85 protein-coding genes and 1 tRNA gene (1 of these 86 running past the window's edge) are annotated in these 81,880 nt (G+C 41.3%); 27 read left to right on the top strand and 59 right to left on the bottom strand.

The genetic code is table 11. The annotated features are described in order from the left end of the window. Nucleotides 1–374 precede the first annotated feature (374 nt). From CFS04_RS06655 to yugI, 4 genes are all read right to left on the bottom strand, one after another. Nucleotides 375–1,133 (bottom strand): DeoR/GlpR family DNA-binding transcription regulator, encoded by a 759-nt coding sequence (locus tag CFS04_RS06655; RefSeq protein ID WP_088809834.1) that lies wholly within the window; start codon nucleotides 1,131–1,133, stop codon nucleotides 375–377. A 63-nt stretch (nucleotides 1,134–1,196) separates the two neighbouring features. After that, nucleotides 1,197–2,549: a glucose-6-phosphate isomerase gene (locus tag CFS04_RS06650; protein WP_088809833.1), complete on the bottom strand. Its 1,353-nt coding sequence runs from the start codon at nucleotides 2,547–2,549 to the stop codon at nucleotides 1,197–1,199. Nucleotides 2,550–2,624: 75 nt separating this feature from the next. Further along, complete coding sequence (locus CFS04_RS06645; RefSeq protein ID WP_088809832.1) at nucleotides 2,625–3,047, bottom strand: NUDIX hydrolase; 423 nt, start codon at nucleotides 3,045–3,047, stop codon at nucleotides 2,625–2,627. Between the two features lie 185 nt (nucleotides 3,048–3,232). Continuing rightward, nucleotides 3,233–3,583: a S1 domain-containing post-transcriptional regulator GSP13 gene (yugI, locus tag CFS04_RS06640; RefSeq protein ID WP_088809831.1), complete on the bottom strand. Its 351-nt coding sequence runs from the start codon at nucleotides 3,581–3,583 to the stop codon at nucleotides 3,233–3,235. 165 nt (nucleotides 3,584–3,748) lie between these two features. Here yugI and CFS04_RS06635 point away from each other — a divergent pair, with 165 nt between their 5' ends. From CFS04_RS06635 to CFS04_RS06625, 3 genes are all read left to right on the top strand, one after another. Continuing rightward, nucleotides 3,749–4,918, top strand: a complete 1,170-nt coding sequence (locus tag CFS04_RS06635; protein WP_088809830.1) for a MalY/PatB family protein — start codon at nucleotides 3,749–3,751, stop codon at nucleotides 4,916–4,918. Nucleotides 4,919–5,144: 226 nt separating this feature from the next. Continuing rightward, nucleotides 5,145–6,242: an ABC transporter permease gene (locus CFS04_RS06630; protein ID WP_088809829.1), complete on the top strand. Its 1,098-nt coding sequence runs from the start codon at nucleotides 5,145–5,147 to the stop codon at nucleotides 6,240–6,242. Beyond that, nucleotides 6,242–6,922, top strand: a complete 681-nt coding sequence (locus CFS04_RS06625; RefSeq protein ID WP_088809848.1) for an ABC transporter ATP-binding protein — start codon at nucleotides 6,242–6,244, stop codon at nucleotides 6,920–6,922. Before CFS04_RS06630 ends, CFS04_RS06625 begins: the two co-directional genes overlap by 1 nt. 192 nt (nucleotides 6,923–7,114) lie before the next feature. On the opposite strand, the gene CFS04_RS06620 is transcribed toward CFS04_RS06625, so the two are convergent. After that, a complete protein-coding gene (locus CFS04_RS06620; RefSeq protein ID WP_088809828.1) occupies nucleotides 7,115–7,426 on the bottom strand; it encodes a PTS sugar transporter subunit IIB in 312 nt (103 codons plus the stop codon). Nucleotides 7,427–7,651: 225 nt separating this feature from the next. On the opposite strand from CFS04_RS06620, the gene CFS04_RS06615 reads away from it, so the two are divergent. Continuing rightward, nucleotides 7,652–9,013, top strand: coding sequence for an aspartate kinase (locus CFS04_RS06615; protein WP_088809827.1), 1,362 nt, complete (start codon nucleotides 7,652–7,654; stop codon nucleotides 9,011–9,013). A 36-nt stretch (nucleotides 9,014–9,049) separates the two neighbouring features. On the opposite strand, the gene CFS04_RS06610 is transcribed toward CFS04_RS06615, so the two are convergent. After that, nucleotides 9,050–9,637 (bottom strand): peptidylprolyl isomerase, encoded by a 588-nt coding sequence (locus tag CFS04_RS06610; protein ID WP_088809826.1) that lies wholly within the window; start codon nucleotides 9,635–9,637, stop codon nucleotides 9,050–9,052. A gap of 238 nt (nucleotides 9,638–9,875) precedes the next feature. Between CFS04_RS06610 and CFS04_RS06605 the strand changes: the two genes are divergently transcribed. From CFS04_RS06605 to mnhG, 8 genes are all read left to right on the top strand, one after another. After that, nucleotides 9,876–11,084, top strand: coding sequence for a lmo2377 family MFS transporter (locus CFS04_RS06605; RefSeq protein WP_088809825.1), 1,209 nt, complete (start codon nucleotides 9,876–9,878; stop codon nucleotides 11,082–11,084). Between the two features lie 385 nt (nucleotides 11,085–11,469). Next, nucleotides 11,470–13,884 (top strand): Na+/H+ antiporter subunit A, encoded by a 2,415-nt coding sequence (locus CFS04_RS06600; protein WP_088809824.1) that lies wholly within the window; start codon nucleotides 11,470–11,472, stop codon nucleotides 13,882–13,884. Further along, nucleotides 13,871–14,293 (top strand): Na(+)/H(+) antiporter subunit B, encoded by a 423-nt coding sequence (locus CFS04_RS06595; RefSeq protein WP_088809823.1) that lies wholly within the window; start codon nucleotides 13,871–13,873, stop codon nucleotides 14,291–14,293. The genes CFS04_RS06600 and CFS04_RS06595 overlap by 14 nt, the downstream gene beginning before the upstream one ends. Beyond that, entirely contained in the window at nucleotides 14,294–14,641 is a 348-nt protein-coding gene (locus CFS04_RS06590) for a Na(+)/H(+) antiporter subunit C (protein WP_088809822.1), read from the top strand. After that, nucleotides 14,634–16,118: a Na+/H+ antiporter subunit D gene (locus CFS04_RS06585; protein ID WP_088809847.1), complete on the top strand. Its 1,485-nt coding sequence runs from the start codon at nucleotides 14,634–14,636 to the stop codon at nucleotides 16,116–16,118. The genes CFS04_RS06590 and CFS04_RS06585 overlap by 8 nt, the downstream gene beginning before the upstream one ends. 6 nt (nucleotides 16,119–16,124) lie before the next feature. Next, entirely contained in the window at nucleotides 16,125–16,604 is a 480-nt protein-coding gene (locus CFS04_RS06580) for a Na+/H+ antiporter subunit E (RefSeq protein WP_088809821.1), read from the top strand. Next, nucleotides 16,601–16,888, top strand: a complete 288-nt coding sequence (locus CFS04_RS06575; RefSeq protein WP_088809820.1) for a Na(+)/H(+) antiporter subunit F1 — start codon at nucleotides 16,601–16,603, stop codon at nucleotides 16,886–16,888. The genes CFS04_RS06580 and CFS04_RS06575 overlap by 4 nt, the downstream gene beginning before the upstream one ends. Further along, nucleotides 16,872–17,456: a monovalent cation/H(+) antiporter subunit G gene (gene mnhG, locus CFS04_RS06570; RefSeq protein WP_088809819.1), complete on the top strand. Its 585-nt coding sequence runs from the start codon at nucleotides 16,872–16,874 to the stop codon at nucleotides 17,454–17,456. Before CFS04_RS06575 ends, mnhG begins: the two co-directional genes overlap by 17 nt. Nucleotides 17,457–17,497: 41 nt before the next feature. Here mnhG and menI read toward each other — a convergent pair whose 3' ends face one another. Beyond that, a complete protein-coding gene (gene menI / locus CFS04_RS06565; protein WP_088809818.1) occupies nucleotides 17,498–17,869 on the bottom strand; it encodes a 1,4-dihydroxy-2-naphthoyl-CoA hydrolase MenI in 372 nt (123 codons plus the stop codon). A 118-nt stretch (nucleotides 17,870–17,987) separates the two neighbouring features. Here menI and CFS04_RS06560 point away from each other — a divergent pair, with 118 nt between their 5' ends. Further along, the gene (locus CFS04_RS06560) at nucleotides 17,988–18,470 is read left to right on the top strand and encodes a divergent PAP2 family protein (protein WP_088809817.1); all 483 of its coding nucleotides are present in this window, start codon (nucleotides 17,988–17,990) and stop codon (nucleotides 18,468–18,470) included. Between the two features lie 89 nt (nucleotides 18,471–18,559). Next, nucleotides 18,560–18,973 (top strand): hypothetical protein, encoded by a 414-nt coding sequence (locus CFS04_RS06555; RefSeq protein ID WP_240310352.1) that lies wholly within the window; start codon nucleotides 18,560–18,562, stop codon nucleotides 18,971–18,973. A 341-nt stretch (nucleotides 18,974–19,314) separates the two neighbouring features. Here CFS04_RS06555 and CFS04_RS06550 read toward each other — a convergent pair whose 3' ends face one another. Further along, nucleotides 19,315–20,526, bottom strand: coding sequence for an NAD(P)/FAD-dependent oxidoreductase (locus CFS04_RS06550; RefSeq protein ID WP_088809815.1), 1,212 nt, complete (start codon nucleotides 20,524–20,526; stop codon nucleotides 19,315–19,317). 425 nt (nucleotides 20,527–20,951) lie between these two features. On the opposite strand from CFS04_RS06550, the gene CFS04_RS06545 reads away from it, so the two are divergent. Both CFS04_RS06545 and CFS04_RS06535 read left to right on the top strand, forming a co-directional pair. Beyond that, entirely contained in the window at nucleotides 20,952–21,947 is a 996-nt protein-coding gene (locus CFS04_RS06545; RefSeq protein ID WP_088809814.1) for an NAD(P)/FAD-dependent oxidoreductase, read from the top strand. Between the two features lie 457 nt (nucleotides 21,948–22,404). Beyond that, a complete protein-coding gene (locus tag CFS04_RS06535; protein ID WP_088809812.1) occupies nucleotides 22,405–23,034 on the top strand; it encodes an SDR family oxidoreductase in 630 nt (209 codons plus the stop codon). Between the two features lie 33 nt (nucleotides 23,035–23,067). On the opposite strand, the gene CFS04_RS06530 is transcribed toward CFS04_RS06535, so the two are convergent. After that, nucleotides 23,068–23,301, bottom strand: a complete 234-nt coding sequence (locus CFS04_RS06530; RefSeq protein ID WP_088809811.1) for a YuzB family protein — start codon at nucleotides 23,299–23,301, stop codon at nucleotides 23,068–23,070. Nucleotides 23,302–23,351: 50 nt separating this feature from the next. Continuing rightward, nucleotides 23,352–23,681, bottom strand: coding sequence for a YuzD family protein (locus tag CFS04_RS06525; protein ID WP_088809810.1), 330 nt, complete (start codon nucleotides 23,679–23,681; stop codon nucleotides 23,352–23,354). A gap of 392 nt (nucleotides 23,682–24,073) precedes the next feature. Between CFS04_RS06525 and CFS04_RS06520 the strand changes: the two genes are divergently transcribed. Further along, a complete protein-coding gene (locus CFS04_RS06520) occupies nucleotides 24,074–24,310 on the top strand; it encodes a NifU family protein (protein ID WP_088809809.1) in 237 nt (78 codons plus the stop codon). Nucleotides 24,311–24,397: 87 nt separating this feature from the next. Further along, nucleotides 24,398–24,898 carry a phosphatidylglycerophosphatase A gene (locus tag CFS04_RS06515; RefSeq protein WP_088809808.1) on the top strand — a complete coding sequence of 167 codons (501 nt, stop codon included), beginning with the start codon at nucleotides 24,398–24,400 and terminating at the stop codon, nucleotides 24,896–24,898. A 46-nt stretch (nucleotides 24,899–24,944) separates the two neighbouring features. Here the strand turns inward: CFS04_RS06515 and treC are convergent, their stop codons facing one another. The 7 genes from treC to CFS04_RS06480 all read right to left on the bottom strand — a co-directional run bounded on the left by treC (nucleotide 24,945) and on the right by CFS04_RS06480 (nucleotide 32,805). Further along, nucleotides 24,945–26,606, bottom strand: a complete 1,662-nt coding sequence (gene treC / locus CFS04_RS06510) for an alpha,alpha-phosphotrehalase (protein WP_088809807.1) — start codon at nucleotides 26,604–26,606, stop codon at nucleotides 24,945–24,947. A gap of 46 nt (nucleotides 26,607–26,652) precedes the next feature. Next, nucleotides 26,653–28,110, bottom strand: a complete 1,458-nt coding sequence (treP, locus tag CFS04_RS06505) for a PTS system trehalose-specific EIIBC component (RefSeq protein ID WP_088809806.1) — start codon at nucleotides 28,108–28,110, stop codon at nucleotides 26,653–26,655. Nucleotides 28,111–28,281: 171 nt separating this feature from the next. Then, the gene (gene treR / locus CFS04_RS06500) at nucleotides 28,282–28,980 is read right to left on the bottom strand and encodes a trehalose operon repressor (protein WP_088809805.1); all 699 of its coding nucleotides are present in this window, start codon (nucleotides 28,978–28,980) and stop codon (nucleotides 28,282–28,284) included. 59 nt (nucleotides 28,981–29,039) lie between these two features. Beyond that, entirely contained in the window at nucleotides 29,040–30,329 is a 1,290-nt protein-coding gene (locus tag CFS04_RS06495; protein WP_088809804.1) for a hemolysin family protein, read from the bottom strand. Between the two features lie 47 nt (nucleotides 30,330–30,376). Continuing rightward, nucleotides 30,377–31,141, bottom strand: coding sequence for a TIGR01457 family HAD-type hydrolase (locus tag CFS04_RS06490; RefSeq protein ID WP_088809803.1), 765 nt, complete (start codon nucleotides 31,139–31,141; stop codon nucleotides 30,377–30,379). 15 nt (nucleotides 31,142–31,156) lie between these two features. Next, nucleotides 31,157–31,468 (bottom strand): YutD family protein, encoded by a 312-nt coding sequence (locus tag CFS04_RS06485; RefSeq protein ID WP_369821464.1) that lies wholly within the window; start codon nucleotides 31,466–31,468, stop codon nucleotides 31,157–31,159. Continuing rightward, entirely contained in the window at nucleotides 31,429–32,805 is a 1,377-nt protein-coding gene (locus CFS04_RS06480; protein ID WP_088809801.1) for a bifunctional UDP-sugar hydrolase/5'-nucleotidase, read from the bottom strand. The genes CFS04_RS06485 and CFS04_RS06480 overlap by 40 nt, the downstream gene beginning before the upstream one ends. A gap of 135 nt (nucleotides 32,806–32,940) precedes the next feature. On the opposite strand from CFS04_RS06480, the gene CFS04_RS06475 reads away from it, so the two are divergent. Continuing rightward, entirely contained in the window at nucleotides 32,941–33,777 is an 837-nt protein-coding gene (locus tag CFS04_RS06475; protein ID WP_088809800.1) for a sulfite exporter TauE/SafE family protein, read from the top strand. Nucleotides 33,778–33,807: 30 nt separating this feature from the next. Beyond that, nucleotides 33,808–34,149 (top strand): DUF1634 domain-containing protein, encoded by a 342-nt coding sequence (locus CFS04_RS06470; RefSeq protein ID WP_088809846.1) that lies wholly within the window; start codon nucleotides 33,808–33,810, stop codon nucleotides 34,147–34,149. Between the two features lie 40 nt (nucleotides 34,150–34,189). Here the strand turns inward: CFS04_RS06470 and CFS04_RS06465 are convergent, their stop codons facing one another. Genes CFS04_RS06465 through CFS04_RS06455 form a run of 3 tightly spaced genes read right to left on the bottom strand, consistent with a single transcriptional unit; the run spans nucleotide 34,190 to nucleotide 36,249 of the window. Beyond that, nucleotides 34,190–34,822, bottom strand: a complete 633-nt coding sequence (locus tag CFS04_RS06465) for a DUF5105 domain-containing protein (RefSeq protein WP_088809799.1) — start codon at nucleotides 34,820–34,822, stop codon at nucleotides 34,190–34,192. Nucleotides 34,823–34,831: 9 nt separating this feature from the next. Then, nucleotides 34,832–35,368, bottom strand: a complete 537-nt coding sequence (locus CFS04_RS06460) for a hypothetical protein (protein WP_088809798.1) — start codon at nucleotides 35,366–35,368, stop codon at nucleotides 34,832–34,834. 59 nt (nucleotides 35,369–35,427) lie between these two features. After that, complete coding sequence (locus CFS04_RS06455) at nucleotides 35,428–36,249, bottom strand: YusW family protein (RefSeq protein ID WP_088809797.1); 822 nt, start codon at nucleotides 36,247–36,249, stop codon at nucleotides 35,428–35,430. Between the two features lie 215 nt (nucleotides 36,250–36,464). Here CFS04_RS06455 and CFS04_RS06450 point away from each other — a divergent pair, with 215 nt between their 5' ends. The 3 genes from CFS04_RS06450 to CFS04_RS06440 are packed head-to-tail and all read left to right on the top strand — an operon-like array spanning nucleotide 36,465 to nucleotide 38,351. Then, nucleotides 36,465–36,794, top strand: coding sequence for a PadR family transcriptional regulator (locus tag CFS04_RS06450; protein WP_088809796.1), 330 nt, complete (start codon nucleotides 36,465–36,467; stop codon nucleotides 36,792–36,794). Beyond that, nucleotides 36,787–37,269 carry a DUF1700 domain-containing protein gene (locus CFS04_RS06445; RefSeq protein ID WP_088809795.1) on the top strand — a complete coding sequence of 161 codons (483 nt, stop codon included), beginning with the start codon at nucleotides 36,787–36,789 and terminating at the stop codon, nucleotides 37,267–37,269. Before CFS04_RS06450 ends, CFS04_RS06445 begins: the two co-directional genes overlap by 8 nt. After that, complete coding sequence (locus CFS04_RS06440) at nucleotides 37,266–38,351, top strand: DUF4097 family beta strand repeat-containing protein (RefSeq protein ID WP_088809794.1); 1,086 nt, start codon at nucleotides 37,266–37,268, stop codon at nucleotides 38,349–38,351. The genes CFS04_RS06445 and CFS04_RS06440 overlap by 4 nt, the downstream gene beginning before the upstream one ends. Nucleotides 38,352–38,413: 62 nt before the next feature. Here the strand turns inward: CFS04_RS06440 and CFS04_RS06435 are convergent, their stop codons facing one another. The 4 genes from CFS04_RS06435 to CFS04_RS06420 all read right to left on the bottom strand — a co-directional run bounded on the left by CFS04_RS06435 (nucleotide 38,414) and on the right by CFS04_RS06420 (nucleotide 41,438). Further along, the gene (locus CFS04_RS06435) at nucleotides 38,414–39,256 is read right to left on the bottom strand and encodes a DUF72 domain-containing protein (RefSeq protein WP_088809845.1); all 843 of its coding nucleotides are present in this window, start codon (nucleotides 39,254–39,256) and stop codon (nucleotides 38,414–38,416) included. 108 nt (nucleotides 39,257–39,364) lie between these two features. Next, a complete protein-coding gene (locus CFS04_RS06430; protein WP_088809793.1) occupies nucleotides 39,365–40,123 on the bottom strand; it encodes a tyrosine-protein phosphatase in 759 nt (252 codons plus the stop codon). Between the two features lie 21 nt (nucleotides 40,124–40,144). Continuing rightward, nucleotides 40,145–41,080, bottom strand: a complete 936-nt coding sequence (locus CFS04_RS06425; RefSeq protein WP_088809792.1) for a ribose-phosphate pyrophosphokinase — start codon at nucleotides 41,078–41,080, stop codon at nucleotides 40,145–40,147. A gap of 133 nt (nucleotides 41,081–41,213) precedes the next feature. Continuing rightward, on the bottom strand, nucleotides 41,214–41,438 hold the full coding sequence (locus tag CFS04_RS06420; protein WP_088809791.1) for a DUF896 domain-containing protein: 225 nt from the start codon (nucleotides 41,436–41,438) through the stop codon (nucleotides 41,214–41,216). Between the two features lie 154 nt (nucleotides 41,439–41,592). On the opposite strand from CFS04_RS06420, the gene CFS04_RS06415 reads away from it, so the two are divergent. Continuing rightward, nucleotides 41,593–42,558 carry a cation diffusion facilitator family transporter gene (locus CFS04_RS06415; protein ID WP_088809790.1) on the top strand — a complete coding sequence of 322 codons (966 nt, stop codon included), beginning with the start codon at nucleotides 41,593–41,595 and terminating at the stop codon, nucleotides 42,556–42,558. A 41-nt stretch (nucleotides 42,559–42,599) separates the two neighbouring features. Here CFS04_RS06415 and CFS04_RS06410 read toward each other — a convergent pair whose 3' ends face one another. Next, on the bottom strand, nucleotides 42,600–43,622 hold the full coding sequence (locus CFS04_RS06410; protein WP_088809789.1) for an aldehyde reductase: 1,023 nt from the start codon (nucleotides 43,620–43,622) through the stop codon (nucleotides 42,600–42,602). 109 nt (nucleotides 43,623–43,731) lie between these two features. Here CFS04_RS06410 and CFS04_RS06405 point away from each other — a divergent pair, with 109 nt between their 5' ends. Beyond that, a complete protein-coding gene (locus CFS04_RS06405; RefSeq protein ID WP_088809788.1) occupies nucleotides 43,732–44,163 on the top strand; it encodes a MerR family transcriptional regulator in 432 nt (143 codons plus the stop codon). Between the two features lie 17 nt (nucleotides 44,164–44,180). Here CFS04_RS06405 and CFS04_RS06400 read toward each other — a convergent pair whose 3' ends face one another. The 10 genes from CFS04_RS06400 to rpoN form a co-directional block, all read right to left on the bottom strand. Then, on the bottom strand, nucleotides 44,181–44,936 hold the full coding sequence (locus CFS04_RS06400) for a carbonic anhydrase (RefSeq protein WP_088809787.1): 756 nt from the start codon (nucleotides 44,934–44,936) through the stop codon (nucleotides 44,181–44,183). Nucleotides 44,937–45,214: 278 nt separating this feature from the next. Then, on the bottom strand, nucleotides 45,215–45,817 hold the full coding sequence (locus CFS04_RS06395) for an SGNH/GDSL hydrolase family protein (RefSeq protein ID WP_088809786.1): 603 nt from the start codon (nucleotides 45,815–45,817) through the stop codon (nucleotides 45,215–45,217). 61 nt (nucleotides 45,818–45,878) lie between these two features. After that, nucleotides 45,879–46,622 carry a carboxylesterase gene (locus tag CFS04_RS06390; protein ID WP_088809785.1) on the bottom strand — a complete coding sequence of 248 codons (744 nt, stop codon included), beginning with the start codon at nucleotides 46,620–46,622 and terminating at the stop codon, nucleotides 45,879–45,881. A gap of 225 nt (nucleotides 46,623–46,847) precedes the next feature. Beyond that, on the bottom strand, nucleotides 46,848–48,140 hold the full coding sequence (eno, locus tag CFS04_RS06385; RefSeq protein ID WP_088809784.1) for a phosphopyruvate hydratase: 1,293 nt from the start codon (nucleotides 48,138–48,140) through the stop codon (nucleotides 46,848–46,850). 343 nt (nucleotides 48,141–48,483) lie between these two features. Beyond that, the gene (gene gpmI, locus CFS04_RS06380) at nucleotides 48,484–50,016 is read right to left on the bottom strand and encodes a 2,3-bisphosphoglycerate-independent phosphoglycerate mutase (RefSeq protein ID WP_088809783.1); all 1,533 of its coding nucleotides are present in this window, start codon (nucleotides 50,014–50,016) and stop codon (nucleotides 48,484–48,486) included. A 1-nt stretch (nucleotide 50,017) separates the two neighbouring features. Further along, nucleotides 50,018–50,773, bottom strand: coding sequence for a triose-phosphate isomerase (gene tpiA, locus CFS04_RS06375; protein WP_088809782.1), 756 nt, complete (start codon nucleotides 50,771–50,773; stop codon nucleotides 50,018–50,020). A gap of 33 nt (nucleotides 50,774–50,806) precedes the next feature. Continuing rightward, nucleotides 50,807–51,997 (bottom strand): phosphoglycerate kinase, encoded by a 1,191-nt coding sequence (gene pgk / locus CFS04_RS06370; RefSeq protein ID WP_088809781.1) that lies wholly within the window; start codon nucleotides 51,995–51,997, stop codon nucleotides 50,807–50,809. A 140-nt stretch (nucleotides 51,998–52,137) separates the two neighbouring features. Further along, nucleotides 52,138–53,148 carry a type I glyceraldehyde-3-phosphate dehydrogenase gene (gene gap, locus CFS04_RS06365; RefSeq protein WP_088809780.1) on the bottom strand — a complete coding sequence of 337 codons (1,011 nt, stop codon included), beginning with the start codon at nucleotides 53,146–53,148 and terminating at the stop codon, nucleotides 52,138–52,140. 35 nt (nucleotides 53,149–53,183) lie between these two features. After that, nucleotides 53,184–54,230, bottom strand: a complete 1,047-nt coding sequence (locus CFS04_RS06360; RefSeq protein WP_088809779.1) for a sugar-binding transcriptional regulator — start codon at nucleotides 54,228–54,230, stop codon at nucleotides 53,184–53,186. A 409-nt stretch (nucleotides 54,231–54,639) separates the two neighbouring features. Next, nucleotides 54,640–55,983: an RNA polymerase factor sigma-54 gene (rpoN, locus tag CFS04_RS06355; protein WP_088809778.1), complete on the bottom strand. Its 1,344-nt coding sequence runs from the start codon at nucleotides 55,981–55,983 to the stop codon at nucleotides 54,640–54,642. Nucleotides 55,984–56,112: 129 nt separating this feature from the next. Between rpoN and CFS04_RS06350 the strand changes: the two genes are divergently transcribed. Further along, nucleotides 56,113–56,409, top strand: a complete 297-nt coding sequence (locus CFS04_RS06350) for a hypothetical protein (protein ID WP_088809777.1) — start codon at nucleotides 56,113–56,115, stop codon at nucleotides 56,407–56,409. Between the two features lie 83 nt (nucleotides 56,410–56,492). On the opposite strand, the gene CFS04_RS06345 is transcribed toward CFS04_RS06350, so the two are convergent. The 4 genes from CFS04_RS06345 to CFS04_RS06330 all read right to left on the bottom strand — a co-directional run bounded on the left by CFS04_RS06345 (nucleotide 56,493) and on the right by CFS04_RS06330 (nucleotide 58,594). Beyond that, nucleotides 56,493–57,419 (bottom strand): dipeptidase, encoded by a 927-nt coding sequence (locus CFS04_RS06345; protein WP_088809776.1) that lies wholly within the window; start codon nucleotides 57,417–57,419, stop codon nucleotides 56,493–56,495. A gap of 16 nt (nucleotides 57,420–57,435) precedes the next feature. Next, a complete protein-coding gene (locus tag CFS04_RS06340) occupies nucleotides 57,436–57,819 on the bottom strand; it encodes a hypothetical protein (RefSeq protein WP_088809775.1) in 384 nt (127 codons plus the stop codon). Nucleotides 57,820–57,885: 66 nt separating this feature from the next. Further along, nucleotides 57,886–58,116, bottom strand: a complete 231-nt coding sequence (locus CFS04_RS06335) for a hypothetical protein (protein ID WP_088809774.1) — start codon at nucleotides 58,114–58,116, stop codon at nucleotides 57,886–57,888. A 406-nt stretch (nucleotides 58,117–58,522) separates the two neighbouring features. Further along, nucleotides 58,523–58,594: transfer RNA gene (locus tag CFS04_RS06330), tRNA-Arg, on the bottom strand. Nucleotides 58,595–58,776: 182 nt separating this feature from the next. Here CFS04_RS06330 and clpP point away from each other — a divergent pair. Then, entirely contained in the window at nucleotides 58,777–59,370 is a 594-nt protein-coding gene (gene clpP / locus CFS04_RS06325) for an ATP-dependent Clp endopeptidase proteolytic subunit ClpP (protein ID WP_088809773.1), read from the top strand. Between the two features lie 44 nt (nucleotides 59,371–59,414). Here clpP and namA read toward each other — a convergent pair whose 3' ends face one another. From namA to uvrB, 20 genes are all read right to left on the bottom strand, one after another. Beyond that, nucleotides 59,415–60,428: an NADPH dehydrogenase NamA gene (gene namA, locus CFS04_RS06320; protein WP_088809772.1), complete on the bottom strand. Its 1,014-nt coding sequence runs from the start codon at nucleotides 60,426–60,428 to the stop codon at nucleotides 59,415–59,417. 15 nt (nucleotides 60,429–60,443) lie between these two features. Continuing rightward, complete coding sequence (whiA, locus tag CFS04_RS06315; RefSeq protein ID WP_088809771.1) at nucleotides 60,444–61,418, bottom strand: DNA-binding protein WhiA; 975 nt, start codon at nucleotides 61,416–61,418, stop codon at nucleotides 60,444–60,446. A 5-nt stretch (nucleotides 61,419–61,423) separates the two neighbouring features. After that, nucleotides 61,424–62,386, bottom strand: a complete 963-nt coding sequence (yvcK, locus tag CFS04_RS06310; protein WP_088809770.1) for a YvcK family protein — start codon at nucleotides 62,384–62,386, stop codon at nucleotides 61,424–61,426. 1 nt (nucleotide 62,387) lies between these two features. Beyond that, entirely contained in the window at nucleotides 62,388–63,263 is an 876-nt protein-coding gene (gene rapZ, locus CFS04_RS06305; protein WP_088809769.1) for an RNase adapter RapZ, read from the bottom strand. Nucleotides 63,264–63,365: 102 nt separating this feature from the next. Beyond that, nucleotides 63,366–65,096, bottom strand: coding sequence for a phospho-sugar mutase (locus CFS04_RS06300; protein ID WP_088809768.1), 1,731 nt, complete (start codon nucleotides 65,094–65,096; stop codon nucleotides 63,366–63,368). Nucleotides 65,097–65,144: 48 nt separating this feature from the next. Then, entirely contained in the window at nucleotides 65,145–66,179 is a 1,035-nt protein-coding gene (locus CFS04_RS06295) for an aldose epimerase family protein (RefSeq protein ID WP_088809767.1), read from the bottom strand. 67 nt (nucleotides 66,180–66,246) lie between these two features. Further along, entirely contained in the window at nucleotides 66,247–67,236 is a 990-nt protein-coding gene (gene galE / locus CFS04_RS06290) for a UDP-glucose 4-epimerase GalE (protein ID WP_088809766.1), read from the bottom strand. Between the two features lie 104 nt (nucleotides 67,237–67,340). Next, nucleotides 67,341–67,730 (bottom strand): hypothetical protein, encoded by a 390-nt coding sequence (locus CFS04_RS06285; RefSeq protein WP_088809765.1) that lies wholly within the window; start codon nucleotides 67,728–67,730, stop codon nucleotides 67,341–67,343. Between the two features lie 470 nt (nucleotides 67,731–68,200). Then, nucleotides 68,201–69,157 (bottom strand): thioredoxin-disulfide reductase, encoded by a 957-nt coding sequence (gene trxB, locus CFS04_RS06280; RefSeq protein ID WP_088809764.1) that lies wholly within the window; start codon nucleotides 69,155–69,157, stop codon nucleotides 68,201–68,203. Between the two features lie 82 nt (nucleotides 69,158–69,239). Next, nucleotides 69,240–70,703 (bottom strand): hypothetical protein, encoded by a 1,464-nt coding sequence (locus tag CFS04_RS06275; RefSeq protein WP_088809763.1) that lies wholly within the window; start codon nucleotides 70,701–70,703, stop codon nucleotides 69,240–69,242. Nucleotides 70,704–70,782: 79 nt separating this feature from the next. Continuing rightward, entirely contained in the window at nucleotides 70,783–71,277 is a 495-nt protein-coding gene (locus CFS04_RS06270) for a DapH/DapD/GlmU-related protein (RefSeq protein WP_088809762.1), read from the bottom strand. Nucleotide 71,278: 1 nt separating this feature from the next. After that, nucleotides 71,279–71,932, bottom strand: coding sequence for a pyrophosphatase PpaX (ppaX, locus tag CFS04_RS06265; RefSeq protein WP_088809761.1), 654 nt, complete (start codon nucleotides 71,930–71,932; stop codon nucleotides 71,279–71,281). Nucleotides 71,933–71,962: 30 nt separating this feature from the next. Next, nucleotides 71,963–72,793: a prolipoprotein diacylglyceryl transferase gene (lgt, locus tag CFS04_RS06260; protein ID WP_088809760.1), complete on the bottom strand. Its 831-nt coding sequence runs from the start codon at nucleotides 72,791–72,793 to the stop codon at nucleotides 71,963–71,965. Between the two features lie 97 nt (nucleotides 72,794–72,890). After that, nucleotides 72,891–73,826 carry an HPr(Ser) kinase/phosphatase gene (gene hprK, locus CFS04_RS06255; protein ID WP_088809759.1) on the bottom strand — a complete coding sequence of 312 codons (936 nt, stop codon included), beginning with the start codon at nucleotides 73,824–73,826 and terminating at the stop codon, nucleotides 72,891–72,893. A 93-nt stretch (nucleotides 73,827–73,919) separates the two neighbouring features. Beyond that, a complete protein-coding gene (locus CFS04_RS06250) occupies nucleotides 73,920–74,276 on the bottom strand; it encodes a phage holin family protein (protein WP_088809758.1) in 357 nt (118 codons plus the stop codon). Between the two features lie 6 nt (nucleotides 74,277–74,282). Then, nucleotides 74,283–74,480 (bottom strand): PspC domain-containing protein, encoded by a 198-nt coding sequence (locus CFS04_RS06245; protein WP_088809757.1) that lies wholly within the window; start codon nucleotides 74,478–74,480, stop codon nucleotides 74,283–74,285. A gap of 31 nt (nucleotides 74,481–74,511) precedes the next feature. Then, nucleotides 74,512–75,726: a PspC domain-containing protein gene (locus tag CFS04_RS06240; RefSeq protein ID WP_088809756.1), complete on the bottom strand. Its 1,215-nt coding sequence runs from the start codon at nucleotides 75,724–75,726 to the stop codon at nucleotides 74,512–74,514. Nucleotides 75,727–75,793: 67 nt separating this feature from the next. Continuing rightward, nucleotides 75,794–77,044, bottom strand: a complete 1,251-nt coding sequence (locus CFS04_RS06235; protein ID WP_088809755.1) for a DUF4097 family beta strand repeat-containing protein — start codon at nucleotides 77,042–77,044, stop codon at nucleotides 75,794–75,796. 185 nt (nucleotides 77,045–77,229) lie between these two features. Beyond that, the gene (gene uvrA, locus CFS04_RS06230; RefSeq protein ID WP_088809754.1) at nucleotides 77,230–80,097 is read right to left on the bottom strand and encodes an excinuclease ABC subunit UvrA; all 2,868 of its coding nucleotides are present in this window, start codon (nucleotides 80,095–80,097) and stop codon (nucleotides 77,230–77,232) included. Nucleotides 80,098–80,104: 7 nt separating this feature from the next. Further along, nucleotides 80,105–81,880, bottom strand: partial view of an excinuclease ABC subunit UvrB gene (gene uvrB, locus CFS04_RS06225; protein WP_088809753.1) — the 3' portion only. Its footprint extends 198 nt past the window's final position; 1,776 of the gene's 1,974 nt are visible here — the last part of the coding sequence; the start codon falls outside the window, past its right edge — the gene reads right to left on this strand; the stop codon is at nucleotides 80,105–80,107.

The raw sequence follows: 81,880 nt of genomic DNA, 5'->3' as shown, positions 1-81,880 counted from the left end.
CAGCGTTCGTCCTGAGCCAGGATCAAACTCTCTTTAAAATAAATCGAATTTGAATACTTATTCAACACCGTGAATAAGTTTCCTTAGCGTCACAAATTGACTTTGCTAGCTTGTTTCTTACTTTTTTTGGAAACATCTTTTTGTTTCCTGTCCTATGAATTGATTGGTGAAACATCTGTTTCATCGCTTTTTCATCTTCGTTTTGTTCAGTTTTCAAAGGTCATTCTTTCTTTTGTCCTGTGCGCGCTTAACGCATCAGCAACGTTTATAAATATACCAACTTTTTATGCATTCGTCAATAGTTTTTCTCATTTTTTTTTAATATCCTGAAAAACAATTTATTTTTGACTGTATAAATGATTATTTTAGCACGTTTAGGTAATGTATATTTGAACTCCTTTTTCTTCAAACTGTAGCTTTAGAACGGGATCAATTTCGCTTCCTGTAATAATATACGAGAGGTCATCGAGTTCTGCATATTTATATAGTGACAGTCGGCCGAATTTTGTATGGTCGGTCACGAGAATGACTTCGTCGGCGGAGTGGATCATTTCTTGTTTAGCGGGGACGAGATATTCGTCGTAGTGCATTAAACCTTTGTCGCTATCTAAAGCCGGAGTTGTCACGAATGCTTTGTGGACGTGCAAATTGCGCAGGGTGCCACTTGTAATCATGCCGTTTAAGATGTAGGTTTCTGGATAGACGACTCCACCTGTTACAATAATTTTTGATTTTGAGAAACGCAAAATGGAAGCTACATTGATATCATTTGTGATGACGGTTAGGCCTGAACGTTCTTTTAGCGCTTCTGCGATATGACCCGTTGTAGTACCAGCATCAAGTAGAATCGTGTCGCCTTCTTCGACCATTTCCGCAGCATAGGTCGCAATTTTCTTTTTTTCTTCGTAGCGGACTTCGCTTCGTTTCTTCCAATCGGGTTCTGAAACGACCTTTTCTTCTATCATAACGCCACCGTGGGTTCGCTTTAGTTTTTTGTCTTTTTCTAGTGCTGTTAAATCGCGGCGGATGGTGGCTTCGTGAACTTCAAAGTGTTTCGCAAGTTCGCTTACCGTTGCAATCTTTCTTGAGCGTACATATTGGACAATCGCGCGCTTTCGTTCAATAGAGAGCATTATTTTTCTCCTTTCCTACAAAAGAAAAGAGCCCTTACGAAACGCAAGGACTCCTCGAACATTTTAGTCGTTTAAGCGTTTTTCAAGTTCCGCTTTTTTCTCTTCAAAACCTGGTTTACCTAGGAGCGCGAACATGTTTGCTTTGTAAGCTTCCACACCTGGTTGGTCAAATGGATTCACGCCGTTTAAGTAACCGCTAATGCCTACTGCTTTTTCAAAGAAGTAAACAAGGTAGCCGAATGTGTATGGGTCAAGCGCTGGCACTTCGACTACAAAATTCGGTACTTCGCCGTCAGTATGCGCAAGAAGTGTTCCTTCAAATGCTTTTGTATTCACGAAATCAACCGTTTCGCCTGCTAAATAGTTTAAACCGTCAAGATCAACTTCTTCTTTATTAATGGTTAAATTATGACGCGGAGTTTTCACTTTGACTACCGTCTCGAAAAGATTGCGACGACCGTCTTGAATGTACTGACCTAGTGAATGTAAATCAGTTGAGAAGCTCGCGCTGGACGGGTAGATACCTTTTTGGTCTTTCCCTTCGCTTTCGCCAAACAATTGTTTCCACCATTCATTGAAGTACTGCAAACCTGGTTCGTAGCTGATTAAAAGCTCTGTTACCTTGCCTTTTCTGTACAGCACGTTACGTGCTGCCGCATATTGATACGCGATATTTTCTTTTAAAGAAGGTTTTGAGAAGTCTTTAGATGCAGCTTCTGCGCCTTCCATCATTTTTTTAATGTCTACACCGCTCACTGCGATTGGTAGAAGTCCTACTGCAGTTAGTACAGAGAAACGACCGCCAACATCATCTGGAACTACGAAAGTTTCATAGCCTTCGTTATCAGATAATGTTTTAAGCGCGCCTTTTGCTTTATCTGTTGTGGCATAAATACGTGATTTCGCTTCTTCTTTGCCGTATTTTTTCTCTAAGAGTTCTTTAAATACGCGGAATGCGATGGCAGGCTCTGTTGTTGTACCTGATTTTGAAATCACGTTTACAGAGAAATCACGATCGCCAACAACTTCGATTAAATCGTGTAAATAAGTGGAGCTAATGCTGTTTCCTGCGAAGAAAACTTGTGGCGTTTTACGCTCTGCTTTATCCAGCACATTATAGAAGGAATGATTTAGTGTTTCAATCGCGGCGCGTGCCCCTAAGTAGGAGCCGCCGATACCGATGACGATTAAAACTTCGGAATCATTTTTAATTTTTTCTGCTGATTTTAAAATGCGTGCGAATTCTTCTTTATCGTAGTTACTTGGCAAATCAACCCAGCCAAGATAGTCACTTCCCGCACCAGTACCGTTATGTAACATATCATGTGCTGCTTTTACTGCAGGTTCCATGTACGCTAATTCGCGTTCTTCAAAAAAACGCAATGCTTTGGAATAATCAAAACTAATGTGTGTCATTATTTTCCCTCCAAAAATTATAAAGATTTCTGTTTTAACTTTATCTCAAAAGGCGAACTTTAGCAAGGATTGTCGCTAGCTGACAGGAAATTCATTATGATGATCATAGAGCACACCTTTGTCAAAAATCAGTTTATTGAGCGGCGTCTTTTCTAACTCGAGAAGGCTGTCTGCTGTAGGAATCGACAACCATTTCACACGAAAGACACTTTCATCGTTTTCTGGCCAATTAAAATCCCCCATTGCAGTTGCACGGAACACAATTGTGCAAACGTGTTCCCACTCTGTCCTGCGCTCTTTACAAAAAAGGAGACTGTCGACGGAAATCGTCACATTCGTTTGTTGTTTCACTTTAAGAACGAGCGCTTCTTCCATTGTCTGGTCTTTCTCAACTACGCCCCCCGGGAACCCCCAAGAAAGATCCCGTTTACGCACTGCTAAAATCTCATCTTTTTTCTCATTGTAGATAAATCCTTCAACGTTAATCGTTCTTTTCATGGTATCCTCCCTTTTCGTTTGAAAATGATTAAACTACCTGAACTAATTAAAAACTGAAATGGCTATTACCCTAAATTTAGTTTGACTAATTGTCAATTGATGAAATACTGACTAAAACGTGAATTATCTGACTTTTTGAAATAAAGCTTCGGAAGCTCCTTGTCGAAAGAAGTTTCCAAACATGCTTACTTATCTGCTTTTTCAACCCATTCTTGCAGTTTATCTCGGAGTGTGTTAAAACCTTCGTCTGCACCTTTTGTTTCTTTTTTAGGCGAGGAATTTCTCTCTGGTTTTACTTCCTCGGTCGCACGAATCGAAAGACTAATTTTATTATTTTCTTCATCCATATCAAGAATTTTGACTTTCACTTCTTGTCCGATTTCTAAAAAATCATGGATATCTTTAACAAAACCGTGCGTCACCTCTGAAATATGCACAAGCCCTTGCGTTTTATCATCAAGCGCCACGAACGCTCCGTATCCTTGAATACCTGCGACTTTCCCTGTTACAACGTCGCCTACTTTAAATGTACTCATCTACAAACACACCCACTTTCCAAAATACCGATAATGTACAATTATACCACTTGCTTAGGATTACCACAATTATTCATTACTTTGATTAAAGCTGATGCAGCTTTCTAAAATTGTGTTACAATGGCATTATAAAAAAAGAAATGCTTGTCGAAGGAGGAACTAAATATGAGTCAATTTGATGAAGTAATTCCGCGCCTAGATACAAATTCTGAAAAATGGGACGGGGCGGAAGCCTTATTTGGAAGGAAAGATATTATCCCCATGTGGGTTGCTGATATGGATTTCCGGGCGCCGAAGCCTGTTTTAGATGCCTTCCGAAAACGAGTTGACCACGGTGTTTTCGGCTATACGAAATGTGAAGATGGCATGACGAAAGCCATTTTGAATTGGAATAAAACGCGGCACGGATTTGATGTGGATTCGGATGCGATTTTATATAACGCCGCTGTTGTCCCTTCGATTTCACTCGCGATTCGGGCGCTAACGAAACCTTCAGAGAAAGTCTTAATGCATTCGCCAATTTATCCGCCGTTTTTTAAGGTGACTGGCGATGAAACGAAACGCGAAGTCGTGCTTTCACCGTTAAAACACACGGGCACGCGGTTTGAAATTGATTTTGCCGACATGGAACAGAAGCTTGCCCAAAATGATATTCAGCTATTTTTACTTTGCAATCCGCAAAATCCGGGCGGAATTTCCTGGAAAAAAGAAGAACTTACGCAATTGGTTGAGCTTTGTGCACGTTATAATGTGCCGATTGTGTCAGACGAGATTCATGCGGATTTAGTGATGAAAAACCATGTACATACGCCGCTTGTTAAGGTGGCACCGTATTACAAGGAGCAAATTATTACGCTGATGGCACCGACGAAAACGTTTAATTTGGCGGCTTTGAAAGTGTCCTACTTGATTATTGATAATCCAGATTACCGGGCGAAATTCCGTGAGTTACAGCAATATGTGCATGCGCCAGGCATTAATGAATTTGGTCAAATCGCGCTTGAAGCGGCTTATAATGAAGGTGCGGAATGGCTAGATGAGCTGCGCGATTATATTTACGAAAACTTCCAATATGTCAAAGCGGAATTGAATACGCATTGTCCTGAAATCGGCGTGACGGAGCTTGAAGCGACTTATCTGATGTGGCTTGATGCACGGGCGCTCAAAAAAGATGAAGCGACGCTGTATCAAGATATTATCGATGCGGGTTGCGGCGTTCAAATGGGGTCAGGTTTTGGCGCGGTGGCCGATAAATTTATCCGCCTGAATATTGCTTGTCCGCGTGAAACACTTAAAAAAGGCGTGGCTGCACTAATTGCGGGGATTCAAAAATAGTAAACTAAAACCAGACTGAAATAGTCTGGTTTTAGTTTGTAGAAAAGGCTACACAAAAGGCATCACGCACGTTTAGCACGACGACAAGCGGTAAATATCGTCGTCTGTAAATCAGGTTTTTGGTAAACCACATGGAACCTTGTTATACTAAAATTGTAGTATGGTTTTTAGGAGGAACGAGGAAAATCGTTTTTTCTTTATTTTTGTAAAAGGAGTTGGAGAAGTTATGTTTTTAGGGCTACGTGAAATGCTCTATTCAAAATTGCGATACATACTTGTGACAGGCATCATGGTTTTGATTATGTTGCTCTCACTGATTTTATCAGGCCTTGCAAATGGTCTGGCATACGATAACGCTTCTGCTGTTGCGGATAACGGGGTTCCGTTTTATGCGATTGCGAAAGATGCGCAAGGTAAAGTGTCACGCTCACTTTTTGATGAAAGCGAGTTGGCAAGTGTTCAAGAGGATAAAAGCGTGAAGGAAGCAGCGGTGCTTGGGCAATCGATGCAAACATTGAAACGCGAAAGTGATGATAAGAAGTTCAGTATCGCTTTTTTCGCCATTCAACCTGGCACTTTCCTCGATCCAAAAATTTCATCTGGTAAAGGGCTTGAAGTGACGAAACCCGATGAAATCGTAGTAGATTCTTCTTTGAAAAAAGATGGGATTAAACTTGGCGATATTTTGATGGACGACCAACTTAACAAAGAGCTAACGGTTGTTGGTTTTACGGAGAATAAAAAATATAGTCACGCGCCCGTTGTTTACATCAACATGCCGACTTGGCAATCCATTAATCCAGTTTTATACCACCAAAAAACACCGCAAGTTAGCGCGATTGCAATCCAGCCTAAAGGCGATACTGTCAATTTAGCGAACAAAGACTTGTCTGTTTTAACGCAAGCTGAATTTTTAGACCAGATTCCGGGCTATTCGGCGGAACAAATGACGCTAAATATGATGATTTATTTCTTAATTGTGATTGGCGGCTTTATTTTAACGGCGTTCTTCTATGTGATGACGCTTCAAAAGACGACACAATTTGGGATTTTAAAAGCGCTAGGCACCAAGTCCGGCTATATCGCGGTGAGCGTGATCACACAAGTTATCGTGATTTCCCTCATAAGCATTTTAATCAGTGTTGGGGTTACGCTCTTGTTGCCGAACGTGTTGCCTGAGGCGATGCCGTTCCGCTTGTCGAGCTTCACAATTAGCTTATATAGCGTGATTTTCTTCGTTGTAGCGCTGATTGGTTCACTGCTTTCGATGTGGAAAATTAATAAGGTTGATGCACTTGATGCAATTCGCGGAGGTGATGAATGATGCGTCCAATTTTACAATTTGAAGGTGTAACGAAAAACTATAAATCTGGTCCCACTACGATTCATGCTTTGCGTGAGACCCATTTTGAAGCAAACAGCGGTGAGCTCATTGCGATTGTTGGACCGAGTGGATCTGGTAAGAGTACTTTCTTGTCACTGGCGGGGGCGCTACTTACGCCTACAGATGGCAAAATCATTTTAAATGGGCAGGAAATTAGTCAGCTAACGAAAAAAGAACAGACGCAAATTCGTCTGACGGAAATTGGTTTTATTTTTCAAGCGGCGCACTTAGTCCCTTACCTTCGCGTGGTGGACCAAGTCCGTTTTATCGGGCAACAAGCGAAGCAAAATAAAGATGCGGTGACCGAAAAGAGTGTCTCCCTTTTGAACCACCTTGGTCTCGAAACTCGGACAACTTTTTATCCAAAAGATTTATCTGGTGGTGAAAAGCAACGGGTTGCGATTGCGCGGGCCTTAATTAATTCGCCGTCCATCATTTTGGCGGACGAACCGACGGCAAGCTTAGATACTGAGCGGAGTCGAGAGGTTGTACAGTTGCTCCGTAGCGAAGTAGAGGGCACGGAGCGCGCGGCGATTATGGTGACGCATGATGAGCGCATGCTTGACTTATGTGACCATGTTTACCGCATGGAAGACGGGCGTTTGACGAAAGAACGTTAACAATTAAAAAAAGCGTGGGAAAACTCTAAACCCACACAAAATCAGAGTGATGACAAATGGCTAGATTCTAGGCAAAACCGAGTACCGCACCGGAGCGTACTTGAGTACGTGAGGAGCGGAACGCAGGTTTTAACGACGAAGATGGCCGTTTGTCATCACTCTGAAGCGTAGGAACGATGTTCCTACGCTTCTTTATTTATTTTCTTCAATCAATTTAAGCGCTTGGGCGTAAACTGTTTCGCCGTCCATTTTCCCGTATGCCATCATATCAATAACGTCAACTGGAATGCGTCCTGCGGCTGCATCTTTAACTGTTTTTTCTTGGTAACGCACTTGCGGACCAAGCAACACGACATCAGCATCTTTAATAACTTCATTAATTTCAGCTATTGAGTAAGCAGCAATTTTTGCTTCATCGCCTTTTGCAGCGGCTGCTTTTTCCATTTTTGTAACGAGTAAGCTTGTGGACATCCCTGCCGCACAGATTAAAACGATATTATTCATTTCTATTCTTCCTTTCCAATTAAACGGCTATTGTTGTAACACCTTCATTATACAATACGTGTAGTATTTTAAACAAGTAAACGTTATCAACAACTTTATCTCAATAAATACACACGCATTTTTAAAATAAACTAAAAATAGATTGCACTTTTCCCCCAAAAGAGCGATAATAGACAGAAAATACGTAAAATTTCGCTTAAATTAAACTAGACAGGAGCTGTATACATGAAAGTCGTTAAATTTGGTGGAAGCTCTCTAGCTTCCGGACTTCAACTGAATAAAGTATTAGATGTAGTGAAAAGTGATGCTATGCGCAAAATCATTGTCGTTTCTGCGCCTGGAAAGCGTTTTTCAGATGACACGAAAGTAACTGACCTTCTCATTGATTGCGCGGCAAAGGCCTTGCTTTCGGAAGACACAACGGATATTTTCAATCAAATCGTCGCACGCTATCACGATATTGTGTTGGACACTGGTATGAGCGAGGCCGTCATATCGGAAATCAGCGACAATTTAACGACCATTTTGCAATCTGATAAATCCAATCCCGACCAATTTATGGATAAAATGAAAGCGAGCGGCGAGGACAATAACGCAAAATTAGTTGCCGCGTTTTTCAACCACAAAGGTCTTCCTGCAACTTATGTTAACCCTAAGGACGCGGGGCTTTTCGTGACCGAAGACCATGCTCATGCGCGTGTTTTGCCTGAGTCTTATGATAATCTTTTCGCGCTTCGCGATTACCCGGGACTTGTTGTTTTTCCTGGTTTCTTTGGCTATACGAAGTCTGGTGAGATTACAACATTCTCACGTAGCGGTTCAGATATTACGGGCGCGATTGTCGCAAACGGGATTCAAGCGGAACTTTATGAAAACTTCACCGATGTTGATGCCGTTTTTGTTGTAAACCCTGCTATTGTTAAAAAACCCCAGCAAGTGGCTGAACTTACGTACCGCGAGATGCGTGAACTTTCTTATGCCGGCTTTTCTGTGTTCCATGACGAAGCGCTCATTCCAGCGTTTCGGGCGGGTATTCCAGTCCACATAAAAAACACGAACAATCCCGAAAGCACTGGGACGCGTGTGATTCATGAAAGAGATACTTCGAATGGTCCTGTTGTAGGGATTGCCAGCGATGACGGATTTTGCAGCATTTACATTAGCAAATATTTGATGAACCGCGAAATCGGTTTCGGTAGACAAGTCCTCGAGATTTTAGAACAAGCGGGACTAAACTACGAACATATGCCGTCTGGAATCGATGATTTAACGATTATCTTGCGGGAAAATCAACTCGATGCGGCGTTAGAAAAAAAACTAATCCACGAACTCACGCACAAACTAAATGCCGACCTAGTTTCCATCCAGCACAACCTCTCCCTCATCATGATTGTAGGCGAAGCAATGCGTCAAAACATTGGGACAACATTCCGAGCTAGCCGCGCCCTCTCTCATGCAAACGTCAATATTAAAATGATTAACCAAGGCTCTTCCGAGGTTAGCATCATGTTCGGCGTCAAAAAAGAAGATGAACGTACAGCCGTTCAAGCCCTTTATAATGAATTTTTTCAAGAAGTAGAGGTATAATAAAAAGCGAGGACAATTTGTCACTCGCTTTTTCTGTTATTCAACAATATTAATTTTTTCGATGACAACATCATGGACTGGTTTATCTTGTGCGCCTGTTTGAACGCTTGCGATATTATCTACAACGTCCATTCCTTCGATGACATGACCGAAAACAGTGTGGCGTCCATCTAACCATGGTGTCCCGCCTTCTTTGTAAGCTTCAATAATTTCTGTAGGGAAACCAGCTTCTTCCATTTGTCCAATCATTTCTACTGGCATATCCGGTTTTTGTACAATGAAGAATTGGCTTCCGTTTGTGTTCGGACCTGCATTGGCCATTGATAAAGCACCACGCAAGTTAAATGCGTTTTTTGAAAACTCATCTTCGAATGCCTCACCCCAGATGCTTTCACCGCCTGTTCCGATTCCGTCAGGGTCGCCGCCTTGAATCATAAATTCAGGGATAACACGGTGGAAAATCAAGCCATCGTAGTAGCCATTTTTTGCGTGTGTCACAAAGTTCTCAACGGTTTTTGGTGCCACCTCTTTGAAAAGCTTCAGCTTAATTGTGCCGCGATTTGTAACCATTTCAGCTAAGATTTCGTTCTCAGCGATTTCTTTTGATAATTGTGGGTATGTCATATATGATTAGCTCCTTTGTCATAATTTACCTTCCAAACCAGATTATTAAAAGATTTACGAAAACCGCAACCATATAAAGCACTAAAATTGTTGCGAGTGTCCATATGATAATTTTTTTAACCATGAGGCGCTCCTTTTGTTAGAAGAGCGACTCTTGCCGCTCTGATTTATTCAGTACTTCTTTATTCTAATAAAAAACTGCGCGTTTTGAAACTAAAACGAACGGAGATGTCAAAATATGTCAGTAAAAAAACGCAATTTATACATTTGCATGCTGGCGAATTTACTTATGTCTGCTAGCACAACGATGATTATGCCCTTCTTATCTCTTTATATTGAAACTTTCGGTGACCATGATCCGGCTTACGTACAAAAATGGGCTGGCTACATATTCGGCGTCACCTTTCTAGTCGCCTTTATATTTTCACCGATTTGGGGACGGATTGGCGACCGATTTGGCTATAAAAAAATTCTCATCTTTACTTCATTTGGTATGGCGATTAGTATTTTTCTAATGGGCTTTGCTCATTCCGTGACATACTTATTTATTTTGCGAATCTTCATGGGGATAGTCACTGGGTTTATCGGGATTTCAAACGCGTTTATCGCGCGCCAAACGGATAAGCATGAGGCCGGCAAAATCCTTGGTACGCTCCAACTCGGCGGGGTTACAGGAATGCTATTCGGTCCGCTAATTGGGGGTGCTATGGCGGATTTATTTGGTTTTAAAAACACCTTTACTGTAACGGGAATCGCGATTTTAATTGCTTCATTTCTCGTTGCCTTTGGTTTAAAAGAAGTGCGAAGCGAAACACAAAAAACAGGTCGGCCAATTTATTCGCGGAGAGCCGTCTTGAAGAAAATTTTCACCCTAAGAGTGCTCTTTACAGTGATGGTCATTACAGCGCTTATCCAAATTGCGAACTTCAGTGTTCAACCGCTCCTTGCGCTTTATGTGGGGGAGATGACGCATTCGTCTAACGTCGCTTTCATGTCTGGGCTTGCCTTCTCGGCTACTGGGTTTGGTAATCTTGTTATGACGCGTAGTTGGGGGCGTCTTGGCGATAAGTATGGCTATGAGAAAATCTTAAATATTTTACTAATACTTGCGGCGCTCACAGTGATTCCGCAGGCGTTCGTCTCGCATTTATGGACGTTCATTATTTTTCGCTTTTTATTCGGCATTGCGATTGGTGGTATGGTTCCTTGTATCACGGCGTATATTCGACTCGCTGCTCCTGGTGCGATGCAAGGCGAAATGCTTGGTTATAACCAAAGCGCGCGTTTTTTAGGAAATGTCATTGGGCCAATTCTTGGTGGAACGCTCGCGGGCTTCGTTGGCATCAACAACGTCTTTTTATTCATGAGCGGCATGTTTTTCGTCGCCTTCTTCATTTTACTCTACGCACTTCACGCGGATAGAAAACGCCATCTGAACGTGGATTGATTAGAAAAATGAATTTACTCCATTCAAAACGGACTACACACAATCAGACTGATGACAAATAGTGAGATTCTCACGCATTGCCGAGTACTGCACCGGAGCGTACTCGAGTACGTGATGACTGAAAACAGGAAGGGCGTAGTTTGCCCGACCATGTGAGAAGTTAGGCGAAGCGGAGCGGAACGCAGGCAAAAACTCCGAAGATTGCCGTTTGTCATCAGTCTGAAAGGTGGAAAACTTGTTAAGAGAACAAGTTTTCCACCTTTTTTTCCACCAAAAAAGTATGCTATAATAAATTGTATTTGCTTTTTTTCAAAAAATGTAAGTACTTGCTTAAAAAATAAAAACGTTACGTTTGAAATAGATTATTAAAAAGGAGGAACCGACTTTGTCATTGTTGCATCTTGCAATCATTCTGCCATTTATCGTGGCACTTATTATCCCGCTTATTTATAAGTGGACGAAAAAAATTCATACTGGTTGGCTTGTTCTACCGGTTCCAATCGTGCTCTTCATTTACTTTTTAACTTTTATTCCGGAAACAATGCAGGGAGCTACAACAGAAACCTTTGCTTGGATTCCTGAATACGGAATTAACTTCACTGTCGTTGTAGACGGTCTTAGCTTATTGTTCGCCCTTTTAATTACGGGAATCGGTTCGCTTGTTGTGTTCTACTCTATTTATTATTTAGGAAAAAACAAGGAACGCTTAAACAATTTTTACGCCTTTCTGATGATTTTTATGACAGCGATGCTTGGCGTTGTACTTAGTGATAACCTCATCGTTCTTTATCTATTTTGGGAATTGACGTCCATTAGTTCTTTCCTTCTCATCGGCTACTGGTATCACCGCGAGCGTTCTCGTTATGGCGCTAGAAAATCAATGATGATTACTGTTTTTGGCGGTTTAATGATGCTCGGCGGATTCCTAATGCTGCACATCATGACGGATAGCTTTTCCATTCGGGAAATCCTCGCAGCTAGTGAAGCTATCTCACAAAACGCCCTTTTCATTCCCGCAATGATTTTAATTTTACTTGGCGCGTTCACAAAATCCGCTCAAGTACCTTTTCATATTTGGCTTCCTGACGCGATGGAAGCTCCCACACCTGTCAGCGCTTATCTTCACTCCGCTACAATGGTTAAAGCAGGTATTTACATCGTAGCACGCTTTACACCGCTTTTTGCCGTTTCATCAGTTTGGTTTTGGACGGTCACCATTGTCGGCAGCATTACACTCCTTTGGGGCTCGATTAATGCGACGAAGAAAAATGACTTGAAAGCCATTTTAGCTTACTCCACCATCAGTCAACTTGGTTTAATCATGACACTGCTCGGAGTCGGGGCCGCCAGCTTACATTTTGATAATTTAAGCGATGATATTTACGTTCTTGCCGTTGTCGCTGCCGTCTTCCACCTTTTCAACCATGCAACATTCAAAGGAAGCCTGTTTATGATGACGGGGATTATCGACCACGAAACCGGCACACGTGACATCAGACGCCTCGGCGGACTTATGCGCATCATGCCTATCACCGCAACAATCGCGTTCATCGGAACATTCGCGATGGCCGGATTACCACCTTTTAACGGCTTTTTGAGTAAAGAAATGTTTTTAGAGAGCCTTGTTAACCTCACGCACCTTAATCTTTGGAATGCGGATACTTGGGGAATATTTATTCTAATTAGCGCGTGGATCGCTAGCGTGTTTACGTTTACGTATAGCATGATTATTTTCTTTAAGACTTTCACTGGCAAACAAAAGCCGTACTTATTGCCAAAGAAACCACATGAGGCACCTTTTGGCTTATTGCTACCTCCATCGATTTTAGCATCACTTGTACTTTTGATTGGGCTATTTCCCAATTTGATTGCCGCACCAATTTTAGAACCAGCTGTGAAATCCATTGTGCCATCGCTTGCGACAAATGATGATTTCCACATTCACATCGGCCTTTGGCACGGCATTACACCGGCCTTACTTATGACTATAGGCATCATCATTGTTGGAACACTAGTTTATAAGACGCATCGTTACTGGAAGCCATTTATTACAACACGAGTACCTAAAATGCTCCGAATTGGCAAAAGCTATGATAGAGGCATGTCTTACCTTGAACAAGGTTCCTACCGCATGACGATGACCATCATGACAGGGTGGCTACGCACCTATTTGAACTACATGTTATTTGCTTTTATTGTTCTTGTCCTTGGGTCACTCATTCTGACAGGCTCACTAAATTTTAACTTTGATAACTTAACGGCTATCACACTTGTGGACTATGTTTTAGCCGCGGTAATTCTTGTGACCTTAGTAGGTACGGTCTTCTCGAAATCGCGCATTACGTCCATCATCTTGCTTGGTGCGATGGGCTACACGATTAGTATTTTCTTTGTAATCGCTCGTGCTCCAGACCTTGCGCTAACGCAGCTCGTGATTGAAACGATTTCTGTTGTACTCTATTTACTCGTCTTCTATCATTTGCCACAGTTTAGTAATATTGAAGAAAAGCCGCGATTCTTTTCGGTTAAAACGTTTTTAAGTATTGGGGTCGGCATCACGATTACACTCGTCGCATTATCTGCCTACGATACAACGTTTTATGATTCTATTTCGCAGTACTATATCGATAACACATATAAAGAAGCTGCCGGAAAGAACATTGTAAACGTGATTCTTGTTGACTTCCGTGGTTTTGATACATTGTTCGAAACGACTGTTCTTGCTATTGCATCTATTGGGATTTTCCAAATGATTAAACTACGACTTACGAAACGGAGGGATAAAAATGAAAACCAATGACGTACTGCTCCGCAATGTTACAAAAGTGGTGGCATTCATCATCTTTTTATTTTCACTGCACCTCTTTTTCGCGGGGCACTATAATCCCGGCGGCGGCTTTGTTGCTGGACTTACGAGCGCTGGCGCCATCACGCTTACCCTCCTTGCTTACGATATTAAAACGGTGAAAAGCATGCTCAATATGAATACGATAATCATTACAGCTATTGGTCTTATTTTCGTCGTAGGTACTGGGCTGCTGGGTGTTTTCAGCGGAAAGCCGTTTTTGACGCATTTATATGGGCATGTCGACTTGCCCGTTCTAGGCGATACGTCCCTTCATACTGCGACACTATTTGACTTAGGCGTCTATCTTGTCGTTGTCGGCGTAACGCTGACGATTATTCAAACGATTGGGGAGAGTGACTAAATGGAATTATTAATGTCTATCCTCATCGGCTTAATGTTTGCCGCTGCTGTCTATTTAATTTTATCAAAAAGTTTATTGCGGATTATTATTGGAACGGCGATTTTAAGTCACGGCGTCAATTTGCTCGTTTTAACGATGGGCGGAATTAAACGTGGTGATGTGCCCATTTTAGGCTTGAAAGTCACCGCCTCTTATAATGATCCACTGCCACAAGCGCTCATTTTAACCGCCATTGTTATTAGCTTTGGTGTCACCGCTTTTTTCCTAGTTTTAGCTTACCGAGCTTATCAAGAATTAGACAGCGAGAGCGTATCCAAAACGAGAGGACATGAAGCCGATGATGAATAATATTATTTTACTGCCCATCTTTATCCCGCTAGTCGGCGCTATTATTTTAATGTTAGTGCCAAAAAAAGTCATCGTTCAGCGCACGATTGCTCTGATTATGAGTTTACTACTTGTTGCTTCAGACCTTTTCTTACTCTTTTATGTAAAAAATAACGGTATCACAACGCTCAATATTGGCAATTGGCGTGCGCCCTTTGGGATTACAATCGTAGCCGATATGTTGGCCGCTCTTTTAGTCGTAACAACAAGTTTAGTGTTAACTTGCGTTATCATTTATTCGTTTTACACTATTGGCAAAGCCCGCGAAAAGTTCCTTTACTACCCGTCAGTTCTGTTTCTCATCGTCGGTGTAAATGGCTCCTTTTTAACAGGTGATATTTTCAACTTATTCGTGTTTTTTGAAGTGATGCTCATGGCGTCTTACGTCCTGCTCGTCATTGGGGGCACACAAATCCAACTGAAAGCGACCATTAAATACTTGCTCATCAATGTGGTCGGCTCTGCTTTTTTCGTCGTTTCAATCGGCATTTTATATTCAATGATTGGTACGCTAAACATGGCGGATATTTCTCAAAAAATCAATGCCCTTAACGGTGCAAATACAGGCATGATAAGCGTTTCCGCCGTTATGTTTCTGTTCGTTTTTGGGTTGAAAGCTGGACTCTTTCCGCTTTACTTCTGGCTACCGGGCTCCTATTTCGCGCCACCAATGCCAGTCCTCGCCCTCTTTGGCGCGCTTTTAACAAAAGTTGGCGTTTATGCAATTATTCGGACGTATAGCTTATTTTTCGCAAAAGAAACCACATTCGCGATGCCACTCCTCGGGGTTTTGGCGCTCTTAACTATTATTCTAGGCGTAATTGGGGTTATTAGTTATTACGATATGAAAACTATCGTTATCTATAACATTTTAATTGCGATTGGCGCGATTTTGTTCAGTGTTTCCATCATGACTCGCGAATCCATGACCGGTGCCGTTTACTACCTGATTCACGATATGATCATTAAATCGGCGCTTTTCCTCATAATCGGGGTTATTATGGCGATTACTGGCACGTCTACGGTGAAAAAATTCAGCGGTTTAATGACCGTAAAGCCGACACTTGGCTGGTCGTTTTTCATCGCGATTTTAGCGATTGCCGGGATTCCACCACTGAGCGGATTTTTTGGAAAACTATTGATGGTAGAAGGCGCCTTTAGTACTGGCGAAATTTTCGGGGGTATCGTCATCCTGCTATCAAGCTTATTCGTTTTAATGTCACTCATCAAAGTGTTCACTCGCGGATTTTGGGGTGAGAAAAGCGGCAAATTCAATCTCGCTATTCCCTATAAGAAAATGATGTTTCCGGTCGTTATTTTACTCGCTTGTTCCGTTTTATACGGCGTCTTTTCAAACGCGCTTTATCCGTTTATAAGCGATGCAGTTGATCCAATTATCGATCCGAATATTTATATTAATGCTGTGATAAAGGAGTGATGACACATGGCGTTTCAATTGATTATTAACGTTATTTTAGCTTGCTTTTGGATGTTCCTTGAGTCATCCTTCACGTTCGGTACATTTATTATCGGCTTTGTGATAGGGATTGTGCTACTGTTCTTCATGCGGCGCTTTCTTGGCTCAACGTTTTACTTGTTCCGTCTTTTTGCGCTCATTAAGTTGCTATACAATTTTTTGCGCGATTTAATTGCATCGACCATTCATGTGAGCCGCATTATTTTAAAAAAGGATATGAACATTCGTCCAGGGATTTTTAGATATGACACTTTGTTAGAAACTGACTGGGAAGTAACCATGCTTGCGCTTATGATTACGCTCACGCCTGGAACGCTCTCCATTGATATTTCTGACGATTATAAATCAATTTATGTTCATTCGCTACATGTTCCAAATATCGAAGAAGAAATTGCCACCATTCGAAAATCATATGAGGGTGCCATTATGGAGGTGTTTCACGGATGATTTTAAAGATTGCCCTATCCATCGCACTTTTACTTTATTCCATTTCCACTTTCCTGTACTTGTACCGTATTTTAAAAGGTCCTACTACGTCAGATAAAGTCGTGGCACTCGATTCTATCGGCATGAATTTAGTCTCCACTGTCGCACTTCTATCAATGTTTTATGACACAAATGCCTATTTAGACGTCATTCTTTTAATTGCGCTTCTTGCGTTTATCGGAACGGTTTCCTTCTCCAAATTTATTGAGAAAGGCAAGGTGATTGATCGTGAACGTGATAATTGAAATCATTATTTCTATTATGGTTCTCCTCGGCGGTTTATTAAGTATTTTAGCCGCTATTGGTGTCATTCGCCTGCCAGACGTCTATACGCGCACACATGCGGCTGGTATTAGTAATACATTCGGTGTTAGCATTCTCTTATTCGCAACTGTTGGGTTCTTTTTCCATTCCGGCGAAGGTTTCAATGCCCGCGTTTTGCTCGCCGTTTTCTTTATTTACTTAACGACGCCTGTCGCTTCCCATCTTATCAACCGTGCTGCCTATGACACAGGCGTGCCGCTTGCAATTCGGATTCGCGACCAATTGCGTTCAGTCAAGAAAGATGAAATTAAAGCAAGGAAAAATTTAATTATTCGTCAGGAGCAAATTGAAAAAGCACGTCAGGAGAAAGAGGAACTCGAGGACCGCCTAGACTACGAGCTTCGCGAGGAACAAATTGATGCCCGCGAACGCAATGAGGACTTAGAGCGCGAGCATGACGAGCAGACCATCGAGGAAGAGGCGGATGATTCGGAAAATCAAATCATCGAACAAGAAGATAGCCATACTGAAAAGAAACAAGACGATTAAATTAAAAAACCCGATTCCACGTGAGGATTTCGGGTTTTTGTTTACTCAATTCGTTTTTTCTTGACGGCAATTGTTACGCGGCTCACGCAAATGATTTGGTCTTCGCTTTCAATTTGAACTTGCCAAACTTGGGTGGTGCGACCAATATGTATAGGTTCTGCTATAGCGTAGATGTCGCCACTCTGAACGCTCCTCAGGTGACTGGCGTTGATGTCTAACCCGAAGGCGATTTCGTCTTCTGCGACTGATAGCGAGGCGCCAATGCTTGCTGCGTGTTCTGCGAGCGCCACCGAAACGCCACCGTGCAGAAAGCCAAAGGGTTGTTTCACTTTATCCGTAACTGGCAATTTTAGTTTAACGTAACCTTTTTCAGCGGACACAACTTCAATTCCGATATTTTCTCCAAAATCCATATTTTCACCGTCCTTTTTCTTTTATTATAAAGCTTTTCGGGAATTTGGCAAAAATTGGGTTTTCATTATTTTGATTGTGGTAAAATAAGAACAAAGAAGAAAGACTGGGGAGATTGCTATGACCATTTTTGAAAATGTACCTTTGGTAGCCTCGATTGTTGCCATTTTGTTTGCTCAATTTGTTAAAGTTCCGATTCGTTTGATGATTTCAGGAAGGTTTGAATGGGGACTAATGTTTTCAACTGGTGGCATGCCTAGCTCCCACTCTGCTGCTGTGACTGCTCTCATGACCACGCTTGCGATTGAACATGGCTTAGGTTCGCCATTTTTCGCGATTGCTGTAGTATTTGGCATCATCGTCATGTTTGACGCGACCGGCGTTAGGCGCCAAGCAGGGGAACAAGCTGCGGTTTTAAATAAACTTGTGAGTGATTTCCAAGAATTTGTGGAACATGCGAAAGGTTTAACGGCTTCTGAACAAGCTGAAAAACAAAAACATTTAAAGGAACTTTTGGGGCATAAACCGATGGAAGTTTTCTTCGGCGCCATCACTGGTATAATAATTGGCTTTTTAATCGCCTTTTTGATGGGAAGTTTGTAAAGATTCACCAATCTGTCACAGCATTTCTATTTTCATCATGCTAAAATGAAGATAATGCTGGAACAGAGGAAGTGATATTTTTGATTACCGTGGTAAAATTCTTAGACACCCGAACCGAAGAACTCGTTAATTACTGGTTGAGCACCTATTATGTTCGCTCAGAAGAATATGCGATTCGCAGACACGCGATAGGTTTTTTAGATGCCGAGCGCCGCGAAGCTATCCTTCTTTTTAAAGAAACACTGCACTGTTTTGGAAAAAACGAGAGTATTCCTTACCTTAATGAAATTGTTGAAGACCGCCGTGATATGCAAACACCATTTCATGACGCTTATATAAATTTAGAAACTTTTTTTACAGCAATGACCGAGTTCTTAATGATTCATTACGAAAAGAAAACATTAATGTGCTCACAAGAAGCGCTTTTCGAGGTGATTTTAGAAATCCGTAGAATAGAAGCGTCAGCTTGCTTGACATTGGTGAATGGGTATCATTCAGTGTGAGGCATCGAAAAGATATGAAGAATCGTCCTTCAAAAGTTAGATTTATTGTCTAACTTTTGGAGGACGATTTGCTTATATCATAATAAATCTTGCTAACGAGTTTATGATGATGCGCCAATCTACTTCTGCTGTAATGGCGTTTACTAGAAAATTATGTTGACGCATGCCACCCTTCACTGTATCACATTTTATGACCTTGCAAACTTATATTATCTGTTGCACCAAAAATCAAATTTTTCAATTATTATGGGCAAATAAAAACAAGCACAAATCCCGTAACCTCTCCATTCTCAAAATGGAAGTATCACGAGATTCATGCTTGCTATTTTGATAGATAGCTGCTATTTATAAAACTTAAACTTACCTTTATTCACCATCACGCTAGGTCCGCCGATTTGGAGCAGTGCCCGGTCATCGATAACCTTTTTCATCACAGATGCGGGGTAGCCTTTTAAGTTTTTGCCGAACACAATTCCGATGGCGTCGTTATCGCCGATAGAACAAACTGTTCCTTTTTCGTGATACTCGAAATCAACAAGATCCGTGTCGCCAGTTGCAAGTTTCGCTAAATTTATAGCCGCGATATCGGCTTGTTGCATCGCGATTTGTGCAGTTGGTGGGTACGGACGATCATTGGCTGGGTTAATGATTAGTGAGCAATCGCCTACGATAAGAATTTCTTCATTGCCTGGCACAGTTAAGTTGTTATTCACTTTCACACGGCCGCGGCCTTGTTCAAATCCAGAAGCTTCAATTACACTGTTGCCACGAACGCCGGCTGCCCAAATAATTGTGCCCGCTTTAATTTCTTTCACTTCATTTTCACTTGCAGCATATTTCACGCCTTCTGCGGTCGCTTCTTTTACTGGTTTCCCAACTAAGAATTCTACGCCGCGGTCTTCCAAAACGCCCACGCCATAATCTACTAATTTCGCATCAAATTGTGGCAATACTTTAGGCGATGCTTCCAAGCAGAAAATGCGTACTTTTTCGCGCGGTACATCATACATTTTCACAAGTTCAGGAATACGATTAGTTAGTTCCCCTAAGAACTCAATGCCCGTAAATCCTGCACCACCAACGATAATCGTTAGCAGTTCGTCTTTTTGCTCCGTTTTCCACTTCGCAAATTGTGATTCAATGTGGGCGCGAATTTTCTTAACAGATTCCACACTCGTAATCGTTAACGCATATTCTTTCAATCCAGCAATACCGAAAGTTTCAGCTTCCGAACCTAAACCAATTAACAGATAATCATAGGAAACCTCACCATTATTCGTTAAAGACACCGTTTTCTCTTCTTTATTGATTTTTACAACCGTATCTTGAATAAAAGTGGTTTTGCTTGGATCAATGACTTTGTCTAAGGGATACACGAGTTTTTCAGGTTCAAGTGTCCCTGCCGCTGCCTCATGCAACCAAGTCGTTTCGTGGTGATAGTCATTCTTGTTTACAAGTACAAGTTCAGCATCTGCATTTGAGTTTTGCAATTTCTTTAACGTTTTTAATCCACCGTAACCAGCACCTAGAATGACGATTTTCGGTTTATTCATCTGTAATCACATCTACTTTCCCTTTATATTTTTTTCACAAACTAAATTAAATCGCGAATATTCTCCGTGTTTCTTATGTAGATTGCGCTAAAAATCTACCTTAAGTGAAATGTTCCACTTATAGTTTCTATGATAGACGTTTTAGGCAAGTATTTCAAGAATTGATGCTTAGAAAAATTGGTACATTTAAGGCTTTCTAAGTGGTACAGTCATTTTTCACACCTTGAAATGCAACTGCTAATTATTTAGACCGTTTTGTTCATATTTTAACAAAAATTGGTATGGTGTACTGGAAATTTTCCCCATATAGTACTCCTACCCAACATTGTGAAATTCGAAACATATGGTTTTAAGCAAAAGTTGCATCGCTTTTAATTTTTTTATGCTAGAATGGATATATTATTTGATTGAAAGGGGAGTTTATTTTGGATGATAAAACCAAAATTTATGATATAACCATTATCGGCGGCGGCCCCGTTGGACTTTTCGCAGCTTTTTATGCCGGCATGCGCAAAGCCAATGTGAAAATCATCGAAAGTTTACCCCAACTAGGTGGCCAATTAACCGCGCTTTATCCTGAAAAATATATTTATGATATTCCCGGATTTAAAGCTGTGCGTGCCCAAGAACTTATCAATAATTTAACTGAGCAAATGCAACCGTTCAATCCTAGTATTTGTCTTGAAGAAGCCGTTTTGCAAGTGGAAAAACAAGCGGATGGCACATTTGAAATTACTACAACGAAAGATGTTCATTATAGCAAGACCATCATTATTACAGCCGGAAACGGTGCGTTTGAACCGCGTAAACTTCAATTAAAAGAGGCGGAGCAATTTGAGGGTGCGAATTTGCACTATTTTATCAACGACTTAAATCGCTTTAAAGGGCGACGTGTTGCTGTTTGTGGCGGCGGTGATTCAGCAGTCGACTGGGCATTAATGCTTGAACCTATCGCGAAATCAGTTACGATTATTCATAGACGCGGAGCGTTTCGCGCGCATGAGCATAGTGTCGCAAACCTTGAAAAGTCTTCCGTAACAGTTTTAACCCCATTCATTCCAACTGCGCTACACGGGACAGAAGCGGGCATCGAACGAATTGTTTTAGACGAAGTAAAAGGTTCTAGAACAGAAACGCTCGAAATTGATGATTTTATCGTTAATTACGGCTTCGTGAGCCAACTTGGTCCTATTAAAGACTGGGGTCTAACTATCGAAAGAAACTCCATTGTCGTGAATTCAAAAATGGAAACATCGATTCCCGGCATCTATAGCGCAGGCGATATTTGTACGTATGACGGCAAAGTTAAACTCATCGCCACTGGATTTGGTGAAGCGCCGACAGCCGTCAATAATGCTATTAATTTCATCGACCCGACAGCACGCGTTCAACCGATGCACTCCACATCCATGTTCGCTTAAACCAAAAAGGAACCTAGCTCTTCAGCTAAGTTCCTTTTACTCGTAAAAACCCTATCATAGTGTCTTTCTTTTCATCATCTTTTTATTTATTGATGCTTAATTAAGCGTCTATCTTTATCATTGTAAATCTGTTCCTGAATGTTCCGCATTCTTACCTTAAGCTCTGCCAACTCACGTTCCATCGTGGCACTTTCTTCTTTTTTCTCTCTGAGTTTTGCGCGTATCCTCCTTAACAAATTTATCACCTCATATATTCTTTTTTCTCTATGATTAAATGGTATCATAAAACGAGGCTTCAAAACGTAAAATACCCTAGAAACCCTGTTTTTAGTCCTAAATAACAAATGTAAGCATAATTTTCACATTTTGTGTAGACTGTTCAGAATTTTCAGCCTCAGTTTTATTTTGCTCCGTCAGGGGAAAAAGACAACTACCAAAACTAAAAGGAGGCCAATTTATGAATGTTTTAGTTATTGGAGCAAACGGTCAAATTGGAAAGCAAATTGTGCGCGAGTTGGCACTGGAAAAAGGTTTCTTTGTGCGCGCCATGATTCGTAAAGCAAGCCAAATGGACGAATTAGAAAAACTAGGTGGCAAGCCCATTATTGCTGATTTAGAAAAAGATTTTAGCTACGCTTACGATGAAATCGACGCCGTCATTTTTGCCGCCGGTTCTGGCGGGCATACAGGTCCCGAAAAAACCATTAGCGTTGACCAAGATGGCGCCATCAAAGCCATTCAATTTGCCGAAGAAAAAAATATTAAGCGTTTCATTCTAATCAGCTCCATTTTAGCTGGCGAACCTGAAAAAGGTCCCGCATCGCTCGCGAATTACTTAACCGCAAAAGGTCATGCCGACAATGCGCTGTTAGCAAGTCAGTTAGACTTCACCATTTTACGTCCCGTCACTTTAACAAACGACTCGCCTACGGGGCTTGTGGACGATGCTAGCGAATTTGGCCAAGCTACTATCACCCGCGCTGATGTCGCACAATTTGCGTGCGCTATTTTGTCTGAGGCGACCACATACAGGAAAATTTATACTTTCCAAAATGGTCAAACTCCTATCTCCAATTATATTCACTAAAAAAGCCGAGGATTTCCTCGGCTTTTGATTTATTTAAATTGGATTTTCTTCAAGAAATGCATAAATGTTACGTAATAGTTCAGCGGCATCATTTCCGCGCACCACTTCGCCGTCCACAAGCGCAAAAAGACTTGTCGCACATAAATCGCAGTAGGTGAGACAGTCATATTCCACGACGTCCAAATTTGGATCTTCATTCAAACGCTCATAGACTTCCTGTGCCCCGCTCGCTAAATTATTGACGCAAAATTCCACAATCGGATTCACGTTTTTTTACTTCCTTTCTTTACAACGGAAGCCTTTCACACTTCGTCTTTCTACATCGTCGGAACATAGCCTCGATCAGTCATCACTTTATAAATATCCTTAAGTCTTGGGTTTCCTTCTGCAATAATTTCATCGTCCACCACAATGACGGGGTACATATAATCTTCATCGACAAATTTCCTCGCTAAGTCCCTTACATTAGAGTCAACTTGCTCTGGGTCAAAAATATCGACATATTCAACTTCAAACGGTTGATCTTGAAACTTTCTCGAAACAGCTGCACGTAGCCATTCTTCCGTTTCTTTTGAAGAAGGTGCACCTACACAGCTCGCGCAAATAACAGAAGAACCATACACATAAAGTTTCGCTTGATTTTCCATCGCAACTCACCTCACACACATTGTACTAAAAAAAACTAGCAAAATCGACTTTTCTGTTTCAAATGAATAAATGTGAATTTCACTGATTAGATATTCATTGACAGTGTTTAAGCAGTATATTATAATAATTAAAACAATTCTGTCACTTTAACGCTTGTTGGTGATAAAGCGGCAAATGAATACTGGTTGTTTCCGTGAAAAAATCACGGTTTATATAACAACACTCCCTTTTTGGCTGGTTAAATAACCAGTCTTACGCGGCTTTACCTACCGCGTTTTGCCCGTTCCTTTCTGAGCCTTAGGAGCGGGCATGTTTTATGTCAAGTGCTTCCATCTCTCCTTCACTCCTGTTATAATAATGAATATCACTTGAAAAGGAGTTTTGTTTGCGTATGGAAGAAATTAGTTTTGATGCAGTTGACAAAGCTTTACAAAAGTTCCGTCCGTATTTACTCCGAGATGGTGGCGATTATGAACTTATTGATGTGACGCCAGATGGCATAGTTAAAATTAAACTTCTTGGCGCTTGCGTAACCTGTCCCAGTTCGGATATGACTCTAAAAATGGGCATTGAACTCACACTTTCAGAGAAAATTTTTGGCTTTAAAGAAGTCGTTCAAGTTTTTTAAGGAAAATGTTAAATGAAACGTAACCGCGCCATAATCTGACTGATGACAATGCGGATTGTCGCGTTTTAGTACGAGGAGGAATTTTACATGGTAGAAAAACAAAGTGTTTTAGAACAAAAAGCGCGTACAATGCTGACTGAACGCGGCGTAACAATTGATGACATCGCCGATTTAGTTTTATTTCTACAAAAAAAATATCATCCGAAGTTAGAACGATCGGTTTGTATTGAAAATGTCGAACAAGTTTTAAGTAAACGCGAAGTGCAAAATGCCATTTTAACAGGCATTCAATTGGATATTTTAGCCGAAAAAGGCGAATTAATGCAGCCGCTACAAAATATTATTAGTAACGATGAAGGTTTGTATGGTGTTGATGAAATTTTGGCGTTGTCCATTGTTAACGTCTATGGCTCCATCGGTTTTACCAATTATGGCTATATTGATAAAGTAAAACCTGGCATTTTAGGAAGGCTGAATGAACATAATGGTCAAGACGTTCACACCTTTTTAGACGACATTGTGGGAGCTATTGCAGCTGCGGCCGCGAGTAGACTTGCCCATAGTTATCACGATGATATTGTGCAGTGAAATGAAACAAAGCCTAGCAGCTCGAGATTGCTAGGCTTTTACTATTTTAATCTGATATTATTAGCGCTTCATATGGTCTTAGTTGAAGCGTGCCTTTTAGTGCTCGGCCTTCCTGTTCGTAGTTAGCAAGCAATACTTGTCCGCCTTTGTCTAACCATGTTAATTCGCGCAAGTCGATGGTCGCTGACTGCTCATAAAAGTTAGCAACGACTAATAAATGGCCCTTTGCTGTATTCCGCGTATAGGCAAAAATTTGGTTATCGTGAAGGAATAGCGGTTGATAATCTCCTTCTGCAAGAATCTGTTGTGTTTTACGAAGCTTAATGAGTTGCTGATAATATTTAAACACTGACTTTGCCGCTGCCTGATCCGCCGCAGCATTTACTGTTGTTGCGTTTTTGCCGGCGCCAATCCAAGGTGTACCTGCAGTAAAACCATTTGCCTCACTCGTATCCCACGTCATTGGTGTGCGACCATTATCGCGCGACTTATCCGCTAAAATGGCCAATGTTTCTAGTTCGCTATTTCCAGCCATTTTGAGCCTCTCATAGGCATTCAGTGATTCCACATCACGATACTCATCGATTGAACGGAAAGCAGGATTACCAGTAGCAAATTCTTCCCCTTGGTAAATATAGGGCGTCCCTTGCATACCATGCAACACTGTGGCTAGCATTGTCGCACTTTCATAGCGATATTCTTCATCGTTACCAAACCTCGTTACTGCGCGTGGCTGATCATGATTATTCCAAAACAATGCGTTCCAGCCTCCGCCTTGATACATGCCAGTCTGCCAGTCTGCAAATAATTGTTTCAATTCAATAAAATTAAATGGTGCTTTAGTCCACTTTGCTTTATCTTTATAATCAACTTTTAAATGATGAAAATTAAACACCATATCTAGTTCTTCATTCTCTGGATTCGTATAAGCGACACAACTTGACAAACTTGTTGAGGACATTTCTCCAGTTGTTAGTGCATCTGGAAAGTCGGTTAAGACTTCTTGATACATTTCGTGTAAAAATTCATGAATTCTCGGACCATCTGTATAAAACTTGCGGCCATCATCAGTCGCCGATAATAGGCTATCATCTAAGAAGCGCTGATCTTTCGATAGTAAATTGACCACATCTAGACGAAATCCGTCAATTCCCTTTTTAAGCCACCAACGCATCATCTGATAAATTTCTGCGCGCAACTTCGGATTTTCCCAATTCAAGTCAGCCTGCGTCACATCAAATAAATGTAAGTAATAATTTTCAGTTCCCTCGTTGTATTCCCATGCGCTACCACCAAATTTTGACTGCCAATTATTCGCTTGCTCGCGCCATATATAATAATCATAATAGGGATTCTCGCGTCCCGTTTTTGCCTGTATAAACCACTCATGTTCCGTTGAAGTATGATTAACAACTAAGTCCATAATGATTTTTATTCCTTTTTGATGCGCTTTAGCAAGTAATTCATCAAAGTCAGCCATCGTGCCATATTGGGGGTCAATATTATAATAATCAGCAATATCATAGCCATTATCGCGCTGCGGCGATACATATATCGGCGTCAACCAAACATAATCAACGCCTAGTTCCTCTAAATAATCTAAACGTGCAATAATTCCTTGAATATCCCCTATGCCATCACCATTACTATCCTGAAAACTTTTCGGATATATTTGATAAACAACAGATTGTTTAAAATTTGTACTCATTTCTTAGCCTCTCTTCAATCAAATGCCTTTTGGTATTTTATCTGTTCTACATACCGAAATCTGTATCCTCTGGCGTTATTATTTCTTGTCCGCCAGCTTTTTTCACTGCCATTTTATGGAATACAAAAGTTAGCGTCATCGGCACCGCAATCGCTACAATCATTGCAATGGCGAACGGTAACCAATCTTGCGGTTGAATGGATAGAATTCCTGGCAATCCGCCGACACCGATAGCATTAGCCATTACACCGCTGACAGTGGATACAACGGCGGCACAAGCAGATCCAATAATCGCAGCATAAAACGGATAACGGAATTTCAAGTTGACTCCGTACATGGCTGGTTCAGTTACGCCAAGCCAAGCTGAGATAGTTGAAGATGTTGTGACTGATCTCGTTTTCGAATCTTTGTATAAGAAGTAGCATGCAAAAGCGGCAGCACCTTGCGCAATATTGCTTAAAGCAATCATCGGCCAAATCATTGTTCCACCAAGATTAGCAATCAACTGTAAATCAACTGCAATAAAGGTATGATGTAATCCCGTAATCACAAGCGGCGCATATGCTAGACCAAAGATAATCGCTCCAATGAAGCTGAACGACCCTGTCAACAACCATTCAAAGAAGAAGGCTATGCCGTTCCCTACTTCTCGTGAGATTGGTCCAATAATCGTATAGGATAATACTAACGTAACTAATAAAACTGTAATTGGAATAATGACCATTTTTAAAGCATCGTGGATATATTTGTTTAAAAACGTTTCCATTTTGGCAAGGACAAGACCGCCAATTAAAGCTGGTAGCACTTGTGCTTGGTAGCCCACTTTTTGAATCTCAAACCAGCCGAAATCCCAAACGGGTACTTCACCTGCTGCATTAGCTGCTGCATAGTCGTAAGCGTTCAGCAATTGCGGGGATACTAACATAATTCCGAGCGTAATTCCAAGTACTGGTGTTCCACCGAATTTTTTCACAGTAGACCAACAAATCGCGACCGGGAGGAAATGGAAAATTGCTTCCCCAGGAACCCACAAGAATGCATTCAGCGAATCCACCCATGGATACATTTGTGCTAACGTTAAACCGCCATCAAATTTGATTTCACCAATGATATTGCGCAATCCTAAAATTAAACCGCCTGCTAATAAGATTGGAATAATTGGTACAAAAATTTCTGCCAAGTTAGCAATTAGGCGTTGCACGATATTTTGATGTTGTAAAGCGTCTTGTTTTACTTCTTCCTTACTTACTTTTTCAACACCGCTAACTTCCGCAAAATCTTTATAAAAGTCAGCAACTGCATTTCCGATAATGACTTGAAACTGTCCTGCACTCGTAAAAGTTCCCTTCACGTCGTCAAGCGTCTCAATTTTTGCTACATCAGCCTTGCTTTCATCTTTTAAAACAAATCGAAGTCGTGTCACACAATGCGTTAATGACACAATATTCTCTTTTCCGCCAACATAATCAAGCAACAGCTCAGCTTGTTCCGTATATTTCCCCATACTTTACCCTCCTAAATTGAAAGCCTTTACATAATACTATAACTTGTTCGAACATGATTGTCAACATGTTTAAACAAGTTTGTATGAAAAATAATTTTAGGCATAAATAAAATAAGCATATATTCAGTAAAAGCCCGTTTATAATAGGGAATGATTACTGAATGTATGCTTTTAACGCCGGGCAATGTCGGTAAAAACAAAGCGGTCCGGGCGATGTCTTGACTGAGTATATTCAAATAATACGCCGTTTTGTAAGTAAACAAAGTTATGGACAACCGCAACTAGATCAAAATCAAGCATATCAAGATGTTCATAATCATCAGCTGTTGCCCGTTCAATCACAATATTTTTTTTGGCAATACCAATTTCAATCGCCAACTCTTTTTCTATAAATGTATAAATCGATTTTTGAGCAATTTCTGGGGTTAATCCCGGTATGAGCTCCCGCGCAAAATAATTCACATCAAGAATAATCCGTTCATTTTGGAGCGAACGTACTCGCTTAATATGCGTTAATACAGTATTAGGTGCAAAGCCGCTCTTGTTTGCCAACTGCTCATCAGCAATCATATGTTCAAACAAGGCTACATCAGTTTGGAAGTTTTCCTTCGTGCGCACCATAACTTCTTGAAAGCTTTCAAGACCGTTAATGGCAAACTCAAAAGAACGATTTTCCAGCACAAAAACACCCTTGCCTTTCTTGCTCACGACTAAACCATCACTAATTAACGAATCGATTGCTCGGCGAATCGTATTTCGACTTACACCATACTTTTCAGTCAATTGGCTTTCAGAAGGCAGCTGTTGCTGATATTCATTATTTATAATTTTAGTTTTTAAGTCCTCATAGATTTGATAATATTTGTTCATGTTGCAAAGCACCACCTAAACTGTATTTTATCATACATCGCGAATTGTTGAAATCAAATTTAGTTGGCAGATTTCCGTATTTCCACCTGCCGAACGGAGTTTTTGTTCATCGCTAAAATGGTAAATTGCCAGCCAGATTCTTCTACGACATCGCCGCTATCCAAATTGAAATTTTGTAAAAACAGCCAGCCGGATAACGTGTGCACGCCTTGCCCGACAAGTTCGATTCCTAAAACTTCCTCTACGCTAACAAGCGGTTCCGAGCCTTCCACAACAAAATGGTTTTTTGCAAGTCGGCGAATCCCTTTCGGATTTTTCGCTTCCTCCATATCGCCGACAATAATTTCCATCACGTCTTCAAGTGTCACAATGCCCGAAGTCCCGCCGTACTCATCTGTCAAAACAGCGAAATCCGCCGCACGCTCCTGCATTTTCACAAGCAATTCTTCGAGCATAATACCTTCAAACATTTCAAGCGCTTCTGTTATAAAGGGGCGAATTGATTTTCCTAGGATATTCTGGTCTTCTCCAAGCCCTGCCATGACACCGCTCACTTGAAGGATACCGACAATTTTATCTTTGTTGTTTTCTTCGGTGACTGGAAAAATGTGATACGTATGTTGGGCGGTCAATTTTAGTAAGTCAAGAACTGTAGCCGTTTCGTCAATCGTAGCGACTTTCAGGCGGGGGATCATAATTTCATTTGCGGGGACGTCCGCAAGTTTGAAAATATTTTTCATATATTTGAATTCTTGCTGATTTAAAAGTCCTTGGCGGTAGCTATCTTCGAAAATAATCTTTAACTCAGTTGGCGTCATTTGCTCACTATTCGCTTGATTTTTAGCCCCAAAAGGTTTTGTAATGAGGTTGGCGGAGCGATTTAGTAGCCAGTTTAGCGGGAAAGTTAACTTATACCAATATACGAGCGGACGCGCGATAAGGAGCGCCACTTTTTCTGTGCTTTGAATGGTCAGCGTTTTCGGTGCTAGTTCACCTAGAACGACATTGAAAAATGTGATGAGAATGAACGAGACAAAAATGGAGATGGGGCCTTCGAGCGAACTCGGCAGCGGCAACCATTCAAATACTGGCGCAAGGAATTTTTGCATAGTCTCTTCGCCAATCCAGCCCATTGCAAGTGCTGCTAGTGTATTGCCAAGCTGGCAAGCCGCCAAATAATCGTTCATATTTTGCGTCACGCGTGCAACGTATTTTGCGCGCTTATTGCCACTTTCGACAAGACTTATAACGGTTGGCCTGCGAATCGCGACAATGGCAAACTCAGATGCTACGAAAAATGCCGTTGCTACAATTAGAAATACAACAAAAAGGTCATTCAAAATATCCACGCTCACCCCTCCTTTTTCCCAAGTAAAAAAGCGTCACAAAAACGCTCTTAAAATTGCCACTCTGCTAAACTAGAAAGCGCATAAGTAGGCTGAATTTCCTTTTGTGCCAGCGCTTCTTTGGAAGTAAAACCTGTGTGGACAATAAGCGTGTCCATCTCCGCATGAATCCCCGCTAAAATGTCCGTTTCATAATTATCGCCAACCATAATCGCGGCGTCCTTCGTTACGCCAAGCCGCGCGAGCGCTTGATTCATAATAATTCGCTCGGGCTTTCCGATGATTGTGGGCGCCGTTTCACTCGCAACCGATACCATCGCCGTAATCGAGCCGTTTCCAGGGAAAAGTCCACGTTCAGTCGGAATTGCCGCATCGGCATTCGTCGAAATAAAGCTCGCCCCGCCGCGAATCGCAAGCACTGCCGTCGCCACTTTTTCGTACGTCAAGCTCGTGTCCATGCCCACAACGACAAACGCCGGGTTCTCCGTCTGCACCTCAAATCCCGCATCAAACAATGCCGTTTCAAGCCCTTTTTCTCCTATGAAGAAAACGCTTCGCTCATCGGTTTGTTGCGTCATAAATGCGGCTGTCGCCTGCGCCGAAGTAAAAACATCCTCTGGTGTGGCTGGAATTCCCATTTCATTCAAGCGTTCGCTCACCTGTTCAGGCGTTTTCGTTGAATTATTCGTCACAAATAAATGTGGAATATTTTTTTCATTCAACGTTTTAACGAACGGAATCGCATCTGGAATCACCGCTCCGCCGCGATACATCGTTCCATCTAAATCAATTAAATACGCATCGTATGGTTTCAAACTAAAAACGCCTTTCTATTTCTTAACTTTTTTCAAAACAAAGTATGCACAGCCAAAATTACAGTATTCGTATAAATATTCTTTTAGCGTGCTAATTTTATTGTCGTAAGTAGATTTGCGATTATTATCTTCAAAAAAACCTTTTAGACGCAGTTGGTCGTAACCATAGTCACCAACGATATAATCATAGCGAAGTAAAATATCGCTAAAGCGTTCCATTAGTTTTTCTTCATCGAAACATTCACGGTAATTCGTTAGCAGTTCATATTCTTGTTTTTCTATTGTAATCATTCTTTTTCCTCCCCGTACAGTTTTTTTAGCTGCCATGTTAAAATATCACGGAGTAATTCCGGTGTATATACTTCTTTTTTCTTTACTTGTTTAATAATCGGGAAAAATGGTGCGTAAACGAACGTATCATGGGTCACAATTCGGTAGTTCCGACTAGGGTCAATGGGTTTTCCGTCCCAGAGTGGCGCGCTAGAAGTGGGGTCAAAGCCCATGCGTTTCATTAAAACGGCACCGAAAATTTCGCCGCGAAAGCCAAATCCTTTTAAGGGGAATTCTCTAAGCTCGCCTTGTTTACGGACGATTTCCTGAATTAAAACTTCAAGCTCTTGCCCTGAAAGCGTCACCGCAATTAAATTCAGCGGATGCGGCAAGAGTTGGTGGATGTCAAACGCGGTTACGTCACCTTTTTCAAGGTCCGACATATAAATTCCGGCATTCGTTAAAAAGGTATCCGCCCCGCTAAAAGCGCAAGCTGCCTCGTAGAATACCTCTGCGATTTTTGACTCTCCAAACCAATTATGCTCTAACTTTTCAGGGAGTGCAACCACTTTTTTAGAAAGCATATTTTTTCCTTTTTCAAAAAAGGCGGCAATTTGCGCCTCCTCATCATTTGGCGCGGGGAGCGTCTCCGTTTTGTATACTGTAGCTATTTTCCCTAAAACCGCGTTTTCATCACTGAAGGTCACGGTCACTTCGCCAACATATTCGCCCCATCTGCCGCACGCGGCAAGTAGCGTCGAGCCAATTGTTTTCCCGTTTTCAAGAAGATGATGCGTATGGCTTCCTAAAATCACGTCAATTTCGGGAATTTCCACTGCGATTTGTTCATCGGACGGCAACCCAAGATGCGAAAGCAAAATGATGAAGTCAGTATCTGCATCAAGCGCCGCAATTTGTTCGCGGATACACTGGATTGGTTCTCTAATGCCCCAGCCAAGCGATTCATAATACTCGCTAAACGCCGCCGTCACACCAATAACCGCCATTTTAATCCCGTTAACTTCCTTATAAATAAAAGGCAACGCCCAGTCCACTCGCTTTGTTCTTGCCACGTCGCTATATACATTCGCACATACGACCGGAAAATTAGCATTATCATAAAGCGTTGAAAGCTGTTCATGGGACAATGTTGTACCTTCATTATTTCCAATTGTCACCGCATCATACGCTAATTCATTTAGCAATTCCACATTCGCTTTTCCCGCACTGCCTTCTGTTAACGGATGAACGCGGTCCAAAAAATCACCAATGTCAAACAAAAGGCTGTCGCTCGCATTTTCTTCCTTTTTTTCAGCCAAAAAGGTTTTGATTCGCGGCCAATTTTCCAAGTGACTATGGATATCGTTCGTATGCCAAATTTGGAGTTTTTTCATAGCATCATCCCCTTTTTCTCCCTCTATTGTAGCTTAAAATCCTGTTTTTGACACGCAACTCCGCTCCCGCTCTTTTCATTTTACTTTTTTTGGCGTATGATAAAAAGATGATGACTAACAGAAAGAAGTGAACTTATGGACACGCAAACGATGATGATACTGATTATCGCCATTTTTGCCGGAATACTCGGATCAATTCTCGGGCTTGGCGGTGGAATTATTATTACACCTGCGCTAACGCTCATTTTTGGCATCGACATTCAGTATGCAATCGGCGCAAGCATTATTTCCGTCATCGCGACCAGCAGTGGCTCCGCGATTGCTTACATAAAAGATCACATCACAAATCTCCGCGTCGGCATGTTTTTAGAAATCGCCACCACAATCGGCGCAATAACCGGGGCCTTCGTTGGCGGACTGCTATCCGCAACCGCGCTCTATATTATTTTCGGTCTACTCCTCCTTTATTCCAGCTATAATATGTTTAAAAAAGTAGGTTCCGAATTTCCCGTCAACGTAGAAAAAGATTCTATCGCTACCAAATTGAAACTCCACGATAGTTATTACGACAAGGCGCTTCGAAAAGAAATTCCGTACAATGTTGCAAACGTAAAAGCAGGGTTTGGCGTCATGTACGGAGCCGGCGTCGCAAGCGGCTTACTTGGAATCGGCAGTGGTGCGTTTAAAGTCATGGCACTCGACGTCTTCATGAAAATGCCGCTTAAAGTGTCCAGTGCAACGAGCAACCTTATGATGGGCGTGACCGCTGCCGCAAGCGCGACCGTATACTTATTCAAGGGCGACATCGATCCAACCATTGCGGCCCCAGTTGCCATCGGCGTTTTAATCGGCGCCACAATTGGAACGCGCGTTATGCAACGCCTAAAAAGCAAAGTCATTCGCATCGTTTTCATCCCAGTGCTTTTATACGTTGCTATCCAAATGATTCTTGAAGGATTGGGGTGGATTTAATTGGCGAGCGATAAACAAAAAGAAGAAGAAATGTATCACGTTGAAATTATCGTCGGCGGACTGCTTCGCATCGGCGTTTTAGTCAGCGCAGCAATTATAATTTTAGGCCTCGGTCTTTACATGGTCACTGGCGAAAGCGGCTATCCTGGGTCAACCTATCCAACATCATTCACAGCGATTTTTTCTGGACTTGCCGCATTAAAACCATTTGCGATTATGATGTTTGGACTGCTCTGCCTGATTTTCACGCCCGTATTTCGCGTTATCGTTTCCCTCTTTACTTTTTTAAAAGAAAAAGATTATTTATATGTTGGCATTACCGGCATTGTCCTTTTCATCTTGTTAATCAGCTTTTTAATTGGTAAAGGATAAAAAAATGAGATTTCCGCGTTTTAGGAAATCTCATTTTTATTTATAATCCAAATGCTTCATAAATATTTTTGAAGAAGATGTCTTCATTAACAATCTGCCATTTTTCTTTATCATCAGGATTTTGCTCCAGTTCAAGTTTAACTGTTACCGCCTTTTCTTCAGCAGGGCTTTCTAAGTACATCGTTTCAAGCGACTTATAACTCACTTCGTTAATCACCGCATTCAACTCTTCTTCCGAACTATCTGCCGTAATTTTCTGTTCTGTTTGATTAATCAATTTTTCGATTTCTTTATTGACAGTCCCACTATCCGTGTCTAGCCCTTTTACAGCAATCATCAAAGTCGCCTTTTCACTGCTTTCATCTTCAACTTTAATCGAATAGGAACTCACCTTTTCTAAATGTTTTTGTACCTCTTGCTGAAAGTCCTCCAGCTCTGACTTCGACTTATCTGGAAATTGTTCTTGAATAGATGATACAAATGTATTTTGATTTTCTTTAATCATACTTGCATCATCAATTCCAAAAATCGCTTTTAATTCAGGCGTCGATTCCTCATAAATATAACTTTGTATGAGTGCATCACCAGCTTTTTTAGCATCTTCTGGTTGTTTGCATCCTGCAAGCACGAGGAAAATGGCACCCAAAATCACTAAAAAGAAATATTTCTTCATTTTATTCTCCTAACGATGGCTTTGATTATATTTTTTCTTTTCTTCAATAATGCGCTGACGCTCTGCATCCGAAAGATTAGGATCGCTTAATTGATTTCCATATTCACGATTTTTCTCCCCAATTTCTCTTCCACTTTGGCTCGCACCTGTAGTCGCATCTGGCTGTTCGCTTTGCGTACTTGAAGACGATTTAGACTCAGCACTCTTTTCTGTTCCTGACTGGCTTTCTTGACCATTTGAAGTTGCAGCTTGTTTAGACTGTTCCGCTTGTTTTGCTGCTGCCTCCTCACGAGCTTCTTGCTCTTTCTTCGCTGCTGCAGCTTTCTCAGTAGCCACTTTTTTCTCTTCCACTTTTTTCACATGTGTCGTATCCACTTTTACTTTTACTTTCGCGCGAATCGCAGCAATTTTTTTCTGAATCGCAACCTCTTGCACTTTATTGAAAGTTGATGGCGCAGTTGCTTTAGCTGAGGGCTGAAATAAAATGGATAGCATTACGAGGAAGCAAACCATACAAACTGCTTTCACATATTTTTTTTGTAACATGTTCTACTCTCCTTTTATATCATGCAAAATGGAGCCCGAATAAACGGGACTCCACAGAATTATTTAACTTTAAATTCAAATTTTGCATTGTTAGTTTGTTTGACTTCATACTCGAATTTTTCAAAGTCTTTTTTAAGATTTAATTTAGATGTTACATGATTAATGATTTGTGTTTTATTTTTGTTTTGGAAATCGAAGCCGTTAAAGATTTTTTCGATAGCAACTTGTGCATCTTTACCTTTTAATTTTTGACCAGTGAATTCATTTTTGTATTCCGCTTCCACTTTACCATTACTTTTCACTTCGTAATCAATTTCAACATCTTTCTTTTTATACTCAATTTCAACTTCTAAATCTTTAATTTTTAAAGCAGTTGCTTTTGTTGTATCTTTATCAGGAGTTGGTGTTGCAGCTTCCTCTTCTTTTTCAGGAGTTGGGGCTGGTGTTGGAACTACTGTAGCCGTTGAATATGTTCCAAAGTTCACTTGCGTTGTCCAGTTGTTAGCCACATAAATGACTTTAAGACCTACTTTTTCTCCTTTAGAAATCGAAGTTAGAATACCTTTTAATTGGTTAGCGTAGCTTATAGAAGATGCTCTTGAAGCAATTACTTTCGCTTGAGCTTTCGTGAAGCCAGCATTTTCCCAAGTTTTAGCTACTTTAAATTGGTTGTAAACTTTTGTGATATTCGCTGTTGTAAGTTTGATACCTGTAATTTTTTCTACATCAGCTTTACTAAATTCAACAACTTTCTTATACGCATCTTGATAAACAATTTTCCCCGGTACTGTCGCTGCTTCGGATACTGTTGGAGCTAGCGTTGCCACACCTATCGTTAAGGCTAGCCCTGTGATTGCTGTTACTTTTACAAATTTGTTCATGTCTCATTTCTCCTTTGTCCTATAAATTATGTAGTATTGTTTTATTTATACTAGCTAAACTTAGTATATACACTACCCTTTTATTCGTCAAGCTTTTTCTACTATTTTTTTTATAGTAGTGAATATTCATTTGTACAAAACCGTTGAAAATGCTATACTTAGAGATGTTCTTAACTAATATAAAAAAGTGAATAGCGAATGTAGGAGGAAAGAAAATGCGCTCATCCGCACAATTTAAAAAAGGAGTTCTCGATATTTGTGTCCTTTACTTATTACAAAAGACAGATCGTTATGGGTACGATTTGACGCAACAAGTAAATAGTTATATTCCAATTACCGAGGGAGCTCTTTATCCATCACTAAGACGACTTGTAAAAGAGGGCTATTGTTCTACCTATTTGCAAGAATCCCCTAACGGACCGTCTCGAAAATATTATCATATTACGAACACAGGTCGAATTTACTTAGAAGATATGCTCGAAGAATGGGATGAGTTCGTCACAAGTTTTAACCAACTACGAAAGGAAGCGGATATCAATGACTAAACATCAATTCCTTAAAGAATTAGATAAAGCATTTTCTGGCTTACCTAAAGAAGAAAAAGAAGAACTTATTCAATATTACGAAGAATACTTAGATAACGCACGCTTAGAAGGAAAAACGGAAGCTGAAATCTTAGAAGAACTAGGGAAACCTAGTCAAATTGCTGAAGCTTATTTGGAAGCGAATAGCGTTGTCCCACTCGAGCAAAAAGCTTATGAGCAACTTGCTTTAAAAGGCTTTTGGAAAAGATTCTTCATTCAATTTCTCTTTATAGGTGGGCTTCTCTTACTTGGAATCATTTGTTTAAGTAGTTTTGTCAGTATTTTTCTCTTACTTGCAGATATCATCTTCTTTAGACAAATCATTCTGTTCCAAATCTTTATTTTATTATTCGCAATCGGCGTTTTATATATAACAATTCTTGGCATCAGACAATTGTGGTTCATTTACACAACACGAAGAGGGCGGTTTTTATGAAAAAACATGTTTGGGTTAGTAGTATCTTTTTAATTGTTGGCGGCATCGGGATTTTGTTCTGCCTATTCACGCAAAATTTTCAAGATAGCGGCAAAAATTATACGAATAACTGGCAATTTACCAATGAAGAATTTGCTAATTTAGACCTTTCTAGCGAGAAAAATGTGGCAATCAACATTGAAGAAGCCGATGTCGAAAAGCCCACCGTTACTATTTCCGGCAAGCTTTCGAATCGGGAAATTCAAGATTTAAAACCAACTTCTTCAAAAAACAGTACGGAAATTAAGATTGGGACTTTTCGGACGTGGCTAGAGCGCTGGCACCTTCCCGCATATGGCACGCAAAAAGTGCGCGTTAAAGTTCCGAAAGATTATTCTTTTAAAACCCTTTCGGCAAAATTAAACAACGGTAATGTCCACATCAATGAATTAACGGGCGAAGGTCTTTCGATTCGGCTTAGCAATGGGGATTTTGTAGGAGAGCAAAGTGCCTTTAAAAACGCAAAAATCACAACCAATTCGGCTGGAACTGATTTGACGAACTGGACAGGAAATATCGCATTAGTTTCTAGTTCCGGCAATCAAATTGTTAAGGATTCCACTGGTGACTTTTCGCTTCACAATTCGGATGGCATGTCACAAGTTCACAGGCAAAAAGCGGAAAAAGGTGAAATTGACAATACTTCCGGTAAAGTGATTACTACACGCATCAAGTCTGGCCTCCTTACGATTGATTCTCAAAATGGAACAAACATCATTGAACAGCTCGAAGGAAAACTATTTTTAACTTCTTTAAACGGAAAAAGTATTTTAAGAGCTAATTACGGCGAACAAATTGTGGAGAGTAAAAACGGTGATATTATTGTGGAGGAAAATGCGGTTAGCGGAAATATGAATATTAAGAGTGAAAATGGGCTAATCAAAATGACGCTTTCAAATGATTATCATCAAGAGAAATTCCAAATTGTTGCGCCGCATGGCCAAGTGACATCTGATTTTTTATGGCAAGACAATGCGAAAAACGCTACGGTGAAAATTCAAACTTTGCGCGGTGAAGTAAAAGTTTTAGAGGGCGATGCATAAAATTTAAAAACAACACGTGCAATCAGATTAAACGGAAGTGGACTTTGTCCACTTCCGTTTTTTTATTCTGAAAATAGGTCCATTTGCATTGGCGCTAGACCAGTGTATTCGATTTTCATTTTTTCTTGTAAATGCTTGGCGTTATCTGCTGCATCACCGCCACTGTTATTATTGAAAATGACAACAACCTCGCCTGATTCTTTTTGTAAATGTGATACGTATTTCGCCCATTCAGAAATTTCTTCCTCGTTATAACGATAAAGCGTTCGTACCTCTCGCCACTCTGGGCTGTTCGCTTTCATCCAACCATATTGGTTTCGACCGTGTAAGCGAACTAAAGTTACATCCTTATTCGTTCCTCGTAGCACGATAGGGACACTGCCCGAACCAACTTGCGGCTCATCCACTACGACATGAATCAAATTCAATTCTTTTAAAAAAGCGAGCGTTTTTTCTTTATTTGCTTCGCTATACCAACTTGCATTTCTAAACTCAACGGCAACAGGTAAATCTCCCATTTGTTTGGCTAAATGGCGTAAATAAGTCACATTTTCCTTTGTGCAATTAAAGTACGGCGGAAACTGGCATAACACGGCTTTTAATTTTCCACCTTCACTTATTGGTGCGATGGCATCCATGAAACGACGATACATTTCAATTTCCGAATCAAAATAATCTTGCCATTTTTTATGCGTTGTCATGGCGCTAAAAGCCTTGACGACAAAGAAAAATTGTTCTGGCGTATCATTTACCCAATTCGCTGTCGTACGTGGTGACGGAATGGCATAAAAGCTAGTATCAATCTCAACAAGCGGAAAATGCGCCGCATAATCGACTAATTTATGTTTATTGGAAAGATTTAAAGAGTCATGGTCACTAAACCCCGTCAAACCAATCGTTATCATCTGCATCCCAACCCTTCTCGTCATTTTATTTTATTATACCGCAAAGCACAAAAAAACAGAATGCATGTGCATTCTGTCAGCATGTCATTCATGCGCAGGCAAGAACTATCAAAAGAAGAAAAATCGTTTCTTTAGCTCAATTGGATCATAAGGATTGAATACTTTATCATTCAAGAGCGCTTTCGCGTTATTTAAAAAGTAATTGCTTTTTTCTCGACCCTCTATTCGACGAAGTTTTTGGAGCCCATCTCGCATATCCAGCGAACGTCCCGCATATGAATGCGCATCTGTTGCAATAAAGTGCACGAGATTAGCTTTTATCAACTGGTCGCTCAGCTTCTTAATACTTTTATCTATCGCTCCCATATAAGAACCCCACGTTAACTGCGCAAACGCCCCCGCATCAACCAGCTCATACAAACTTTCTAAATCACGCATGACCTCCCGATTTCTCTCGGGATGCGCAATAATTGGTATATAGCCTTTCATTTGTAAATTAAAAAACAACTCTTGGGTGAAAAGGGGGATGGAGTCTGTCGGGAATTCGATTAGGATATACTTCGTTCCGCCAAGTGTTAGCACCGAACCGTCTGATAGCCCTTCAAGCATTTCACCGTGAATGCGGACTTCCTGACCTGGGTGAACGGTTAGCGGGATTCGCTCCGCAAAAAGAATCTCATTGAACGCTTCCACTTGCGCCTTGACTGCATCGCCTGGATTAACAAATTTTCCTTTTAGATGATGGGGCGTTGCAATTATGTCATTGAAACCTTGTTCTACAGCTTGCCTAGCCATTTCCAAGCTCACTTCTATACGTTTAGGGCCATCATCAATTCCATGTAATATATGGCAATGAATGTCTATCATCTTACGCCAACTCCTTTTAATCTAAAAAAGCGGATGAAGCGAGCGATTTTCTTGCACGCCTGAAATCGCCCTTGCTAATATCTCACCAATTGTAATCAATGTCATTTTATCTTGCCATTTTTCTTCTGGAATATCAATGGCATCTGTTAACACAAGTTCTTGTATCGGCGAACTAGCAAGCCGTTCTGCTGCGTCTCCTGCTAAAACAGCATGAGTGGCACAAGTTACAACTCCTGTAGCGCCATTTTCAAGCAATTTTTCAGCGGAAGTAGTTGCTCGGTATCCGGTATCAATAATGTCGTCTACGACAATGGCAAGCTTGCCGGCTACATCGCCGATTATACTTGAAATTTCACGTTCGTCTGGACGCGGTTTTCGGTTTAAAATCGCGATTGGCGCATTCATTTTGTCGGCCACTCGGCGAGCACGAACAACTCCGCTGTGGTCTGGCGCCACAATCACCACATCGTCGTTTCCATATTTTTCAACCAAATGCGCGGTTAAAAGTGGTACAGCCGAAATGTGATCGATTGGGATATTGAAGAAACCTTGGATTTGTGCAGCATGTAAGTCAACTGAAATAAGTCTTGTTGCACCAGCCTGTTGCAGTAAATTAGCGATTAATTTGGCCGTTATCGGCTCTCTGCTTCGTGCTTTTCTGTCCTGCCTAGCATAAGGATAATAGGGCATAATAACGGTTATCGAATGCGCTGAAGCACGTTTTAATGCATCAATCATAATAAGCATTTCTATAAGGCGTTCATTTACATTGCTATTCGCCGACTGGAGTACATAACAATTGGTTCCGCGAACGCTTTCTCCGATGTTGATTTTAACTTCGCCATCACTAAATTTTTGCAACTCAATCTCACAAAGCGGCACGCCTAGTGCTTTTGAAACTTTAACCGCAAGCGGCCGTTCATTTGTTACAGAAAAAAGCCTCATTTCATTTGACATTCTTATCCCCTTCCAGCAAACTAATTTGACACTTAATATTATATAAAACAAGTTGGGTTGTCGCAACCATATTCATTTAATATAGAAAAAGGCATACCCGTTCTATGATAAATCGGTATGCCCTTTGCTTCATTTATTTTTTTAAATCCGCTTTAATTTCTTTTAATCGATTCGGTGTTACATCGTCGCCTAATGGATCTACAATGGTCACATGATGTAAATTATCTTGAAGCGTCCCGCGAATCATTTGGCAATATTCTTTGCGAAGTTCTGCTTGATGCGCTTTTTCAGCTGCCGTAAGCCCTTCGCTTTTTTGTTTTGCCCCGTAATGATTGATTTTTGCTAATAATTCTTTCATGTGATCCCTCCTCTAACTGGTTACCCTTAGTAAGTAACTAACAAAATAATAACACATTGGTCAAAAATAGTCAAATCGTATTTGTTTTGCTATTATCGCACCATGTTTCATGCTAAAATAATGAAAGACAACTTATCCGAAAGAAGGAGACAATTTGAAAGAATTTTTTCAGCTATTAAAACACGGAAATAAATCGGCACTGATGGCGGCAATTGTAAATGCAGTCGTTTCACTCGTAAAAGGCATAACTTATATGTTTACCGGCAATGTGGCGATGTTCGCTGAAACGCTACATAGTTTAGGCGATGCTGCCAACCAGCTTTTTGTTTTCACAGGATCTGCTCTTAGTAAAAAACGCCCGACGAAACGCTTTCCAAAAGGCTTTGGCCGTGTCGTCAATTTAGTTTTACTCGGCGCTGTCCTTGTCGTTGGCATCATGGCGTACGAAACCATTAAAGAAGGCATCACCCATATAATCCACCCCAGTGAATCGACTGGTTTTTTAATCAACCTAATTGTTTTACTTACTTGTACGCTTTTAGAAGCGACTGTCCTCGTGAAGGCGATGCGCGAAATTACGCATGAGGCGGGCGTTCAAGCGAAAGGATTCAAACTTTTCCCTGCTGCGATGAAAAATTTAAAGTCAGCGAAAGCCGCTACTAAGCTTGTTTTTATGGAAGATTCTGTTGCAACTGGCGGTGGGCTTTTGGCTGCCCTTGCTGTTGTGATTTCCCATTATACACCATTCCATCAAGCAGAAGGAATTGCTTCGATTTTAATTGGCCTAATGATGTTTATCGTGGTTGGCGAAGTGTTCCTAGACAACGCTGCTGGTGCGATTGGAGAGTCCGACGAAGGCATGCACCTCCAAATTGGGCAGCTTATTATGACCGACCCTGATGTGAAAGATATCCAAGTTTTAACTGTTTTAAAAGAGGGAGATTCTTTCCATGTCGATGCTGAGGTTGAACTTGATTCCTCGCTCACGCTTGCTGAAATCGACCAAATTCGCGAACGTATTGAAGATTCTGTCGCCACCATTCCACACGTAGCCGACGTTATGATTACGTTTGATGAAGTGGATTCCGTTATGGACTGGGAGTTCGGTGACGGAAGATAAAACTAAGAACGGAAAATCAACAAACTGATTTTCCGTTCTTTTTAAATTAAATTGTATTTTTTCAAACTATCTATTGCCGAAAGAACGGCCTCTTCCTTCGTTGCAAGTTGCTCCCAACCTAAGACTTCTTTCGCCTTGGCATTACTGATTTTCCGGTTCATCTCTAAAAGTAACAACCCTTCTTTCGCTTGACGGTTAAACCTCGCACCAATTTTTATGAACCAATTAGGAATGGTTCTTGTCGTTACTTTGTCTGCTAACTCTGGTCGTGCTTTTTTTAGTAGTTTAGCTATTTCTAGCATGGAAATTTCTCCGTCTGCCGAAGCAATAAACCGTTGCATTGCCGCATCTTTCGTTGTCATAGCACGAATATGCATGCTAGCCACATCACGAACATCTACCACATTAAGCGGTATATTGGGAACTTTTTTTACTTTTGGGTCTAGTAGCATTTTAAGCAAACCAAAACTCCCCGAGACGTGACTATCTAACGCAGGTCCAAAAACGGCTACCGGATTAATTGTCACTAGTTCTAAATTCGGATTCTCATTAGCAAACTCCCAAGCTGCTTTTTCTGCCAAAAGCTTAGATTTTTCATAAATTGAAAGCCCTGCCTCATGTTCGTTCGTCCAATTTTCTTCTGTAGTTGTCGAATTTAAATCCTTATTACTAAAACCTACAGCTCCGAAATTAGATGTCATTACAACACGTCTTACACCTGATTTATGTGCAGCCTTTAAAATACGTAAGACTCCTTCAATCGCTGGCCGAATTGCCTCCTCTTCATTTTTAGGTATATCGAAAAAAACAGGCGATGCAACACTTAGTACATATTCACAATCTTTCATATTGTCTTCCCAGTTTTTGTCGCTAGTTAAATCAGCTTCAACAAATTCAAGCGTGTCCACACCCACACCATGCTCTAGCAAAGTATCTAAAACTCTTTCTTTACTATTAAGATTGCGAACAGTGGTTTTTACATTATATCCTTGCTGCAATAATTGTAAAATAATTTGCATACTCATAAAACCTGTTCCACCAGTTACTAAAACTTTATTTTTCATGCCAATTCCTCCAAATATCATCTTTATTTACTAAAATAACTTTTTAAGCTATTATTAGAATAAACCCTAGACCATAGTCTAGAGCAAGCGTTTATTTTTAGGAGGAACTATGACTTATACAATTAAAGAAGTCTCTGAAATGTTTAATTTAAGTATCTATACAATTCGTTACTATGATAAACAAGGATTACTGCCATTTGTTTCAAAAAATAAATCTGGCTACCGAGAGTTTACGGAATCGGACTTACAGTTCATCCACACAATTTGTTGTCTAAAAGCGACTGGAATGTCAATCAAAGATATTCGGACTTACATTTCATACTGTATGGTCGGAACTGAATCGATTGCTTCGCGAAAAAAATTACTTTCTGATCATCGTGATAAAGTTTTAGAAGAAATAGCACTATTACAACAAAATTTAAAGGGTGTTGAGCAAAAATTGGATGTTTACAGCTCCCCAATGGCCGCCGAAATTATTGAAGCACAGCGCAATTTTGTCCGAAGCGAAAAGGAAAAAGCAGCTCTTTTTAACCCCTACTAAAAAGCTGCCTTTTCCTTCTATTCTTTATGTTCTAACACTGTACGACCGTTAAGCTTTTGAATTTCCCTATTGTTTGCATCATAATATCGGTCAAACTCCTTAATTTGTTCACTTGAAACTTCTACGGGATTTGCCATCACATACCATTCCACATTTTCTGAAAGAGGAGGAGTTGTAAGCGATCCTAAATAATGATAGTAACTTTTATTTTCTGGAAGCATACTTGCCACATTAATCGTATCTCCAACTTTTACTTTTTCACCTTTTTTAATATTCGCAAGCACCGTATTAAAACCTGCGTTTTCCTTACCCTCTTTAAAGAACACACCAATTACGGCGATTCGTCCATCTTGCGACTGGTTGACAAAATGCGCTTCAATCGGATAATGCTCCCCATTCAGCGTGTGCTCACTTTTTGCGTGGAAATGGAACTGACTAAGTTCAAAGTTACGCCCGTTAATCTTCGCCGTACCCGTATCATCAACTTGAATGCTATGCCCGTTATCCACCTCATCTACTACAGCATCTGAATAATCAAGCTCAATTTCTCCAGAATCTTTCATCGGCTCGGTTTTAGCAGTTTCAATATTAATTGGTGACTGCGAATCCCCAGACTCAAATTTCCAATCCTTTTGATTTTTATAATCGATATGGTCACTTGATTCTTTCTTCACCACTTTTTCGCTCGCTTTTGGCTCTGTATCATTCGAACAACCCGTAAGAAACGCCACGGACACAAGCATTACAGCTGGAACTAACAACATTTTTTTCATTTAATTAACCTCCGTAATATTTAATCAACCTAATTAACATACCAATAATGACACCTAAATGCTGTAGACAAATTGTGACGTTTTTCACAAAAAATGAGACTTTTAGCGTCGAATATACACAAAAAAAACACCCGCTTTAATAAACGGGTGCTCCTGTCTTTACGAGACATAATGCGGTTTTCTGCGGGTCTCCACAAACCCATAAATGCAGAAAACACTCGGCAGCTAAAAATCACGCTGCATAAGGCTCATCGCATGACCTTTAATATAGCATTTTTTTATTTTTTTGTAAAGCTAGCAAAAGACGAACACCAAGCTTCCGCAATCAACTCGTGTCCTCTTTTTGTCGGGTGAACCCCGTCAGGCGCAATTTCAGCATATCCTTGCGCGATCCCCGCTGCGTTTAACATCCCATCAAGCGGCACATACAACGCCCCGTACTCATCAGCAAGCTCCCGCACAGCATGAATTTTCGGATCCAAGTCAGCCCGCCAGTCTTTCCTATCCGCCGGAATTGGCAATACAAATGGCTCCATTAAAATTAGCTTCGCCTCCGTATTTTGCGTAACATCCTCCAAAACATCTGCATACACCGCTTTAAACGTGCCAGTCGAAGTATCCCGCCATTCCGAAAAGCTCCGCCAAGTATCGTTAATCCCAATTAAAATCGACAAATAATCCGGTGCAAGCCTAATTGCGTCTTGTTGCCAGCGCGCACGCATATCCGTCGTTAAATCACCAGAAACACCACGATTAATCACCCGAAATTCAGGCAGCATTCGCGAAATCATGGCCACATAACCCTCGCCTAAACTCCCACTATCCGCGCGATTCCGTCCCGCATCCGTAATACTGTCACCTTGAAAAAGTATCGTCTTCATAAAACTCCTCCTAATTTATAAAAAAACACCAACAAGTAGGTACTCGTCAGTGTTCATCACATCATACAACTTTTTCTTCCAACCAGTTTAAATCATCCAAGAAATAAAGCAAATCTTCTTCTAGAATGTCGCGTTCACAGTCGTTCACAATATCGTGACCACTTCCTTGATAAAAACAAAGTTGTTTTTCCGCCGTATGAATATTTTTGAAAATATAATTCGCGTTATCCGCGTCAATTTCCTCATCTTGGCAACCTTGCCCAATCATTGTTGGCACATGGATTTTTTCAATATTATCCGCCACAAATTTATAAAAATCAGAACGTGCGTCTGCCATCTTTTTAATTTCCGGTTCATAGCTTTTTAGCATCGCTTCCGCAGACGCCGCTTCAAAACCTTCTTTTGCAAGTTGTTTTAGCAAATATTTCTCTACTGGAATATAGCGCATTTTGCGATTAACGTTCGCACATAAAGGTACAATCGCTTTCGGTGAAAATGATTCCGCCATTTTAAGCGCAAACACGCCACCCATCGCAACACCAATAATCGCAATTTCATGGTATCCTTCTTTTTCCAAAAACTTATACCCAGAAACAGCATCTTCGTACCACATTTCAGGCGTCGTTTTCAAGAATAACGCTGGCTCATCTCCGTGTCCACGGAAATTCGGAGCATACACCGTATACTCATTTTCAGCTAAATATTCTCCTAAACTTTTGACATCTTCTGTAGTCCCTGCAAAGCCATGCAAGAGTAAAACAGCACGATTTCCCGCTTTTAACATAAAGCTACGATCCGCACTCATTTTTCAGCAGTCCTCCTACCCTTAAAATAAAGGTTTTGTGAATTACAATAGACCTATCATAACGCGAAGTTTGGCAACTGTCAACCCTAAAAATCAACTGCTTTTTCCTAACTAAAACAAAGTTAAAAATCCCACAAAACACCCCCTTCCCCGCCTAAAATCCCCCAATAAAAAAAGCCCGGCGAGCCATGCGTTTCCGCATCGCTCACCGAGCTCAGAATTCAATTATTTTTTCAAGTTGTAGAATGCTTTAAGACCACGGTATTCCGCAAGATCTTGAAGGTTATCTTCAATACGTAATAATTGGTTGTATTTCGCAACACGGTCAGTACGAACTGGCGCACCAGTTTTAATTTGACCAGCATTTGTTGCAACTGCGATATCAGCAATTGTGGAGTCTTCAGTTTCACCAGAACGGTGAGAAACAACTGCAGTGTATCCAGCTTGTTTAGCCATTTCAATCGCATCTAAAGTTTCAGTTAAAGTACCAATTTGGTTAACTTTGATAAGGATAGAGTTCGCGATACCTTTTTCGATCCCTTGCTCTAATTTTTCAGTGTTTGTTACGAATAAATCGTCACCAACTAATTGTACTTTAGAACCAATACGTTCTGTAAGAAGTTTGAAACCATCCCAGTCGTTTTCATCTAAGCCATCTTCAATAGAGATGATAGGGTATTTGTTAATCATTTCTTCATACCAAGCTACCATTTCTTCAGAAGTACGTGTTACGCCTTCACCTTTAAGTTCATATTTACCAGATTCACGGTTATAGAACTCAGAAGATGCAGCATCCATTGCGATTCTAACTTGTTCGCCTGGTTTGTAACCAGCAGCTTCAATTGCTTCGATAATCGCTTCAATTGCTTCTTCATTAGATTCTAAGTTTGGCGCGAAACCACCTTCATCACCAACACCAGTGTTAAGACCTTTACCTTTAAGAACACCTTTAAGCGCGTGCACAATTTCAGCACCCATACGTAAAGCTTCTTTAAAGTTAGCAGCACCTACTGGCATAACCATAAATTCTTGAATATCAACATTGTTATCAGCATGTTCGCCGCCGTTTAAAATGTTCATCATTGGAACTGGAAGAACTTTCGCGTTCGTTCCACCAATGTATTCGTATAAATGTACGCCTAATTCGTCAGCAGCAGCACGAGCAGCAGCTAAAGAAACACCAAGGATAGCATTAGCGCCTAATTTACCTTTGTTCGGTGTACCATCTAAGTCGATCATCGCTTTATCAATACCAATTTGATCAGTAACATCAAAACCGATAATTTTATCAGAAATAATATCATTTACGTTTTCAACAGCTTTCAAAACACCTTTACCAAGGTAACGACCTTTATCGCCATCACGTAATTCTACAGCTTCGTATTCACCAGTAGACGCACCACTTGGAACAAGCGCACGACCAAAAGCACCAGCTTCTGTATAAACTTCTACCTCAACAGTTGGATTACCACGAGAATCAAGAACTTCGCGAGCATATACTTCAGTAATAATAGACATTAATATCTTCTCCTTTGTTGGGACTCTTCGAACAAAGTGAGTTAGAGTCCCAATATGCATGTGAGCAAAGCGAACATGTAATCCTCAAAAGACTCTTCGAACAAAGTACTTTCCAGAACCACAATCCCCAAAAGCCCCTTCGAACAAAGTACCTTCCAAAATCACAATCCCCAAAAGCCCCTTCGAACAAAGTGCCTTCCAAAATCACAATCCCCAAAAGCCCCTTCGAACAAAGCAACTCCACCACACACATATTGGTATTCTCTCAACTCGTCCAATCCCACATTTTAAATTACATTTTTATTGTAGCTTTGTTTTAGTAAAAACAAAAGTAAAAACTGTTTTATTTCTCAATTAAACTTTCACCAGTCATTTCAACTGGCTTTTCTACGCCTAATAAATCAAGCATAGTTGGTGCCACATCCGCCAAACGGCCGTCAGCGCGTAATGTTGCACCTTTTTTCGTTACGATGACCGGAACCGGAACTGTCGTATGCGCAGTATGCGGTTTTCCTTCTGGAGTCGACATCGTTTCAGAGTTTCCGTGATCCGCGAAAATAACAGCAGAACCACCTTTTTCTAAAATCAAATCAACTACACGACCTAGATTTTCATCCACCGCTTCAATCGCTTTAATTGTTGGCTCAAGCATACCAGAGTGACCAACCATGTCCGGATTCGCGAAGTTTAAAATAATCGCATCGTGCTTGTCGTCTTTAATATCTTGAACAAGTGCGTCTGTTACTTCATAAGCACTCATCTCTGGTTTTAAATCATAAGTTTCAACTTTTGGTGAGTTGATTAAAATCCGATTTTCGCCTGGAAATTCTTCATTTCTTCCGCCATTCATAAAGAATGTAACATGTGGGTATTTTTCCGTTTCAGCAATTCGCAGTTGCGATAAGCCGGCATCAGATAATACTTCCCCAATTACGTTTTTCATTTCAATTGGCTCGAAAGCTACTTCAGCGTCAATACTTGGATTATACAAAGTCATCGTCACAAATTTCACGTTTTTAGGATGTTTCTCCCCACGTTCAAAATGTTCCCATTCTTTGTCTGTAAAGGCATTTGAAAGTTGGATAGCACGGTCTGGACGGAAGTTAAAGAAGATGACTGCATCATTATCTTTCACCGTCGCAGTAGCTTCACCGTCTTTCGCAATAATTGCCGGCACAACAAATTCGTCGTTTTTCCCATTTTCATAAGAAGTTTCAACTAATTTAATTGGATCCGCAAATTTTTCACCTTCACCGTACACAAGCGCTTTATAGGCTTTATCAACACGTTCCCAGCGCTTGTCGCGATCCATCGCGTAGAAGCGTCCAGATACAGTCGCAATCTCACCATATCCAAGTTTTTGAATAGCTGTTTGAAGTTCTTTTAAATACTCAACAGCAGACTGTGGCGCCACGTCACGACCATCTAGGAAAGCGTGGATATATGTGTTTGGAACACCTTTCGCTTTCGCTGTTTCAAGTAGTGCAACAAGATGGTTAATGTGACTATGAACACCACCGTCAGAAAGCAAACCGAACAAATGCAAATCGGAATTGTTTTCCTTCGTATGATTAAATGCGTTGTTAATGGCTTTATTTTCTTGGAACTCGCCTTCCGCAATTGCTTTATCAATACGTGTTAGGCTTTGATATACGATACGACCTGCACCGATATTTGTATGCCCTACTTCTGAGTTACCCATTTGTCCATCTGGAAGACCGACATCAAGACCCGAAGCTTTTAACGTACTATGCGGAAATTCAGCCCAGTAACGGTCGAAATTTGGTTTATTTGCTTGTGCAACAGCATTTCCAACTGTTTCAGCACGTTGTCCAAATCCGTCCAAGATAATAATCGCTACAGGAGATTTACTCATTTTATTTTACTGCCTCCAATAAAGCTAAGAAAGATTTAGGTTCTAAGCTTGCGCCCCCTACAAGAGCGCCATCAATATCTGATTCTGCCATGTATTCAGCAATATTTTCTGGTTTTACACTTCCGCCGTATTGAATGCGAACCGCTTCTGCCGCTTCTTTAGAAACAGCGTCAGCAATTTCCGCGCGGATAACCGCACAAGTTTCGTTTGCATCTTTACTTGTAGAAGATTTACCAGTACCGATTGCCCAGATTGGCTCATAAGCAATAACTGTTTTCTTCACTTGTTCTTCAGTAAGCCCTGCAATAGCAGAACGAATTTGACCACGAACCCAAGTTTCAGTTTGACCAGCTTCACGTTGGTCAAGTGTTTCACCACAGCAAATGATTGGTGTCATGCCACGTTTGAAAATCGCATGTGCTTTTTTATTAATATCTTCATCTGTTTCATGGAAATACTCACGACGTTCAGAGTGACCGATAATCACATAAGATACACCAAGATCAGCAAGTGCAAACGGACTTGTTTCTCCAGTGAATGCACCTTCATCTTCTGAATAGCAGTTTTGAGCAGAAATTTGCAAATCAGTTCCTTCCGCTAAACGAGTTAAGTCACGAAGGAATAAAGCTGGGGAAGCGACTACAGAATCAACCGCGCTTTTAGCTGGCACTTTCCCTTTCACTTCTTCTACAAATTCTGCAGCTTTAGCCGCTGTTTTGTTCATTTTCCAGTTTCCAGCAATAATTGGTTTACGCATGAAAAACATCCTTTCGAACTAAAAAATTTGTTTTTATTTATCGCTAATAGATGCAACGCCTGGTAGTTCTTTACCTTCTAGATATTCTAGAGAAGCACCGCCGCCAGTTGAAATGTGCGTGAACTTGTCAGCAAATCCAAGTTGCATAGCTGCAGCTGCCGAGTCACCACCACCAATAATTGTTGTTGCATCTTTTAAGTTTGCGATAGCTTCACAAACACCAATTGTACCTTTTGCAAAATTGCTCATTTCGAAAACGCCCATTGGACCATTCCAAATAACTGTTTTCGCTCCTTCAAGCTCTTTCGCAAATAGTTCGATTGTTTTTTCGCCGATGTCAAGTCCTTCTTCGTCAGCAGGAATAGCATCAGATGCAACTGTGTGGAAAGGAACATCATTGCTGAACTCTTTCGCTACAACAGTATCAATTGGAAGAACAAGTTTATCACCAGCTTCTTCCATTAAACGTTTTGCAAGATCCACTTTATCCGCTTCAAGAAGAGAAATACCGACTTCATAGCCTTTTGCTTTCATGAATGTATAAGCCATACCGCCACCAATTAAAAGTTTGTCTGCTACTTTTAATAAGTTTTCGATAACGCCAATTTTATCGGATACTTTCGCGCCACCTAAAATTGCTACAAGTGGGCGATCTGGGTTTTCAACAACCCCACCGATAAATTTAATTTCTTTTTCCATTAAGAAACCAGCTGCAGAATCTAAGTTAGAAGCAATTCCAACGTTAGAAGCGTGCGCACGGTGAGCTGTACCAAAAGCATCGTTTACGAATACATCGCCTAAAGATGCCCAGTATTTGCCAAGCTCAGGGTCGTTGCCGCTTTCTTTTTTACCTTCAACGTCCTCAAAACGCGTATTTTCAAATAAAAGAACGTCTCCGTCTTTCATATTAGAAATAGCAGTTTCAAGTTCAGCGCCGCGTGTTACAGGAACAAATTTCACTTCTTTGCCAAGTAATTCGCTTAAACGTTCAGCAACCGGGCGAAGGGATTTGTCTTTTTTATCTTCTTCAGTTTTCACTTTTCCAAGATGGGAGAATAAAATTGCTTTTCCGCCTTCTTGTCCAATATATTTAATAGTTGGAAGAGCAGCTACAATACGATTATCGTTTGTGATTTTGCCGTCCTTCATTGGCACGTTAAAGTCAACGCGAACAAGTACTTTTTTGTCTTTTAAGTCTAAATCAGTCACTACTTTTTTAGCCATTTGGATTCCTCCTGATAATAACAAAATACACAGTCGCTCGTGTAGTTTGAGTTTGTAACATAAAACTAAATAACTTCAGAAAACAAGCGGAAACAAATACATGTCTCCGCCTATTCGTTTAAAACTTATTTAATTCAGGCTTATTTTGCAATTTTAGCGAAGTATTCTAAAGTACGAACTAATTGAGCAGTGTAGCTCATTTCGTTGTCATACCAAGAAACAGTTTTAACTAATTGTTTGTCGCCAACGGACATAACTTTAGTTTGAGTTTCATCGAATAAAGAACCGTAAGTGATACCTTTAATATCAGAAGATACGATTTGGTCAGCAGTGTAACCAAATGTTTCTGGATCGCTTGCAGCTTTCATTGCAGCATTTACTTCGTCAACTGTTACTTGTTTGTCTAAAACTGTTACAAGTTCAGTAAGGGAACCAGTTGGAACTGGAACACGTTGAGCAGCTCCGTCTAACTTACCTTTAAGGCTTGGTAATACTTCACCGATTGCTTTAGCAGCACCAGTAGAGTTAGGAACGATGTTTTCAGCCGCTGCACGAGCACGACGGAAGTCACCTTTAGGGTGTGGACCATCAAGAGTCATTTGGTCACCAGTGTAAGCATGGATTGTAGTCATAAGACCTTCAACAATACCAAAGTTGTCGTCTAAAGCTTTAGCCATTGGAGCTAAGCAGTTAGTTGTACAACTTGCACCAGAGATAACTGTTTCAGTTCCGTCAAGTGTTTCATGGTTAACATTATAAACGATAGTTTTCATGTTACCAGTTGCTGGAGCAGAGATAACAACTTTTTTAGCCCCTGCTTTTAAGTGTAATTCAGCTTTTTCTTGTGTTGTGAAGAAACCAGTACATTCAAGAACGATTTCTACACCTAAGTCGCCCCATGGTAATTCTTCAGGGTTACGGTTAGCTAAAACTTTAACTTCTTTTCCGTTAACTTTAAAGAAACCATCGTGTACTTCAACATCTTTACCGAAAGTACCTTGTGTTGTGTCATATTTTAAAAGGTGTGCTAACATTTTAGCATCTGTAAGGTCATTGATTGCTACTACTTCAATTCCTTCTACTTCTTGAATACGACGGAATGCTAAGCGTCCAATACGTCCAAAACCATTAATACCAACTTTAACTGTCATGAGTTATTTCCTCCTTGAAAATAAGTGAAATTTTTTTATTTCAAATGGGTTTTACTCCCATTTAAAAGCATATTTGCTGCTCCTTCGTCCGTGACTAAAATCGTATTTTTCGGAGCGCTTTTCATATACGATTTAATTGCTTTCGCCTTTGAAGTCCCACCAGCAACAACAATGATGTGCGGGATTTTGGCTAAATCTTCAAATTGCAGGCCGAATGTAGAAACTTTATGTACGACTTCACCTTGCTCATTGAAATAATAACCAAATGCTTCGCCAACTGCCTCAAGACGTGTAATCTTATCGATAACTTCATCACTTGTATGGCGGCGTTTCGCCATCGTAAGCGCGTCACCGATACCATGAACGATTGCGTTTGCCGATTGCACCAAGCGCAAACCTTCTTGAATCGCAGGTTCTTTCATAAGAGATTGATAAGCTTCTTCACCTAACTGTTCTGGCACGTATAGAACACGGTGTTTAGTACCTGTTTTTGTTGCGATGCGGTCGCAAATGGTGTTGGCTTGATTATCTAAATCTTCGCCGATTCCACCTCGCCCAGGAACGAAAAGCAACTCTCGCCCTTTAGCAAAATCGCTTGGCATTGTATCTGCAAAGGTTGCCATTGTAGAACCACCCATGACAGCTACAACATTGCGTTTTTCAACTAATGCTAAATCAAGTTGTTTTACAGCAACACGACCCATTTCCTCGCGTACCCACGGCGTAATATCACTATCTCCCTGCACGACTAAACATTTCTTTATTTGTAAAAGCTCCGCCAGTCTATTTTCTGCAGAATGTAAACCAGATAGTTGATTCATTATGCTTTCGAGATCACGAAAAACAATGAGCCCTTCTTTTGTCACAGTCATTCCTGATGATGCAATATCAATCAGTCCTTGCGCTTTCAAAAATTCAACTTCGCCGCGAAGAACGCGTTCACTCATGCCGAGCATTCCTGCTAGAGTCCGCCTGCCAACAGGCTCTGCAAAATAAATGGAACGAAGTATTTGATAGCGTTTTTGCATGACCGCTAAAACGTCGGGTAATAGCTTTTGTTGAATGTTAATTAAATCTGACATTTTAATTGCTCCTCGCTTTTGGACACCATTCGACCCGCATAGTCATCAAGCGTCCCGTTGAAACTAAAAAAAGTGGAGATAAAGGTTTCTAAGTTTTCGACTGGATGAATTTTTCAAATCATACGTCTTTCTCTTTTTCTTACCTTCTCTCGCTCTACGTGCATTATGATGAAGCTTTATCATTCCTTTATTACCCTACAACATTTATTTTAACAGCCTTTTGGAATTTCTTCAAGTAATAAGTGGGACATTTATGAAAAAGCAATCATTTTTTTACAAAAGGAAAATATTTCATTTTACTTAGAGCTTCTTATGACTAGCTTCATTTGAAATAGCGCCCTTGCCATGTTTCCATAAAAAAAGACAAATTTCGTCCCATCATTTTTAAAACTGGGACAAAATTCGTCTATCATTCATCAAATCGTTTTCTTTTAGAAGAAGATGGAATTCGCAGTTCTGTCCGATATTTGGCAATCGCCCTACGCGAAACTTCAATCCCTTTTTCTGCAAGCAAATCAACAATTTTCTGATCTGAAAGTGGTTTTCGCTTGTCTTCTTCTTTTACAAAGTCAAGAATCAACTGTTTAATACTCGCGCTTGAAACATCTCCTGTATCCGTTGCCGTTTCCTTCTTCTTTTGTAAACCGGACGCAAAAAAGGACTTTAGTTCAAACACACCTTGGCTTGTTTCAATATATTTCCCGTTCACAGCTCGACTAACCGTTGATTCATGGACGCCAATTTCTTCAGCGATTTCTTTAAGGGTTAGCGGCTCTAGATGGGCATTTTCTAAAAAGTGAGCTTTCTGGTGGGCAACAATTGCTTTGCCGACACGTTTTAATGTATCCTCGCGCTGCTCCATGCCTTTCATAAGCCAGTCATACTCGCCAGTTTTGTCTTTCAAAAAGTTCAGCACATCTTTTTCATTCGTGTCGCGCATCATTTTATAGTAGTTCTCTTGGAATCTAATTTGTGGAATGAATTGTTTCGCCACTGAAACGAACAGCTCCTGTCCAACTTGTTGCAAAATCAAATCCGGGACAACGTACTGCACGCGTTCCGTTTCAAATTCGGACCCTGGCTTAGGATTTAACGTCTGCACAAAATCAGAAACTTGCTGAATCTCTGAAAGCGGGACATCAAGCGCGCTCGCGATGCTCTTCCACTTTTTCTCCGCAAAAGCAGTAAAATGTTCTGAAATCACGTCGTACGCAATATACGGCGCGTCTATCGAACGATCAATCTGCAACAAAATGCACTCCTTCGCGTCACGCGCACCCACACCAGCCGGCTCTAGGCTTTGTAAAACTTCAAGACCCGCGAGCACATCCGCTTCGCTCATCAAAAGCCCGCTCGCAATCGTTTCAATGTCCGTCACTAAATAACCGGCATCATTCAAACTTTCCACAAGATACAGCAAAACAATTTTTTCCTTGTAGCTTAATTTCATAAGCGCGATTTGATTCTTCAAAAAATCAGGCAGCGTTTCCTTGCTGTCCGCAATTTGTTCCAACCAGTCATTATCCGTATCATAATTTTTTTTGCGCTTCGTATAACTGTAGTCTGTTGCAACATCAATGCCAGCGACCACTTCAATTAGAGGGTTTTCCAGAGCTTTATCTTCCAAAAAAGTCGTTAAGTCAGCCGTTGTAAATTGTAGCATTGCAATAGATTGGGAAAGTTGCTGCGTCATCGCAAGCTTCATCGATTGTTTTTGTTGCTGCTTTTGCACATAATTGGATTCAAATCTCATGTCAAAACCTCCTTTTCATCTATTATTATAACACGGGATTAAAACACCGTTAAAAGACAAAGTTTTCAAAAAATAACTTTGACGCGTTTGCCTGAATCACTTATACTTAAAATAACAAAAGAGGGCTTCATGGAAATACAACTAAAGTCAATTAAGCATACACTATACTTTCGACTTCTTTTCATCCTTGTATTACTTAGTCCGTGGATTTTCGGCTTCAGTCAGAAGCAAGGCCAGCTAGCCATTCTATTCATGGCCAGTGTTTATTGCGCTTCAAAAGCTTTAAAAAGTCTAATTTTAAACCCTGATGAAATTAATGATGAAAGTGCGGCAAAACAAAAAATCTCTACGTTAGAATTTATTATCTATACCGCTTTCATCATCTATATTTTCATCTTATTTTGTACTAAATTTTTAACAATTTAAAGTATAAATCCAGCAATACTGCCATTTACGAAAATGGGGTTACTGGATTTATACTTATTTTTTGTCGCTGTCTGGCCGCTTCTTTATCGCGGTAAATGATTCATGAAATTTTTATAAGCAAAACCTTCCACGTCTTCTTCGGAAAAATGTTGCCGTAATACTTCGATAAAATCTTGATATTGCCCAGCATGTTCAAGTCCTTTTACATGCGAAGGAATCCCATCAAAATCCGAACCAAATCCAATATTGCGAATGCCGCCTAGTTCAGCAATGTGCTCAATATGGCGCACGATATCTTCCATTTCTGCAGTGCCGCTATTCGTTGTGAAAAGCGGGTGGAAAACTACGTGAATCATCGCATCGTGCGCAATCATCGCTTTCAATTGGTCATCATCTAAATTACGAACATGTGAACAAATTGCTTTTGCGTTTGAATGGCTCGCAATTGGGAATTCCGAAGCGTCCATTGCATCCCAAAAACTTTTGACGCTTAAATGCGAAACGTCCGTAAAAACTTTTCGTTCATTTAAACGCCGAATGATTCCCTTCCCAAATTGCGTGAGCCCCGCCCCACGCGGTTCAAGAATACCATCTGCCGCTAAATTCGCATTGTTCCATGTTAGTCCCACCGAAAGCACACCGTTATCTAGCACTTGCTCCAAGCGATCTAAATCCTGACCAATCGGCTCCACCCCTTCTAATGTTAATGCCGCCGCAATTTTCCCATCAGGCAAAGTTTCCAAATCCGTCCATTTTTTGAGCGGCTTTATTATGCCGTCACGATGCAAAACGTGTTGCTTGAAAATATTTCCTTGCTCCACCGTTTTTTTCCACTTTTGCTCAACAGGCACTTCCGGATCTAAAAAAATGGCAAATCCCTGCAAAAAAATATCTCCCGCAAGCAGGCGCTCAAAATTCACATCCAGCTCCGCATCGTCCTGAAACGTCATGCGCCCCTTGGCTTTTTGCAATTTATAAAGAACATCACAGTGCATATCAACAATTTTCATGATTAAAATCCTCCCTCTAAAATAGCGCTTGTCCCTCGAGACTCAAAAGTTTCTGTACCGTGCTTTGATGCCACTTCCGCCCAATAACCCGCTTACTAACTAAATATTTGCCTTCCTCAAGCTTCCCATCTTCCGTGAGCGCTTGAATTTTCAGTTCATAAACAAGCGTTTTTTTACGCATTTCAATTTTATGTAACTGGGACTTCTCTAGAAAATGCATTTCTGCTTCACCTAATTTAAATTGAAAGGTGAACATGCCAACGTTTGTAAAAGCCAAGATAAGTGTATGACGTGTTCGCATTGTTGGACCAGCATACATGAAATGTATCTCGGAAATCGAAAGCGCGTTTTCTTTCGCGTAGCTAAAAAGCTCATTTTCAAGCCTATCTTTCAAACCCATTTAATCACCTTTTTTCATTAATAGTTCCATTATAAACGGGATTTTTAAAGAAGGGTAGGAAAATCTTCATTTTACTATCGAACAAGTTATAATTTGCTTTAAAAGCAATGTTTTCAGCTGTTCATTTTCGTCATACAATTCCACGATTTCTTCCCGCATATCAATAAAACTTGGAAAAAGCGCTAAGTCAACATGCTTCAACCGGATGCAAACCGCCTTTTTCAAATTCATTGCATTTAATAAAGTAAAGATGATTTCATTTTTCATCATTTTCTCCTGTTCAAATAAACTATACATATCGTCGCCACCTATTCAACTTCTTAATAACCATTATACGAACATTTGTTCTTTTTTAAAATAGGTCGAATGGACGAAACAAAGGACTAGAGTATATTCCAGTCCCGTGTTAATTGATTATTCGTTCAGTTTTCCAAAGGAGGTAAAGTCAATTAATCTTTCTATATTCGTCACAATCTTAGCGAGTTTCTTTTGCGTGTTTGTATCATAAGTTATCTGTATCAAAATAAGCAAGTAATTGGACGCATGTTTTGTCTTTCATTGCTCAGACAGAAGCTATTTTTAGGTCAGCATTAAAAAAAGTTGCTGGATTTTCATGTCGCACTATTATGAAAATAGAATGTAAAAGTTTAAAACAAAAAGAGCCAAAACAGCTATACAACGCCATTTCAACTCTTCTTTAGAGCGCCCTCGGAGGGAATCGAACCCCCATTTTAAGAACCGGAATCTCACGTGCTATCCTTTGCACCACGAGGGCAAATAAATTTACCGTACGAATAGTAATTATAGCGGAAGCAGTGTACTTTGACAAGTTTTTAATCAAAAGAAAATGTTTTAAGAGTCTTTCATTTGACCTAATTTGACCAATATTGTATGATGTAATCAGTGAATGGGCGATATGCCCATCTTAAATTTTAGGCTTATAGGAGGAATCTTGATATGAATTTAATCCCTACAGTAATTGAACAAACAAGCCGCGGGGAACGTGCTTACGACATTTATTCCCGCCTTTTAAAAGACCGTATTATTATGCTTGGTTCTGCGATTGATGACAATGTTGCGAACTCGATTGTTTCGCAGCTACTTTTCTTGGACGCCCAAGACCCTGAGAAAGATATTTTCCTATACATTAATTCGCCAGGTGGTAGCATTTCTGCCGGAATGGCGATTTATGACACAATGAATTTCGTAAAATCCGATGTTCAAACAATTGGTATGGGAATGGCTGCTTCGATGGGATCGTTTTTACTAGCTGCAGGAGCTGATGGCAAACGTTTTGCGCTTCCTAATACGGAAATCATGATTCACCAACCTCTTGGCGGAGCCCAAGGACAAGCTACTGAAATCGAAATCGCAGCACGCCACATCTTGAAAATCAAGGATCGCATGAATCGTATTTTATCCGAAAAAACGGGTCAAACGCTTGAAGTTATTGCGCGCGACACTGACCGTGACAATTTCATGGACGCGGAACAAGCGAAAGAATACGGCTTGATTGATGATATTGTTGTGAATAAGAATAATTTGAAATAATGAAACGAAAAAATCCGAACTCAGACGAGTTCGGATTTTTTGTTTTACCACCCGCGACTATACTGTCTCGGACCATCGATTGTTTCTCCAAGTTCAATGGCTGCTTCGCGTGCAAAATACGGGTTGCGTAGTAATTCGCGGCCGATGATGATTAAATCCGCGCGGTCATTGCACAAAATTTCTTCTGCCTGTGTGGCGTTTGTGATAAGACCTAGAGCGCCTGTTGCAATTCCAGCATCACGGCGAATCAATTCGGCAAATGGCACTTGGTAGCCGGGATAGCTAGACGGTGCTACGGGCACTAGGCCACCACTTGATACGTCTACTAAATCGACGCCGTCTGCTTTCATCCATTTTGCAAAAGGCACGTAATCTTCTGGTTTTAAACCACCGTGCGCATAGTCTGAGGCTGAAACGCGTACAATGACCGGGCCGTCCCAAACTTCGCGCACCGCTTTTATAATTTCACTAACAATGCGGTAGCGGTTACCCGCAGGGCCACCGTATGCATCTTCACGGCGATTTGTAATTGGCGATAGGAATTGATGTAGCAAATATCCATGTGCTGCATGCAATTCGATGACGTCGAATCCGGCTTCTGCCGCACGATAAGCCGCACGTTTAAAGTCTTCCACCACTTCTTTTATTTGCTCTAAAGTTAGCGCGTTCGGTTCGCTGTATTTCTCACTAAATGCGATAGCAGACGGCGCAACAATTTTCCCAGGAAGTTCAGCTTTTCTACCCGCATGAGCAAGTTGAATTCCTGCTTTTGCTCCGTGATCATGAATTCCGTCTGTAATCCGCTTGAGCGCTGGGATTTGCTCGTCGCACCAGAGGCCTAAATCCTTTGTGGAAATGCGGCCGATTTCTTGAACAGCAGTCGCTTCCAAAATCACGAGTCCCGTTCCACCAGCGGCGCGGCTCATATAGTGTGTAAGGTGAAAATCGGTTGCAATGCCGTCTTCTTTATCGACCGAGTACATGCACATCGGCGACATCACAAGGCGGTTCTTTAAGGTAACATCTTGTAATTTGTAACTGGAAAATAATTTCGACATCAACATTCGCATCCTTTATTTTATACTTTGAACATTTAAACCTATTTGTGAAGGGGTTTCCCCGTTTTTCAGGCGTTCGGCAATTTGGTCGATTTTTCGCAAACGATGATTAATGCCTGATTTTGAAATGGCGCCATTTGAAAGCATTTCACCGAGTTCTTTTAGCGAAACGTCTTCATGCGTGATGCGCAGTTCTGCAATTTCACGCAAGCGCTCTGGTAACGCTTCTAAACCAACTTCAGCGCGGATAAATTTAATGTTTTCGATTTGTCTAACTGCCGCATTGATTGTTTTATTGAGATTTGCTGTTTCACAGTTAACAAGGCGATTGACGGAATTTCGCATGTCGCGCATAATCCGGACGTCTTCAAAGTGAAGCAGCGCTTGTGTTGCACCAATAATACTCAAAAATTCCGTGATTTTCTCGGCTTCTTTTAAATACGTAATGAAACCATTTTTCCGCTCGAGCGTCCGCGCATTTAAGTCAAATGAATTAAGCAACGCGCATACCGCCTCATTATGTTCCTCATAAACCGAGAAAATTTCAAGATGATAGGACGATGTTTCCGGATTGTTCACTGAGCCACTTGCTAGAAAAGCCCCTCGCAAATAAGCACGTTTTGCATTCCGTTTTTTTACAAATGCCCTATCAATCGACTTCGTAAACGTAAAATTATCTTGCAAAATATATAAATCTTCAAGAATTTCCTTCGTTTTCGCCTTCAGCCTAACAATATACACATTATTTTTCTTCAACTTCATTTTTTTTCTGACTAAAAGCTCAATCGGGACGTCGTATAAACGCTTTAAGAGTTGATACATCCGTCTAGCAGTGGCTGCGTTCTCCGTTTGAACGTCCGTCACCATCAAACCATTTGAAAATGACATCGCACCGTTCATTCGAATGAAGGCGGCAAGTTCGGCTTTCGCCTCATCTTCTGTCACTTCCATATTCGTCAGTTCTTTTTTTGTTTCCGAGGCAAACGACACAACATTCACTCCTTTTCATCATTGGGAAGCATGCTTAAAAGAGCTTGCGCCACTTTTTCACCATCATGCCGGACAAGGCGATTTTCTGTTGAAAGAAAATCATGATACACTTCTTCAACGCCAATTTTTTTAAGCGCTGCGTCACTATGCGTCACTTGTCGAACATCGTCCGGAAATAGCAATTCTACCGGAACTTTTTCAGTATTAATTAACATTTTCGTAATAAATGGCGTTCCCACATGCTCGTGAATCGCCTGAATATGGTCCGCATCACTAAAATAATCCGTCTCACCAATTTGAGTTAAAATATTCGTGATGTAAACTTTCTCTGCTTTTGATGCCACAATAGCCTCTGCTAATCCTTTAACGAGTAAGTTTGGCATGATGCTCGTATAAAGGCTGCCTGGGCCGATAACAATTAGGTCTGCGTCTTGTACTGCAGCTACGGCCGTTTCAAGCGGCGCCACATCTTCTGGGTCAATAAACACCCGTTTAATTTGCTTTCCTTGTAAAGGAATAATCGATTCTCCGGTTACAATTTCCCCGTCTTCCATCTCTGCTTTTAAAACAAGCGGGTGGTCGGTTACGGGAATGACTTTGCCGCGAATGCGCATGACTTTGGAAAGAACATCAATGGCATCTACATAGTTTGCGTTTAGTTCAGAAAGCGCCGTTAAAATGAGGTTGCCTACGACATGACCCGATAAATCACCGTCCACTTTGAAGCGATACTGAAAAAGGTCAACGAGGCGCTGATCAGCGTTTGATAAAGCAACCATGACATTGCGAATATCACCGGGTGGAAGCACGTTCATTTGCTGCCGAATTTTCCCCGAGCTACCGCCATCATCAGCAACTGTGACGAGCGCAGTTAAATCAACATTTTTATTTTTTAAGCCTTTTAAAATGACGGGAATGCCAGTGCCACCGCCGATAACTACAATCTTCGGTTTCCTTGCTTTTTCCATGCTACTTTTCCTTTCTGCGTTTCATATCTCGGTGTGAAATCGTCGTTTCGTATTTACTTTGCAACGCTTTTCCAATGTATTCAGAAAGTGCAACAGAACGGTGTTGCCCGCCCGTACAGCCAATCGCAATGACAAGTTGCGTCTTCCCTTCGCGTTTGTAATAAGGCAGCGTAAAATTGAGTAAATCAAGCGTCTTATCCAAGTAAGTTTGCGTTTCTGGCCATTTCATCACGTAATCATAAACATCTTTGTCAAGTCCTGTTAAAGGACGCATCTTATCAATATAATGCGGATTCGGCAAGAACCGTACATCAAACACAAGATCCGCGTCAATCGGCAAGCCGTACTTAAATCCGAAAGACATCACTTGCACATTGAAAACATCTTTATCCTCTGCTCTAAACTCTTGATTGATTCGTTCTCTAAGCTCGCGCGGCTTCATATTCGATGTGTTGATGACAAGTTGCGAGCGACCTTTCAAATCACTTAATAAATCGCGTTCCGCTTTAATACCTTCTAAAACGGAGCCATTTGGTTCAAGTGGGTGGTGCCGTCTTGTTTCTTTATAGCGCGAAACTAAAACCCCATCATCTGCTTCTAAAAAGAGAATTTTAGTCGTAATAAAAGAAGTGTTATCGAGTTCATCTAGCGCTTGCTCAATGGAGTCGAAAAAGTCACGTCCGCGTAAATCCATAACAAGTGCAATTTTATTCATTTTGCCGGATTCCTTCATAAGCTCCCAAAACTTAGGTAACAAAGTCGGCGGTAAATTGTCGACACAGAAATAACCAAGATCCTCTAAAGACTGCATGGCAACCGTTTTACCTGCCCCGCTCATTCCAGTAATAATAACTAATTGCAATTGATTCGTTGCCAAAAGCACTCATCCTTCCATCGTTCACTATATCTATTATTCTACCATAATCACCACTATAATGATGCAAAAAGAGGCTTCGCATCTGCGAAAACCCCTTCTATTTTAATGCTCAACAAGCTCTAAGAGTGCATCTCGAACTTTCTCGAGTTTTTTCTGGCTAGCCGCTTCAGTTGCCCCTTTTATACTAAAGTAGAACTTGATTTTTGGCTCTGTTCCAGATGGTCGTAAGCAGAACCATGAACCGTCAGTCAAGTAAAATTTAAGCACATCCGCGCGCGGAAGCAAGATAGGCGCGGATTCGCCAGACGCAATAAAATTCGTTTCACTGCGCAAGTAATCCTCCACACGCTCGATTTTCTCGCCACCCATACCAGTCGGCAATTTCTCGCGGAAGCTCGTCATAATTTCTTTAATCCGCTCCGATCCGTCTTTTCCGCTAAGCGTAAGCGACACAAGATCCTCTTTATAAAAGCCAAACTGGGAGAAAATATTGTCCAATTCTTCGGAAAGCGTGAATCCACGCTCTTTAGCATCCAGTGCCACTTCTGAAATCGCAAGCACCGCCTGGATAGCATCTTTATCACGCGTGAATGACTTCACCATATAGCCATTACTTTCTTCATAGCCAAATAAAAATGTATTGGAACCTGTTTCTTCAAAACGCTTAATTTGTTCGGCGATAAATTTAAAGCCTGTTAGAACTTCAATCATTTCCGCCCCGTAAAATTCAGCGATTTCGCGACCAAGGTCACTTGTTACGATGGATTTCAAGACGGCCGCGTTAGCTGGCAACTCGCCTTGGTTTTTCTTTTGTTTTAGCAAGTAGTTTAAAATGAGGGCGCCGATTTGGTTACCTGAAAGCACGTTGTATTCGCCGTTTTTCGTGCGAACAGCCACGCCTAGACGGTCCGCATCAGGATCCGTTCCAACTAAAATATCCCCATCGTATTTTTCACCGTATTCAATCGCCAGTAGGAAAGCTTCACGGTTTTCTGGATTTGGTGATTTTACCGTTTTAAAATCCGGATCGTTTTCAAATTGCTCCGTCACCCGAATGATGTTTGTGAATCCAACACTTTCAAGGGCAGGCACGCCTAGAATGCCACCCGTCCCGTGAAGCGGCGTGAAGACAATCTTCAACGTGTCACCTTTTTCTTTTACAAGCGCTTTATTCACCGTAACCTCTTTTAATTTTTCCAAATACGGCACGTCCACTTTGTCGCTGATAACTTCAAGCAACCCGCTCGCTTTGAGCTCGCTCGTATCGCGAATTTCCACCGCAAAAATGTCCTCAACCGAATCAATATATTCCGTCACCGCGTCCGCTCCTGCTGGTGGCATTTGCCCGCCGTCCTCGCCGTAAACCTTGTATCCGTTATATTCTGGTGGATTGTGGCTCGCCGTAATGACAATCCCGCTGAAGCAGTTTAAATCGCGAACCGCGAAAGAAAGTTCCGGCGTCGGGCGAAGCGATTCAAACACGTAACTTTTTATCCCGTGGGCGCCTAAAACCGAAGCGCTCTCGTACGCGAATTCTTGTGACATGTGACGAGGGTCATAGGCAATGACTACACCGCGTTTTTTCGCCGCATCCCCATTTTCTGCTACAAATTTTGCAAGTCCGTAAGACGCCTTACGAATCGTATAAATGTTCATGCGATTAGTGCCCGCACCAAGAACACCTCGCATTCCAGCAGTTCCAAATTCCATATTTTTATAAAAACTATCTTCAAGTGTCTTTTCATCACCGCTCAAGCCATCAAGCTGTTTACGTAAATCAGCATCTAGTTGCGCATTGTTTAACCATTTCTCATATTCTGTATTCCAATTCATCGTTCATAGGCTCCTCTCACAAATACCTTCTGTTATATTTTATCAGTTTCAAGCTTTATTTACAAAAAAGCGAAAAGTCGTTTTGGAATAAAAAGGCTTTTCAGGGCGCAGCACGCTATCACCAAAATGCGGGTGGTGAATCGCATCTGGTAAAATTTGCGTTTCAAACGTAATACCTGAAAAAGGCCGAATTGTTTCGCCAAAAACTTTGTAATCGCCAAACAACGTATTTCCTGTATAAATGACAACGGCTGGCGCGTCCGTCTGAACAGCCACCCCGCGACCAGTTTCAGCATCCATTAAAACGGCATCTGGTTGCCCCGCTTCATGTTCCAAAACGAAGCCATGATCGAGGCCACCGCTCGCAAAATCGATTTGCGGGTCACCTTTTGAAATGGCGTCTTGAATTCGTTTTTTCGCAGTAAAATCAAACGCGGTTCCTGTAGTCGCTCTAATTTCTCCAGTTGGAACTAAATCGGCGTCCACACATGCAAATGCGTGACTTCGCACAAAAAGCTCATTCTCGAAAACCGCCTTTTTAACATCCCCCGAAAGGTTAAAATATGTATGATTCGTCGGGTTGAACAGCGTCGGCTGGTCGGTCTTCGCCTCGTATTCAATCACCCATGCATCGTCATCCGTCAGCGTATAGCGCATCACCACATCGACTTCACCGGGATAGCCGTTTTCAAAGGCAGGGCTCTTGTAGGAAAAAATAAGCGAATTTTGTACTTCTTCCACTTGGAAAATCGCCTTACTGAAATTCGGACGGCCTCCGTGCAGCTGGTGGTTCCCATTATTTTTCACAACGTCATATTGTTTACCGTCAAGCACAAAAGTGCCGTTTCGAATCCGCCCCGCAACACGACCAACAAAAGCCCCAAAATAAGGCGAATGCGCCAAATAGTCAGCTAAATTGTCAAACCCTAAACTAATATTTTGAAACTCGCCAAAACGGTCTTCCGTTACAATACGCGTCACAATCCCACCGTAATTTAAAGCCGAAAATTCCGTGCCACGATTATTTTTAAGTGTGTACTCATAAATTGGTACTCCATCGATTTCACCAAAAATTCGTTTCAATTTGTCCCTCCTTCGTCGTCAAACATACAAACTGACGACAATTCAAGTCGCCAGTTCAAACGCTATTTTATTCTACATACCCGTTCGGATGGCCCAAATGCCATTTCCACGCGGTTCCAATGATTTCCTCCATATCCGTATGTTTCGGCGTCCAGCCAAGAACTTGACGAGCCTTCTCACTCGAAGCAATAAGTGTACTAGGGTCACCAGCTCGGCGCGGCCCAATTGCAGCCGGAATTTCCTTACCTGTCACACGTCTCGCCACATCAAGCATTTCCTTCACAGAAAAGCCGTTGCTACTGCCCAAGTTGAAAATATTGCTCACGCCGCCATTTTTCAAATACTCCAGCGCCAAAATATGCGCATCAACCAAATCCACCACATGTACGTAATCGCGCACACATGTGCCATCTTCCGTCTGATAATCGTCACCATAAATTGATAATTCCGCACGCTGCCCTAAAGCCACCTGCAAAATAATCGGAACTAAATGTGACTCGGGATTGTGGTCTTCACCTATCGAGCCATCTTCTTTCGCTCCAGCAACGTTAAAATACCTTAGCGATACGTAACGTAACTCGTGAGCCAAGTCACACCAGTGCATCATTTTCTCCATAATAAGCTTTGAATCTCCGTAAGTGCTCTCAGGATTCGTTGGCATGTCCTCTGTAATCGGTACACGCTCTGGCTCGCCGTATGTCGCCGCTGAAGACGAGAAAACGATATGCCGAACGCCAAATTCCTCCATCACTTCAAGCAAAACTTGCGTCCCGTAAACATTATTATTTAAATAAACGAGTGGAATTTGCATCGATTCCCCAACAAGCGAGTTCGCCGCAAAATGGATTACACCCTCAATTTTTTCTTTTTTAAAGACACTTTGTAAAAAAACTTTGTCCCGAATATCACCTTTATAAAAAGTCGCCTGACGATTCAAAGACGCCTGATGCCCCGTCTGCAAATTATCAACAACAACGACATCATACCCTTTCGCTAGCAACCCATCTACCGCGTGAGAGCCAATATATCCAGCCCCACCTAACACTAAAATACTCATCTCGTCGACCTCCTTACGCCGCTTCTTCTTGTACCATTTTACAACAGTTCCAAGCAATCGTCACCCCTAAATAAAAAACCCCCTCAAAAAAAGGGGACCCCGCATCATTCCATCACGGTCGAAATTTCCCGGTACCGCGCTTCATTTTCACATTGCGGCAACGTTTTAACTAACAGATCATGATTTTCAAAAACAATCTCATCAAATTCCGCATTCGATAAATAAAAAGCGCTCATATGCGAGAAATAAACGAATTGCAACATATTTTCATATTCCGGTACGTCTTTTATCTTCAAAACTTTCCGCACAAAGAAGTTTACAAGCGCGTCGCCCGTCTTCACATACCAGGGAATACGAATAAGATTGACATCGAATTCTTGATGCGCCTCAGCCCATTGTTCCGTCGCCTCATTCTGCACCGTAAAAGCGACCTCTTTTCCGCCCGCAGCCTTAACCTTAGTCACATCGATAGTAACAACAGCAATTTTTTTCATTAAAACGACATCCTTTCGTTCTTTAAAAAAAGATTTTACATAAAATTTTTAGTTCATTTATTTTTTATCACTAGAAATAAATTCAAATATTTTTACAAGTAAGTACAGCCAAAAAATAAAAATTAATGTCCTAGATATAATATACCCATCCACGCCCAATTAAATAGTAGCACATTCCAGAGAATAAAACCCACACTAAAAGTACTAATTTTCAAACTATTTAAGGAAGTTGCAAGAAAAAAAGACTGCCTACAATTGGCAGTCTCAGCTTGTAGAAAAACTCTAAACTTTAAGCCAAACAAAACGTACCACGCACAATCAGACTGATGACAAATGGTGAGATTCTAGGCAAAGCCGAGTACCGCACCGGAGCGTACTTGAGTACGTGAGGAGCGGAACGGAGGCTTTAACGACGAAGATTGCTGTTTGTCATCAGTCTGAGACTGCCTACAATTGGCAGTCTTTTAACCTTATTCACTCACCGCTTCAAGCGATTCTTTTAATTCTTCTACAAATTTTTGTGCGTTTTGTCCAGCTAGGCCGCCGTCACCAGTTGCCGTTACAATTTGGCGTAAGCTTTTTGCGCGAACATCTCCAGCAGCGAAAATGCCCGGAATACTCGTTTCCATTTCTTCGTTCGTACGAATGTAACCTTCATCGTCGGTAATGCCGAGGTCGTTGAACGCGCTTGTTAGCGGGACAAGGCCGACATAAATGAATACGCCATCAGCTTCTAAATCATGTTTAGAGCCATCTTTTGTGGACACTAAACGTACGCCAGTTACTTTTTTGTCGTCGCCAACAATTTCTTCCACTGTGGAATCCCACACAAAATCCACTTTTTCATTTTTAAACGCGCGATCTTGCAGAATTTGTTGTGCGCGCAATTTGTCACGGCGATGCACGATGGTCACTTTATCTGCATAACGCGTCAAGTAAGTGCCTTCTTCAACTGCCGAATCGCCGCCGCCAACAACGACTAAATCACGATTTTTGAAAAACGCTCCGTCACAAACCGCACAATACGATACGCCGCGGCCGCTTAACTCGTCTTCGCCCGTTACACCAAGTTTACGATGTTCGGCACCAGTCGCAATAATGACCGCACGCGCTTTATAGCTTTTCGAACCAGCCGTCACCAGTTTATATGCTTTAAAATCTTCAATCCCTTTAATGTCACCATACGCATATTCCGCGCCAAATTGCTTCGCGCCTGCAAACATTTTATCCGATAAATCTGGACCTAAAATGCTATCAAAACCCGGGTAGTTTTCCACATCCGCCGTGTTCACCATTTGCCCACCAGGCACGCCACGTTCTATCATTAATGTATCTAAATCAGCACGGGAAGTATAAAGCGCTGCCGTCATGCCAGCAGGCCCAGCTCCGATGATAATTACATCATAAATTTTTTCTTCACTTACCATTTTACATCCTCCTAAGGTCGCTCTTTAAAGTCTACACCTAGCTTAATACGAAACAGTAAGTTCGTCTATATATATGCTCACACTACTTGAATAAATCAATATCTTGTATTTTTTGGTCTAAAGCCGCTTGTTTAATTTGCGCTGGACTGCCAAAACGGGTGACGAAGCTCGATAAAACAGCTTTCTTCTCGTACTCAGGTAAGAGGATTTGTTTTTCAGTAATCTGCCAAACCGTTTTTACAACTTGCATATAAAGCGCTAAGTTTTCATCCGAAAGAGGTAGGCTTTTGCGTCTTAGTTCTTCGAAAAGTTCTACCATATAGCGACTATTTTGCTCGGGAATGCCTTCTGCGAGAAAGACAAATTGCGTGAAAACGAGGTGCTCCTCGTACGTCCAATTCGTCATTTCAAACAGCGGGTGAAAAAGCACAAGTTCCGCGCGCGCAGGTGAAATTGAGAGCGCATAAACGCCTAGATAGTGCAGCGTACGCTCTTTCGATGCCAGAAGTTGCAAAACGTTTGGTACATGCGCCGCAAAATCATTTGCCGCTTCATCAAACGGAAAATCTTCTTTTTCATATACGTCACAGTTTAAAAATTGCGCCCACATTTCATGCGCAAATTCAATATTACCTAAATAAAAAGCGGTTTTTGCCCGGTAATAATAAAACTTCGGTCGTTCGGTTACCTCTAAATCAACAATATCGCCCAGAAAATCGTCCGCCGTCTTATACGCCCCCATCATAGCATGTACGTAGCCTAACCGTTCCCGGTGATGCGTCAAAATAGGCACAATTTTCGTAAGCTCCGCGTAAAGTTGCTGAACTTCTTCTTCATTCGCCTTGAAGTAATGATACATAAACAAATCAATGCGCCCTAACAAATTGCCGCTTGACCGTTCTAGTAAATCGTACAAAACTTTAAGTCCTTCCTCCTCGCGAAGCTGCTCAAAATAAAGTGCCGCCAGTTGGTTGTAAGCCGGCCAAAAGTTCGGTTTCTCATCAATAACTCGCTCTAAAACGCGACAAGCCGAAACACTATCTTCCTCCGCCAAATAGCGGTTGATTTCCTTTTTATATTCATAAAATTCCTGTTCCACTTTAATAAATTTATTTTCAAGATTTTGCCCGATTGGCGTTTCTTCAAGTAAAACGTCCATTAAATCGTTCGCCTCTTCCACATATTCGCCTTCTGGATCCTCCGCCACATACCGCTTAGCGTACTGAAGCGCCCGTTTAAAGTCCTTCAAATAAGCAAAATTGTTCGCAATAAAGTAATAACAATAATACATATTTCCATCCAAATTTTCTAAAACGTAACGCAAAAGTTGATTCGACTTATGAAATTGCCCAATTTCCGTATAACAAATCGCCAGCTGACAAATGATGACCGGCTCAAAAGGCTCTAAATCACGCGCGCGCTCCAAATAGCCTATCGCTTCCGTCATCTTCTCCTCGCGAAAAGCCACAATACCTCGTTCAAAATAAAATTGTCCGTTTGGGAGAAAGTGAATCACTTTCGGTTCCCGAAACCGTTTTTCTGCCATTATTTCTCCCCTCCATTTCGTTTATTTAGTATATCATAGTTCGCGTTTCCGTCAATACAGCAAAAAATCCCATTCTCGCTTAAGAATCGGATTTTTCTCTAATCACAATCGGATTACCAAATGCCACGCTACCCGCTGGAATATCTTTCGAAACGACTGCACCGGCGCCAATCACAGCGCGGTCGCCGATTTGGACGCCCGGTAAAATAATGACGCCCGCACCAATCATGACATTATCGCCAATCGAAACAGCGCCCACGCGGTATTCATGCACTAAATATTCGTGGGTCAAAATCGTCGTTTGATAGCCAATAACTGAATTTTTACCAATCGTAATCTTTTCTGGGAAAAATAAATCAAAGGTCACTTTAAACGCAATTGCCGTTTTGTCGCCAACCTTCATGCCTAACAGTTTGCGATACAAATTGCGTTTGCCACCCATCCACGGGAAGTAGCGCGCAAATTCGATAACCACAGTATTTTTAAAGGTGCGCCAAAACGGAACCGTCTTGTAAACGTGGTTGAGCGGGTTTTCGTTCGCAACTTTCGGCTCGTAACGCTTGTAGTTTCGCATATCAGGCCTCGGTACGGACAATCTCAAGTAAATCGCCCATCGTTTTTAACATGTAGTCTGGCTCAAATTGCGTCAAGTAATCCGGACCTTTAATGCACCATGAAACAGCCGCCGTCTTCGTACCCGCGTTTTTCCCCGCGTGAATATCGTGGAAATTATCGCCAACCATAATCGCCTCGTCTGCCTCTGAACTTAGCAGCGCAAGCGCCATTTCAATTCCTTCCGGGTCAGGTTTCGCCACTTTCACTTGGTCGAGCCCGATGACGACCTGAAAATATTTATCGAGGCCAGTGAGTTTCAGACCTTTCATGATGACATCGTACATTTTCGTGGAAACGACCGCAAGCTTGTAATCTTCCTCATAAAGCGCGCGAATTGCCTCGTAAACACCGTCATACTCTAAGATGAGATCGTCATGGTGCGCAATATTAAACTCGCGATAATACGCAATCATTTCGTCCACTCGTTCTGGCGCTAAGCTCGCAAAAGTTTCCGTAAGCGGCGGACCGATAAATTGCAAAATTTCCTCTCTTGAAAAGCTTCTTTCTGGTAAAAATTCCGCCAAGGTTTTCTTAAACGTTTCGATGATGAGTTCATTCGTATTGATCAAGGTTCCATCCAAGTCAAAAAGCAAAGTCGTAATCTTTTTCGTCATACTTTCAACCTTTCCTTGCCGAAGCAAAGCTTATTTTTTTGGCACTTCCCCGTATTTGTCCGCTAAATAATAAGGTGGATTTAGTTTGATTCGTCTATAAATAATCATGCCCATTGACACTACAATTAAAATTACAGCCAGTACTTGTGATACTCTCATGTCGCCCCACATCAGGCTATCCGTACGCATTCCTTCAATAAAGAAACGACCAAATGAATACCAAATTACGTAACCCAAAAACAGCTCTCCGCGGCGAATCTTCGTCCGGCGTAAAACAAGGAGTACAACAAACCCAAGCACATTCCATAAACTTTCATAAAGAAAAGTGGGTTGATAATAAGCGCCGTCTATGTACATCTGATTGATGATAAAGTCTGGCAGATGCAAGCTTTCCAAGAAACTACGCGTCGTTTCCGCCCCGTGTGCCTCCTGGTTCATAAAATTTCCCCAACGTCCAATCGCTTGCGCAATCAGTAAACTTGGAGCTGCAATATCCGCTAGTTGGAAAAAGGAGATTTTCTTGATACGCGAGAATATGATAGCCGTACCTACCGCCCCAATAAGCGCCCCGTAAATTGCAATCCCACCGTGCCAAATTTTAATGATTTCGCTTGGATTATCTTTATAGAAATCCCATTGGAAAATAACGTAATAAATGCGGGCACAAATAATTGAAATCGGAATTGCCCAAATTAATAAGTCCACAAACAACTCTTTATCAAAACGGCGTTTAGTCGCCTCTCTTAGTGCCAAAAGTAGCGCTACAACCACACCTAGCGCAATAATAATGCCGTACCATTTAATGGAGAAGTTACCAAGTTGAATTGCCACCGGATCAAGCGGTGTAATTTGATTTTCCATTCCGAACCTACTTTCTTTTCTTCATTTTCACTATTCAATTTTACCTTTTCTCGCACAAAAAAGAAAGAAGCTTGACCAAATTGCCAAGCCTCCTTCGTTAATCGTTCATGCTATTTTGGCTAATCAAATTGTTTAAGTCACTTGTGAAACGTTCCGCCGCATTATATCCCATATTTTTCAAGCGGAAATTCATTGCCGCCACCTCAATGATGACAGATAAATTTCGGCCTGGGCGAACTGGAACGGTGATTTTAGGAACGTCCATATCGAAAATGCGCGTTTTTTCCTCGTCAAGTCCCACTCGGTCGTAATGTTTCGTTGGATCCCAATTTTCAAGGTGCACAACAAGCGTAATTTTCTTGCTTGACCGAACTGCCCCTGCCCCGAAGAGCGTCATCACGTTAATAATTCCGAGACCGCGAATTTCAAGCAAATGCTCAATAATTGCTGGCGAAGAGCCAATTAAGGATAGTTCATCTTCTTGGCGGATTTCAACATTATCGTCGGCAACTAACCGGTGACCGCGTTTCACCAGTTCAAGCGCAGTTTCACTTTTCCCAACGCCACTACTACCGGTAATTAAAACCCCAAGGCCATAAATATCTACAAGCACCCCGTGCATCGAAATAACTGGCGCCAATTTACTTTCCAAAAAGTTCGTTATATAAACAGAAAGACGCGTCGTTTTGAGTCTCGAACGGAGCACCGGGATTCCAGCCTCGCTAGCCGCCTGAATTAGCTCTTTCGGTGTTTCTAAATTCCTCGAAACAACAAAAGCCGGCGTTCGCTTCGTGCACATTTGCTTATAACGCTTTAACCGCTCACTAGGCTCCATTCCTTCCGAAAACGAAATTTCCGTCATGCCGAAAAGTTGCACACGATCCTCTGGATAATAAGAAAAGAAACCAGTTAATTCAAGACCTGGCCTTGATAAATCACTCGTTGAAATGGGCCGCTCTAAACCTTCTTCGCCGCAAATCAGCTGCAAGTTAAGCCGCTCCACTAACTCCTTTACCGTCACGCTTTTTGTCATGTAAGTCCCTCCACTACGGTTTTTCTTTTATTTTACCATGGATCACCAGATTCGAATAGCGCAAACAAAAAGTTATGAGCGACTGCTCATAACTTATCGCCGATTCTTATTGTCAAAAAGAACCGAATTAATAATCATATTGGCAAAAGCCATAATAGCCGCTAAAATAAGGGCTGTTCCAAAACCGTCAATATTGAAAGAACTTCCCATAAAATACGTTGTCAGTTCCAACATGAGCGCATTGACTACAAAAGTAAACAAGCCAAGCGTTAAAATATTAATCGGCAACGTCAACAGTAGCAAAATCGGTCGAATGAGCATATTCAAAATTGCTAGAATAAAGCTCGCCAGTATCGCCGTAGTAAAACCATCTACGTGAAAACTAGAAAAGAAGCCCGATAACGCTACAAACAGTACTGCATTAATTAAAACACCTATTATAAAACGCAAAATCTATCACTCCCACTCTGTACTTGGAGCTTTCGGCATAACAATCGCTGCAATAATATAGAGTAGAATTCCTGTACCAGCGAACAATGAGATAACCGCCCAAGCTAGGCGAATCCACGTTACTTCAACACCAAAGTATTCTGCAAAACCACCACATACACCAGCCAACATTTTTTGGTTGTTAGATTTCGTTAACTTTTTCATTTACTTTCCCTCCTGATTAAAACTATTTTTCTTATTTTACTTCTTGCTGTTCAAGCTCTGTTACTTTAATAATACCCGTGTTTACATTCGCCTGAATTGTTCCCGTGCTAATCTCTTCCGCATTTTGCGTAAAGACAAACGTCTGATTCGAGTTGTCCCAAACTTTTGCATTCTTCAAATCGAAATAAATCTTCTCACGTCTAGTCCCAAGCGTTCCGTCCACATTCCACGATGCGGGAATTTGGATGCGAATATCTCCATTTGGTGCCTTTAAATCAGCCGCCGTGGCTGTATCATTGTAAACTGTATAATCCACGTCACCATTAGCCGTTTTAGCAACCGTTGTAAGCAAGTTTCCAGCAATCGAAACATCACCTTTTTGCGTTGCCAAATCTACATTTTCAACATCGGCGCGTTTAAAGAAAATTTCTCCGTCCGTTACTTCGGCACTTAAAAACTTCCCACTCGCCCCAGCAGATCTCACGTCGCCATGGCGCACTTTTAAAATACTATCTTCAACAGACACATCATCAAATTTCAAGTTTCCGTTAAGTAACTGAATTTTCATTTGTTCATAAAGCCGTTTTGGCACTGTTAGCACAACATCTGTTTTTAATACATCATTCTTAGATTCAAATGTAAATTGTTCTGGCGTAATTTCAAGCATGGTTTGACTGAAAAAATAGTCCCACAATTTGTCTTCGCTTAATTGACGAATGGAGCGTGCTTTCTCATGCACAGCTAGTACAACGCGCACTTTTAAGTCATCCTTTTCCCAAACACGAAGCGTCACATCACCGGTTGCAACTTGAACTTTCAACCCTCTAAATGTTGTAGCATCAAAGCTGAATTCACGGGACGGCCTTGGTCGACTTCCTGAATGATTTCTTTCCGCATGTTGCATGCTTACTTTTTCGTGATGCATTTTATGATTCATATGCGCTTCGTGGTGGTGTTTTCTTCTGTCATACTGCCTATTTCTACGCGCTTCCATACGACGTTTTCTCTCATCAATACGTTTACGATGATGATCAAGCACTTCTTCCGTCGTCATATTTTCAGAAGGAATCACAAACAGGGCAATGATATAGGCAATAATTGCGATACCCGTTTTCATCGTAAAAACAGCGACAACAATGAAAATCAAACGTAGAATCGTTGCATCAATACCAGTGTATTCAGAAATACCACCAAAAACACCGCCGATTTTACGATCAACACGAGATCTTCTTAGTTTTTTGTCCATACTATGCGCTTCCTTTCAAGAGTCTTCGCCAAGCGAAGACTCTGAGTTCCGTTTTATTTTACACGTTTCACTTAGATTCACGAATTTTGACACTACCTGTTGTAGCTTCCGCCTCAAGTTTAAGTGTATCACCTGCAGCAGGTTTCGTGAAGACCATCGTTTTACTTACAGATTCAGATTTTGAATCCAACACTTTCGCATCTTTCACATCTAATAATAATTTACCGAGGTTCGTATGAAGGCGCCCGTCTAATCCGAGTTCTCTCGGCACAGTAATTTCTAGGTTCCCTGCACCAGTTTTTGCTTTTAAGAATGCCGCTTCTTCATTTTGTAAGTGATAATTGACATTCCCATTTTTGGTCATTAAATTGGTTGAGTAGAAACTACCTTTTACTGAAACATTGCCATTAAAGGTTTTAAGTGAAACATCGCGCACGTTTCCGTTTTGCACGCGTACATTACCGTTAATCGACTCGATTTCTGTCAATGTCGCTTGGATTGTACCGACACTAATGTTCCCATTTGTTGTTTTCGCAAACAAGTCACGACCAGTTAGTTCATCAATGTGGAAATTACCATTTAAAATTTTCACTGACACATAATCATATTCACGACGTGGCAAGTATACTGTTAAATTCGTTACGATTTGCTTGGATTTAGATTCAAAGCGAAGCGTTTCTTCATCGACACGAAGCGTTGTGCGGTCAAAGAAGATTTTCATTGCTTCTTCTTCTGGGTATTCTTTAAATAGTTTAATCATCGCATGGACGCGAATATCATCATTATCGGACGGTTTAAATTCAATGTTTCCATTTGCCACTTCAAATTCTAAAATCGAAAGTGTTGTATCATGATAAACAAATTCGCGTTCAATTTTTGTTGATGTTAAAAATGGAAACGGCATATCTTTCACTTGATTGAAAGCACTGCTTAGGAATGAACCAATTTTTTCACCAGCTTGCGATAAATCGTTCATCACATTTTTCATTGATTCTTCGCGTTTTTCCTTTTCAATACGAGCACGTTCCTCATCTTTTGCTCTTTGCTCTGGACGTTCTCTACGCGGTTTCTTCGCTTCTCCTCCGCGATACGGATTACCGGCTGTATTCCAGCCTTGCGAGTAGTCATAACCTTGTTCTTCTTCCTCGTTCTCAAAAGTTTCCTCATAAGAAGTTCTGCGCTCAGCTTGACGAATATTTTCAGAGGCTGCTGATTTGCCTTCTTTTTTCGAAATATTTTCAAGTAGCGTTAGCGCTTCTTCCGTTGAGATAACACCTTGTTTCACGAGTTCTAAAATGCGTTTACGTTCGTTTTCCATTCCAGTTCCTCCTAAAAAATATATTGTAAGTAAAGTCATTAAATTCATAGGTCTTTTAACTATATGTTCATTATGAAGGATTCCACGTCATCTGTCATACAACTTAAGAACGATTCTTTCTTTAGACTTTTGGGGAAAAGGAAAAGCCTGATGAGAAGACTCCCTCCCAATCAGGCTTTTAAGTTTTATTTCTGGGCACTTTCAATCCGATTTTTCGTTCGCTTTTTATCGCGTTCAAGAACCCGTTTCAAATATTTACCCGTATACGATTTTTTCGAACGTGCCACTTTTTCAGGTGTTCCCGTCGCAATAATTTGACCGCCACCATCGCCGCCTTCCGGACCAAGATCAATCAAATAGTCCGCTTGCTTAATGACGTCCAAATTGTGTTCGATAACTAAAACGGTATCGCCATTTTCATCAACTAAGCGCTGTAGCACTTTTAAAAGTCGACTAATATCATCGGCATGCAAACCAGTTGTTGGCTCATCTAAAATATAGAATGATTTACCGTTACTCCGCTTATGGAGCTCAGAGGCAAGTTTAACCCGCTGTGCTTCACCGCCTGATAAAGTCGTGGCGGGTTGCCCAAGACGGATATAGCCTAAACCAACGTCGACGATCGTCTGCAATTTGCGCGCAATTTTAGGTTGATTTTTAAAGAATGCCAAGCCTTCTTCAACCGTCATCTCTAAAACTTCCGCGATATTTTTCCCTTTGTAGCGAATATCTAACGTTTCGCCGTTGTAGCGCTTCCCGCCGCAAACTTCACACGGCACATAGACATCTGGCAAAAAGTGCATCTCAATTTTGATGATGCCATCACCTTTACAAGCTTCACAACGACCACCTTTTACATTAAAGCTAAAACGACCTTTTTTGTATCCGCGTACTTTCGCCTCATTCGTAGAGGCAAATAAGTCGCGAATGTCATCGAATGCGCCCGTATAAGTCGCCGGATTCGAGCGGGGCGTCCGCCCAATTGGGGACTGGTCAATATCAATAATTTTCTCCAAGTTTTCCGTCCCTTTAATTTCCTTATGCGCGCCCGGTTTCGCATTCGCCCGGTTTAACTTGCGCGACAGCGCTTTTCGTAATACTTCATTTACAAGCGAGCTTTTTCCAGAACCTGAAACGCCCGTCACACATGTGAATGTTCCAAGTGGGATATCCGCACTGACATTTTTCAAATTGTTCGCCTTCGCACCAACAATTTCGATTTTATTGCCATTTCCATCTCGGCGTGAACTTGGTACTGGAATAAATTTTTCTCCCGAAAGATATTGGCCAGTTATGGAATTTTTATCTTTCGCAACCTCTTCCGGCGTCCCAGCAGACACAATTTGACCGCCATGTTCGCCAGCACCAGGTCCAATATCAATTAAATAATCCGCGGCCATCATCGTATCTTCATCATGTTCCACGACAATAAGCGTATTTCCAATGTCACGCATATTTTGCAACGTTTCAACTAGACGGTCATTATCGCGCTGGTGCAAGCCAATGGACGGCTCATCTAAAATGTACAGCACACCCGTCAAGCGGGAACCAATTTGTGTCGCTAGTCGAATTCGTTGTGCCTCCCCGCCCGAAAGCGTTCCAGCCGCCCGACTAAGCGTTAAATAATTTAAACCTACATTATTTAAAAAGCCTAGACGACTCCGTACTTCTTTTAAAATTGGAGCCGCAATTTGACTTTCCTTTTCTGAAAGAGCCAAATCTGAAAAGAATTCCAGGCCTTCCGTCACAGAAAAATGGCTGATTTCGCCTAGATGTTTGCCATCAATTTTCACTGCTCGTGCTTCTTCCTTCAAACGGTAACCATGGCAAGTTGGACACGGTAAGTCCGTCATATATTGCGCCATCTGTTCACGCGTAAAGTCCGAATTTGTTTCCCGGTAACGCCTTTCCACGTTCGGCAAAATCCCTTCAAATGGCATCCATGTTTCTCTTGTCATTCCAAAATCATTTTGGTATTTAAAGAAGAATTCTTGGTCACCCGAACCATTTAAAACGATATTTTGTTCTTCTTTCGATAGCTTTTCAAACGGCTTCTTCATATCAATCCCGAATTCCTTACATGCCGATTCCAGCATTTGCGGATAATACTGCGAACTAATTGGACGCCACGGAACAATTGCTCCGTCCTTTAAAGAAAGCGAAGTATCTGGAATGACCGTTTCAACGTCCACCTCTAGTTTCGTACCTAAACCATCACATGTCGGACACGCGCCAAATGGACTGTTAAAAGAAAACATGCGCGGCTCTAGTTCCCCAACTGTGAAGCCACAATACGGGCAGGCATAATGTTCGCTAAATAGTAATTCTTTTTCGCCCATAACATCAACAACCGCATAGCCGTCCGCTAATCGAAGTGCGGATTCCAGCGAATCGTACAAGCGCGACTGAATGCCTTCTTTAATAACAATTCGGTCAACGATGATTTCAATAGAATGCTTTTTGTTTTTTTCAATTGTAATCTCGTCGTTAATATCATAGATTTCTCCATCAACACGAATGCGCACGTAACCTTGTTTTTTGACTTCTTCAAGCGTTTTTTTATGTGTGCCTTTTTTGCCAGAAACAATGGGTGCCATCACTTGCAGGCGTGTCTTTTCAGGGTATTCTAAAACGCGCTCCACCATCTGCTCAATGGTTTGTGATGTAATTTCGATGCCGTGGTTCGGACAAATTGGGTGCCCAACACGTGCATAAAGCAATCTTAAATAGTCATGAATTTCCGTTACGGTTCCGACTGTGGAACGTGGATTTCGACTTGTCGTTTTTTGGTCGATGGAAATAGCTGGGCTGAGCCCTTCGATTAAATCTACATCTGGCTTATCCATTTGGCCTAAAAACTGGCGTGCATAAGCTGATAGCGACTCCACGTAACGACGCTGACCTTCCGCATAGACTGTATCAAAAGCTAGGGAAGACTTCCCCGATCCAGACAGCCCCGTCATGACGACCAGTTTGTCACGCGGGATTTCAACGTCGATATTTTTTAAGTTATGGGCTCTTGCCCCTTGAATGATAATTTTATCTTTATTCAAATTCGTTTCATCCTTCCGCCTTTAATTCGAGTAATGCATCACGAAGTTCCGCTGCACGTTCAAAGTCAAGCGCTTTAGCCGCCGCCTTCATTTCGTGTTCCATATCTTCAATAAGCTGTCCGCGCTCTTGTTTTGTTAGTTTACTTAAATCTGGACGTGCCTCTTCTTCACCTTCTACAGCAGTAGTTGCCGCAATTACGCCGCGAATTTCTTTGCGAATCGTTTTCGGCGTAATGCCGTGTTCTTCATTGTACGCTTCTTGAATATGACGACGACGTTCGGTTTCTTCCATTGAAACGCGCATTGAATCGGTAATTTTATCGGCGTACATAATAACTTTTCCGTGTTCATTACGCGCCGCACGACCCATCGTTTGAATAAGCGAGCGTTCTGATCGCAAGAAGCCTTCTTTATCCGCATCTAAAATTGCAACAAGGGAAACTTCTGGCAAATCTATTCCTTCACGAAGTAAGTTGATTCCGACTAGGACGTCAAACACGCCAAGGCGTAAATCGCGGATGATTTCAATCCGCTCGAGCGTCTTCACTTCCGAGTGGAGGTATTGCACTTTGATGCCGGCTTCTTTTAGATAGTCCGTTAAATCTTCCGCCATCTTCTTGGTCAGTGTTGTTACGAGTACGCGTTCATCTTTTTCTGTGCGCTCATTAATTTCGTCCATTAAATCATCGATCTGCCCTTCAATCGGTCTAATTTCAACAACAGGGTCAAGCAGTCCTGTTGGCCGAATGATTTGCTCGATAACATCTGGATTTTTCTCGAGTTCGTACGGGCCTGGAGTTGCAGAAATAAACATAATCTGATTGATGTGTTTCTCGAACTCTTCTAAGCGTAGCGGGCGGTTATCGAGGGCTGATGGCAAACGAAACCCGTGGTCAACAAGCATCTGCTTCCGTGCCTGGTCACCGTTGTACATTCCGCGGATTTGCGGCATGGTTACGTGCGACTCATCGATAACAATTTGGAAGTCATCAGGGAAATAATCAAGTAGCGTATACGGCGTCGAGCCTGCTGGGCGATGTGCCAAATGCCTTGAATAGTTCTCAATTCCTGAGCAATAGCCCATTTCTTCCATCATTTCAATATCATAGTTTGTTCTTTGTTCTAAGCGTTGCGCTTCTAAAAGTTTATTATCCGCACGTAATATTTTTAAACGTTCTTCGAGTTCGATTTTAATGTTTCCAATTGCTTTTTTGAGCGTATCTTGGCGGGTGACGAAGTGAGATGCTGGAAAAATTGAAATGTGTTCCCGCTCACCTGTAATTTCTCCCGTGAGTGCGTCTACTTCGCGGATTCGCTCGATTTCATCACCAAAAAATTCAACGCGAATACAATGCTCGTCACGCGACGCTGGAAAAATTTCAACCACATCGCCGCGAACACGAAAACGTCCGCGCTGAAAATCGATGTCATTGCGGTCATATTGAATGTCCACCAAGCGGCGTAATAAAACATCGCGACTGATTTCCATACCTGGACGTAGCGACACAACTAATTCCCGGTATTCTTCTGGTGCACCTAAACCATAAATACACGATACGCTGGCAATAATAATCACATCGCGTCTCTCGAGTAATGAAGCAGTCGCAGAATGGCGTAATTTATCGATTTCGTCATTAATGCTAGCATCTTTTTCAATATACGTATCACTTTGCGGGACGTAAGCTTCCGGTTGATAATAATCGTAGTAACTAACAAAATATTCCACCGCATTATTTGGAAAAAATTCCTTAAACTCACTATAAAGTTGTCCAGCTAGCGTTTT

The sequence above is a fragment of the Listeria sp. ILCC796 genome (genome assembly GCF_900186175.1).
Lineage (GTDB): Bacteria > Bacillota > Bacilli > Lactobacillales > Listeriaceae > Listeria > Listeria goaensis.
This window is presented reverse-complemented; position numbering and strand designations above follow the sequence as displayed.

Excerpts from the sequence above, each read along its gene's own strand:
- CFS04_RS06400 (WP_088809787.1), bottom strand. The coding sequence starts at position 44,936 with ATGAAAAAAATGTTGTTAGTTCCAGCTGTAATGCTTGTGTCCGTGGCG.
- ppaX (WP_088809761.1), bottom strand. The coding sequence starts at position 71,932 with ATGACGAAAAAGATTACGACTTTGCTTTTTGACTTGGATGGAACCTTG.
- CFS04_RS06455 (WP_088809797.1), bottom strand. The coding sequence starts at position 36,249 with ATGAACAAATTTGTAAAAGTAACAGCAATCACAGGGCTAGCCTTAACG.
- CFS04_RS06360 (WP_088809779.1), bottom strand. The coding sequence starts at position 54,230 with ATGTCAGATTTAATTAACATTCAACAAAAGCTATTACCCGACGTTTTA.
- CFS04_RS06585 (WP_088809847.1), top strand. The coding sequence starts at position 14,634 with ATGAATAATATTATTTTACTGCCCATCTTTATCCCGCTAGTCGGCGCT.
- treP (WP_088809806.1), bottom strand. The coding sequence starts at position 28,110 with ATGGGGAAATATACGGAACAAGCTGAGCTGTTGCTTGATTATGTTGGC.
- eno (WP_088809784.1), bottom strand. The coding sequence starts at position 48,140 with ATGTCTATTATTACTGAAGTATATGCTCGCGAAGTTCTTGATTCTCGT.
- CFS04_RS06625 (WP_088809848.1), top strand. The coding sequence starts at position 6,242 with ATGCGTCCAATTTTACAATTTGAAGGTGTAACGAAAAACTATAAATCT.
- CFS04_RS06435 (WP_088809845.1), bottom strand. The coding sequence starts at position 39,256 with ATGATAACGATTGGTTTGACGGGGTTTAGTGACCATGACTCTTTAAAT.
- CFS04_RS06235 (WP_088809755.1), bottom strand. The coding sequence starts at position 77,044 with ATGGAAAACGAACGTAAACGCATTTTAGAACTCGTGAAACAAGGTGTT.
- CFS04_RS06345 (WP_088809776.1), bottom strand. The coding sequence starts at position 57,419 with ATGAAAATTGTTGATATGCACTGTGATGTTCTTTATAAATTGCAAAAA.
- CFS04_RS06580 (WP_088809821.1), top strand. The coding sequence starts at position 16,125 with ATGGCGTTTCAATTGATTATTAACGTTATTTTAGCTTGCTTTTGGATG.
- yvcK (WP_088809770.1), bottom strand. The coding sequence starts at position 62,386 with ATGGAAAAAGCAAGGAAACCGAAGATTGTAGTTATCGGCGGTGGCACT.
- trxB (WP_088809764.1), bottom strand. The coding sequence starts at position 69,157 with ATGGTAAGTGAAGAAAAAATTTATGATGTAATTATCATCGGAGCTGGG.
- CFS04_RS06445 (WP_088809795.1), top strand. The coding sequence starts at position 36,787 with ATGACTAAACATCAATTCCTTAAAGAATTAGATAAAGCATTTTCTGGC.
- CFS04_RS06645 (WP_088809832.1), bottom strand. The coding sequence starts at position 3,047 with ATGAAAAGAACGATTAACGTTGAAGGATTTATCTACAATGAGAAAAAA.
- CFS04_RS06615 (WP_088809827.1), top strand. The coding sequence starts at position 7,652 with ATGAAAGTCGTTAAATTTGGTGGAAGCTCTCTAGCTTCCGGACTTCAA.
- CFS04_RS06440 (WP_088809794.1), top strand. The coding sequence starts at position 37,266 with ATGAAAAAACATGTTTGGGTTAGTAGTATCTTTTTAATTGTTGGCGGC.
- menI (WP_088809818.1), bottom strand. The coding sequence starts at position 17,869 with ATGGATTTTGGAGAAAATATCGGAATTGAAGTTGTGTCCGCTGAAAAA.
- CFS04_RS06275 (WP_088809763.1), bottom strand. The coding sequence starts at position 70,703 with ATGGCAGAAAAACGGTTTCGGGAACCGAAAGTGATTCACTTTCTCCCA.
- pgk (WP_088809781.1), bottom strand. The coding sequence starts at position 51,997 with ATGGCTAAAAAAGTAGTGACTGATTTAGACTTAAAAGACAAAAAAGTA.
- yugI (WP_088809831.1), bottom strand. The coding sequence starts at position 3,583 with ATGAGTACATTTAAAGTAGGCGACGTTGTAACAGGGAAAGTCGCAGGT.
- CFS04_RS06270 (WP_088809762.1), bottom strand. The coding sequence starts at position 71,277 with ATGCGAAACTACAAGCGTTACGAGCCGAAAGTTGCGAACGAAAACCCG.
- CFS04_RS06420 (WP_088809791.1), bottom strand. The coding sequence starts at position 41,438 with ATGAAAGAATTATTAGCAAAAATCAATCATTACGGGGCAAAACAAAAA.
- CFS04_RS06520 (WP_088809809.1), top strand. The coding sequence starts at position 24,074 with ATGGAAGAAATTAGTTTTGATGCAGTTGACAAAGCTTTACAAAAGTTC.
- clpP (WP_088809773.1), top strand. The coding sequence starts at position 58,777 with ATGAATTTAATCCCTACAGTAATTGAACAAACAAGCCGCGGGGAACGT.
- CFS04_RS06465 (WP_088809799.1), bottom strand. The coding sequence starts at position 34,822 with ATGAAGAAATATTTCTTTTTAGTGATTTTGGGTGCCATTTTCCTCGTG.
- galE (WP_088809766.1), bottom strand. The coding sequence starts at position 67,236 with ATGAGTATTTTAGTGTTAGGTGGGGCTGGATATATTGGCTCTCACGCG.
- CFS04_RS06285 (WP_088809765.1), bottom strand. The coding sequence starts at position 67,730 with ATGAAAAAAATTGCTGTTGTTACTATCGATGTGACTAAGGTTAAGGCT.
- CFS04_RS06560 (WP_088809817.1), top strand. The coding sequence starts at position 17,988 with ATGACCATTTTTGAAAATGTACCTTTGGTAGCCTCGATTGTTGCCATT.
- CFS04_RS06575 (WP_088809820.1), top strand. The coding sequence starts at position 16,601 with ATGATTTTAAAGATTGCCCTATCCATCGCACTTTTACTTTATTCCATT.
- CFS04_RS06430 (WP_088809793.1), bottom strand. The coding sequence starts at position 40,123 with ATGATAGACATTCATTGCCATATATTACATGGAATTGATGATGGCCCT.
- CFS04_RS06590 (WP_088809822.1), top strand. The coding sequence starts at position 14,294 with ATGGAATTATTAATGTCTATCCTCATCGGCTTAATGTTTGCCGCTGCT.
- CFS04_RS06405 (WP_088809788.1), top strand. The coding sequence starts at position 43,732 with ATGACTTATACAATTAAAGAAGTCTCTGAAATGTTTAATTTAAGTATC.
- treC (WP_088809807.1), bottom strand. The coding sequence starts at position 26,606 with ATGAGTACAAATTTTAAACAATCTGTTGTTTATCAAATATATCCGAAA.
- CFS04_RS06480 (WP_088809801.1), bottom strand. The coding sequence starts at position 32,805 with ATGAAAAAACTCCAAATTTGGCATACGAACGATATCCATAGTCACTTG.
- CFS04_RS06390 (WP_088809785.1), bottom strand. The coding sequence starts at position 46,622 with ATGAGTGCGGATCGTAGCTTTATGTTAAAAGCGGGAAATCGTGCTGTT.
- CFS04_RS06340 (WP_088809775.1), bottom strand. The coding sequence starts at position 57,819 with ATGGGTTTGAAAGATAGGCTTGAAAATGAGCTTTTTAGCTACGCGAAA.
- CFS04_RS06485 (WP_369821464.1), bottom strand. The coding sequence starts at position 31,468 with ATGGCAGCTAAAAAAACTGTACGGGGAGGAAAAAGAATGATTACAATA.
- CFS04_RS06605 (WP_088809825.1), top strand. The coding sequence starts at position 9,876 with ATGTCAGTAAAAAAACGCAATTTATACATTTGCATGCTGGCGAATTTA.
- CFS04_RS06350 (WP_088809777.1), top strand. The coding sequence starts at position 56,113 with ATGGAAATACAACTAAAGTCAATTAAGCATACACTATACTTTCGACTT.
- tpiA (WP_088809782.1), bottom strand. The coding sequence starts at position 50,773 with ATGCGTAAACCAATTATTGCTGGAAACTGGAAAATGAACAAAACAGCG.
- gpmI (WP_088809783.1), bottom strand. The coding sequence starts at position 50,016 with ATGAGTAAATCTCCTGTAGCGATTATTATCTTGGACGGATTTGGACAA.
- CFS04_RS06620 (WP_088809828.1), bottom strand. The coding sequence starts at position 7,426 with ATGAATAATATCGTTTTAATCTGTGCGGCAGGGATGTCCACAAGCTTA.
- CFS04_RS06650 (WP_088809833.1), bottom strand. The coding sequence starts at position 2,549 with ATGACACACATTAGTTTTGATTATTCCAAAGCATTGCGTTTTTTTGAA.
- CFS04_RS06535 (WP_088809812.1), top strand. The coding sequence starts at position 22,405 with ATGAATGTTTTAGTTATTGGAGCAAACGGTCAAATTGGAAAGCAAATT.
- CFS04_RS06240 (WP_088809756.1), bottom strand. The coding sequence starts at position 75,726 with ATGGACAAAAAACTAAGAAGATCTCGTGTTGATCGTAAAATCGGCGGT.
- CFS04_RS06610 (WP_088809826.1), bottom strand. The coding sequence starts at position 9,637 with ATGACATACCCACAATTATCAAAAGAAATCGCTGAGAACGAAATCTTA.
- CFS04_RS06655 (WP_088809834.1), bottom strand. The coding sequence starts at position 1,133 with ATGCTCTCTATTGAACGAAAGCGCGCGATTGTCCAATATGTACGCTCA.
- CFS04_RS06335 (WP_088809774.1), bottom strand. The coding sequence starts at position 58,116 with ATGTATAGTTTATTTGAACAGGAGAAAATGATGAAAAATGAAATCATC.
- CFS04_RS06245 (WP_088809757.1), bottom strand. The coding sequence starts at position 74,480 with ATGAAAAAGTTAACGAAATCTAACAACCAAAAAATGTTGGCTGGTGTA.
- CFS04_RS06515 (WP_088809808.1), top strand. The coding sequence starts at position 24,398 with ATGGTAGAAAAACAAAGTGTTTTAGAACAAAAAGCGCGTACAATGCTG.
- CFS04_RS06450 (WP_088809796.1), top strand. The coding sequence starts at position 36,465 with ATGCGCTCATCCGCACAATTTAAAAAAGGAGTTCTCGATATTTGTGTC.
- gap (WP_088809780.1), bottom strand. The coding sequence starts at position 53,148 with ATGACAGTTAAAGTTGGTATTAATGGTTTTGGACGTATTGGACGCTTA.
- CFS04_RS06470 (WP_088809846.1), top strand. The coding sequence starts at position 33,808 with ATGTATCACGTTGAAATTATCGTCGGCGGACTGCTTCGCATCGGCGTT.
- CFS04_RS06635 (WP_088809830.1), top strand. The coding sequence starts at position 3,749 with ATGAGTCAATTTGATGAAGTAATTCCGCGCCTAGATACAAATTCTGAA.
- CFS04_RS06410 (WP_088809789.1), bottom strand. The coding sequence starts at position 43,622 with ATGAAAAATAAAGTTTTAGTAACTGGTGGAACAGGTTTTATGAGTATG.
- CFS04_RS06425 (WP_088809792.1), bottom strand. The coding sequence starts at position 41,080 with ATGTCAAATGAAATGAGGCTTTTTTCTGTAACAAATGAACGGCCGCTT.
- CFS04_RS06595 (WP_088809823.1), top strand. The coding sequence starts at position 13,871 with ATGAAAACCAATGACGTACTGCTCCGCAATGTTACAAAAGTGGTGGCA.
- CFS04_RS06475 (WP_088809800.1), top strand. The coding sequence starts at position 32,941 with ATGGACACGCAAACGATGATGATACTGATTATCGCCATTTTTGCCGGA.
- CFS04_RS06460 (WP_088809798.1), bottom strand. The coding sequence starts at position 35,368 with ATGTTACAAAAAAAATATGTGAAAGCAGTTTGTATGGTTTGCTTCCTC.
- CFS04_RS06300 (WP_088809768.1), bottom strand. The coding sequence starts at position 65,096 with ATGAATTGGAATACAGAATATGAGAAATGGTTAAACAATGCGCAACTA.
- hprK (WP_088809759.1), bottom strand. The coding sequence starts at position 73,826 with ATGACAAAAAGCGTGACGGTAAAGGAGTTAGTGGAGCGGCTTAACTTG.
- CFS04_RS06630 (WP_088809829.1), top strand. The coding sequence starts at position 5,145 with ATGTTTTTAGGGCTACGTGAAATGCTCTATTCAAAATTGCGATACATA.
- CFS04_RS06525 (WP_088809810.1), bottom strand. The coding sequence starts at position 23,681 with ATGGAAAATCAAGCGAAACTTTATGTGTATGGTTCTTCTGTTATTTGC.
- rpoN (WP_088809778.1), bottom strand. The coding sequence starts at position 55,983 with ATGAGATTTGAATCCAATTATGTGCAAAAGCAGCAACAAAAACAATCG.
- CFS04_RS06550 (WP_088809815.1), bottom strand. The coding sequence starts at position 20,526 with ATGAATAAACCGAAAATCGTCATTCTAGGTGCTGGTTACGGTGGATTA.
- treR (WP_088809805.1), bottom strand. The coding sequence starts at position 28,980 with ATGAACAAATATTATCAAATCTATGAGGACTTAAAAACTAAAATTATA.
- lgt (WP_088809760.1), bottom strand. The coding sequence starts at position 72,793 with ATGGAAAATCAAATTACACCGCTTGATCCGGTGGCAATTCAACTTGGT.
- CFS04_RS06395 (WP_088809786.1), bottom strand. The coding sequence starts at position 45,817 with ATGAAGACGATACTTTTTCAAGGTGACAGTATTACGGATGCGGGACGG.
- namA (WP_088809772.1), bottom strand. The coding sequence starts at position 60,428 with ATGTCGAAATTATTTTCCAGTTACAAATTACAAGATGTTACCTTAAAG.